Origin of the sequence: Paraburkholderia sp. D15, from assembly GCF_029910215.1 — a bacterium.
Lineage (GTDB): Bacteria > Pseudomonadota > Gammaproteobacteria > Burkholderiales > Burkholderiaceae > Paraburkholderia.
In genome coordinates, this window is the sequence record NZ_CP110395.1 from 3,216,301 (window position 1) to 3,330,524 (window position 114,224).

Below are 114,224 nucleotides of genomic sequence, written 5' to 3' on the forward strand. Positions count from 1 at the left end.
CAGATCGTTGGCCCACGAACGTGCAAAGGAACGCACCGCCGCCTTCGTCGCGGTGTACAGGCTGAGGTTTTCCATGCCCTTGTTGTTGACGATCGACGACGTCAGCACGACCGACGCGCCATCCTTCAGAAGCGGCAGCAGCGTCTGCACGGTGAAGAACACGCCCTTCACGTTGATGTCGAAAATGTTCAGGTAGTCGGCTTCGCTGGTCGCGCCCAGCGCGTTGTTGCCGGCGATGCCGGCGTTGGCGAACAGCGCATCGATCTGGTCGCCGTTGCGCTCGATCGCCGCCTTGAGCCGGTCCAGATCCGGCAGTTGAGCGACGTCCGACGTGACCGCGACCGCACGCTCGCCCAGCGACGTCACCGCCGTGTCGAGACTTCTTGCAGAGCGGCCGGTCACGTACACGCGTTTGGCGCCCTCGGCCAGCAAGGCCCTGGCGATGGCCAATCCGATACCCGTGGAACCACCGGTGACGACGGCAACCTGATTTTCAAAACGACTGGACATGGTTTTTCCTGTTTCGGTTAAGTGCGATTGAGTGAATGGACTGACTGGAATAGAAAAACGCCTCGCTTCGACGGCAGCGCGAGCCGCCGTCATGCGAAGGCACGGCTTTAGCGCGTCGCGTTCGCTTCGATCAGACTGAGAATCTGCGCGGCCACCAGATGCCGCGTTTCGATTTCCGCGCGCTTCGAGTAGGCGATGCCATAACCCGAGCGACGGTTATCGAAGCGCGTGAAGCTATGTTTCGCATCGCTGATGATGTGCAGGTTCCAGCGGATCCGGTGCGCGCGCATTTCCTCGGCGAAGGCGTCGAGCGACGACTGCGGAACGAAGGGATCGATCTCGCCGTGCACGACGGTAAACACCGGGTAGTCGCCGGGCTGATCGATCGGGTCGATGGTGCGCGGGTCGCCGTGCACGCAGAACACCGCGTCGACCGCCGCGCCGGAGCGGCCGGTTTCGAACGAAAACGCGCCGCCCGAACAGAATCCCACCACCACCAGCGGACCGCTCGCCTGCCAATGCGCCTGCAGCGCGGCGACCATGCCGCGGAAGATCGACCGGCTGCGCTCCGTGTCTCGATATAGCTGCTGGTTGATGTAAGCGGCTTCGTCGAAACCCGGGTGCGGCCGGTGCTGACCGTAGTGATCGGTGACGATCACTTCGGCGTCGCACGTCTGCGAGTAGAGCCGCCCGATCTCCTGGGCCCAGCCGGAATTCATGCCTTCCCAGTCGGGCATGAGTAAGACCCGGCCGCGCGCGGCATCCCGATGAAAACGGCTGGCGGTGTACACGACGCCATCCGCCGTGTAGGAAAAGTGTTCTGGAGAAGCAGGTAGTGTCATGGTCTGGCTACGTCGTAGTACGGGTTTAGCAGGAAGCGCCGCCGGCTGGAGAACGCGAGCTAGTTGCTCTTCGCGGACAGCGATTGCGCCGCCTGTTCGATGATGCGGGCCGATGCTTCGGGTTGCGAAAGAATGATCGCGTGGCCCGTGGGCAGCTCGAACTTCGTCGCGCCGATTTTCGCGGCGAGCTTGCGTTGCAGATCGACCGGGATGATCTTGTCTTCGGAGGCGACCACGTACCACGACGGTTTGGTCTTCCACGCGGCTTGCGTCGGCGCGTCGTCGAATACGCGTTTCGACGTGGGTTTCTGCGCGACCGACATCACGTTGGTGCGCGCTCGCGACGAGTCGTGCGCCAGGGCGAACGCGAACAGCTCCGGCTTCATCCACAACATGCCGTTCTCGCCGTCGTAGATCGCGGCAGAGCCCGGCATGGCCGGATACGACTTGAGCAGGTCGCGCAGCGATTGGCCCACATCGGGCGTGATGGCCGCGAAATACACCATGCCGCGCACCTTCGGATCGACGCCGACTTCGCTGACCGGTTCGCCGCCCCAGGAATAGCCGGCCAGCAGCGTCGGGCCGTTCATGTGCGACAGCACTTCACGGGTGGCGTGGACATCGTCGGCCAGCGAGGTCAGCGGCAGTTGAACCGCGGCCACGTTGTAGCCGTCGGCCGCGAGGATCGTGATGACTTCGTTCCAGATGCTCGCGTCGACGAACGCGCCGTGCACCAGCACGACATTGCGGACCGCCTGATCCGGCTTGACCGGTTCCGCCGCGGCATGGGTCGATGCCAGCGCGACGGGCAAACCGAGCGCGACCGACAACACGGCCGCGCGGCCCAGCTTCAACGCGCGGGAGACACGCGCGGACGGCTTGCGATGGAATGGGGATGTGTTCGACATGTTGGATTCGTGGTTAGGCGGAGTGAATGGAAGGGCCAGCGGCCCTTCCCGGTGTGCGATCAGGCGGCCTGGTTGACTTCGATGGCGCGCGGCTTCTGCAGCCACACGCGCACCAGGATCAGCGCGAGCCCGGCGCCGAGGAACAGCAGCGCGGCGGTGAACATGCCCGGCAGACCGTAGAGGTTGATGAACTTGCCGCCTACCGCCGCGCCCACCGCGATGCCGAGATTGGCGAACGAGGCGAACAGCGAGGTCGCGAATTCGGGCGCTTCGGGCGCTTCCGAGGTCAGCCAGATCTGCGTGATGACGAGGCTGCTGGTGTGCACGGCGCCCCAGAAGATCATGATCACGACCATCGGCGTGACGTGTTGCTGGAACGACATGACGAGCAGCAGCGCGCCGACGATCAGGATCGGATGGACGATCACCGTCGCGATCATGTTGCGGCCGATGAATTTGCCGGCGAGCATGTTGCCCGCCACGCCGCCGAGACCGAACAGCACCAGCAGCGCGCTGATCGTGCTGTTCGACATGCCGCCGACGGTCTTCAGGTATTCCGCCGCGTAGCTGTACGCCGCGAACATGCCGGCGAAGATCAGGCCGGTGGACGCGATGTTCAGCCAGAGCGTGGGCTTCTTCAGGATGTTCATCTGCTGGCCCGAGCTGCCGCTGTTGCTGGCTGGCATCTGCGGCAACAGCAGCAGCACGCCGAAGAACGACAGCGCGTTGACGGCGGCCGTGAAGTAGAACGCGGCTTCGTACGAAAACGTGCTGGCGATGTAGGTCGTGATGGGTACGCCGAGCACGATGCCGATCGTCGTGCCGAGGAACACCAGCGAGGACGCCTTGGCCGCCTCTTCCTTGCGGTACAGCGAGATCGCCGAAACGAACGCGAGCGAGAAATAGACCGGATGCAACAGCGCCGGAATCATGCGCACGCCGAGCAGCACGTTGAAGTTGGTGACGAAGGCCGAGCCGAGGCTGCTCAGCGTGAACACGGCGAGCGCGATCAGCAGCATCGTCTTGCGGTTGAAGCCGGACAGCAGCAGCACGAGGAACGGGCCGAACACCGACACGACGAGCGCGAAAATGCCGGTCAGCATGCCGGCCTGCGGCGCGGTCACGTTAAAGCGGTGGATGATTTCGGGCATGATGCCGACCACGCCGAATTCGATGGTGCATAGGCCGAACAGGCCTAGCGCAATAAAAAAGATGGGATGTATTAATCTCACGCCAGACTCCTCTTCTTGTGATTCGCTTGGGAATAAAACTCCGCCTGGTGCATTTATAAATCTCACGGCGATCATTAATTCGATCGCCTCATGATTCAAATGTCCGGCAGAGCGGTTACAGAGTGGAAGCGAATGTATCACCGAAGAATCGGCTTAAAATAAGCCTCTTCGTCCGATAACAAAGGAATCTTTTTCCGAGGTCGGGAGAGATTGCGGACGAGGGATGCCACGCCCTTTATGGGCTTGGCTTTGAGGTGCCGAAGAGGAGTGAAATTATGCCGTTAGCATTGCACGCGACGGCTTGGGAAGACAGTTTTATTTCTGTCTATGCAGCTTGCAGAATATGCTTTGCGAACCGCGTGCAATAGGATGCACGCGATATTACCGCATTGACAGCAAAGCGAAATAACTGCGAGAGGACGAATACTGAAAATAGAAAACCGCGTCCAGATCTGGAAGGGCCGCATGGCGAAAAAGGCGGTTAATTAAAAAGCCGCGCCCATAACGTGCGCAGACGGCGCGCACGGTCTTCGAAAATGTAGGAAGCCGCTAAGGCCAGGACGGCTGAAATCACGCCCGTCATGATGTGCTCGATGTAGGGAATGCGATAACGACTCGCGTGGGAATAGGCGTCACCGACCGAGGTCAGAAAGCCGACGATCAGCGCATTGCCGTATCGATTCCCGTAGAGCTTTGCGACAGGCGTGAACGTCAGAAGCACGGCCAGAAGTCCGGTGAGCAGACCCGTCCGGAATGCAATCGCCCAGTGCCCGAGGCTCATGATATTGGCCCAGCTTCCCGGCATGCAGGTCATGCATGCCGTGGTCGGCTGCCAGAAGCGCTGGATAAACAGCCGGAGACGGCGCTTCCACTCAGCGGGCATCACGTGGTTCCGGTCAAGTCGTTGAACGACGAGCGCTGTTTGGTACGGCAGGAGGGACTCGAACCCCCCACCCTCGGCTTAGAAGGCCGATGCTCTATCCAGCTGAGCTACTGCCGTAACGAAGTGAGGCGACGCGACATCGAACAACAACCCGCATCGCCTGCAATGACCGCTCGCGCCTGCATCGCACCGCGAGCTGATGATCTGCTGAAATTCTAACTGACGCGCCCGGCGACCGGAGATCCCGAGCCTCGCGGTCGGACCGAAAATCGGCAACAGAAACAAACAGGCCCGGCAGCACACGCAGCCGGGCCCGGATTATAACCGATCGATCCCCACTCGCCAGCGCCCGCCTTCACGCGGCGGCGAACGCGGCAATGAACGCGGCAATGAACGCGGCAAGCGCGTCAGGCGCCGTCACACCGGTTGCTGATGCAGCACGAACCAGCCGAGGAACAACGCGCCGGCGATCACGCAATACACGCCGAACGAAGCCAGACGTCCGCGGCCTTCGAAATAGCGCATCAGGAACCGCACGCTCAGATACGCGGCGATCGCGGTCAGCACGCCACCCAGGGCGGCGTCGGCGAGTTGGCCCGGTGCGTGGAACAGCTTCGGCAATTCGAGCACGCCCGCCGCGAAGATGATCGGCGTGCCGAGCAGAAAAGAGAACTCGGCCGCCTTCTCGGCGGTCAGGCCGGCCGCGTTGCCGGCGATCATCGTCAGGCCGCTGCGCGAGAAGCCCGGGATCAGCGCGCCGATCTGCGCGAGGCCGACAAAGAATGCCTGACGGAACGTGAGCTTCTCCGGCGCCCGATGCGCGCGCGAGCGCTGCAGACGATCGCCGAACCACAGCAGCACGCCATTGACGATCAGCGCGATCGCGACGATGCGCAGGTCATGAAAAAGCCGCTCCAGCGGTTTTTCCAGCAGCAGACCGACGATGCCCGCCGGAATCGTGCCGATGATCAGCGCCCACATCATGTGCGAGTCGTCGTTGCTGCGTCCGCCGAACGACGCGAAGAAGCCGCGCACCAGCGCGCACCAGCGCTTGCGGAAGTACCACAGCAGCGCGAACGCGGTACCGAGGTGCAGCGCGACGAGGAACGGCAGCAATTGCGGCGCGTGCTTGTCGATATGCATGCCGAACAAAGCGGGCACGAGCAACGTATGGCCGAGGCTACTCACCGGAAACAGTTCGGTGACGCCTTGCAGCACGCTCAGGAAAATCAGAAACGACAGGTTCACGCGGCAGTCCTTGTAAGGAAAAAGTCAGGGACAGCGCGCCGTTCAAGGAATAGCCGGCGCGTCGGAAGCGCACCGATTATGCCTGGCTGCAATGTCAGAGCCAAGCGTTTGCACCGCATTCGAGGAAAGTTTGATGCACCGCGTCACAACTCGACACCGTTGTTACGACGTGGCAAGGAATACCGGCAGTCGCGCGGCAGTTCAGATGCGCCGAGATACTGCGGCGCTACGTGCGGCACTGCGGGGAATAGACCGACCGAAAGACCAGCGGGAATCGCAGAATCGCGATGTTTCGCCTAGCGTTCGAGCTTGTAGAAGAAGTAGACCGTGCTTGCCGCGAACATGCCGAACAGCGCTACACCCATTGCCATTGCGAGATCCATCACGCCTCCTGAGGCCGATTCGTCCGGATGGAAAATCACCGAACAGTCCGACGAATTATCAGCAAGGATGCCGCGCGCGCGAACCCGCAATTTCCCGAGAAGGGTTTCCCCGTAGCGCAAAGCAGCGCAGAATCATTCCTCTTGTGCCCTTTTTCTTGTCCTTTTCTTGTCCTTTTCTTGCCCTTTTAACCGTCTCTCTACCACTCCTCAGCGACCATGCCCCTCTCTCCGCAACAGGACATTCTCGAGATCGCCCAGGACACCTCCGTGCTCCGCTTCGCGCCGCAAGCCGGCGGCCGCCTGATGTCGTGGATCGTCGACGGCGAATCGGTGATTCACTGGCCGGAACATGCCGACTGGAGCCAGCCCGCGCGCATCCGCGGCGGCAATCCGCTGCTGTTCCCGTTTCTTGGGCGGCATCGGGTGGACGGCAAGATCGGTTTCTGGCGCGACGCGCAAGGCACCGTCCGCGAATTGCCGATGCATGGCTTCGCACGCGACCTGCCGTTCGAGGCGCATGCCGACGTGCACGGCGCCGGCCTGCGCCTGGTGTTGACCGACAGCGCCGCGACGCGCACCGGCTATCCGTTCGGCTTCCGTTTCGAAGCAGCCTATAGCCTCGCCGACGCGCACACGCTCGACGTCACGTTCACCACCACCAACACCGGCGACACGCGGCTGCCCTACTACGCCGGTCACCACTTCTACTTCACGTTGCCGCACACGCAACGCGGCGAGACCGTGCTGACGCTGCCGCCCACGCAACGCTGTTTTCAGCAGAGCGACGGCTCGATCAGCACGCCCGAGCCGGGCGACGCCCGCTACACGCTCGACGAGGCGCGCATCCTCGATCGCTTCCATTGTCTGACCGGCACGCCCGATCAACCCGTGCAGCTCACCGCGCCGGGGTTGAACCGGCTAATCACCATCGATCTGCAGCGCCCGGGTTCCGTGCCCTGGTACGCGGTGACGACGTGGACCGAAGCGCCGGAGTCGGACTTCTACTGCATCGAGCCGTGGCTCGGTCTGCCGGATGCGATCCACAACGGCCAGGGTCTGCGCTGGCTCGAACCGGGTCAAACCGAAGTGGCATCGCTGCGGATCGGCGTGAGCAAACTGCGCTGAACGCAAGGGCTGAACGGAGATAATCGGCCGCTCCACGACCACCCCGCCATCCGTTTTTGGGATGGTGCATCGCAAAACCGTTAGAATCGGACGCTTTGATTCCACCTGCCGCGTGATCGGGATCGGCGCGCGGCAGCGCTTTGCGAGGTCCAATGCAGCAAACAACAAGAATGATGAAACGATTCGCCTGCGCGTCGTTACTGGCGCTCGTCGCCGCTTGCGGATCGGCGCCGGTCGCGCCGGGCTATTACCGCGTCGAACGGGGCGATACGCTGTCGAAGATCGCGCGCAGCAACCGGCAGTCGGTGCAGAGCATCGTGCGCTGGAACAATCTGAATAACCCGGACAGCATCGAAGTCGGCCAGGTGTTGCGCGTCGTGCCGCCCGGCAGCGCCGCGTCGACGAGCGGCGCGGTGCGTAGCGGCGGCGGTAGCGCCAGCGCGTCCGCGAGCCCACGCACGTCGCCGCCGGCGACGGACAGCGCGCCATCGGCCGCACCGGCTTCGACGATCTCGCTGGTGTGGCCGGCCGACGGCACGGTGATCCGGCGTTTCGACGGCAACAATTCGAAGGGCATCGACATTTCCGCGGCGGCGGGCACGCCGGTCATCGCGGCGGCGCCCGGCACGGTCGTGTATGCCGGCAACGGCCTGCGCGGCTACGGCAACCTGCTGATCCTCAAGCACAATTCCGAATACCTGACCGCTTACGCGCACAACCGCGTTCTGCTGGTGAAGGAAGGCCAGTCGGTCACGCGCGGCGAGAAAATCGCCGAAATGGGCGACACCGACACGGACCGCGTGATGCTGCACTTCGAGCTGCGCTATCAGGGCCGCTCGATCGATCCCGCGCGGGCGCTGCCGCCCCGCTAAGCCAGATTGCCAGATCATCCCAATCCTTCCGGATCAGGGCGGTCTGGCACGATATCTGCAACCGGGGACAGGGAACCCGGCGCGTGAAAAACCGCCCAATCCGACACACGACGTGGCGTCGAGCCGCGTCATCCTCTGTTATCTGTAAGGAATCTGCCATGAAGAGCGCATTGGCGTCCGTCGCGACGGCCGCGGCGATCGGTCTCGGCCTGGTGAGCCTCGGCAGCCTCGGCGGCTGCTCCAGCACCACTACCATGACGTATCTGCCGAGCGGCGACACCGGCTTCGCGATCAACTGCAGCGGCAGCGACGCGAGTTCGAGCTGGGCCGAATGCTACAAGCGCGCGGGCGAAGTCTGCGGCAACTACGGCTACGACGTCGTCTCGAAGGATGTCGACAACGGCGCGACATCGGGCGGCACGATCGGCGGCATTTTTGGCGCGAACGTGAAAAACCGGTCGATGGTGGTCCGCTGCAAACAGTAAGCCGCGCTGCACAGCCAATCCGCGATATCAATGCAATATCCAGGCGCCGCGTCGACGCAAAAAAAACCCGAAAAAAAGCCCGGCACGGAGCCGGGCTAACGGGGGTTCGGCGCATATCGGCAAAGGACCGGTTCACCATGCGCCAGAACGAAATCTATCAATCCGCCTTTATCAGTGCAATCGATTAATTGCGTAGCCAATGTGACAGGCCGCACGGATTCCGCATTCCGTGAATCGTAATTGTCGGAAATTGGCGGGATTAATTTGCGTCGATTGGCGGCGAATTGCGCGCTGATTATCGAACAGACAAATAGACGAAGCGTGGCCAGACGTGGGCGCGCGCGCAGCAGATGCGTGCCGGCCAGGTAGCTGACGCAACGCCCATGGCCGATCGTTCCTGGCGCTTTCCGCCAAACCGCGCCTTACATGACGGCATGAGGCTTTAGTGCGCCAGCGCACTAAACGGCGCATTAAGCGGCATGCACGTCACAAATACGTGAATTTCAACGCACGCAACAAATTCGCGAATGGCGAAAATATTAAATCACGTTAAATCCCCCGACGAATCAAATATCTCTATATTCGCAGATATTAAACGGGCGACTGTCGAATGATATGCAGAGAAACGTAATCGTTCAAGCTGGCCGAATGGCTAATCCGGTCAGCCTGAAAACGCGCCTACGCCTACAAAACGCGCAAGCCGAGTTCCGTAATCAGCACCGCCGCCTGCTGATGGGAGATCGTCGCACCTTTGAAGAGCGCCGCGTCGACCAGCCGCACGCCGCTCAGATCCGCATCGCGCAGATCGGCGCCGTCGAAACGCGCACCCTTCAGATTCGCGTCCTTCAGGCTGCCGCCCTCGAAGATCGCCTCGCGGAAATCGACGCCGGCCAGATCAGCGTCGGAGAAATCAAGTTGTTGCAGGGTCGCCTTGCGAAACGACAGGCCACGTAGATGCGCACCGACCAGCAAGGTTTCGACGAAGCTCAAGCCGAGCGCCGCGCACGCCTCGAAATTCGCGCCGGTCAGCTTGCAACCGCGAAACGCCGCCGATGCGAGCTTCGCGCGCCGCCAACTGGTGTTGTTTAGATCGCTGGACTGAAATGCGGCATCGACCAGATCGGCCGAGCCGAAATCCGCCTGGCGGCCCCGGCAACGGACCCAGCGGGTATGCGAAAGCGCCGCGCCGAAAAACGAAGTCTCGACGATCGTGCAGCGATGAAACTCCGCCCCGCGCAGATCGAGCCGCGACAGATCCGCGCCCTCGAAATCGCAGTCGATGAAGTACAGCGCGGGTGCGTGGGCGCCGTCGGCGCGGGCCGCGTCGTTTGCGGCAATCAAGCGCTCCAGGTCCGGGCGCGCGAGCGTCGCGTCGCTGATCGCATGCGGCGGCGCGCCGGTGGCCGACGCCGTTGAGTCCTGTGACATGAAGGTTCAGAATCGTTTTCGACAAACCCGACAGCGTACCGGAACGCGTGCCGCCCTGGCGGCTCGCGCCGATGGTTTATAGTAACGGCCCCGTCAAATCGCGCTAAAAATGACTTCCCAAGACACGCCCCACGGCACCTCCGGCACGCCCGACGGCAGTGCCCACAGCCCGCTCTACGCCAAGCTGCTCGGCGAAACCGCCAAGATCGGCTGGTCCGAACTCGAACGCTTTTTCGCGCGCGGCATGCTGCTGCGGGTCGCTCGCGATCTGGATCTGGTGAGCGTCGCCGAGGCCATCGCCAGCGACGACGCCACTCAGGTCACGCAATGGCTCGCGGCGGGACTCGTCGAGCGCGTGCAGTCGGAGACCGCCGCCGATTTCGCCGCACGCGACCCGGACCTGTGGGCCGTGGTCGTGTCGCCGTGGGTGTGCGTGCAGGAACGCAGCAGTTGAGCGACGCCATCCACGCGCCGGCGCCCGCCGTTCCGGTGCGCTGGCATCGCCGCGTTCTGACGCTGGCGTTTCCGATCGTCCTCGCCAATCTGACCCAGCCGATTCTCGGCGCAGTCGATACCGCCGTCGCCGGCCATCTCGACGATGCGTCGTATCTCGGCGGCGTCGCCCTCGGCGGACTGTTCTTCAGCTTCGTGTTCTGGGGCTTCGGTTTTCTGCGCATGGGCACCACGGGCCTTGTCGCGCAGGCGCACGGCGCCGACGATCGCGCCGCGTTACGCGACAACGTCGTGCGTGCGCTGTTGCTGGCGGCCGCGATCGGCGCGGTGGTGCTGACGCTGCAAGCGCCGTTGATCGACTACGCGCTGCGCGCGCTCGGCGGCAGCGACGCAGTGCAACAGCACGCGCGAATCTATTGCCACGCGCGCATCTGGGCCGCGCCGCTCGCGCTCGCCAATTACGTGGTGCTCGGCTGGCTGCTCGGGACGCAGCAGGTGCGGCTCGCGTTGCTGTCGCAGGTGTTTATCAATAGCGTGAACATCGGCGCCGTGCTGCTGTACGTGTATGGATTCGGCTGGGGCGTGGCCGGCATCGGCGCGGCGACCGCCACGGCGGACGCGCTCGGCTTCGTGCTCGGCGCCGCGCTGCTGTGGCACGGCAGGCCGCGCGGCGTGCCGGCACTGCACCGCGCGACGCTGTCGGACCCCGCCGCACTCAAACGTCTGATCGTCCTGAATCGCGATATTTTCGTGCGCACGCTGTGCCTGCTCACGTCGTTCGGCTGGTTTGCGCATCTCGGCGCCGGCCAGGGCGACGCGACGCTCGCCGCGAATGCGCTCCTGCTCAACTTCCAGACCTTCATGGCGTATGGCCTCGATGGTTTCGCGCACGCGGCCGAAGCGCTCGTCGGCGCCGCGATCGGCGCGCGCGACCGCCATGCGCTCGCGCAGGCGATCAAGGTCACGGCATTGTGGTCGGCGCTGGGCGCGCTGGGGTTTTCGCTGGTGTACTGGGGCGCGGGCGGCTGGATCGTCGAACGGCTGACCGATCAGGCGACGGTGCGTGCGGCCGCCGAGGCTTATCTGCCCTGGGCCATGTTGCTGCCGATGGTGTCGGTGTGGGGTTTCCTGCTTGACGGCGTGTTCATCGGCGCGACCCGCACGCGGGAATTGATGGTGTCGATGATGACGTCGTTCGCGGTGTTCGTCGCGGCGTCGTGGATGCTGTTGGGGCTCTACGGCAATCACGGCCTATGGGCGGCGATGCTGGTGTTCATGGCGGCGCGCGGAGTGACGCTCGCCCGTTATCTGCCGACGATGATGCGCAGTGCTGCCGGCGCTTGAGGCGTTTGGCGTTTGGCGTTTGGCGTTTGGCGTTTGGCGTTTGGCGTTTGGCGTTTGGCGTTTGGCGTTTGGCGTTTGGCGTTTGGCGTTTGGCATTGGGCATTGGGCGTTGGGCGTTGGGCGTTGGGCGTTGGGCGTTGGGCGTTGGGCGTTGGGCGTTGGGCGTTGGGCGTTGGGCGTTTGATATTACGTTCGCGATGTAGCGGTCGATGTAATCGACCCGCCTTCCGCTGTTGTCATTCACGGCGCTCGCCACCGCATCCGGTTACGGCTTGAAACAAGCGCACACATTTCCCGCGCGACGCTCGACCTAGAATCACTGCAGCCCGCGCTCTCCGCGCGAACAGTCTGCGCGGGTCAGAAGCGCCGGCGTGCCCGCGCCGGCGCTTCGCCTTCAATACTTCCCTTGCCTCTTTCCACGTATCACACGCGACCATCGAGCCGCGCGCGACAGTCGAGCGCGAAACCGCGCACGCCTCATTGCCTGAATCAATTGTCCGCGGCGGCTTACGGCAACGGCGCGGGAATCATCGTCGGCGGGCGGGTGTCGGTCGGCACGCCGTGATAGTCCGCCGGATCTTGCGGCGGCGGACCGCCGTGGTGGGCGGACGGGTCGTTCGCGCAGCCGGCGAGGCTAGCGGCCAGCAGCAAGGCAATCATCGGAACGCGGATCATGGGGCGTAGTCTCTCGAATCGATCGGAATGAAACGGTATGAAAATAACGGCAGGCCGACATGGATGAAGCGGCTCGCCGGAGCGCCGAGAGTCTACCCGCAAAGCGCGTTCCGCGACGTCGCGCAATGCAGTCCGCGCCTGCCATTTCGCGAAGCGGTGACCTACTATGAAGTCACAGCCGCACGTCATAGGAGACTGCCATGGACGCTGAATCGATCGCGGGTCTGGTCGGACTCGCAATAGGTCTGCTCGTGCTGCTCGCGCTGTCGATTTTCGAATCGAGAACCTACCGGCGCGATCACGACGGCGAAGGCATGCTGCACCACTGGACGCATGAGCATATGCATAGGCCGGACTGGATGCGGCGCCGGCATTGAGGCGATTGTTTGCGATCTTCCTTTGATCTTCCTTGTGATCTTTTAGGCACATGGCTTGCTGAGTTCTCCGCTGCAAAGGCGCGCGATACAGCGCGTCGATTGTTCCGGCGCATCCGCGCCGAACCAACCGGACGTTGCGGCTCTGTCATATCGGGAGCCGGACAGGGAGAACTCGAATGACCATCGGAACCATCCTGCTTATCGTGCTCATCCTGCTGCTGATCGGCGCGTTGCCGAGTTGGCCGTATAGCAGCGGCTGGGGTTATCGACCGACGGGGCTTGTCGGTATCGTGCTGATCGTCGTGATCGTGTTGCTGTTGATGGGACGGATATAACGGCGCGGTAGCCCCTCGGCTTCCCCTTCGTTTGCCTCATCTGCTTCGCCCGTTTGCGCGCTCTGCTTCGCCCGACGCAATCCGGGATTGACTCTGGCACCCAATGCCACGTAGAATCTCGGATTCGTCGGAGCGTAGCGCAGCCTGGTAGCGCATCTGATTTGGGATCAGAGGGTCGTAGGTTCGAATCCTATCGCTCCGACCACGAAAGCAGCACAAGAAGGACTTACGAGCTCACGCCGTAAGTCCTTTTTCTTTTTCGGGCGTCGATAGCATCGATAGCGCATCCGTTACCGGAGCGAGATCGCCTGGGGTCGCCTCACGCGTTCCGTCTGCTCGAAGCCGAGACAGTGGAAAAATCGAAGACCCGATTTGTACGCCTACGCCGATGAGCTAACGACGCCGTCGCTATCGTTAGCTCATGGGCGTGCGTTTCTAAACGCGCGCGGGCCTATGAAGTGATGCCTGCAAGTCACCCTACCTCGCACAAAAACCCATACCCTCCATTCGCCCCACCGCCTTGCACCGCCCCACCTCCGCATGCGACAGTGCCTGAACCTCGGCGCATGACAGCGTCGCCACCAGAACCAAGGAGACACCCATGGACCTGATCCTCTGGCGCCACGCCGAAGCCGAGGATGTCGCCGCAAGCGACCTCGCGCGTGCGCTCACCACGCGCGGCCGCAAGCAGGCGCAAAACGTCGCCAAATGGCTGCGCACCCGGCTTCCGGACGACGCCGTCGTGCTCGCGAGCCCCGCCACCCGCACGATCCAGACCGCCGAAACCTTGAGCGACCAGTATCGCGTCGTACGCGAACTCGCCCCCAACGCCAGCGCCGAACACATCCTCGAAGCCGCCGGCTGGCCGAACGGCATCGCGCAGACGGTGGTGATCGTCGGTCATCAACCGACGCTCGGCCACGTCGCTGCCCGTCTGCTCGGCAACAGCCACGCGAGTTGGCCGGTGAAGAAAGCCGGCGTCTGGTGGATCGCGAGCCGGGAGCGCGACGGTGACGCGCAAGCGGTCCTGAAGGCCGCGATTACGCCCGACCTGGTCTGACCGGAACACACCGGTTCCGATCGGCGCGAAAAGCGTCGACGCGCAGATCGTCGACGCGTTGAAGTACCCAGCACGTCAACGCCAGCGCCTGTTTTCTGCGCTGCCTACACGTCGCCGCAATGCGCCTCGCATCGACCCAACGCTTCCCCCTTCGCGCCCATTCGCACGAAAACAACAACCCCGCCAGCAGCCCGCACGACATTACAAGCCCCACGCGCCCGGCTTACGGGCCGTCATCCAATCGTCACGGCGTTGCCACGCAAGCGTCACCACGCGTTACTACATTGGCGAAAAAAGCACTCTCCCTTTTTTCGACCAGGACGCCCCAATGCGAGAACTGCCGACGCCCTCCCTGCCGCTGGCTTCGAGTTTCGAAACGCGCCGTCTGCCGCGCGCCGAAGAAACAGTCACTGCCCAGCATCGGCTGCAGGTTACGTGGGCCCGCAGCGACGAGGAACTGCGCGAGGCGCAGCGTCTGCGCTACCGCGTGTTCGCCGATGAAATGGGCGCACGCCTGACCGGCCCCGCGGGTCTCGACGTCGATTCGTTCGACGCCTACTGCGATCATCTGCTGGTGCGCGATCTCGACACGCTGAAGGTGGTCGGCACGTATCGCGCGCTGCCGCCGCACCAGGCCGCGCGCATCGGCCGTCTGTATGCGGAAAGCGAGTTCGACGTGTCGCGTCTGACGCACTTGCGCGCGAAGATGGTCGAGGTGGGCCGCTCGTGCGTGCACCCCGACTATCGCAGCGGCGCGGTGATCATGTCGCTGTGGGCCGGCCTCGCCGCCTACATGAAGCACAACGGCTACGAGACCATGCTCGGCTGCGCGAGCGTCGCGATGGTCGACGGCGGCCATTACGCGGCCAACCTGTATTGCGCGCTGCGCGACGGCGCGCTGACCGCGCCGGAATATCGCGCGTTCCCGCACACGCCGCTGCCGGTCGACGAACTGCAAACCGGCGTCGATGTCGCCCCGCCGCCGCTCGTCAAAGGCTATCTGCGTCTCGGCGCGAAAATCTGCGGCGCACCGGCATGGGATCCCGACTTCAACTGCGCGGATTTTCTGACGCTATTCCGTCTATCCGAAATCAACGCACGCTACGCGCGCCACTTCCTCGGCGATTCGCTGCCGCGTTGAGCGTCGTGCTGGCTGTCGCGTCGCGCGTGCGAGCAGCGCGCGCCGCGCATGGCATCGCACGCGCGTGCGTGCGTGCTTGTTGCGATGCGATGCGCGCAACGAATACAGCGCACGTAAAAAAAGCCCGGTCCTTACGTACCGGGCTTTTTTCCACTCACACTCATGCGCACCAACACGAACATCGACCGCACAGGAACCCGCGGCACACGCGCGCCGCCATTCATCACTCGTCGGTATAAACCACGCGATACGGAATCCCGACCTTCTCCCACTCGGCCGCTTCCTGAATCAGGCTGTAGTCGGTCAACGGATTGTTCGCCACCCACTCGTTGGGCAGACGCACCTCATACCCGCCATTGACCTGCGCAACCGAAATACCCGGCAAACCGACATCCGCGCGCCGGCGGCACAGCAACGCCGCGAGCCGCAGACAGAACAGCAGCGGCCACTCGACATCGCGCGTTTGCGACAGCTTGCCCAGCTTGCCCGCATGACCGAGCACCAGCGCGGCGAGTCGCGCCTGATCCGTACGAGAAAAACCCGGCATGTCCGCATTGCTGGCGATATAGGCCGAATGCTTGTGATAAGCGCTGTGCGAAATCGACAAGCCGATCTCATGCAGCGCCGCCGCCCAATTGACGAACATGCGATTTTCCGCGCGACGCTCTTCGTCGGGCTCGGCGAACTGTTCGTAGAAACTGCCCGCCAGATCGCCGATGCGCAACGCCTGCGCACGATCCACCGCATAGCGGCGCATGAAACCTTCCACCGTCACCGTACGCATGTCTTCGTGCTGCGAGCGGCCCAGCAGGTCGTACAGCACGCCGAGGCGCAACGCGCCGTCCGTCGTATCGACGTAATCGACGCCGAGTTCGTCGAACACCGCGATCATGATCGACAATCCGCCCGCCAGCACCGGAATGCGATCGCCCTTCAACGCGACCAGCTTCAGGCGATTGACGTTCTCCGCCTTGATCAGCGCGCGCTTGAGCCGCTCGAGACCGCCGCGCGAAATGCCATGCGTGATGCCCGGATCGTTGAAGCCGTTCGCCTCGACCAGTTCCGCCAGCGCGCGCGCGGTGCCCGACGAGCCGATCGCCTGCTCCCAGCCGGTCTTCTTGTACTCGGCGGAAATGATCTGGATTTCGCGGCCCGCGGCGAGTTCGGCCTGGCGCATCGTGTATTCGTCGACGTTGCCCGCCGGGAAGAATGCGCGGCTATGGCTCACGCAGCCGATATACAGGCTCTCCATCTTGATCGGCGTGTAATGCGAACCGATGATGAATTCCGTCGAGCCGCCGCCGATATCGACCACGAGGCGCTTGCCCGCGCTGGCCGGCACGGAGTGTGCCGCACCGGCGTAAATCAGACGCGCTTCCTCGCGCCCGGCGATCACTTCGATCGGGAAACCGAGCGCGGCCTGTGCCTCGCCGAGAAATTCCCCGGCGTTCTTGGCGATGCGCAACGTATTGGTGGCGACCGCGCGAACGTGATCGGGATGAAAGTCCCGCAGGCGCTCGCCGAAACGCTTGAGCGCGTCCCAGCCGCGCACCTGCGACGCGCGATCGAGCATCTTGTCGCGCGACAGGCCGGCGGCGAGCCGTACCGGTTCGCGCAACGCATCGACCTGGTAGATCTGGCTGCCCGCGTCGGTTTCCTCGACCCGGCCCACGATCAGACGAAAGCTGTTCGAGCCGAGGTCGACGGCAGCGAGGAGTTGGGGCGTATTGACCATCGAGTAAGCGGACTCCATGCGCGCGAGCGCGGCTGCGGCGGACGCCGACGACGGCGTATGTCCACCCGGTGCCTTGGGCGCCTTATGACCGGCCGCGCTGTTCAAAGACGCCATTCTAAGCGTACCGGACCTCACGATGTCACCTCGCGGCAATGGGGGTGCCGCATGGTCCCACATACTCTGCGTCAATTTGACGACAGCCGGAGAATCCAGCGTAGAATTTATAACATCGCGAATGTCATAACAACGTCATCATACTGTGAGAATTTCCGAGCGACTTTCCGCCTCTCTTCCTGACATTCCATTCTCGCTGCCGATGTCCATCCGCTATCCCCTTCTGAATCGCGAACTGGGCATTCTGGGTTTCAACGAGCGCGTGTTGGCGCAAGCCGCCGACCCCGCCGTTCCCCTGCTCGAACGCCTGCGTTTCATCTGCATCACCAGCAGCAATCTCGACGAGTTCTTCGAAGTCCGCATGGCCGGGCTGCAGGAACAGATGCGCGACAATCCCGGCGCGCTGTCGCCCGACGGCATGTCGCTGCAACACGTGTATGACCTCGTCGTCGAGCGCGCGCAGAAGCTGGTGCATCGTCAATACACGATGCTGCACGACACCGTATTGACCGCGCTCGAACAGGAAGGCATCTACTTCCACGGCACCGAAGCGTGGAGCGAAGCGCAGACCGAATGGGCGCGCAACTACTTCTTCGACGAACTGCTGCCGGTGCTCACGCCGATCGGTCTCGATCCCGCGCATCCGTTTCCGCGTGTGCTCAACAAGAGCCTGAACTTCGTCGTCGAACTCGAGGGCAAGGACGCGTTCGGCCGTCAGGCGATGATGGGCATCGTGCAGGCGCCGCGCGCGCTGCCGCGCCTCGTGCGCATGCCGCAGGACCTGTCCGGCTATCCGCATGGCTTCGTGCTGCTGAGCTCGCTGTTGCAACGCTTTGTCGGCGAGCTGTTTCCGAACCTCGTGGTGCGCAGTTGCAATCAGTTTCGCATCACCCGCAACAGCGAACTGTTCGTCGACGAAGACGAAATCACCAATCTGCGCGTCGCGCTGCAGGGCGAATTGCCGGCACGCCATCTGGGTAATGCGGTGCGACTCGAAGTGTCGGCGGAAACGCCCGCGCATGTGGTGCGCCGCCTGCTCGACGAAAGCAGCCTGTCCGATAAAGACTGTTACTACGCGAACGGCCCCGTCAACCTGGTCCGGCTGATGCAACTGCCGGAGATGGTGGACCGGCCCGACCTGAAATTCGTCCCGCACATCCCCGCGATTCCGTCGCAGATCGCCAACAGCGCGAGCATGTTCGACGTGATCGATCAGGGCGACGTGCTGCTGCATCATCCGTACGAGAGCTTCCAGCCGGTGCTCGAACTGCTGCTGCAGGCCGCCAAGGACCCGAACGTGGTGGCGATCAAGCAGACCATCTATCGGACCGGCACCGACTCGCCGTTGATGGACGCACTGATGCAAGCCGCGCGCAACGGCAAGGAAGTCACCGTGGTGGTGGAACTGCTGGCGCGTTTCGACGAAGAGACCAACATCAACTGGGCGTCGCAGCTCGAAGCGGTGGGCGCGCACGTGGTGTACGGCGTGGTGGGTCACAAGTGCCACGCGAAGATGATGCTGATCGTGCGGCGCGTGTCCGCGGGCGGCAAGACCACGCTCAAGCGTTACGTGCATCTGGGCACCGGCAACTATCATCCGCGCACCGCACGTCTGTACACCGACTTCGCCTTGATGACCGCCGATCAGAAGATCTGCGAGGACGTGCATCACGTATTCCAGCAACTGACGGGCATCGGCGGCGAATTGAAGCTGCATGAGTTGTGGCAATCGCCGTTCACGCTGCATCCCAAACTGGTCGAGGCGATCCGCGCGGAAGCCGAGCATGCGCGCGCCGGCAAGAAAGCGCGCATCGTCGCGAAGATGAACGCACTGCTCGAACCGACCGTGATCGCGGAATTGTATGAAGCGTCCCAGGCGGGCGTGAAGATCGATCTGATCGTGCGTGGCGTGTGTTCGTTGCAGCCGGGCGTGCCGGGTTTGTCGGAGAACATCACGGTGCGTTCGATCGTTGGGCGCTTTCTCGAACATCACCGTATCTTCTACTTCTACGACGACGGCAAGGAGCAGGTGTATCTGTCGAGCGCCGACTGGATGGACCGCAACTTCTTCCGGCGTGTCGAGGTCGCGTTCCCGGTCAACAATCGTCGCCTGAAGCGGCGCGTGATCGCGGAAGGGCTGTCGGCATTTCTCGGCGACAACCAGTCCGCGTGGCTGATGCAAAGCGACGGGCACTATCGTCGCCGTCGGCCCGGCAAGTCCTCGCGCAACGCGCAGATGAGCCTGCTCGGCAAGTTCTGTCCATGACGTGACATGACGTGACGGCGAAGGCGGGCTTGCTACGGCAAGCCCCCCATCGCCTTTCTTCCGGGTACAAAAAAACCGCCTCATCGAAGGCGGTTTTTTATTTCAGTCTCTACCCGGCAACGCAGCGCGCGCGCCGCGACCTACGCCAATCGACCAACCTCAAGCCGGCGCCGGCTGACGACGCGCGGTGCGAAACACCGGGAAGCGCACCGTGAACGTGCTGCCGCGCCCTTCTTCGCTCTTCACGTCGAGTTGCGCATCGTGCCGTTGCAGCACGTGCTTGACGATCGCGAGGCCGAGGCCCGTGCCGCCCGTGTCGCGCGAACGGCTGCGGTCGACGCGATAGAAGCGCTCCGTGAGCCGCGGAATATCGGCCGCGGGAATGCCCAGACCGCTATCCACCACGCAGAACACCGCGCAGCCCGCCACGGCCTGCCAGCTCACCTTGATCGCGCCGCCGTCCGGCGTATAGCGGATCGCGTTCGTCACGAGGTTGCCGAGCGCGCTGAGAATTTCCGTTTCGACGCCCGTGACCGTCAGGCCCTCGTCGATATCGAACGTGAACTTGTGATGGTCGCTCGACAGACTCTGCGCATCGTCCCGTACATGGCGGATCACCGCGCGCATGTCGATCATCTGATCGCTTGGCGGTTTGTTGTCGCCTTCGAGTTTGGCGAGCACCAGCAGGTCGTTGACGATATGCCGCATGCGCGACGCCTGCTGCTCCATCAGTTCGAGATAGCGCGCGCGTTCGCCTTCGCTCAGCGGCAACTCGCGCATCGTCTCCAGAAAACCCGACAGCACGGTCAGCGGCGTCTTCAGTTCATGCGAGACGTTCGCGACGAAATCGCGCCGCATCGCATCGGTGCGCTCCAGCTCCGTGATGTCCTGCGACAGCACCAGCTTGCGGTTTTCGCCGTACGGAAACACCTGCACGCTCAGCACGTTCTGACGCTTCTCGCCCATGCCGCGCATGATCAGCATCTGCTCGTAACGCTGCGAATTCAGATAGCGGACGAAGTCGGGCTGACGCACCAGATGCGTGATGTGCTGACGCAGATCGCGCTTCGCGTCGAGACCGAAATGGATTTCGGAGATCGCGTTGCACCACTCGATCTGATCGTGATCGTCGAGCATCGCGACACCGTTCGGCGACGCCTGAATGGCCTGAATGAAACGCGAGTGCTGCTGCTCGACCTGGCGGACCTGGGCGTGCCAGCGCTTCGCGAGCTTATGCAGCCGATAGTAGATTTCGCCCCAGATGCCGGGGGCGCTTGGCACCTCGCCGTAGACCGGCGCATCGAGCAGGCGCCACAGACGCTGTTTGTGGAAAGTGCTGAAGCCGCTCTGCGCGAGCAGCATGACGATCGCGAGGATGAGCGCTGCCTTGACGTTCACGAGCGCGCCGACCACCGCGCACAGAACAGCCAGCAGCACGACCGACACGATGGAGCGCGCCCAGATGATGTTCATGGTCTAGCGAAGATCGAGGAGAAAACGTAGGCGCCACACTACCAGAATACCCACCGCGTACCACCCGCGGCGACCGGTCACGCGCTCTTCGCGAGCCGGTAGCCGCTGCCGCGGACCGTTTCGATCATAGCATCGCAACCTGCCGGCTTCAGTGCCGCGCGCAGGCGCTTGATATGCACGTCCACCGTGCGTTCCTCGACGAACACGTGATCGCCCCACACCTGGTCGAGCAGTTGCGTACGGCTGTGCACGCGCTCCGGATGCGTCATGAAGAAGTGCAGCAGACGGAATTCCGTCGGGCCGAGATCGAGCTTGATCTCGCTGCCTTCGGCATGCGCGGCGACGCGGTGCGTGGCCGGATCGAGCTTCAGACCGTTGATCGCGACGAGATCTTCCGTGAGCTGCGGCGCACGGCGGCGCAACACCGCCTTGATGCGCGCCATCAGTTCCTTCGGCGAAAACGGCTTGGTGACGTAGTCGTCCGCGCCGATTTCGAGGCCGAGCACCTTGTCCTGTTCATCGCCACGCGCGGTCAGCATGATGATCGGAATGTGCTTGGTGCGTTCGTTGTTGCGCAGATCGCGCGCGAACGCAATGCCGGACTTGCCCGGCAACATCCAGTCGAGCAGGACGAGGTCGGGCAACACGTCGCTGATCAGGTTCTGCGCCTGTTCCGCGTTGTACGCGCGAATCGGGCAGTGTCCGGCGTGTTGAAGATTGACCGAAATCAGTTCGGAAATTGCGGGCTCATCTTCAATGACGAGAATGCTGCTGGGCATCGGCACCTCTGTTCCTTATGGCTGGATTAGCTGAGTGCTTCGCGTTCGAGCGCGTCGCGCGACTTGTGCCGCACGTCGGTGCCCTTCACGATGTAAATGATGAATTCGGCGATGTTCTTCGCGTGGTCGCCGATCCGTTCGATCGCCTTCGCGATGAACAGGAAGTCGAGGCCGACGGAAATGGAACGCGGATCTTCGGTCATGTACGAAATCAGCTTGCGCACGAACGCGCGGAATTCCTCGTCGATCGCCTTGTCGTCGCGCACGATCTGCGCGGCGGCCACCGTGTCCAGACGCGCGAACGCGTCCAGCGCGCGGCGCAGGATCGACACCGCCATTTCGCCCGACAGCTTGATCTCGGCGATATTGATGGTGCGCGACGCGCCGTCTTCCATCAGACGCTTGGTGCGCTTGGCGATCTTTTCCGCCTCGTCGCCCGCGCGCTCGAGGTTCGTGATGGTCTTCGAAATCGCGATCAGCAGACGCAGGTCACGCGCGGCCGGCTGACGGCGCGCGATGATGTTGCTGCACTCTTCGTCGATGTCGACTTCCATCTTGTTCAGGCGGTCTTCCGCGGCGATCACCTGCTCGGCGATGTCGAGGTTGAATTCGTTGAGCGCCTGCATCGCGTTGACGATCTGCGATTCGACGAGGCCGCCCATTTCGAGCACCTTCGAGGAAACCAGATTCAGATCGGCATCGAACTGGCTGGACAGGTGTTTGTCGGACATGTCGTACTCCGTTGTTGTTCGGCGGCTTAGCCGAAGCGGCCAGTGATGTAATCCTCGGTTTCCTTGCGGACCGGCTTGATGAAGATCTTTTCGGTGTCGCCGAATTCGATCAACTCGCCGAGATACATGTACGCAGTGTAGTCCGAACAGCGAGCCGCCTGTTGCATGTTGTGCGTGACGATCACGACCGTGTAGTCGCTCTTCAATTCGGCGATCAGCTCCTCGATACGGCCGGTCGAAATCGGGTCGAGCGCCGAGCACGGTTCGTCGAGCAACAGCACTTCCGGACGGATCGCGATGCCGCGCGCGATGCACAGACGCTGCTGCTGACCGCCGGACAAACCGTAGCCGCTCTGACCGAGCTTGTCCTTCACTTCGTTCCACAATGCCGCTTTCGTCAGCGCCCATTCGACGCGATCGTCCATCTCCGAGCGCGGCAGCGTTTCGAACATCTTCACACCGAACGCGATGTTGTCGTAGATCGACATCGGGAACGGCGTCGGCTTCTGGAACACCATGCCGATGCGCGCGCGCAGCAACGAGATGTCGCGCTTCGAGGTCAGCAGGTTTTCACCGTCCATCAGGATCTCGCCTTCGGCGCGTTGTTCCGGATAGAGCGCGTACATCTTGTTCAGCGTGCGCAACAAGGTCGACTTGCCGCAACCCGACGGGCCGATGAACGCCGTCACCTTGCCTTCGGGAATCGCCAGGTTGATGTTCTTCAGCGCGTGATACTTGCCGTAGAAGAAGTTCAGGTCGTTGATCTCGATCTTCGGGCGGTTCGACGCCTGATTCTGGCCGCTCTGGGCGGGATCGAAACCGGCGGGCGCAGTCGGACGCACGGTCGGATTGAGTTGAGTTTCTGCCATATTCATCGGATTACACTCCGCCCTTACTTATTCGAGAAGATCGTGCGCGCGAGGATGTTCAGTCCCAGTACCGCGAGCGTGATCAGGAAGACGCCGGCCCACGCGAGCGATTGCCACTGCGCGAACGGACTCATCGCAAACTTGTAGATCGTGACCGGCAAGTTCGCGACCGGCTGGCCCATGTCCATCGAGAAGAACTGATTCGACAGCGCCGTGAACAGCAGCGGCGCGGTTTCGCCGGCAATCCGCGCGACGCCGAGCAGCACGCCGGTGACGATCCCGGCGATCGAGGCCTTCAGCGTGATCGACAGCACCATCTTCCACTTCGGCGTGCCGAGTGCGAAGGCGGCTTCACGCAGTGCGTTCGGCACCAGCTTCAGCATGTTTTCGGTGGTGCGGATCACGATCGGAATCTGCAGCAGCGCGAGCGCGAATACCCCGGCCCAGCCGCTGAAGTGGCCCATCTTCGCGACCACCAGTGCGTACACGAACAGACCGACCACGATCGACGGCGCCGACAGCAGAATGTCGTTGATGAAGCGCGTGAGGCTCGCGAGCCAACCCTTCTGGCCGTATTCGGCGAGATAGACGCCGGCCAGAATGCCGATCGGCGTGCCGACGAAGGTGGCGAGCCCAACCAGCATCAAGCTGCCGACGATCGCGTTGGCGAGACCACCGCCGTCGGTGTTCGGCGGCGGCGTCGATTGCGTGAACAGTTCGACGGACAAACCGCCGACGCCCAGGCGCAACGTCGTGTACAGAATCCACACGAGCCACAGCAGACCGAACGCCATCGCCGCGAGCGACATGGTCAGCGCGACGGCATTCTTCGTGCGGCGGCGTCCCTGCAGACGCACGCGCATCGCTTCGAGCGCGGCGGCGTCGTGGGAACCCGGCATATTCAAGGTAGGCTGGCTCATCGCGCGCCCTCCCCTTTTTCGAGGCGCAGCAGCATGATTTTCGAAATCGCCAGCACGATGAAAGTAATCACGAAGAGAATCAGGCCAAGTTCCATCAGCGCCGACGTATGCAGGCCCGGATCCGCTTCGGCGAATTCGTTGGCGAGTGCCGACGTGATGCTGTTGCCCGGCGAAAACAGCGAGACGTTATCGAGCAGATTGGTGTTGCCGATCACGAAGGTGACCGCCATGGTCTCGCCAAGCGCGCGGCCGAGGCCGAGCATCACGCCGCCGATCACGCCGCTCTTGGTGAAGGGCAGCACGATCTTCCACATCACTTCCCACGTCGTGCAGCCGATGCCGTACGCCGATTCCTTCAGCAGCACCGGCGTGACTTCGAACACGTCGCGCATCACCGAGGCGATGTACGGAATGATCATGATCGCGAGAATCACGCCCGCGCACAGAATGCCGATGCCGATCGGCGCGCCCTGAAACAGCGCGCCCACGAACGGAATGCCGCCGAGCACGGCGCCGAGCGGCTTTTCGAACCACTGCGCGAAGATCGGCGCGAACACCAGCAGACCCCACATGCCGTACACGATCGACGGAATCGCGGCGAGCAGTTCGATCGCGATGCCGAGCGGACGGCGCAGCCATGCCGGGGCAAGTTCGGTGAGAAAGAGCGCGATGCCGAAGCTGACGGGCACCGCGATGACGAGTGCGATGATGGATGTGGCGATCGTGCCGTAGATCGGGACGAGTGCGCCGAATTGCTTGCTGGGTGGATCCCAGTCGGCGGTCCACAGGAAGCTGAGACCGAACTGCTTGATCGACGGCAGGGACGCGACGATCAGCGAAACGATGATGCCGCCGAGCAGCAACAGCGTGATGATGGCGGCGAGGCGCGCGAGGCCGCCGAAGATCACGTCGCCGGCGCGGCTGGGCGCTTTCTGCTGCGAAGCGCTACCGGGCGGGGTCGAGCGCGCGGAGCCGGACGCTAATTGGATATCGGACATGAGAGCCTGATGGACCTGTTTCCAGTTGCCGTCGACATGTGTCGCGCGGCGGTGATGCCGTTATGCGGGGGTGAAACCTTGGGCTAATGCCCGGGGTAATGCCATTGGCCGTCCCCAACCGGGGGACGGCCAATGTGTCGCGACAGTCGGTGCGAGTCGCTTCGTGCTGCTATCGCTTACTCGGCGATGGCCTTGCCCGAAGCATCCTTCACCTTCGACTTCCATTGCGAGCGGATTTCAGCCGTCACCGAATCCGGCAGCGAGATGTAGTCCAGATCGTTTGCAGCCTGCGTGCCGTTCTTGAACGCCCAGTCGAAGAACTTCAGCGTTTCCGTGCCTTGCGCCGGCTTTTCCTGCGCCGTGTGCAGCAGCACGAAGGTCGCGCCGACGATCGGCCATGCGTCCTTGCCCGGCTCGTTCGTCAGGATCTGGTAGAACGACTTCGACCAGTCCGCGCCCGCTGCCGCTGCCTTGAACGTTTCCGTCTTCGGCTCGACCACGGCGCCCGTCGAGTTCTTCATCGCGACGTACGTCATGTGGTTCTGCTTCGCGTACGCCCATTCCACGTAGCCGATTGCGCCCGGCAGACGTTGCACGAATGCGGCGACGCCGTCGTTGCCCTTGCCGCCCGTACCCGTCGGCCAGTTGACCGTTGCGCCTTCACCGACCTTCGACTTCCAGTCTGCGTTGACCTTCGACAGGTAGTTCGTCCAGATGAAGCTGGTGCCCGAACCGTCGGCGCGGCGAACCACGGCAACGTCGGTATCCGGCAGCTTGACCTTCGGGTTCAGCGCGGCGATAGCCGGGTCATTCCACTTCTTGATCTTGCCCAGGTAGATGTCGCCGAGCACTTCGCCCGACAGCGTCAGATCGCCAGCCTTCACGCCCGGCACGTTGACCACCGGCACCACGCCGCCGACCACCGTCGGGAACTGGAACAGACCTGCCTTCGCGAGTTCGTCGTCCTTCAGCGGCGCGTCCGAGCCGGCGAAATCGACCGTCTTCGCTTCGATCTGCTTGATACCGCCCGACGAGCCGATGCCCTGGTAGTTAACCTTGCCGCCGCCGGACTTCTGATACGCGTCGGCCCACTTCGTGTAGATCGGTGCTGCGAAGGTGCTGCCCGCGCCGGTGATGTCTGCGGCTTGCGCTGCGATCGCGAAAAGCGCGCCAGCGACGCCAGCGAACACGGTTTGCATCAATTTCATGAGACTCTCCAAGGTGTGAGCGGTGTGAGCGAGGAAGACGAACACCGCGAAGCTTAGGGTCTCTTTGTGACAGTAACGTGACTTATCGTGAAACAGATGTGACAGTGGGATTACGCTAGTGAAAGGCACTGCGGCGGAAATTTCGCCGATTTGACGGAGTTATCGGGGTTCTTGAGGAGAATAGGCGAAAAAGATGGGGCGCGAACGTTTGCTTCGTGGTTTGGCTTGCGTTTGGGTGGCGGGTGCCGGGGGTTGTTTGGCGATTGTGAGGTGGCCACGCCGAATTGCGTGCGGCGCCTGTTAGCGGTCTGTAAATGGGAAGCGGCGGGACGATCTTTGGGATCGTCCCGCCGCTTTTTTGCTGTTTCGTTTAATGGTGTCGGCCAGGCAGGTGCTAAATGGGTACTTTAGCGCTGGTCGTGTTGTCGACCCGACCAGCCCGCACCGTGGATGCGGCCAGCGGGCCCGTTGCCTGTTATCTGTTCAGACGTCTGTTCAGGCCGTCGCCTGCTTTACCGCACCGGCGATCGCCTCCGCATGGCGAACCGCGTCGTCCGCATGCTGTGCTTCCACCATCACCCGCAACACCGGCTCCGTACCCGACGCGCGAATCAGCACGCGGCCGCGGCCCTCCAGTGCATCCTCGGCATGCGCGATCGCACGACGGATCGCGTCGCTGCCCTTCCAGTCCGCATCGGGCTTCATGCGCACGTTGATCAGCTTTTGCGGGAACAGCGTGACGCCGTCGAGCAAGTCCGCGAGCGTGCTGTTGCTGCGCTTCATCGCCGCCAGCACCAGCAGCGCGGAGACGATGCCATCGCCGGTCGAATGACGGTCCAGCGACAGAATGTGGCCCGAGCCTTCCGCGCCGAGCTGCCAGCCGTGTTCGCGCAGTTGTTCGAGCACGTACCGGTCGCCCACCGCCGCGCGGACGAACTTCACGCCCGCCTTCTGCAACGCGACTTCGACCGCCATGTTGGTCATCAACGTGCCGACCGCCCCTTCCACCTTGCCGTCGGTTGCCACGCGGTCCTTGACCAGCACGTAGAGCAACTCGTCGCCGTTATACAGGCGGCCCGCCGCGTCGACGATCTGCAGACGGTCGGCGTCGCCGTCGAGCGCGATGCCGAGGTCCGCGTGGTTCGCGCGCACCGCGCGCACCAGCGCGTCCGGCGCAGTCGCGCCGACGCCGTCGTTGATGTTGAAACCGTTCGGCGCGACGCCGATCGGAATCACGTCTGCACCGAGTTCGTGGAACACGTGCGGCGCGATGTCGTACGCGGCGCCGTGCGCGCAGTCGATCACCAGCTTCAGCCCGCGCAGATCGAACGCAGCCGGGAACGTGCTCTTGCAGAACTCGATGTAGCGGCCAGCCGCATCGTCGAGCCGCCGCGCCTTGCCGAGCTGCTCGGAAGCCGCGCAGGACAACGGCAGATCCAGATGCTCTTCGATCTGCAACTCCACTTCGTCGGGCAGCTTGTTGCCGTCGGCGGAGAAGAATTTGATGCCGTTGTCGTAATACGGATTGTGCGAGGCGCTGATCACGACGCCCGCCGCGAGCCGCAGCGCACGCGTGAGATACGCGATGCCGGGCGTCGGCATCGGACCGGCCAGCATCACATCGACGCCCGCCGCCGAGAAGCCCGCTTCGAGCGCGGCTTCGAGCATATAACCCGACACCCGCGTGTCCTTGCCGATCAGCACGGTCGGCCGGGTGCCGGTTTTGGCCCAACGGTCGGCGCCCGCGAGCACCTTGCCGGCGGCGTAACCGAGCCGCAACACGAACTCCGGCGTAATCGGGCCCTCACCGACCTTGCCGCGAATGCCATCCGTTCCAAAGTAACGACGTGCCATGTTTTATCTTCCTCCTTGGCTTTTTCGGGTTCAACGATGCGTGCGGCTCATCGCCGCATCGCGCATCGCTGCCCACACTTTCAATGCATCCACTGTTTGCGCGACGTCATGCACACGTACGATCGCGGCGCCGCGTTCGGCGGCGCAGACCGCCGCCGCGAGACTGCCCGCGACACGCTCCGGCGCCGGCCGCCCCACCACCGCGCCGACCATCGACTTGCGCGACATACCCGCGAGTATCGGAAACGGCCGTTCCGCTCGCGGCGCGCTGTCCGGCAGATGCGCGAGCAACGCGTAGTTATGCTCGATCACCGCCTTACCGAAGCCGAACCCCGGATCCACGCTGATACGAGCCCGTGCGACGCCCGCTTGCGTCAACGCCGTCACGCGCTCTTCGAGAAACTCGCGGACTTCGCTCACTACATCATCATAGACAGGCTCGCGGACCTGCATGGTCTGAGGTTCGCCGAGCATATGCATCACACATAGACCGCAATGGCTGTCGCGTATCGCGTCGATCGCGCCGGGCATCCGGAAGCCCCAGATGTCGTTGATCAGATCGGCGCCGGCGCTCAACGCATGACGCATCACCTCCGGCTTGTAGGTATCGATCGACAACGGCACATTTGCACCGCGCAATTGCTCGATGAGCGGAATCACACGCTCCAGTTCTTCGTCGAGCGGCACGGGCGGCGCACCAGGCCGCGTCGATTCGCCGCCGATGTCGATGATGTCCGCGCCGTCAAGCAACATCCGCTCGGCCTGGCGCAGCGCGTCGCCGCGCATCGCGTATTGACCGCCATCGGAAAACGAATCGGGCGTGACGTTCAGGATGCCCATGACCAGCGGGCGCTCGAAGGTCAAGGTGAAGCGACCGCATTGCAGCGGCTCGGGCAACGGAGTGTGAGAAAGATCGACAGTCGGCACGTCGTGATGCAATAAATAAACGGGATAAATGCAAAACGGGCCGGTGTGATGACACACCGGCCCGCACTTTCTAGCAATGATTCATCAAGCCGGCGCGGTCGCGCTACCCGGCTTCACCTCGGTGCCGGGGCTGCCACCCGACGAGGCGTCGCTTGCCGACGGCGGCGAGCTCTTCGGCGAGCGCGGCGGACGGCCAGCCATGATGTCGTTGATCTGATCGGCGTCGATCGTTTCCCACTCCATCAGCGCCGCGGTCATCGCTTCGACCTTGTCGCGGTTCTCATCCAGCAGGCGCTTGGCCAGCGTGTACTGCTCATCCAGCACGCGACGGATTTCCGCATCGACCTTCTGCTGCGTCGCTTCCGAAATGGTCCGCGTGAAGCCGCGGCCGAACGGCGTAGCGTCGTTTTCGTCGTCGACGTAGACCATCGGTCCGAGCGCGTCCGTCATGCCGAAGCGAGCCACCATGGCGCGCGCGGTTTGCGTGGCCTTGTTGAAGTCGTCCGACGCGCCGGTGCTGATCAGGTTCAGGAACAGCTCTTCCGCGACGCGGCCACCGAACAGGATCGCGAGACGATCCAGCAGGTAGTCCTTCGAATACGTTTCGTTGTCATGCTCCGGCAACTGCCACGTGACACCCAGTGCGCGACCGCGCGGAATGATCGTAACCTTGTGCACCGGATCGGCCTTCGGCAACAGCTTGGCGATCACCGCGTGGCCCGACTCGTGGTAAGCGGTGGCGCGCTTCGATTCCTCGCGGATCACGGCCGACTTGCGCTCCGGACCCATGAAGATCTTGTCCTTCGCGTCTTCGAAATCCGTCATTTCGACGATGCGCTTGCCGCGGCGCGCCGCGAACAAGGCCGCCTCGTTCACGAGGTTCGCGAGATCGGCGCCGGAGAAGCCCGGCGTGCCGCGCGCGATGACCGCTGCGTCGACGTCGTTCGAAATCGGCACCTTGCGCAGATGCACCTTCATGATGTGTTCGCGACCGCGAATGTCCGGCAGACCCACATACACCTGACGGTCGAAACGACCCGGACGCAGCAGCGCCTTGTCGAGCACGTCCGAACGGTTGGTCGCGGCAATCACGATCACACCGGAATTAGCCTCGAAACCGTCCATCTCGACCAGCATCTGATTCAGCGTCTGTTCGCGCTCGTCGTTGCCGCCGCCCATGCCGGCGCCGCGATGACGACCGACCGCGTCGATTTCGTCGATGAACACGATACACGGCGCATGCTTCTTGGCCTGTTCGAACATGTCGCGCACACGAGCCGCGCCGACACCGACGAACATTTCGACGAAGTCCGAACCCGAGATGCTGAAGAACGGCACCTTCGCTTCACCGGCGATGGCACGTGCGAGCAGCGTCTTACCGGTTCCCGGCGGGCCGACCAGCAACACGCCGCGCGGAATACGGCCGCCCAGCTTCTGGAATTTCTGCGGATCGCGCAGGAAGTCGACCAGTTCGGAGACTTCCTCCTTCGCTTCGTCGCAGCCGGCGACGTCGGTGAAATTGATAGCGTTGTTGTTTTCGTCGATCAGACGCGCACGGGATTTGCCGAACGAGAACGCCCCGCCTTTCCCGCCGCCCTGCATCTGTCGCATCATGTAGAACCAGAATCCGATGATCAGGATGGTCGGTCCGAGGTAATACAGCGCCGAAACCAGCGCATTGGGTTCGTCATCCGCCTTGCCGCTCACCTGAACGCCATACTTCATCAGATCGCCGACCATCCAGATGTCGCCGGGCGACACGATCTGGTATTTCTGGCCGTCTGCTGGAGTGACCGTGAGGTTCCGCCCCTGGACAATGACGTTCTTGACTTTGCCGTTCTTCGCGTCGTCCATGAACTGCGAATAGGAAACGCCTTCCTGGACACGGGGCTTGTCGAACTGCTTGAACACCGTAAACAGCACCAGTGCGATAACCAGCCACACTGCTGCTTTCGAAAACATATTGTTGTTCAAAGCACCACTCCTTCACTTAGACGGGCGCCTACATTTGCCTTGCGGCACCACGAAAGCATTCTAATCCAGTCCGCAGACCCCTGCCATAAGGTTTCACTACCACAGAAATAGCGTAGCGGGCATTCATCGCGCCAATTTCCGGCGCCATGCAGCCATTATCGGCAAAGGCGGAACCGTTCTGCAGCGTCCCTATGCGGGTCGCTTGAGATGCTTACCCAAAATAAACGTTTCTGACGACTTGTCCCGCGACGCTTTCGGCTTGCGGGCCGCCACCACCTTGAACTGGCGCTTGAACTTTTCGACAATCTGGCTATAACCGCTGCCGTGAAAGCATTTGACTAAAAGGGCGCCATCTGGCTTCAGATGATTCTGCGAAAACTCCAGCGCGAGATCGCACAGATGCTCGATTCGCGCCGCATCAGCCAGCGCAACTCCGGACAGGTTGGGTGCCATATCCGAAATTACAAGATCGACCTGACGCTCTCCGACCAATTCTTCCAGTTGCAGCAGCACCGAGTCTTCCCGAAAGTCGCCCTGAATGAAGTGGACGTCGGCGACCGGCTCCATGGGCAGCACGTCCAGCGCGATGATGGTGCCGTCGATGCCGCCTTCGCGCTCCGCGTCGCGCCGTGCACCCTTGGCGAGCTTGTTGCGCGCGTACTGACTCCAGCTACCCGGCGTGGAGCCCAGATCGACGATCACCTGCCCCGGCCGGATCAGCTTGTCCTGCTCGTCGATTTCCTTGAGCTTGTACGCGGCGCGGGCGCGATAGCCCTCCCGCTGCGCCATTTTTACGTAGGGATCGTTGATGTGGTCGTGCAGCCACGCGGTGTTGAACTTGTTTTTTGCCATTAAACGTTGAACTCTTGCTGCGTCATGTCGCGCTTTAGCGGATAATACGCGGTTAATTCGCGCGGACGCCGCCCAAACTGGCGGTCATCCGCGATTCTGATGTCCTGACGCGCGCCCTGCCGAACTGCCCTCATCGAGTCGATCGAACGACCGGATCGGGAACGCAGGTGCCGCCATTTTAGTCGAGTCTCACACTTTCCATGCCCGCCCTCAAAGTCTCTTCCGACCAACGCGCCGAGTTGCGCTCCCAGGCACATGCGCTCAAACCGGTCGTGCTCGTCGGCGCCGAAGGTTTGACCGACGCCGTGCTCGCCGAAATCAAGGTTCACCTCGGCGCGCATCAACTGATCAAGATCCGCGTGTTCGGTGACGAGCGCGAAGACCGCATCGCTATCTACGAAGAAATCTGCGACAAGCTGAATGCCGCGCCGATCCAGCATATCGGCAAGCTGCTGGTGATCTGGAAACCGGAAGCGGACACGAAGCCTGCTGCGGCGAAAGGCAAGCGCGGCGCGTTGCCGAGCGCTCGCGAAGCTGCTGTCGAAGCCAATCCGGCCAAGGGCCGCGCACCGCGCGTCGTCAAGGTCGTCAAGCCCAGCGAAATCCCAATGCGCAAGCCGAAGGCCAAGGCAGTGCTCGTGCGCGGTAACGAGCGCGTGACGCAAGGCGGCAACATCAAGCGCGCGAAGAAGCGTCAAACCAGCGCGAAGCGCGCACATCAGTCGTCGAAATAAGCAGGTGGTGAGAGGTGCGGGCAACGTCCGCACCTTGGGGCCGTGCAGGCATGCGGCCTGTCATTGCATCGCTCGACAACGAGCAGATCACGGCGGCCAACCCAACCGGTCAGCCAGCAACCTTCCCGTCCGCGTCGCGAACGTTTTGCCCGGCGGCGGCGAAACCGATACCCGCCGGCAGCTTCCACACCAGCGCGACGCCCAGCAGGCTCTCGATCAGATAGAACAGACTCGACACGCCGTGCAGAATGCCGAAGCGCGTCGCATACGCCGAGTGCCCCACATCCGTACCCGCTTGCAATGCCGCAACGCGTATCGCATTCATAAAAGGCTGCAGCGCGAAATAACCGACCAGCACGCACACCAGCATGCCGACGATCAACCAGCGCAAGCGCCGGTACGCATCGCCGCCGCGCCGGACCAGCACGTTCGCCAGCCCCAGCAGCAAAATACCGCACACGGCACCCAGCACGCCTTCAATGCGGAACAGTTGCGCCGCCACCGCACCCGCCGTCATCCGGTCGAGCGAGGTGAACAACACCGGCGCGACGGCGTAGCCGATAGTCAGCAGACTGCCGACCCACACCACCGTCAGCAGGCGGAACAAACGATGCGGCATCAAGGACACCGGCGCCATGTTCAAACGTAGCTCACCGCGATGATTTCATATTCGCGCACGCCGCCGGGCGCCTGAACAGACGCCACGTCGCCTTCCGACTTGCCGATCAATGCGCGCGCGATCGGCGAGCTGATCGAGATCAGGCCGTGATCGATATCCGCTTCGTCGTCGCCGACGATCTGATACTTGACCGACGCGCCCGAATCCAGATCTTCCAGTTCGACGGTCGCGCCGAACACCACGCGGCCATCCGCTTCGACCGCGGCCGGGTCGATCACCTGCGCGCCGGCCAGCTTCGATTCGATCTCGGCGATGCGGCCTTCGATAAAGCCCTGCTTTTCCTTCGCCGCGTCGTATTCCGCGTTTTCCGATAGATCGCCCTGGGCGCGCGCTTCCGCGATCGAGTTGATCACCGAGGGACGTTCAACCGATTTCAGGCGCTGCAATTCATCGCGCAACATTTCCGCGCCGCGCTTCGTCAATGGAATAGTGCTCATAAACAACTCTCGAGAAAACGTCAGGCCGTTCCAGTATGGCGCGCGCCGCGTGCATCCGACGCTCAGGACGGCAGGTTCGGGAATGCGCGCTGGGACAAAAAAACGGCCGTAAAAAAAATCACCGCGGTTAAGTGCATTCCGCGGGAGCCGCGACCCGGGCAAAACCCGGGCCACTGCACCTGCGGAACGCCGCTTAACCGCGGCACTTACATCTTGGACAGGTAGTCGAAGCCTTAGTTTAGGCGAGCGTGCAGCCCTTGTAAATCATAGACTTCCAGGTTCTTCAAATAGCGCAGACCTTCCACCGCGGCACGTGCACCGGACATCGTCGTGTAGTACGTGACCTTGTTCGCCTGCGCGCTCATGCGGATCGAACGCGAGTCGGCGATCGCGGCGCGGGTTTCGTCGACGGTCGTGAAGACCAGCGCGATTTCGCCGTTCTTGATCATGTCGACGATGTGCGGACGGCCGTCCTTCACCTTGTTGACGACCTTCACCGGCACGCCGGCCGCTTCGATCGCGGCAGCCGTGCCCTTGGTCGCGACGATCGGATAACCGAGTTCGTGCAGCATGCGGGCGACTTCGACGGCCTTCGGCTTGTCGGCGTCCATCACGGTCAACAGCACCGTGCCGGATTCCGGCAGACGCGAACCAGCCGCGAGCTGCGACTTGAACAGCGCTTCGCCGAAGGTCTGGCCCACGCCCATCACTTCACCGGTCGAACGCATTTCCGGTCCGAGCACCGGATCGACCGCCGGGAACTTGACGAACGGGAACACGGCTTCCTTCACGCTGAAGTACGGCGGGTTGATTTCCTTCGTCACGCCTTGCGCGGCGAGCGTCTGGCCGACCATCGCGCGCGCCGCGATTTTCGCGAGCGGCAGGCTGGTCGCCTTCGACACGTACGGCACCGTGCGCGATGCACGCGGATTCACTTCCAGCACGTAGATGACATCTTCCTTCGAGCCGTTCGCCTGCGCCACCTGCTGGATCGCGAACTGCACGTTCATCAGGCCGACCACGTTCAGCGCCTTGGCCATTGCGCCGGTTTGACGCTTGATTTCGGCAACCGTCGCCGGCGACAGCGAGTACGGCGGCAGCGAGCAGGCCGAGTCGCCCGAATGCACGCCCGCCTGTTCGATGTGTTCCATCACGCCGCCGATGAATACGGCCTCGCCGTCCGAAATGCAGTCCACGTCGCATTCGATCGCGTCGTTGAGGAAGCGGTCGAGCAGCACCGGCGAGTCGTTCGACACCTTCACGGCCTCGCGCATGTAGCGTTCGAGGTCGCGCGGCTCGTGAACGATTTCCATCGCGCGGCCGCCGAGCACGTACGAAGGACGCACCACCAGCGGATAGCCGATTTCGTCGGCGAGCTTGAGCGCTTCGTCTTCGGCGCGCGCGGTACGGTTCGGCGGTTGACGCAGACCGAGGTCCTGCAACAGCTTCTGGAAGCGCTCGCGGTCTTCGGCCGCGTCGATCATGTCCGGCGACGTGCCGATGATCGGCACACCGTTCGCTTCGAGATCGAGCGCGAGCTTCAGCGGCGTCTGGCCGCCGTATTGCACGATCACGCCGACCGGCTTTTCCTTGTCGACGATTTCGAGCACGTCTTCGAGCGTCAGCGATTCGAAGTACAGACGGTCGGACGTGTCGTAGTCGGTCGAGACGGTCTCGGGGTTGCAGTTGACCATGATCGTTTCGTAGCCGTCTTCGCGCATGGCGAGCGCGGCATGCACGCAGCAGTAGTCGAACTCGATGCCCTGGCCGATCCGGTTCGGGCCGCCGCCCAGCACCATGATCTTCTTGTTGTTCGTCGGGTTCGCTTCGCACTCTTCCTCGTAGGTCGAGTACATGTACGCGGTTTTCGTCGCGAACTCGGCCGCGCAGGTGTCGACGCGCTTGTACACCGGACGCACGTTCAGCTCGATACGGCGCGTGCGCACCTCGGCCGGCTTCGCGCCGAGCAGCTTCGCGAGACGACGGTCGGAGAACCCGCTCTGCTTCAGATACTTCAGCTCTTCCTTCGACAGGCTCGCGAGCGTGCGGCCGGCCAGCGCCTTTTCCTTCAGGATGATCTGTTCGATCTGCGCGAGGAACCACGGATCGATCGAGGTTTCCTCGAAAATTTCCTCGGCCGTCATGCCGACACGGAACGCGTCGCCGACGTACCAGATGCGGTCCGGACCGGCTTCGCCGATCTCGCGGATGATCTCGTCGCGGTTATCGGTCTTTTCGTCCAGACCGTCGACGCCGACTTCCAGACCGCGCAACGCCTTCTGGAACGATTCCTGGAACGTGCGGCCGATCGCCATCACTTCGCCGACCGACTTCATCTGCGTGGTCAGGCGCGAATCGGCTTCGCGGAATTTCTCGAACGCGAAACGCGGAATCTTGGTGACGACGTAGTCGATGGTCGGCTCGAACGACGCCGGGGTCTGGCCGCCGGTGATTTCGTTCTTCAGTTCGTCGAGCGAGTAGCCGACTGCGAGCTTCGCCGCGATCTTCGCGATCGGGAAACCGGTCGCCTTCGACGCCAATGCCGACGAACGCGACACGCGCGGATTCATTTCGATCACGATCATCCGGCCGTCTTTCGGATTGATCGAGAACTGCACGTTCGAACCGCCGGTGTCCACGCCGATCTCGCGCAGCACCGCGAGCGATGCGTTACGCAGGATCTGGTATTCCTTGTCGGTGAGCGTCTGCGCCGGCGCGACCGTGATCGAGTCGCCGGTGTGAATGCCCATCGGGTCCAGGTTTTCGATCGAGCAGACGATGATGCAGTTGTCCTTCCTGTCGCGGACCACTTCCATCTCGTACTCTTTCCAGCCGAGCAGCGATTCCTCGATCAGCAGTTCGCGCGTGGGCGACAGGTCGAGACCGCGCTTGCAGATCTCTTCGAACTCGTCGCGGTTGTACGCGATACCGCCGCCCGAACCGCCCAGCGTGAACGACGGACGGATCACGACCGGATAACCGCCGCTGCCCGTTTGCGCCGCGATGTCGGCCTGCACGGCCAGCGCTTCTTCCATGGAATGCGCGGTGCCCGACTTGGCCGAACCGAGACCGATTTTGGTCATCGCGTCCTTGAACTTCTGGCGGTCTTCCGCCTTGTCGATCGCTTCCGGCGACGCGCCGATCAACTCGACATCGTACTTCTTCAGCACGCCGTGCGCGTGGAGGTCCAGCGCGCAGTTCAGCGCGGTCTGGCCGCCCATGGTCGGCAGGATCGCGTCCGGACGCTCCTTGGCGATGATGCGCTCCACCACTTCCCAGGTGATCGGCTCGATGTAGGTCACGTCGGCCGTATTCGGGTCGGTCATGATCGTCGCCGGATTGCTGTTGACGAGGATGACCTTGTAGCCTTCCTCACGCAGCGCCTTGCATGCCTGCGCGCCCGAGTAGTCGAACTCGCACGCCTGGCCGATGATGATCGGACCCGCGCCGATGATGAGGATGCTCTTGATGTCTGTCCGCTTGGGCATAACGCTCTCGCTAATGTATTCCTGAATTCTTTCCGTCGACGCGCGCCGCGTTGGCGTTGCGCGCGTTTCTACTCTGTCCGGGGCGGGCCGCCTGCTCGATGCGGCGGCGGCGCCAGAAGCGGCGCGGCCTGGGCCGCGCGCTGCCGGACCATGCGGCGCGTCAGGCCGCCGATGCCTTGCCGCCCTTCTTCGTGTCCATCAACGCGGTGAAGCGATCGAACAGATAGGCGATGTCGTGCGGACCCGGCGACGCTTCCGGGTGACCCTGGAAGCAGAACGCCGGCTTGTCGGTCAGCGCGAAGCCTTGCAGCGTGCCGTCGAACAGCGACACGTGGGTCGCGCGGGCGTTGGCCGGCAGCGTGTTCGCGTCGACCGCGAAGCCATGGTTCTGCGACGTGATGACCACGCGACCGTCTTCCAGATCCTTCACCGGATGGTTCGCGCCGTGGTGGCCGGTCTTCATCTTGATGGTCTTCGCGCCGACCGCGAGGCCCATGATCTGATGGCCGAGGCAGATGCCGAAGGTCGGAATGCCGCTCGCGATCAGTTCCTGCGTCGCGCGGATCGCGTAGTCGCACGGCTCCGGGTCGCCGGGGCCGTTCGACAGGAAGATGCCGTCCGGGTTGAGCGCGAGCGCGTCGGCGGCGCTGGCTTGCGCCGGCAGCACGGTGACGTGACAGCCACGCTCGGCGAGCATGCGCAGAATGTTGTACTTGACACCGTAGTCGAACGCGACGACGCGGTACTTAGGCGCGTTCTGCGTGCCGTAGCCGCTGCCCAGGCGCCACTCGGTCTGCGACCATTCGTAGCGCTCCTTCGTCGACACGACCTTGGCGAGATCCATGCCCGCGAGGCCCGGGAACGAGCGCGCGAGTTCGATGGCTTTCGCTTCGTCGTCCGAGCCGGCGAGGATCGCGCCGTTCTGCGCGCCCTTGTCGCGCAGCACGCGCGTCAGCTTGCGGGTGTCGAGACCGGCGATGGCGACCACGCCTTCGTCCTGGAGATATTGCGGGAGCGTGCGCTCCATGCGGAAGTTCGATGCGAGAACCGGCAGATCGCGAATGATCAGCCCGGCGGCATGGACTTTCGTGGCTTCGACGTCTTCGGCGTTCACACCGACGTTACCGATATGCGGATACGTGAGGGTCACGATCTGGCGCGCGTAGCTCGGGTCAGTCAGGATTTCCTGATAGCCGGTGATAGCGGTGTTGAACACGACTTCGCCGATGGTATGCCCGGGGGCGCCGATCGAGTAACCACGAAAGACCGTGCCGTCGGCGAGCGCGAGCAGAGCGGAAGAAAATGACGGCAACACGGGGGACTCCTTGGGGGAACACCCTGTTGCCGACCTGTCTATCCGACTGCGAGCCGCAGCGGAACGCACCCAGCGGATGCACGCGCAGACTCGCTCGCGTAACTGCCGTGGACGTTGCAAGGGGCGCGATGGGTCCATTGTGTGGACGGATCTGCAGGGTGCGGGGCCCTTCTTGCTACGCCGGAGGCGCGCGGCGGATGAACGGTATGGGAGAGGTAGGCGCTAGGGTGCGGGTTGATAAGCTCAAACCTTGGAATTATAGCCGGAAACTACCCTCGCGTCCAAATCCGAGATAGCGCAGCCCCTCGTTCCGGCACCCCCAAGCCCCACGCAAAGCCTTACTGGGACGGGTTTTGCGCCCATTGACAAAATTTATGCCGGGCGAATCGAGATAACAGCGCCACCCGGCGGCGACATGGCTGACCAGGCTGCACGCAGGCCCGTTGCGCGCAGGCGTCGCGACGCTTACGCGTCCTGCGCTTCGTGGGCGCCGATCGTTTTGGCGATCTTTCTGTCGGGCAGCACGAACCAGATCGCGCTCGCAATCTGCATCGCGATGAGAATGCCCCACGCGGTCAAATGCGCGGACGCCGGATAATGGCCGCCACTGGCCGGCCAATGCGACAACACCGCCCCGACGCCGATCTGAAAACCGAAAATCAGCAGAAAGATGATCAGGTTCAACGTGGTGTTGACCCGGCCGGTCATCTGCGGCGGAAAGTGCCGCGCCATCACCGCGTAGATCAGGATGCCGGTGCCGCCGAACGCGCCGTACGCCGCCCACAGCAGACCCGCGGGCAACGGCGCCTTGAACACGATCAGCAACTGCGTGATCACGAACAGCGTCATGCCGATCCCGCAGAACGCGTACAGCGACACGCCGCGCCGCTCGAGACTGCGCGCCGCCGCGCCGAAGCCGACGCAGCCGGCCATCATCGCGAATCCGAGGATCGATACCAGCGCCGCCGCGTCGCGCGGCTCGAGGCCCTGCACGTCGCGCAGCCAGGCGCCGACCCACAGCGACTGCATCGCGTAGAACACGCCCTGCGTGACCACCGAGAACGACGCGATCTTCCAGAACGCGCCGCTGCTCAGGATATGCAGCGTGCCCTTGAACTGCGTCGCGATGCTCGCCTGACGATGGGTTTCCTTCGTGTCCGGCGCGAGCGTCCACAGCGCCAGCGCGACGACCACCGTCATCAACCCCAATCCGATACAAACCGTGCGCCAGGTGGCGAAACCCAGCACCCACGTGAGCGGCGTGCCGACCATCACGCCACCGAGTCCGCCGACCGCCATCACGAGGCCGTTCATCAACGGCAGGCGTGCGGTCGCGAAGTGCTGCGCGAGCGCTTTAAACGCGCCGCCGAGGCACACCGAGACGCCCATGCCGATCAGCAGACGCCCGACCATCATCATGCCGACGCTCTGCGCCGCACCAAATACCCAGATGCCGAGCGCGGCGAACAGCAAGGTGCCGGCCGTGACACGGCGCGCGCCGAAGTGATCGAGCAGCACGCCGGCGGGAATCTGCGCGCCCGCGAAGCCGAGGAAATACAGACTGGTCAGCAAACCCAGGTCAGTCGCCGACAAACCGAGGTCGTGCGTGATGAACGGCGCGAAACCGAGATTGACGCCGCGGAATACATAGGAAACGAAATAGCCCGCGGAAAACAGGACGAAAACGCGCAATTGGGTCGACGACATGAGCTTTGAATGGATTGGCGTGGCGAAACGCGTTGAAGCGAAACGGGGCGAAATGAAGCACGAAAGATAAAGCAAATCGGCGCGCCTTGCCGCCAGACACGCGCGCCAATGAAAAACGCCGTCACCACGAGGTGACGGCGCTGGAAATAACACGGTGCGTGATCGGAGCGCAATTCATGCGCTGCCCCCGCAACGCATGTGGTCACTACCGTGGAAGCCGCTGTTGGTCTACTTACCCTTCTTCGCGTTGGCCGCGGTCTTCGGGCGGCTATCCGCCGCGGCCTTCGACGCCTTGCTGGACGTGGAAGCCGATACCTTCGTCACCTTGCCCTTGCTGGCGGCGGACGCAGTCGGCTTGCTGACCTTCCCTACCGGCTCGGACACTTTCACCACCGCCGAGCGGCCACGACCTCTTTTCTTATCGTAGCGCGATTCACCCTTGGTGTCTGCGACGCGGGTGCCGATCTTCTCGACGCCGCCGCCCTGGACGTTGGTCGCGATGGCTTCGGGCCCCGGCTCGCTCGGCATCGCCTTGCCGACCGGCACGTGCAGCACGATCACCTGGCCGCGCGACACGCTATCACGATGGGTGCGGTTCCACGCCTTCACCTGGCCGACCGATACGCCGTAGCGCAACGCGATGGCCGCCATCGACTGGTTACGGCGCACGCGGATCAGCATCTTGCGGGTATCGGGGACGTCCGGCTCCATGGCCAGTACCGCGCTTTCGGCGACGTCGGCGCTGATGTCCTCGTCGTCGTCCGAACCGCGCGGCACGACGATCGTCGAGCCCGGCTTCAGACGCATGCCGGCCGGAATCTTGTTCACCTCCATCAGCGTGTCGGCATCCACGCCGATCTTCTGCGCGATCGCCGCGGGCGCCGCGCGCTCGGTGACGGTGTACGTGGTCCACGACGACAGCGAGCCGCTATACGCCTTCAGGTTGCGCTCGAAGGCGCTGGCGTTGTCGAACGGCAGCAGGATCTGCGGCTGCGTGGCGCCGAGGATCACCGGCTTCCTGAACGACGGATTCAGCGAGCGGAACTCGTCCGTGGAGAGATTGGCGAGCTTCGCGGCCATGTCCACGTCGATGTCGTGCGAGGTGGTCACCGTCACGAAATACGGATGGTTCGGAATCGACGGCAGCGTGAGCCCGTACATCTGTGGGTTCATCACGATGTTCTTGACCGCCTGCAGCTTCGGCACGTAGTTGCGCGTCTCGTTCGGCATGCGCAGGCTGAGGTAGTCGGTCGGCAGACCGGCCGCCTCGTTGCGGGCGATCGCGCGCTGCACGTTGCCCTCGCCCCAGTTGTACGCGGCCAGCGCCAGTTGCCAGTCGCCGAACATGTCGTGCAGGTTCGACAGATAGTCGAGCGCGGCGCTGGTCGAGGCCAGCACGTCGCGGCGCTCGTCCTGCCACATGTTCTGCTTGAGGTTGTAGGTGCGGCCGGTGCCCGGCATGAACTGCCACATGCCGGCCGCCTTCGCGACCGACAACGCCTGCGGGCTATACGCGGATTCGATGAACGGCAGCAGCGCGAGCTCGGTCGGCATATGGCGCGCCTCGAGCTCTTCGACGATGTGATACAGGTACTTCTGCGAACGCTCGGTCATGCGCTGCACGTAGTCGGGCCGCTGCGCGTACCAGTTGACCTGCATGTCGACGAGGTCCGTCTGCAGATCGGGCATCTGGAAACCACGGCGAATACGGCCCCACAGATCGGCGTCCTGGCTCGTCAACTGCGTGACCGAGCCTTGATCGACGTTGATCGTCTCTTTGGCGGTGGCTGTCTTGCGAAGGGCGTCTGAGACTGCTTGCTGACTGGCGGGATTGGTGGCGGTGTTGGCGCTGCTCGTTGCTGGTCCCTGGCTCGCGCAGGCGGCGAGCGTGAGGACCAATAACGCACTGAAGATAAATCGCATGAACGTCTCGGCTTCCACAAGGGCTGGAATTTGCAGCCGATAGTACGAAACGGCAACGTTTACGTCAATCTAAAAATACCGAAAAAATCAAGCAAATCTTGGGCTTGGCGAATTTTTCCGATTCATCGCGTGAGGAATACCCTGATGCGCGCGCGGTCAACGGAAGCGGTTTTTCCATTCGCGCAGCAGCGTAAACGCCGTCAGACGATCGGGCACCGTTTCGTGCAATTCGTCGCGCAGCGTCGTCTGGACCGCCGGTTCGCTGGCGCGCAAAAACGGATTCACCGCGCGTTCGTGAGCGATGGTGGTCGGCAGCGTGGGCACGTGACGCGCCCGCAGGTCGGTCGCCTTGTCGCGCCACGCCTGCAACTCGACATTGCCCGGCTCGCAGGCGAGCGCGAAGCGGATGTTCGACAGCGTGTACTCGTGCGCGCAATGGACTTCGGTCGCGCCGGGCAACGCGGCGAGCGCGTCGAGCGACTTCAGCATCTGCGCCGGCGTGCCTTCGAACAGCCGGCCGCAACCGCAGGCGAACAGCGTGTCGCCGCAGAACACGTGCGGCGTGCCGGCCGGATCGGCCGCCTGGAAATAGGCGATGTGGCCGCTCGTGTGGCCAGGCACGTCGAGCACGGTGAAATCGAGCGCGGGCGCCGCGATCGTCACGCGATCGCCATTTTCGAGACGCTGCGTGAGATGCTGGATCGCCTCACCAGCCGGGCCGTACACGGGTACGGCCTGGTCGCTCAGCAGATCGGCGACCCCGCCGACATGGTCTTGATGATGGTGGGTGAGTAAAATAGCGCTCAGCCGCCAACCCCGTTTCGCCAGATACGCGCGCACGGGGGCGGCCTCGCCCGGATCGACGACTACCGCGTGCTGTCCGTCGGCAACGACCCAGATGTAATTGTCCTCAAACGCCGGGACCGGTACGTACTCGAGCGCATTCATAGGCGACGCATTCTTAGATATGACTGACCGAGCGATTATAGACTGGCCCGCCTGGACCGATTCACCGCCCGGCCGCTACGTGCTCGAGTGGGAACAGACCCAGCTCGACCGTGTGGTGTCGGACGTGTTCGGCTATCACGCGCTGCAACTCGGCCTGCCGCAGCTCGACGCGTTGCGCGAGAACCGCATGCCCTGCCGTGGGCTCGTGCTCGATGCGGCGAGCGGTGCAAGCGCGCCGTATTCGTATCCGCGCGCGCCGCGGCTGGATGGTGGCGGCCATGGGCATGGCAACCCGGCAGACAATGGCGCGCTCGACGGCGCCGCGGGTGTCGTGGGCCATGCCGGCTTCGGCGGCCAGCGTCAAGGCGCCGGCAACGGCGCCGCGTCCATCCATCCGGCCGCACCCAACGGGCTCATCGGCCTGCCCGCGCCGGCCGGCCGCAGCGCGCTCTGGTGCGACCTGCTTGATCTGCCGTTCGAGGCGCAAAGCGTCGACCTGATCGTGATGCCGCACACGCTCGAATTCACCAGCGACCCGCATCGTCTGCTGCGTGAAGCGGAACGCGTGCTGATGCCCGAGGGGCAGTTGATCATCCTCGGCTTCAACTCGCTGTCGCTGTGGGGCGCGCGGCAATCGGTCGGCAAGATGACCGGCCGGCCGTTCGTGCCGGCCGCCGTCGATCTGATCGCCTTCACGCGCCTGAAAGACTGGATCAAGCTGTTGGGCTTCGACCTTGAACGCGGACGCTTCGGCTGCTATCGTCCGCCGCTCGGCAGCGATCAATGGCTGTCGCGCTACGGTTTCATGGAAGCCGCCGGCGACCGCTGGTGGCCGATCTTCGGCGCCACCTACATGATCAAGGCGATCAAGCGCGTGCGCGGCATGCGCCTCGTCGGTCCGCTGAAAGTGAAGAAACCCGTCCTCGCCGCGGGCCTCGCGCCCGCCGCCACTCCGAATACACGCAACCACACGCAATGACCTCCTCCGATCTCATCGACATTTATACCGACGGCGCCTGCAAGGGCAATCCCGGCCCAGGCGGCTGGGGCGCGCTGCTGCGCTTCGGCACGCAGGAAAAAGAACTGTTCGGCGGCGAAGCCAACACCACCAACAACCGCATGGAACTGATGGGCGTGATCGGCGCGCTCGAAGCGCTGAAGCGTCCGTGCAAGGCGGTCGTGCATACCGACTCGCAGTACGTGCAGAAAGGCATCAGCGAATGGATTCACGGCTGGAAGAAGAAAGGCTGGATCACCGCCGCCAAACAGCCGGTGAAGAATGCGGATCTGTGGAAACGGCTCGACGCGCTCGTCGCGCAACACGAGATCGAATGGCGCTGGGTGCGCGGGCATAACGGGCATCCGGAAAACGAGCGCGCCGATCAGTTGGCCAATCGCGGCGTCGCGTCGCTGACGCAGGGCTAGCGGCGACGGCAACGACGAGATTTTTTTCGCTCGCTTGCGCGCTTTTCGCTTCAATTTTTGCTGCATTTTTTTAAAGCAGGCTAATCCGACATGCGTCAACTCATCCTCGATACCGAAACCACCGGCCTGAATGCACGCACCGGCGACCGGATCCTCGAACTCGGCTGCGTCGAAATGGTGAACCGCCGGTTGACGGGCAACAACCTGCACTTCTACATCAACCCGGAACGCGACAGCGACCCCGGCGCGCTGGCCGTGCACGGGCTGACCACCGAGTTCCTCAGCGACAAGCCGAAGTTCGCCGAGATCGCCGACCAGTTTCGCGACTTCATCCAGGACGCCGAGCTGATCATTCACAACGCGCCGTTCGACATCGGCTTTCTCGATGCCGAATTCGCGCTACTCGGTCTGCCGCCGGTGAGCACCTACTGCGGCGAAATCATCGACACGCTCGCGCGCGCCAAGCAGATGTTCCCCGGCAAACGTAATTCGCTCGATGCGCTGTGCGACCGCTTCGGCATCAGCAACGCGCACCGCACGCTGCACGGCGCGCTGCTCGACTCGGAGCTGCTCGCCGAGGTCTATCTGGCGATGACGCGCGGCCAGGAGAGCCTCGTCATCGACATGCTCGGCGATTCGCATGCGGGTGGCGACGCGCACGCGCCGCGCATCGCGCTCGACTCGCTGGATCTGATCGTGATCGCCGCCGCCGACGACGAAGTCGCCGCGCACAACGCCGTGCTCGATGGCCTCGACAAGGCGGTCAAAGGCACGAGCGTCTGGCGTCTCGAACCCGCGCCGGCCGCGGATGAGCAGAACGCTTAAAAAGTACTGGACGAGTCGAAAAATCCCTGACATAATTCGGCTCTCTTCGGGTGGTTAGCTCAGCGGTAGAGCACTGCCTTCACACGGCAGGGGTCACTGGTTCGATCCCAGTACTACCCACCAGAATTTTGGTGTGTCGATCACCGAAGACTAAAGGGCTCACGCAGCAATGCGTGAGCCCTTTTTCAGTTGGTGTCGTTGAACTGTGCGCACGTTGTTTGTGGCTGTCGTTGCCTGGCATCCTTGTCGCGTCGCTTGCGATCCGCTTGCGATCTTTTGCATGCCGCGGTGGCGCAATCGCATCACCCGATCCGGCGGTCAACACCGAATCTTCGTACGATTGCGACGACCCTACACTGCTGATATAGTTGGCTTTCGGGCTCTCGCCCGCTCCACTTTCTCCACCTCATCAACCTCAGGGAGGCGTCATATGTTCGCAATGCATTTCGCTCTCCCTGGTATGGTCTCGCGATCGTTCATGCGACCGTAACGGTCGCCTCGACATCGCTCACGCGGTCTGGTCTTCGAGGCCACATCGCGTACTTTCCAGACAGTCCGTAGTCCCGTCGCCGGTTCGTTCCGGCTTGCATCGACTGTCTCGTCCTTTCGCTTCTGACTGGAACCTCGGTGCGCTTTCGCGCCATCGGGTCGTGGCAATGACAAAAAAGAAACTCGACTTTCGCGGACAAGCCTTCAAGGATGTCCTCGGCTTCACCTTCCTGCACTGGGGGCAGCAGCCCTGGCGCGTCTGCGTGATCACGCTGCTGGTGCTGCTCGCGGCGATTGCGGACGTGCTCACGCCGCTGTTCGCCGGGCGCCTCGTCGATGCGATCGCCTTGGGCTCGGCCGGCGACGCCGTCGCGTGGCACGCGGCCGTCACGGCGTTCTGCGTGCTCGCCGGACTCGGACTCGGCGCGACGCTGCTCCGCCAGGGCGTGTACTTCAACATCATCCGGCTCACGCTGAAGATGATGAGCGAAATCACGGCCAGCGCATTTCATCGCGTGCAGCGTTTTTCGACCGACTGGCACGCGAACAGCTTCGCCGGTTCGACCGTGCGCAAGATCACGCGCGGCATGTGGGCACTCGACATTCTCAACGACACGCTGCTGATCGCGCTGCTGCCGTCCGTGGTGATGCTGATGGGCGCCACCTTCCTGCTCGGCTGGCGCTGGCCGATGATGGGCGCGGTGGTCGGCGTGGGCTCGGTGCTGTACATCGTCGTGACGATGGTGATGTCGCTCGGCTTCGTGGCGCCGGCCGCGCGCCTCGCCAATGCGTGGGACACGCGCATGGGCGGCGCGCTCGCCGACGCGGTCAGCTGCAACGGCGTGGTGAAAGCGTTCGGCGCCGAGGAGCGCGAGGAAGCGCTGCTCGCGCGCGTGATCGGCAAGTGGCGTCATCGCACGCGCCGCACGTGGATGCGCGGCACGATTCACGGCGGCGTCCAGGGCGGCATGCTGGTGGCGATCCAGGCGGCGATTCTCGGTGCCGCCCTGCTGTTGTGGGCGCGCGGCGAGGCGGGCGTCGGCGACATCACGTTCGCGCTGACCATGTTCTTCATGTTGCAGGGGTATCTGCGCGACATCGGCATGCATATCCGCAACCTGCAGCGCTCGGTCAACGACATGGAAGAACTGGTGTCGCTGCAAAGCCAGCCCTTCGGTATCGAGGACCGCCCCGGCGCGGGTCCGATCGCGATCGGCAAAGGCGAGATCCGCTTCGAGCACGTGAGCTTCCACTACGGCTCGAGCGCCCGGCCGCTGTACGACAACTTCTCCGTGCGCATCGCGCCGGGCGAACGCGTCGGGCTGGTCGGACATTCGGGCTCGGGGAAGACGACCTTCATCAAGCTGATCCAGCGCCTCTACGACATTTCGGGCGGCCGGATCACGATCGACGGTCAGGACATCGCCGGGGTGAAGCAGGCGTCGCTGCGCGCCCAGATCGCGATCGTGCAGCAGGAGCCAGTGCTCTTCCACCGCTCGCTCGCCGAGAACATCGCGTATGCACGGCCGGGTGCGAGCCGCGCCGACATCGAGCGGGCCGCGCGGCTCGCCAGCGCGCACGATTTCATCGCGACGTTGCCGGACGGTTACGACACGCTGGTGGGCGAACGCGGCGTCAAGCTGTCGGGCGGCGAGCGTCAGCGGGTGGCGATTGCCCGTGCGTTTCTCGCGGACGCGCCGATCCTGATTCTCGACGAAGCGACCTCGAGTCTCGACAGCGAGAGCGAAGTGCTGATCCAGCGCGCGATGGAGCGGTTGATGGTGGGCCGCACGACCCTCGTGGTCGCGCATCGACTGTCGACCGTGCGGGCGCTGGACCGGCTGCTGGTGCTCGATAAAGGCAAGGTCATCGAGGAAGGCAGCCATGAGAAGCTGATCTCGCTCGAGAACGGGTTGTACCGGCGGTTGTTCGAACGTCAGGCGCTGGAGTTGATCAAGGGCCTCGGCGAATCGGAGATCATGCCGGGCAGCGCCAGGATGAGCCGGGCCGACGATGCGAGTCTGCTGGTCGGAAAGTAAATCGATGACGACCTGATGGTGCGTCATGGGGAACCGGCGGGTATCGGTATCGGTATCAGCATCGGCCGCATCCGCCGGCCCGCGCGATACCCACGCCGCCCATCACATCACACCACGCCGGCCGGCAAGCCGATCCCGCGCGCCATGCCGGTCGCGGCAAACACCATCAACACCAGCAGCACCGTCTGAATCACGCTGTAGCGCGCATACGAACGCGCCTTGCTCAGATCCGGCACAAGGCCTTTTCTGACCGCCGCGCGCCAACGTATCAACGCGAGCATGGACGGCACTTCAAGAATCAGGATCAACACGAGCAACGTCATCTTGACGTGAAAAAGCGGTTCGTGAAGATAGTAGTCGGCGCCCTTTTCATATCCGCCGAACGCGCGCATCAAGCCAGTCACGACCAGCACCAGCGCGGCCAGACCCCAGCGGGTGTCAGCGCGAAACACGGAACGCAACGCGGCCGGGACAGCGGCGCGGCGTAACGCCCAGGTGCGTCGCAGAATCGACGCAAAAGCGAGACCGAAAGCAAGCAGATGGAGAGCGGCAAGTAACCAGCGAACCAGCATGGCGACTCCTGGAAAGGACGCAATACGATCGTTGTACGTCTGACTCGCCCTTCGCTCGACGCCTGGCACCTGATTCGTGAAACCCGGTGCTTGAGACACGGTGCTTAAGAGCCGGTCCTTGAAACCCGGCGCTCGGGGCGGCATGACTGCATTATCGGCGACTGCTCACACTTTACGATGCACGTGCCGGCCATGGGGTGTGACCGACTGCACAAAGCTTACGGGATCAAACCTGTTGCAGGGAAGTATCGAGCGCGCGGGCGGCGACGCGATCGCCCTCGGTCGTCAGCGCGGCGCGGAATACGGTCTGGCGGTTGTGACCCGCCGCGGCCGGCGAATCCCACAGCAGCTCGATCTTCTGACGCCGGCCGAAGAGGCTCCGCGTCATGACCATCCCGGGTGCGACCGACGGATTGAGCGCCGACGCCGCGCCACCGTCGCCGGCCGCGCCGAACGCGACCGCGGGCGTCGATTGCGCCGACGGCATGCCCTGTCCAAGCGCCCAGCGCACGGACAACTCGCGTGCATCGTACTGACCGACCTTGCGACGCTCGGCCCACACGACCACCGTGCGCGTGACCGGATCGAGCGCAATCGCATAGCGGCCGATCGCGAAGCGCCGCGCCGCGACATTGGTACGCCACAACGCACGCGGCCGGCAGATCCACACCACCGCCGCGTACAGCGCCGGCGCCGCGAGCAGCCAGCCGTTGGTGGCGGCCACGGTCTGCGCGGCGCGACGCCATCCGGCGCTGGCCGCAAACGCGCCGACCGACCAGACCGCGAACAGCAAACCGAGGAAAGCAAACAGACGCACGGCCTGCCGCAGCCATTGCGGCAGCGGATGCAACGGCCGCTCGGCCACGGCGCGCGCGCCGGGCAGGAAAATCAGCAGGAACAGGAAGACCAGATTGATACAGGCCCAAGGCGACGACACCATCGCCGACAGCGACGCCATGAGATCCATCTGCGACATGGAAAACAGCCAGCGGGCGAGCAGCACGAGACCAATGGCGCGCAACGCGAAAATCACGCCGGCGCCGGGCGCCGTGTTCGCACGCGTGTCTTTCGTTCTCGCCAAGGGATCCTCCTGTCGTCGGCTGCGCCGCAGCCAGATTTGCGGCACGGCCATTATAGGGATATTGCGCAGCGCGGCTCATTCTTACAGACCGAAACCTTCACTTTCCGCCGGCCCGTCGCAAAAAACGCGGCGCGCATGCAACAACGCCCCGCGGGCGAGATGCACGCGAGGCGTTGGGGATGATTGCGACTGCGAATACGACTGCAGCTATGCCGCGGTCTTAGCTGGCGTTGACTTCGCGCAGCACGGTGCGGTGTTTCTGACGCAGCAGTTCTTCGTACGTGGCGACGTAGTTCTGCGCCATCACCTTCGACGAGAAACGCGATTCGAATGCTTTGCGCACGTTGGCGCGCGGCAGCGTGTGCAGACGCTTGACCGCCGCGACCGCGCTGATTTCGTCTTCGACGACGAAGCCCGACACGCCGTTCTCGATCACTTCCGGCACCGAACCGCGATTGAATGCGATCACCGGCGTGCCGCAGGCCATGGCTTCGATCATCACCAGACCGAAGGGCTCCGGCCAGTCGATCGGGAACACCAGTCCATGCGCATTGCCGAGGAACTCACGCTTTTCGCTCTCGCCGATTTCGCCGATGTACTCGACGTGCGGGAGCGCCATCAGCGGCTTGATGACTTCTTCGTAATAGGCACGGTCGGCCTTGTCGATCTTGGCGGCGACCTTGAGCTTCATGCCTGCCTGGCCGGCGATGCGGATCGCGCGGTCGAGACCCTTCTCCGGCGACACGCGGCCGAGGAAGGCGAGGTAGCCCGGTTCGACATCGGGGATCGGCGTGAGGACGTTTTCCGGCAGACCGTGATACACGGTTTGCAGCCAGTTCGCCTGCTGCAGCGGAATGCGCTGGTTGTCCGAAATCGACACGACCGGCACGTCGCTAAATGTATTGAAGATGGGTTGCAGTTCCGGCAGGTCCAGGCGGCCGTGCAGCGTGGTCAGGAACGGCACCGGCTGACGCGCGAACAGCGAGAACGGGTAGTAGTCGATGTGGAAATGCAGCACGTCGAATTCGTCCGCGCGGCGGCGCACTTCTTCCAGCAGCAGCATGTGCGGGGCCATCACGTCGCGGATCGTCGGGTCGAGGCGCAGCGCCTGCGGCCAGAAGGCTTCGAGTTTCGCCGAGGTGATCGAATCGCCGCTCGCAAAGAGCGTGACGTCGTGGCCCTGCTCGACCAGCGCTTCAGTCAGGTAGGACACCACGCGTTCCGTCCCGCCGTACAGCTTGGGAGGAACCGCCTCGTGCAACGGAGCGATTTGAGCGATTCGCATAATGAAATTCCTCTAAAAAATCAGGCAAAAATACAGCGTTTGATAAAAGCGACTCGCTTGCTCGCCAGGGCAGTCTGGCCGGTCTTGCCGGCGCGGGCCTGATTCTTTCGAGAAATCCCGCGATGGATCGCTTGGGTAGTGAGCCCAGATCAGTGGGTCACCGTCTGCGCATGTGCCGGTAAACGCATGCGCCTCTGCTACGTTGACAAACTGTCAGATATTTCCACGGGCCAACGAAGCATGCATTATCGATGCCGGGCATCTCGCTGCACCACAACATTTCAAAGTCTTTACGTTGTTACACACGCGAAACACTTTGCAAACCCTTGTTTTCTAAGACAGTTCTACAGTGACGACTGGCTTGCGGAACGAGCCGGTCATGCGTCGCCGAACGCAGGTGCGTCAACCTTGCCGGTAAGCATTGAAGAAATGCCGCACCGCAGTTGAATGCAATTTGTAATTATATCTCGAAATTTTCCGTAACCTGCGTGAACCACCGGCCCGTCAACGGGTCGAGCAGCAGTAGGTAGCGGACGTCTATCGCGAATTGAGTCGCGCCAAGGCCCGGATACACAGGGCGCAATCGCTTTTGCATGTTTACAATGCGAAGCATCGGCTTCGCGGCGAAACCTTTTCCACGTGGCCCACGCCTTGCATGCACACCCCGAACCACATCGACCTCACGATCAATTGGAACACTTAACCATTGCCCAGCGGAACGCCCAGAACGCAAAGCTCGCGAGCTATGCGCACAGGCCGCTTGCGTTTCTCTTCCGCTTCATCCGCCGTCATCCGCTCGCGCACGCGGTCGTTCTGTGCAGCGTGTTCGCGGCTGTGGGCTGTGCGCTCGCTTCGCAGTACGCGATCAAGCATCTGATCGACGTGCTCGGCGAAGGCCGGCACCACCCGGGTCCGCTGTGGGGCGCGTTCGCCATCCTCGTTGGCCTGATCGCGGCGGACAACCTGCTGTGGCGGGTCGGCGGCTGGGTCGCCGCGCACACCTTCGTCGCCGTGACCGGCGACCTGCGGCGCGACCTCTTCCAGTATCTGAGCGGCCACTCGCCAAGCTATTACTCGGAGAAGCAGCCCGGCATGCTGGCGAGCCGCATCACCGCGACCTCGAACGCCGTCTACACGGCCGAGAACACCACCGCGTGGAACGTGCTGCCGCCTTGCATCGCGGTGCTCGGCGCGATCGTCATGATCATCGCGGTGAATCCGTTGATGGCCGCCGGCCTGATGCTGTGCTCGGCGATTCTGTCGGTGGTGCTGTACAAGCTGGCCGGGCGCGGTTCGGCCCGGCATCACCAGTTCGCGACCAAGGCGGCCTCGGTCGACGGCGAGCTCGTCGACGTGATCAGCAACATGGGGCTGGTGCGCGCGTTCGGCATGACGTTTCGCGAGCAGCAGCGCTTCGGCGCGACGGTCAAGGCCGAGATGGACGCCCGTCAGCAAAGCCTGCTCTACCTCGAAAAGCTGCGTCTGCTGCATGCGGTGATCACCGCGCTGCTGTCGGCGGGTCTGCTCGGCTGGGCACTGTGGCTGTGGGACCAGGGTAAGGCGACCTCCGGCGACATCGTGCTGGTCAGCTCGCTCGGCTTCACGATTCTGCACGGCACGCGCGACCTCGCGGTCGCGCTGGTCGACGTCACCCAGCACGTCGCGCGGCTCGCGGAAGCGGTGCGCACGCTGCTCGAACCGCACGGCATGCCGGATCGCGACGGTGCGTCGGAACTCGTGCCGCAAGGCGGCCGGGTCGCGTTCGAAGGCGTGACCTTCGCGTATCCGCGCCGCCGGCCGATTCTCGACCACTTCGATCTGCAGATTCAACCGGGGCAGCGCGTCGGTCTGATCGGCAAATCGGGCGCGGGCAAATCCACCGTGCTCGCGCTGCTGCAGCGGTTCTACGAAACGCAGGGCGGCGCGATCAAGATCGACGGACAGGACATCGCCGCGATCACGCAGGACAGCCTGCGTCATGCGATCGCGCTGGTGCCGCAGGATATTTCGCTGTTCCACCGCACGGTGTACGAGAACATCGCGTACGGCCGTCCCGATGCGAGCCGCGAGGAAGTGATGGCCGCCGCGCGCGAGGCGCGTTGCTCGGACTTCATCGAAGCGATGCCGGAAGGCTACGACACGATCGTCGGCGATCGCGGCGTGAAGCTGTCCGGCGGGCAACGGCAGCGGATCGCGATCGCGCGCGCGATTCTGAAGAATGCGCCGATCCTGCTGCTCGACGAAGCCACCTCGGCGCTCGACAGCGCGTCGGAGGAAGCGATCCAGAAGGCGCTCGACCGTCTGATGGTCGGCCGTACCGTGATCGCGATCGCGCACCGGTTGTCGACGCTGAACAACTTCGACCGCATCATCGTGATGAGCGCCGGCAAGGTGATCGACGACGGCAGCCCGGAAGAACTGCGTCAGCGTCCGGGGCTGTATCGCGATCTGCTTGCGAAGCAGTACGGCAAGCACGCGACGCTGCACATCGGCGGCAAGAAGGTCGACGAACAGCACGTGGCCTGACGACGCGCGAAACAAGTCGCAAGTCGTTGCCGCTAGCGCGGTGTCGCTAGAAAACAGAAAGCCGCTCGATGAGCGGCTTTCTGTTTTTCGGAGGTATCCGACGAGTCTCCAGCGGCAACCCAACACCTTCGCGAGATGCCGCGCCGCGAGCAGACGCCCTACTCCGCCAATGTTTCGCGCGCCGCCTTCTTCCTGGTCGCCACGCTCTTTCCCGGTGCAGCCGCGCGCTTCTTCGGCGCACGCGCAACGCCCTGCAGATCGCGCATGAAGTTGTCGCGCCACACGGACACATTGTTCTCGCGCAACTGAACCATCATGTCGCGATAACGCGCCTGGCGCTCCGCGAGCGGCATCTCCAGCGCCCTCGCGAGCGCCTCGGCCATGCCGTCGATATCCACCGGATTCACGATCAGCGCGCCGCCCAATTCCTGCGCGGCGCCCGCGAAACGCGACAGCACCAGCACGCCCGGATTGTCCGGATCCTGCGCCGACACATACTCCTTCGCGACGAGGTTCATGCCGTCGCGCAGCGGCGTCACGAAGCCCACATGCGCGGTGCGATACAGCGCGGCCAGCACCGAGCGCTCGTACTGCTTGTGGATATAGAGAATCGGCGTCCAGTCGAGCTCGGCGAAGCGTCCGTTGATCCGCCCCGACTCGCCTTCGAGTTGCAGACGGAGTTCCTGATACGTGTGGATGTCGGCACGCGTCGGCGGTGCGATCTGCAGGAACGACACCTTGTTGCGCTGGGCGGCCGCATGTTCGAGCAGGCGCTCGAACGCGCGGAAGCGTTCGACCAGCCCTTTCGAATAATCGAGGCGGTCCACGCTCATGATCAGCTTGCGCGAATGCAGCGTCGCCTTCATCGTGCGGACCGGCTTGCCGCGCTCGCCCGCTTTCGCGAGGTCGGCGAGTTCGTCCGGATACACGCCGATCGGATACGCGGACGCGCGCAGCGTGCGGCCGAACGCATGGATCGTCAGCGGACCGCTGCCTTCGGTGTCGACCGTGCCGTTCGCCTCGTTGACGATGTAGTCGCACAGCGCGCGCAGATCGGGCGCGGTCTGGAAGCCGAGCAGATCGAACGAACACAGCGCCTCGACCAGCTCGCGATGCGGCGGAATCGTCAGCATCACCTGCGACGCCGGAAACGGGATATGCAGGAAGAAGCCGATGCGGTTCTTCACGCCGGCCGCGCGCAACGCCTGCGCGAACGGGATCAGATGATAGTCGTGCACCCAGATCACGTCGTCGTCGCGCAGCAGCGGCACGAGTTGCTGCGCGAGCCACGCGTTGACGCGCCAATAGCCTTCGAAGTCGTGGCGGTCGTAGTGCAGCAGATCAGAGCGGTAGTGGAACGCCGGCCACAGCGTCGCGTTCGAGAAGCCGCGGTAGTACTGGTCGTAGTCGCGCCGCATCAGCGCGATGGTCGCGAACGTCACCGGCCCGCGCTCTTCGACCTTGATCTGCGGCTGGCCCGAGCTGAGCACATCGCCGCTCCAGCCGAACCACATGCCGCCGGTTTCCTTCAGCGCGTCGTACACGCCGATCGCCAGACCGCCCGCCGCCGGGCCGCCCTCCGAGATCGGCGCAACCCGGTTCGATACGATGATCAGTCGGCCCATGAAGCGCGCTTCCCAAAGCAGGGTGAAGTGGACGATACGCGATGCCGCACGGCCGTCATGCCGTGCGCGCGGCCGCGACGATCGCGGTGAGCCAGTCGAGCAGCGCGCCGACCGAGTCGATGCGCGTGTGCGCCGTGGTGTCGCCCGCGCCGACCTTGATCGACAGCCCGCCCCGTTCGTTGACGACGGCGAAGCCCTTCTCGTCGGTCAGATCGTCGCCGGCAAACACCGGACGGCGGCCGACGAACGGCGGTTCGTCGAGAAACGCGCGCAGTGCGCGGCCCTTGTCGACGTCCTTCGGTTTGATCTCGTAGACCATCTTGCCCGGCTGCAACACATAGGCGCCGGCATAGTCGGCCACCAGCCGTTCGGTCGCCTCGCGGGCGGCCGCCTCGCGATCCGGCGCGTTGCGGTAATGCAGCGCGAGCGCCGCGCCCTTGATTTCGAGCAGCATGCCGGGATGCGCGTTGACCACCTGCGCGAGCACCTGCTCCATGCGCAGCAGCCGCTCGTCGTGAAAGCCGATGCGCTGCGTGTCGCCGTTCGCGTCGCGCCGCTCGGCGCCGTGCAAACCGGCGATCGGCAGATCAGGCATGCCGAGAAAACCGTCGATGCTGTCGATGCCGCGCCCCGACACGATCGCGACCGCGCCGTTGGTCAGGTTGCGCAATTCGGCCAGCAGCGCGAGCACGCGCGGTTCGACCCGCACGCCATCCGGCGTGGGCGCGAGTTCGACGAGCGTGCCGTCGAAGTCGAAGAAAAATGCCGTCTCGCTCGGAGACAGAACAGCCGGAAGTGCTTGCATCGGTTTAATTTGCCTTTCAGCCTTTTGCGGCCGGAAAAGTGTGCGCATCTTACCGCGCATCCGTCAATTTTTCGAGAAAGTAAGCCAGGACACAAGCCTGGCCGGGCGTTGTGCGGGTTAAGCCGGAGCGTGGCGTTCAAAAGCCGAACGATCCGGCTTCAGACGGCTTTCAGCCGCCTGCGTCAAATTGACTCGCAATCCGCGCGCCCGCGGGCGGCGCGCGGCGTCGCCGGAGAATTTGCGCTACAGTCGCTGCGACGCGGATCGCCGCCGCCGTGGCCCGCATGAGCTCGATGGCCCTGGCCTTGCTGGCCGCATGGGCCACATTGGACGTTCATCGGGCCGCCGAGCGGACGGTTCGACGCGCCGCACGCCGCTTCTCAATCGAGTCATTGAACCCTGCTTTGTTCCCGACCCTCACCTCGCGCCTTCATTGCCGGCTGTCCCGATGCCTCACGCTGGGCGTCACGCTCGCCGCGCTCTCCGTGCTGACGGCCTGCACGCATCGCACCGAGCCGTGGCAGTTGACCGACGTCACCGGACACCTGCCGGATCTCGACTTCAAGCTCACCGGCGACGACGGCCGCCCCGTCACCGGCGACGCCTTCAAGGGCCGCACCTCGCTCGTCTACTTCGGCTACACGCATTGCCCGGACGTCTGCCCGGAAACGATGGGCCGTCTGATGCAGGTGCTCGCCAAACTCGGCCCCGACGCGCAGAAAGTGCGCATTCTGTTCATCACCGTCGATCCCGCGCGCGATACGCCGACAGCGCTGCGCGACTACGTCGGCGCCTTCGATGCACAGCACGCCGAAGGTCTGACCGGCACCGACTGGCAGATCGAGTCGCTCGCCAAGCGCTATCGGGTCGCGTACCAGATGGAGAAGCGCGATCCGAACGGCAACTACGAAGTGACCCACAGCTCCGCCGTCTACGTGTTCGACCCGCAGGGCCACGCACGCCTGCTCGCCACCGATCACGACACGCCCGATGCGATCGCGCAGGACCTGCGCCGCATCGTCGACGAGCGCTCCTGATTTCCAGGCTTCCCGACTTTTCTCCGGAATCACTCATGCCGATCATCAAGCTCAACACCGTGGCCTCGCGCAGTGGCGCGCTCGCCCTGACCTTCTGCGCGTCGCTCGGCTTCGCGCTGGCCACCAGCGTCGCCGCGCAAGCGGCCGGCGCCAACGCCAACGCCACGTCCAACGCGGTCAGCGTCAAGAATGCCTGGGTCCGCTGGCTGCCCAACAACCTGCCCGCCGCCGGCTACGCGACGCTGGTCAATGCGGGCGACAAACCGGTGGACCTCGTCGACATTGCCAGCGCCGACTACGGCGAGGCGATGCTGCATCAAACCGTGTCGAACGGTTCGTCGCAAAAGATGGTGATGGTCGACAAGCTGACGGTGCCCGCGCACGGCCAGGTCGCGATCGCGCCCGGCGGCTATCACGTGATGCTCGAAGACGCGAAACATAAGATCGCGCCGGGCGACACCGTGCACCTGAAGCTGAAGTTTTCCGACGGCGAAACGCTGGACACGCCGTTCGCCGTCAAGTCGCCCGCCCAGACGCAATAAACGTCCAGATAAATATCCGATAAGCACGCCGTGATGAACCTGCTCTACTGGCTCGATCCCTGGGAGTTTTCGCCGACCGTCGTGATCGCGCTGCTGATCCCGGCGATCCTGTTCGTGCGCGGCGCGCACAAGGCCAAGGTGTCGCTGCGGCGGCGCCTGTCGTTCTGGTTCGGACTGGTGGCGCTGTACGTCGCGTTGCACACGCGGCTCGATTACTTCTTCGAGCACGAATTCTTCATGCATCGCGCGCAGCATCTGGTGCTGCATCATCTCGGACCGTTCTTCATCGCGCTGTCCTATCCGGGCGCCGCATTGCGCGCGGGCATTCCGTTCGGCTGGCGCCAGCGTTTCGTGCGACCCGCGCTGGCGACGCCTCTAGTGCGCCGGGTGCTCGACGTGGTGATGCATCCGGTGGTCGCGGTGACGCTGTTCGTCGGATTGATCTACTTCTGGCTGATGTCGCCGATCCATTTCGTCGCGATGCTCGACTGGCGGCTGTATCGCGTGATGAACTGGAGCATGGTGATCGACGGGCTGCTGTTCTGGTGGCTCGTGCTCGATCCGCGTCCGGCACCGCCGGCGCGTCTGTCGCCGGGCAAGCGCATTCTCGTGGTGATCGCCGCGATTCCGCCGCAGATCCTGCTCGGCGCCTTCATCTTCTTCACGCCGCGCGAGTTGTATCCGATCTATTCGATTTGCGGGCGCGCGTTCACATGGCTAAGCCCGGTGCGCGATCAGCAGATCGGCGGGCTACTGCTGTGGATTCCGGGATCGATGATGAGCGTGATCGGCGCGCTGATCGCGTTGCGTCACTGGATGCGTTTGTCGGCGCGCGGGAGATTGCGTAGCGAGCGTCGCGGGAAGGCGGTGCAAGGGGTCGCGCGGGCCAAGGCGGGCGGCACGACCTAGTCGAGACGGCGGCCGTCCTGGCCGCCTTGCTTCACACCGAACGCATCCACACGTGTGGAATGTCGTCTTCGATGTGAATATCCGATACCGGCGTAAAACCGAACGCGCCGTAAAAGCCTTGTAGATGCGCCTGTGCATGCAGACGGATCGGCGTGCCGGGCCACTGCGCGCGGATGTGCTCGAGCGTGCGCGCGAGCATCGCGTTACCCAGGCCGATGCCGCGAAACGGCGCGGTAGTCAGCACGCGGCCGATGCGGATATCCGTGTCTTCACTGTCGGGCAGCAGTACGCGCAGATAGCCCGCAAGCGGCGGACGCCCAGTGTTGTTCGCGTCATCACCCGGGCCGTAGGCCAGCAGATGCCACGCGTCCAGATCGAGCCCGTCGATGTCGCCGTACAGGCAATTCTGCTCGATGACGAACACCGCGCTACGCGCCGCCAGCATCGCATAGACTTCGATGGGATCAAGACGCTCGAATGGCTTCCAGCGCCAGTCGAGTTGGGCCAGCCGCTCGGCGGCGCCCGGCTGCGAGGATTGTTTCGATTCGGTCATGACAACGCTTCGAGAAATAGCCGGCCGACGATGGCACGGCAATCCCCGATTATGCCGCGCCCGGCAGTCCCACGCGAATCGTCCGACGCCTCACGCATTCAACGACGTTCAGTTGCGCTGATGCGCGGCGCGCGCCTTCGATGCCTGCTTGTGGCTGTACATTGCCGCATCGGCGGCGGCCAGCAATTCGGCAATCGAAGGATGCCGTGCCGGCTCGTACTGAATCTGCCCAACGCTGTAGCGAATCTGATAGCCGCGCTTGTCGTCGGCATTGCGCGCATCGAGCAGATGCGTCAGACGCTGCGTGACTTCGTGCGTTTCGGCGCTGGTCGAGTTGGTGAGCAGCGCGACGAATTCGTCGCCGCCCAGCCGGCCGATCACGTCGCTTTCGCGCAGCGCCGTGCGCAACACGTCGGCGAAGGCGGTCAGCGCGCGGTCGCCCTCGGCGTGACCGTGCGTGTCGTTGATCTGCTTGAAGTCGTTCAGATCGAAGAACAGCAGCGAGGCCGGTTTGTCCAGCCGCTTGCAGACGTTCAACGCATGCTGCGCGAGCGCTTCGAAACCGCGCCGGTTGGAGAGCAGCGTGAGGTCGTCGAGCGTGGCGAGCTGCACCGCCGCCAGTTCCTGTTCCGCCATGCGCGCAAGGTCGCGCAGCAGCGCCTGTTCCTCGTCGTCGAGACCGCGCGGCTTGACGTCGATCAGACAGAGCGTGCCGAGCTTGCTGCCGTTGGGCACCGTCAACGGACAGCCGGCATAGAAGCGGATGTTCGGACTGTCCTTGACCAGCGGATTATCGTGGAAGCGCGCATCGGCAAGCGCGTCGGGCACCAGCAGGATGTCGTCGCCGAGGATCGCGTGGCCGCAAAAGGAAATGTCGCGCGACGTTTCGCTCGCCGTCAGCCCCACGCAGGACTTGAACCACTGACGGTCCGCGTCCACCAGACTCACCAGCGCGATCGGCACGCCGAACAGCCGCTTCGCGAGCCGCGTCAGCCGGTCGAAACGCTCTTCGGGCGAAGTGTCGAGGATATGCAGCGCGCGTAAGGTGTCGAGACGCGCGCTTTCGTTGCTGGGTATCGGCGGAACATGCATGTCGTATGTCCTTTGGCCATCACGGTGGCCTCGATGATAGGCACGTAGTTTATAGCGGCATAGCGGCAATCTTTGCAATGGGATTGAGCCTGGGGCGGGGAGTTCCGCTTGCGGTTGCGGTTGCGGTTGCGGTTGCGGTTGCGGTTGCGGTTGCGGTTGCGGTTGCGGTTGCGGTTGCGGTTGCGGTTGCGGTTGCGGTTGCGGTTGCCTCGCGCGTTTTTATGCCGCGTCGTCCGGCACCGGCTCGAACGGGTGCGCGAGGCAGTCGAGCAGGTTGTTCGGGCCGCACAGGTGCAGCGCCCCGACCACCACCAGGGTTCGCTCGGGCCGCGCGAGCAAACTTGTCAGACGCGCCGCCCATGCGCGGTTGCGGGCGTCGAGGATCGCCTCGCGGATGCCGGGCAGATTGAACATCGGCGACTCGAGCGCGATGCGGTGGATGGCCGGCAAGTCGCCTTCGAGCCATGCCGCATGCATTCGTTCGAGCGTGCGCTGTGGCTCCGCGAGATCGGTCATCAGCAAGGCCAGGGCGGCGCCGATCGCGTCGAGCGGGATCGTGTCGAGCGAAGCCGCCACTTCCTCCGCGGTTTCCAGATACTGGTACGGCTTGCCCTGCGTGAGCGCCGAGCGCAACAGACGCGGCTCGACGCCTTCGACGACCTGCTGGAACAGCGTCGGCGCGACGATCATCGCGGCCCATGGACGCAGGCCGGCGAGCGGTGCGAGTGAACCGCCGGCGGGCCAGACGGCATTCAGGTGCTGCCAGGCGTCGGGCGGCAGGAATGGGCGCAGTCGGTCTGCGCTGCCCTGCTCGTTCGCGCTCAGCAATGGCAGGATGGTCGGCGGGTCGGACTCGAAGACGAGCGTGTCCGCCCAGTCGTAGGCCTCGGCGATCCACGGCGGCGTGCGGCGGCTCGTCGTGGGAAACAGATGCATCGAGCCGAGCAGGCGGAGGTGGGTGCCGGTGAGGTGGAGGTACATGCGGGTTGGAGTGATGACAGACGAAGACACCGGGCGGTCAGCGATCAGCGATCAACGACACGCGTGCCGCTCAATCGGCGGTACGCAACGATATGCTGGTAGCGCCGACGCCTCGCCAGGCAGTCCGGACGGTGGCCAGCACGAACACGAGAAAGACGATCTGCGAAACGAACAGGTCCATCCGGATCGGATGATGTTGCGCGAACCATGCATTGTGCGCCACATCCGTCACGATGACGGCGACGCAGAGAATCAGGCCGGTTGCGGGTGCGATGAGGAGGAGTAGCGCGGTCAGCGGGTCGATGAAGAGCAGCGAGGTCCAGTAGACGCGCGTGAGCGGCGCGGCGCCGCCGTAGTCCCATGTGAGGCCGTGGGTGAGTGCGACTTGCAGATGAGTCCAGGTGGCGCCGCACAGGCAGAGCGCGTAGATCACGCGGAGGGAGAGGGAGCGGCGGTGGATGGCTTGCATGGCATCACATCATAGTAAAAGAAGGCTTCGAAGTGCAGCCCCCGCACTACGCCCCCCTCGCCGCCACTCGACATCGAACGCCGCTGGTCAGGGATTGACCGCGACCGGGGGCGGTTTGCCTGAGTCGAATGCCTGCTGGAATGTTGGCCATAACCCCTCTCCCCACTCCTGCATCTTTGCCAGGTAAGCCATTTTGTCCGGAAAACGCGGCGCGTTCGGCGCGTGCCAATCCGATTCACGCGCGGACAGCGCCGTGCTCGCGGTGATCCCTTCAATCTCGGGATCAAACAGATACGACACCTCGAGCACACCCCATGTTTCGGCGCGCGTGAATCGTATGTCCACGAAGTCCTGAGGATAGTCGACGCCTTTCGCGGCCAGGTCGCCGCCCGCGGCCCGGTCCAATCCGGAAATCTTCGTCGCGCGATCGGCCCACTGCTGTAAAGGCGGCGTGAAGTAATTGCTGATCAGCCAGCATGCCTGATGTCCGTAAGGTGTGACCGAGTCAAGGACGAGGTGATTCAGGTTGGGATTGCCGGTTGTGCACCCGGTCGCCGCAGGAAAGCCCGCCCCGGGTTGTTCGCTACTATGCAGAGCGAACAGACGGATCGCGCCGACAAGCCGCTTATGTTCGATCCGTCCGAGAAAATAAGCGACGCCGGACGCACCGCGCATCCGGATACTGCTATTGGACAGCACCGCCCATTGCCCCGGCGGGAGCGGCACGTTGAATCCATCCGCGGCGATCGACTGGCGATACGTACGCCCGACGAAAGCGCGATCCAGACCGGAAGGATCGCTGCCGCCGGCTGCGTTCGGCGTCGCCATCGAAATCTGCGCAGTCACGGGCGGCTTGACCGCCGGACCCGGCGCGGCGGCTAGCGTCGCTACGCCGCTCTTGCGCCCGCTCGCCGCCTGTTTTGGCGCGGCATTGACGGGTGCCTGATCCGGGGTTGCGGCAATCCTCTTTCCGACCGGTGCCGGGTTGGATGCCGGCATTGCCTGCGCCACGACCGCTTTTTGCTGCGACGTGTAGCTGACGGCCTCCGGCATGGGTGGCAATGGCTGAACGGCAGGCACGCGCCACTTCGGCGGGAAGCACACGACGGCGGCCGACAGCAGAACGGCCGCCGACACCGATAGCCGCCACAATGGCGCGCGCGTCCACAGGTTCTGACCATCCGTCTCGGGGAGATTCGCGCTCATCGTTCCGGCCTCGCGACTACGCCGCCCTCCGACGACACGAGCGTGACCTTGCTATGACCCTGCTGCCGCGCATCGATCAGCGTGTCAGCCAGCGATTCTTCGACCGCGCGCACGAGATCGCGTGACGAGGCGCCGGAGCCCATACGCTGCTGGCGCCGCATCATGTCGAGCAGAATGTCCGGGTCAATGCCTTCGTCGGCGACGTCGAGACCGTAGCTCTTGATCATCGCCTCGATTTCCAGCGCGGCGACGCGCGCGATATCGAGCCCGGAAAGCGACTTGAAGACGAAAATCCGATCGAGCCGGTTCAGGACCTCGGGCGCAAAGCCCGCTTCGCGAAGCGCATTCGTGGACGACCGCCGAAGTTCATCCGCATCGTTGGCGAACGTCACGCTCAACGTCTGCAAATCGTCCGTTGCGGCATTCGTGGTGAGTATGAAAATGGCGCGCGTGGTTGAAATTTGCCGACCATCGGATGCTTCGGTGACGAACCCGTCATTCCAGGCGGTCAGGAAGTTCTTGTGAATCTCCGGGTGCGCTTTCTCGATTTCGTCCAGCAGAACGACGGCATCGGGCGTATCGCGCAGTGCGGCCGTGAGCTTGCCGTAGCTGTTGGAGCCGACATAACCCTTGGAGGCGCCGAACAGTTGCGTCGCGGCGTGTGCACCGCTCGAAAACTGCGTCATGTCGAAATGCAGGAGACGACGCCCCAGCTCTGCCGCGAGGCATTTGGCCAGATAGGTTTTGCCGGTACCCGGAGGACCTGCCAGAATGAAAACGCCAACCGGTTTGTTGCGCTGTCTGAGCGCCAGCCTGCGCCGGATTTGCGACGCCATGTCGTCACAGACTGCGTCCTGTCCGATGACCTTGGCTTTCAGCGCATCGGCGAGTTTCTCTGCGTCGATGACCTGCGGCTCCGGCTCCTGAGCCAGCTTCTGTTCAAGCGCGCGCCGATTCGTGAGTCTGTCAAGTGCGTCCATTAACCACCCTTCTTTCTTGTCGCCTGATTGTTTACTTCGCTGCCGATCATGGAAAAAACCCGCGAAGGTGATAAGCCACAACACGACCGCCCCCACGAACACACCCCACGCGTAATCGTGGAGAAAAGCCGCGACGACCCCGGTGAGACGGCCGAGATAGGCGTGATCGGGACTGTGCTGCAACAGAAACTGAGCCGCCGCCACGCAAGCCATGACGACAAAAGCCAAAGGCGCAAAACGGGCCGCGATAGAGTTCAACCAACGCATCATTTCGTCCTGACATTCAGCGTCAGCACCTGGCCGACGCTCATTATCGGAAGCACAGCCTGAGCCGCCCCCGAAGCGAGGCCGACGGTAATGCCCCCGCCGTCGCCATCTCTCACGCCCACGATGTGGATTTGTCCATTCGCCGGAACCGGCACCGCGAACGTGGTGCCTCGATTGGTCAACGTCACCGTTCTCGAATAGCCTGCACTTTCGATACGAACGACATCGCCGTCTTCGACGTCCGTGTCCCACAGACGCACCCATGCCAAAGTCAGTTGCGCGGCGTTAGCAGCCGCAGCCGGCGCCGGCATCGGTGCCGGCGATGCGGCGTGGCCGGACTGGACCGCGTGGGCCGCGACGTTGGGCAATGTCGCGGCCTTGTCGTTTTCCGCAGACGCGGCAGTTGCGCTTGCGTGCGTGTCTCCGACCGACGCGTTGCCTGAAGTGACGCCGGTTTCCGCCGCGAGCCTGGCTCGCTCAGGCGGCGCAAGATGCATGGCGTCGAGCGCGGCTGCCATGTCCTTACTATCGACGGTCGATACCTGCAATTCGTGAAGCGAATTGAACGCCGCGATGCGCGCATTTCGATCAGACGCGCTGACCGAGTCGCCTGAGTAGGCGGCAAATAAAGGATTTCCGGAGGTATAGAACGCACCCGCCGTAATCAGGCCTGCGAACGCTACTGTTGCGAGTACAGACCTGGCGAGAGTTGAGGTGCGTTTGCTCTGTTTTTCCGCCTGCGGCCCGCTTTGAACGTCTGGTTTTTCCAAGCCCATTTGCGAACGTGACCCCGTGAATATTTTTTACTCAGGTCCGGCGATTTTCTCTAATGCTAACCGGCCGGCTCGGCCAGAGAATAACTTGAATTGTGAAGCGTGGGAACTTGAATCGGAATCTGCAGTGGGACTTGGCGAATGGGAAGCCGGACACATCATTGAGCGCGTAATTATCGGTAATAAAAAGCGATCCAATTGTTGAATCAAAGTCACATAGTCAGATTAATTTTTCATTACGTTTTACCAATTACGAAATCAATTCAAAGGAAAATTGAAAGCATTATTTCGCAGCACTGCACAGCAGCCTGCGCAACTGTTCCGGCGCTGGATAACTCAGGGCCGGCCCGGTAATAAGATAGGTCGACTGGTTCGATGAACTCATGACATTCTGGGCTCCGCTGACAGTGACCGTTGCTTGTCCGTCACCAAAGTGGAAAGACCATCGCATATGGCCATTGGGAGCCGGATCGATAAGAATCCCGAACGAATCGTTTTCGCCAGCGACGGTTTGGTCAACCCGCTCGGCGCGTGGCAATATCCCGCACGTCAAGGTGCGTCCCTGCAATCCCGCATTGGTCGCTGTTTCTGCTGCCAGAAGATAGCATCCGCTGCCGATGGAATTCGGACCTTCACCCTTTTTGTCCAGTCGCAGACTGTTTTGGTGGGTAGATCGACTACGTCAGTAATGGAAACGTTAGCGGCTGACTACGCGTCAGAGCAAGATAGCAGCCGTTGAATATTCACCGCTACCTGGAGTTCACATTTTTTGGTCGCCACAGTGAATTGAACTGCACGTTATCGACCTGTGTAAGTTCGCCGACCACGTGTGACGAACGAGAAGTAAATAGCGCCAGCCTCCTCGTTGCCGACTGCGCTCGCATGTCAATCGATATGGCGATCGGCACGATGCGTCAGCGCTCCGGAGGTGACGCCGCAGCGGGCAGTGACGATCGATTGGACGAGTGACGCTCTCGATCCAGCAAAAGAAAAAGCCCCGACAAGTCGGGGCTTTTTCTTTACATCGAACTTCTGGAGGCGCGAGCCGGAGTCGAACCGGCCTAAACGGCTTTGCAGGCCGCTGCATAACCGCTTTGCTATCGCGCCGCAAGCGGACTGGAATCTAGCTGCAGATTCGCAGATTTGTCGGATGGGCACTGGCCAAACCAGCGTGGCGAAAACCGCCAACCCATCAAACAAAAAGGGAAGCCTGGCTTCCCCTGATGTATGGAGCGGGAGACGAGGCTCGAACTCGCGACCTCAACCTTGGCAAGGTTGCGCTCTACCAACTGAGCTACTCCCGCATTGAACTGCTTCACAACGCGCTGCACTTTTACTTCGCCAAACAACGCATTGCTTCAAAAATTTTGGAGCGGGAGACGAGGCTCGAACTCGCGACCTCAACCTTGGCAAGGTTGCGCTCTACCAACTGAGCTACTCCCGCTTTGTGCTGCTAATGCCGTACTACTTATGCCCTACTGACTGCAACACCTTCTTACTGCCGCCGACGCTTCGTACTGCGTGCATCGGAGAAACGAGATTATGGAGAAACGACTGAAACGTGTCAACCCCCTTTGCGAATCTCTTTTAACGAAAAGATTTCTCTCATCAACCGGCAACGCGCAGCATGTCGCATCGCTTGCGGGAGGAGCGCAAGGACGCTCGCGAAAAACCCAAAAGAATCAGGCTACTCCGCCCCGCTCGCGAATCTGCGGCCACGCGAGCTTCATGTAGTAGAGCATCGACCAGATCGTCAGGAACGCGGCCAGATAGATGAGCCACAGGCCCCACACGCGCGTGTCGACGCTCACGCCGCCGCCGAACGGCAGCGGGCCGTAGAACAGCAGCATCGGGATCGCCACCATCTGGCACACGGTCTTGAACTTGCCGAGCGAATTCACCGCGACGCTCTTCGACGCGCCGATCTGCGCCATCCATTCGCGCAGCGCCGAAATCGCGATCTCGCGGCCGACGATCACCAGCGCAATCGCCGAATCGATCCGCGTGAGTTGCACGAGCACGAGCAGCGCCGCCGTCACCATCAGCTTGTCGGCAACCGGATCGAGAAACGCGCCGAATGCGGAAGTCTGATTCCATTTGCGCGCGAGAAAGCCGTCGAACCAGTCGGTCAGCGCCGCCAGAATGAAGATCGTCGCGGCCGCCAGGTTGCGGTGCGCGGGGCTCATCATCATGTCCGGCAAATAAAACACGCCGACGACGAGCGGAATCAGCACGATCCGCAGCCAGGTCAAGAAAATCGGGAAATTAAACGGCATGGGCAGGCGCAGCGTCTCTGGCAAGGGAGATGCAATTGTGCCGTGTCACAAGGCCTGCCACAAGCAAAGCGGCGCGCGGGCCTTGGCACGCGCGCCGCTGGACGCATACAGGCGACCGGTGAGCGAACCGGCGCGGCTGCCGCAATCAGTGCAATTGCCGGTAGATCTGTTCGGCGAGCGCCTGCGAAATCCCCTCGACGCTCGCCAGATCCTCGACGCTCGCCGCGACCACGCCACGCAAGCCGCCGAAGCGCGCCAGCAACCGCTGACGCCGCTTCGCGCCCACGCCTTCGAGCTCTTCGAGCCGCGATGTCTGACGCGTCTTGCCGCGTTTCGCGCGCATGCCGGTGATCGCGAAACGGTGCGCTTCGTCGCGAATCTGCGCGACCAGCATCAGCGCGGCGCTTTCCTTGCCGAGTTCGAGCGGCGTGCGATCGTCGGCGAAAATCAGCGTTTCGAGGCCGACCTTGCGGCCCTCGCCCTTCGCGACGCCGACCAGCATGCCGATGTCGAGCCCCAGTTCCGTGAAGACCTGACGCGCGATTTCGACCTGCCCCTTGCCGCCGTCGATCAGAACGATGGTCGGCAGGATCGCCCCAGGCGCGGCGGCCGGTTCGGCGGATTCGGCGGCAATGGCTGGGACATCGGCTGCATCGTCCGGCAGGTCGATCGTGCCGTCGACGGTGTCGTCAACCACGTTATCCACGGCGCCCACGTCGGCCGCGTCGGCAGCGGCGACCGGCTCGCCGCTGCCAGGCGACTCGTCGGGTGCCTCGATCGCCGGCTCGCCGCCGGCCGCATCGTCCGCACCCGCACGCCCGGCCGCCAGCGCGACCATCTTCTCGTAGCGCCGCGTGAGCACCTGGCGCATCGCCGCGTAATCGTCACCCGGCGTAATGCCGGTGATGTTGTAGCGCCGGTACTCCGACGACTGCATCTTGTGATGGTGATACACCACGCACGACGCCTGCGTCGCCTCGCCCATCGTATGACTGATGTCGAAACATTCGATCCGCAGATGCGCGAGGTCGTCGCACTCCATGCCGAGCGTATCGGCGAGCGCGCGCGTGCGCGCCTGTTGCGAGCCCTGTTCGGACAGCAGACGCGCCAGCGCGAGCCGCGCGTTCTGCTCGGCCATCGCAAGCCAGGCGCGACGTTGCCCTTGTGGCTGGCGCAACACCGAGACCTTGTGACCCGCCTGTTCGATCAGCACATCGACCAGCTCGCGATTGGCTGGTGCATGACTGACCACGAGCACGGGCGGCACGCGATTGCCGAGGTAGTGCTGGGCGATGAACGCTTCGAGCACTTCGGCTTCGATGCCGCCATCCGCGCGACGTTTGCGGCCTTTCGTGGGACGCGCGGCGGAGGCGCTTGCGGTGTGCGCAGCGTCGGCCGCGGCTTGCGTCGTGGTTTCCGTCGCGGCCAGGTCGTCGTCCTGCCCGTCGCTGCCACCCTGCTCGGCGTCGGCGTCGAGATCGGCTTCGTCATCCGCATCGCTCGCAACTTCGGGCGCATGCAAGGCATCCGGAGCATCAGGAGCGTCCACATCATCGGCAACCACGGCCGCCAGCAAGGCCACGTCGCCCGCGCCCTCCTCGTCGAGCCCGCCCTCATCCGCCGTCAATGCGCTTTCCACATGCGCCGGGAAATACGCCTTATCGCCCAGATGCCGTCCGCCGCGCACCATCGCGAGATTCACGCAGACCCGTCCGCCGAGCGCGACGACGGCGAGAATATCCACGTCGCTATCGCTGCCGACTTCGATCGCCTGCTGATGCAGCACCGTCGACAGCGAACTCATCTGGTTGCGCACCGCCGCGGCCTGCTCGAACTTGAGCTCGCTCGCGAACGCATGCATCTTCTCCTCGAGCTCCTTCATCACTTCGCCTTGACGGCCGAGCAGAAAACGCGACGCATTGGAGACGTCGCGCGCGTAGTCCTCCTCGCTGATCGCCGCGACGCAAGGCGCCGTGCAACGGCCGATCTGATGCAGCAGACACGGCCGCGTGCGATTGTTGAACACGGAGTCTTCGCAGGTGCGCAACTGGAACACGCGCTGCAGGATCTGGATGCTCTCGCGCACCGCCCACGCGCTCGGAAACGGCCCGAAGTACTGATTCTTGCGATCCACCGAGCCCCGGTAATACGCCATGCGCGGAAACTTGTGCCCGGTCAGCTTCAGATAGGGATACGACTTGTCGTCGCGAAACAGGATGTTGTAGCGCGGCGCGAGCGCCTTGATCAGATTGTTTTCGAGCAGCAGCGCCTCGGCCTCGGAGCGCGTGACGGTCGTCTCGATCCGCGCGATGCGCGTCACCATCATCGCGATGCGCGGCGACAGCAGCGTCTTCGTGAAATAGCTCGACACGCGCTTCTTCAGATCGCGCGCCTTGCCCACGTAGAGCACTGCGCCATGCGTGTCGTAATAGCGATAGACGCCGGGCAGATGCGGCAGTTGGGCGAGCACTTTTTTCGGCTCGAAGGCGTCGGTTGCTTCGGGTTCGGTCATGCAGGATCGATTGGATGGGACAGTCTCGCGAGGCCTCGTCTCAAGCCGCGACTGCGTGCGCGCCGGCAGGTAGCCGCGGCGCGCGGTCGTGGACGAGTGCTTTAGAATCGCCAGTTTAGAACATTCCACGCGGGCGCATTCGCGACTCGATCCACCATGTCCAACGCCGCGTCTTCTCCCCCGGCCGCACCTGCGGTCGCCGCATCCGGCGAGGCCGCATCAGGCGCCGCTACTTCGATTGCCTGCGACATCTTCTGCGCGGTGATCGATAACTTCGGCGATATCGGCGTGTGCTGGCGCCTCGCACGGCAACTCGCGAGCGAGCATGGCTGGCAGGTGCGCCTGTTCGTCGACGATCTGCACGCGTTCCGGAAGCTATGTCCTTCGCTGGAAGTGGACCGCGGCCGCCAGACGATCGACGGCATCGTCATCGAGCATTGGCACGCGCCGGCCCACGCGGGCGATACGCTCGACATCGCCGACGTCGTGATCGAAGCGTTCGCCTGCGAACTGCCACCGGTGTATGTCGCCGCAATGGCACGGCGCGAGCGCACCCCCGTCTGGTTCAACCTCGACTATCTGAGCGCCGAGGATTGGGTCGCGGATTTCCATCTGCGGCCATCGCCGCATCCACGCTATCCGCTGAACAAGACCTTCTTCTTTCCGGGGCTCGGACCGGGCACGGGCGGCGTGCTGAAGGAGCGGCATCTCGATGCCGCGCGCGCCGCCTTCGAAACATCATCGGAAGCACGGGCCGCGTGGTGGATGCAGACGGTCGGCCGCGCGCCGCCGCCCGCGACGACCACCGTCGTCTCGCTGTTCGCGTACGAGAATCCCGCCGTCGCCAGCCTGCTCGAACAGTGGCGCGACGGCGGCACGCCGGTCGTGCTACTGGTCCCGGAGGGCCGCGTATCGGCCGACGTCGCGCGCTTTTTCGGCCTGAGCGAATTCCCTGCCGGCACGCACGCCGAGCGCGGCAACCTGAGCGCGCACGCACTCGCCTTCACCAGCCAGCCCGGCTACGACGCGCTGCTGTGGGCCAGCGACCTCAATTTCGTCCGCGGCGAAGATTCGTTCGTGCGTGCGCAATGGGCGGCCAAACCGTTCGTCTGGCACATCTACCCGCAAGCCGACGATGCCCATCTGCCCAAACTCGACGCCGCCCTCGCCCATTACGCCGGCAGGCTGCCGGCGGCGGCCCGCGCGGCGCTGGCGCGCTTCTGGCACGCATGGAACGGCGCGGGCCAGCCGGACTGGGCGGAATTCCAGCGCCACTATCCGGCCCTCAAACGCCGCGCCGAGGACTGGGCGCTCGAACTGACGGAAGTCGGCGACCTCGCCGGAAATCTGGCCTTGTTCGCAAAAAGTCAGTTAAAATAAGCGGTTATCCAACGGCCGACGACGCAAGCGCGGCCCGATCGCGGCGGCGGAGTGGCATTAAACGGCACTCGGCAAGGCTTGGCAACATCAGCCCTCGGATCGGCGCCACTCGTGTACACGCCCGAATCGGGTAAAGCAGTGACGGGCAATGCCCGCAGGCAGGTAACGGAACAAATCGGAACAAATCAGGCGTGCGCCAGCCGGGCGCGATCCGGACTCGGGCAGCACGCAGGCCGGACGCAAGGCCTCGGCATCGAAGCCGTTTGCGCCGTATGCCGTTGAGCACAAGTTGAAGCTACTCATTTCGTACAGGACAGTTTTATGAAGACCGCACAGGAACTCCGCACCGGCAACGTCGTGATGATCGGCGCAGACGCAATGGTCGTGCAAAAGGCCGAATACAACAAATCGGGCCGCAACTCCGCCGTCGTCAAGATGAAGTTCAAGAACCTGCTGACCGGCGCAGGCATGGAAACCGTGTACAAGGCAGACGACAAGTTCGACGTCGTCGTGCTGGAACGCAAGGAAGTGACCTACTCGTACTTCGCCGACCCGATGTACGTGTTCATGGACGCCGACTACAACCAGTTCGAAGTCGAAGCCGAAATGATGGGCGACGCGCTCCATTACCTCGAAGACGGCATGGCTTGCGAAGTCGTGTTCTACAACGAGAAGGCGATCTCGGTCGAACTGCCGACCACGCTGGTCCGCGAAATCATCTACACGGAACCGGCAGTCAAGGGCGACACGTCGTCGGGCAAGGTGTTGAAGAACGCCAAGCTGACCACGGGTTTCGAACTGCAAGTGCCGCTGTTCTGCAACATTGGCGACAAGATCGAAATCGACACGCGTACCCACGAGTACCGCAGCCGCGCGTAAGCGCCGGCCTGCCTCCGCCCGTTCTTTCCGGCGCGGCCTTCGGCCCGCGCCGAAAAAAATGGCAAATAAAAGCGCCCAATTTGGGCGCTTTTTCTTTTTTGCGCCGCCGTGTATGGTTGAGGAAAACTTTACCGGCGGACTGTTCAAAATTGCCTGATCGCTATCCGAAACTACCCATCCCGCATCTAACAAACCATTGATAAGCTTAAGTAAATGCCATTGGCACGGTCCCTGCTTCATACGCTAGCAGGCCAATATGGCTTTATTTTCCTCAACTCCGGAGATGCGACATGAATAACGACATCGCTGAAGGCAAGTGGAAGCAGATGCTGGGCAAGGCCAAGACCGCATGGGGCGAACTGACGGACGACGAGCTCACCAAGGCCGAGGGCCGTGCCGATAAACTCGCGGGCCTGATCCAGGAACGCTACGGAAAAACGCGCGAACAGGCTGAACTCGAAGTCAGGCGTTTCTTCGATAGCAACCGGGATTTCTGACAGCCCGAATGAAGGAAGTACAGGTTGCCTGCTCGCACGCTCTTTTGGGTACGCGGCAGGCATCCCGTTCAAAGCAAAGGACCAGAACTACATGAGTCGAAGCGCCGCGTTATCCGGCCGTCACACGAGCGCCGTGCCCGCCACGGCAATCACGTCCGGCAGCGACGCAGCCCTCGACCGTCAGTACCGGCCAGCCATCGCGCCCGTGCAGCACGCCCGCATTCCGGCGTCGCGCACAGGTATTTCATCCATCTAGAACTGCGCTCGCCATGCCACACGCCCTGATTGTTGAAGACGATCCCAATAGCCTGTCAGGCCTGTCCGCAATCCTCGCGGCCGACGGTTTTTCCGTCGACACCGCCACCACGATCGCCGAGGCGCGGGCCGCGCTGACACGCTTCATCCCCGATGTCGTACTGGTCGACCTGAACCTGCCGGACGGCAGCGGCCTCGACGTGCTGCAGCACCTGCCCGCGCATCCGCCCGGCGGCGCCCTGCCCGTCATCGTGATGACCGGCAACGCGACGGTCGAAAGTGCGATCGAAGGCCTGCGCCACGGCATCTGGGACTATCTGCTCAAGCCGGTCAACATTCCGCGCCTGCGCAGTCTGCTTGCGCGTATTCCGCGTCCATACGAGCTGACCGAGGAAGTGCAGACGCTGCGCGCGTCGCTGCGCCAGCTCGGCCGCTTCGGCGCGATGCTCGGCCGCAGCGGCGCGATCCAGCACGTGTACGACACCATCGAACATCTCGCGCCAACCGAGGCCGCCGTGCTGATTTCGGGCGAAGCCGGCACCGGCAAGCAGGTCGCCGCGCGCACCATGCACGACATGAGCCGCCGCCGCAAAGGGCCGTTCATCACGTTCGACTGCCGCAGCGCGGCCAGCGCCGCCGCGCATCGCTCGCTGGACAGCGTGCTGTTCGGCCACGAGCGTGGCGCGTTCAACGGCGCCGAACAGCGCGAGCCGGGCCTGTTCGAGCAGGCCAGCGGCGGCACGCTGTTCATCGACGAAATCTCCGAGTTGCCGCGCCCCCAGCAGGAAGCACTGCTGCGCGCGCTCGATTCGCAGACCTTCATGCGAGTGGGCGGCACGAATCAGGTGGTGACGGATTTCCGCCTGATCGCGTCGACGCGCAAGGCGCCCCGCGCGGCCGTCGCCGACGGCAGTCTGCACGAAGACCTCGCGCTGCGTCTCGAAGCCGCGGCGGTGACGTTGCCGCCGCTGCGCGAACGCGGCGAAGATCCGGCGCTGATCGCCCAGGCGATCGTCGACGAGCTGAATCACGAAGCCGCCGCGCGCGGCACGGCGGAAGCGGCCAAGCAGATCGGGCCGAACTTCATCCGCGAATGTCTCGCGTACGAATGGCCGGGTAACGTGCGTGAATTGCAGGAGCGTGCGCGGCGTGCGTATCACGCGTCCGGCGACGTGCTGGAATCGCTGCGTGCCGACGAAGCCGGTTCAGCCAACGGCCGCGATCTGAATGGCAGCCGCGTGCAGGTGACCGTCGGCACACCGCTCGCGGATGTCGAGGAAATGCTGATCCGCGCGACGCTGGATGCGGTCGGCGGCACGCGGCATCGCGCGGCGTCGCTGCTCGGCATCAGTCCGAAGACGCTGTACAACAAGTTGCAGCGGATGCGGTTGAATTAAGAGCAGGAGCAGGAGCAGGAGCAGGAGCAAGCCGCCGGCTTGCTTGCGGCAGGAAGCTCCGGCTCATGAAAAACGGCGCCTTCAAAAATGAAGGCGCCGTTTTTTTTGTCTCAGGTTTCCATTGGATCAGCGCAAGCGGGCGCCTGTTTTCAAACGCGAACGCGACAGCCACTTCGCTCGCCGAAAACTCAAGCTGCTCCGGCAAACGCACTACGCAATAGCGCCTGCGCCTGCAAATACTGCGGCTGCGCAACCAGCCTGCTCCACTTCAGCGCCTTGCCGCGCGGCCGCATGCGTTTGAGACGGCGCTGCGATTCCTTCGACGGCGTGAAGCGCAGCGCGTCCAGCACCTTCTCCGCTTCGTGCGGCTGATTGCAGATCAGCACCATGTCGCAGCCGGCCTGCAGCGCCGCGCTCGCGCCTTCGGTCAGCGTGCCGCCCTGGCGCGCGGCTTCCATCGACAGATCGTCGCTGAAAATCGCGCCTTCGAAACGCAGCCGGCCGCGCAGAATTTCCTGCAGCCACACGCGCGAAAAACCCGCCGGCTTCGCGTCGATCCGCGGATACACCACGTGGGCCGGCAGCACCGCGCCCAAGGACAGACCGAGCCAGTCGTACGGCGCGATGTCGTCGCGGAGAATCTCGTCGAGCGAACGTTCGTCGATCGGCATCGCCACGTGCGAATCCGCCTGCGCGAAGCCGTGCCCCGGGAAATGCTTGCCGCAGTTGCTCATGCCCGCGAGCGCGAGACCGTGGTTCAGACTCTTCGCGAGCAGCGTCACCACGCGCGGATCGCGGTGAAACGCGCGGTCGCCGATCACCTGCGAGTGCCCGTAATCCAGATCGAGCACCGGCGTGAAACTCATGTCGATCCCACACGCGCGCAACTCTGCCGCGAGGATGTATCCGACCGCCGTCGTCACCTTCGTCGCATGCAGCACGTCGGCATCCCACAGCGCGCCGAGCTTGCCCATCGACGGCAGCACGGTGAAGCCGTCGGTGCGAAAGCGTTGCACACGGCCGCCTTCGTGATCGACGGCGATCAGCAGATCCGGGCGGATCTCGCGGATCGCATCGGTCAGCGCGGTGAGTTGCGCGCGGCTCTCGTAGTGGCGCGCGAACAGAATGACGCCACCGGTCATCGGATGGGCAAGGCGGCGTTTGTCGTCGTCGTTCAGCGTTTTGCCGACCACGTCGAACATGACCGGTCCTGGAGTGGTTTTCATCGAATTTCGCTAGAAAAAAGCTCGGGACAAAGAAAGACGCGGCCAGCAGGGGCCGCGTTCAATATTATTTATTCACCGGCGACGGCCGGCGGCTGCGCGCCCGGCGACGCGACTTCGGCGATCACGAACGACACCGCGTAATCGCGTTCGTCGCTGATCGTCACGCGCGCGGTGATGCCGCGCGCGTCGAGCCATTCGGCCAGTTCGCCGGACGCCACCACCATCGGCTCGCCGCTCGGCTTGTTGAGCGTTTGCAGCGCCCGCCAGGTCATCGGCCAGCGCATGCCGAGCCCGATCGCCTTCGAGAACGCTTCCTTCGCCGAGAAACGCGTGGCGAGAAACGCGAGACCGCGTGCCGCAGAACGCGCGTGGCGCGCGTGATACACGCGCAGCTCGTCGGGTCCGAGCACCTTCTCGGCGAAGCGGCCGTTGGTGCGCGTCATGACGGCGGCCACGCGGCTGACCTGAACGATATCCGTGCCAATGCCGTAGATCATTGTCATGCCCGATGTCGCCGCGTCAGGTGGCATCACGCACGCGCGCCGAGACGCGCGGCGACCATGATCGCCTTCATCTCGCGCACGGCGTTCTCCCAGCCCGCGAAGATCGCATGCGCGACGATCGCGTGACCGATGTTCAATTCGTCGATGCCTTCGATCGCGGCAATCTGCTGCACGTTCGTGTAATGCAAACCGTGGCCAGCGTTGACCTTGATGCCGAGCGTCACGCCGAACTCGACCGCGCGCACCACGCGCTCGAATTCGCGCTGCTGTTCCGCGGGGTCGTGCGCTTCGGCGTAACGGCCGGTGTGCAGCTCGATCACCGGCGCGCCGGCTTCGTGCGCGGCGCGAATCTGCGTTTCGTCCGGATCGATGAAGAGCGACACGCGAGAGTTCGCGGCGGCGAGCTGCTGGCACGCCGCGCGCACTGCCTCGAACTGGCCGGCGACGTCGAGACCGCCTTCGGTCGTCAGTTCCTGGCGCTTCTCGGGCACGAGACAGACATCGTGCGGTTGTACTTCGCACGCGATGTCGAGCATTTCCTGCGTGACCGCGCACTCGAGATTCATGCGCGTCTTCAGCAGCGGACGCAGCTTGCGCACGTCGGCGTCGACGATATGCCGGCGGTCTTCGCGCAGATGCAGCGTGATCACGTCGGCGCCGGCCTCTTCAGCCATCAACGCGGCGCGGATCGGATCGGGATAGGAGGTGCCGCGCGCGTTGCGCAGCGTGGCGACGTGATCGATATTCACGCCCAGGTCGATGACATTCGGCGACGTAAGAAAGAAGCTCATAAGTTCTGCAGGTCGATCAGGATCTGGCGCGTCGCGAGCGGCGTGCCGCCAAGGTAAGTGTTGAGCAGAAAGCGCATCAGCGTTTTGCTTTGCGCCACGGTTTGCGCACGATGGTAATCGTCCTGCTCCATATCGAGCAAGGTCTGCCCCGACACCACCGGCCACTGCGCGGGCAGATCGCCGGACGCTTCGCGTACGCCGCGTTCGGGGTCGAACACGTAGCGGCCCTCGGCCACCACCGCCTTGCGCGCGACGGTGCAGTTCAGCGCCATCGCGTAACCGGTTTCGCGCAGCAGCACGCGCTCGAACGAACGCAGCACCTGCACGGCGGGCTCGTCGTGCGCAAGGCGCGTCATCGTGACGACGTAGTGATGGAACAGTTGCGGATGGGGATCTTCGCGCGCGCAGAATTTGACCAGCAGTTCGTTGACGTAGAAGCCGCACAACAGCGCGTCGCCGCGCAACGGCAGCATCCCGCCGACCCACTCGGCGCCGGTCAACGTCCGCACTTCGGATTTACCGGACCACGACAGCGCCAGCGGCTGGAAGGTCTGCAACACGCCGCGCAACGCCGAATGCGGCCGCTTCGCGCCCTTCGCGATCAACGCGAGACGGCCGTGATCGCGCGACAGCACGTCGATGATCAAACTGGTTTCGCTGTACGGATAGCTATGCAGGACGAACGCCGGTTGCTCGGCGATCCGGTAGTCGGATGCGGCACTGCGCGGCGCGCGGCGTGGCGCGGTGCGCGGCGTGGTGGGCTGATGCGGCTCGTTGTCCGCGCCTTGAGCGCTTTTACTGGAGGATTTTCGGGTGCTACGCGCGGGCCTGGCGGCCTCGCGTGCGGGCGCGGCCGGCGCCGAATCGTCCGGGTCGGCCGCGGAATTCAGCGTCATCCACGCGTCATTCGTACCCATATGCGCGAAGTCCGGCTTCGTTGTCCGCCCAACCGCTCTTCACCTTGATGAAGGTTTCCAGATAGACCGGGCCATCGAACAACTTTTCCATGTCGAGCCGCGCGTCGGTGCTGATCTGCTTCAGCTTCGCGCCCTTCTGGCCGATGATCATCGCCTTGTGCATGTCGCGGTCGACCATGATGGTCGCGAAAATGCGCCGCAGACGGCCTTCGGTTTCGAACTTGTCGATCAGCACGGTGCTCGTGTACGGCAGTTCGTCGCCGGTCCAGCGGAACACTTTCTCGCGCAGGATTTCGGCGGCGAGGAAGCGCTCGCTGCGATCGGTCAGGTCGTCTTCGCCGTAGATCGGCGCGCCGACCGGCAGGAACGGCTTGACCGTCGCCATCAAATGTTTGACGTCGTCGGCATTCTTCGCCGACAGCGGCACCATCTCGCTGAATTTGTGCAGCGTGCTGACCTGCTGCATGAACGGAAAGAGCGTGGCTTTATCCGACACGCGGTCGAGCTTGTTCGCGATCAGCAGCGTGGGCACCGACGGCGGAATCAGATCGAGCACCTTCTGATCGTCCGGGCCGAAACGGCCGGCTTCGATCACGAACAGGATCGCATCCACGGCGGTCAGCGTGGACGTGACCGCGCGATTGAGCGAGCGGTTCAGCGCCGTGCTGTGCTTGGTCTGAAAGCCGGGCGTATCGACGAAGATGTACTGCGCGTCTTCCAGCGTGTGAATGCCGGTGATGCGATGACGCGTGGTCTGCGCCTTGCGCGACGTGATGCTGACTTTCTGGCCGACCAGCGCGTTCATCAGCGTGGATTTGCCGACGTTAGGACGGCCGACGATCGCGACCATGCCGCAACGAAAATCAGAGGGAGTGGGAGCGTTCATATTCGGGTTGCGGCAGGTTCGGTTCGGCGCGCGGAAAACGCAATGCGCCGACGGCAATCAATGGCCCGCATCGGCGACGCGGGTCTGGACCGCGCCGGCAATGCCGGATTCGTGTTCGGCGGCGGCCGGCGCACCCGGAGCGGCCACGGCGGGGCTCGGCGGAACGGTTTCGCGGCTGCGCGGTTTGTCGGCATTGCGGGACGCTGCGGTGTCGGCCGGTTTGGTTTCGGCCGGTTTGGTGTCGGCGGGCGATGCGGCCGTGGGTTTTGCGTCGGCGGACTTTACGTCGGCGGCGGACTTCGGTTCCGTGGGTTTCAAATCCGTTGCGCGGTTGTCGGTTGGCCTGACGTCGGGCTGCCTGGCGTCCGCCTGCCGGGTGGTACTGCGCTCGGCCTTGTCGTTGCCCTGCCCGCTGTATTCGACGTGCGCGGCGCGAATCACCGCCAGCGGCGCAGTTGCAACGGCTGGCGCGGACCGCTCCGTCGCAGCATCAGACGTAGCGTAAGCGTTTGCCGTGATGGTCACCGCATTGCCGGTAGCGCGCGCCTCTCCCCGGCCAGCGCCACGCTCACCTTTCCGGTCCGGACTACGCAGATCCAACGCCGCCTGCACGCCAGTCACGCCCGGCACGATCTCCGGCTCGGCGTGCTTCGCCGCGCGCGCGCCCTTCGAGCGCTTGCTCCTCGCGACGACAGCCGGTGCGGCGGCCATCACTTCATCGAGCGCCTTCTTGGCGGCGGCCTGCTCGGCCGCGCGGCGGCTCGCGCCGGAACCGGACACCTTGACATCCAGCTTCGGCACTGTGCATTCGACTTCGAACTGTTGATTGTGCGCCGCACCATGCGTCGCGACGACCGTGTAGGTCGGCAGCGCGATCTTGCGCCCTTGCAGATATTCCTGAAGCAGCGTCTTGGCGTCCTTGCCGAGCGTCCGCGGGTCGATGTGATCGAGAATCGGCACGTACAGACGCTTGATGACCGTCTGCGCGGCATCGAACCCGCCGTCGAGGAACACCGCGCCCAGCACGGCTTCGAGCGTATCGGCGAGGATCGACGGGCGGCGGAAGCCACCGCTGCGCAGCTCGCCCTCGCCCAGCCGCAGCCCTTCCGAAATATTCAGGGCCTGAGCGATTTCGTAAAGTGACTGCTGTTTGACCAGATTGGCGCGGACGCGAGACAGATCGCCCTCGTCCAGCTTGCCGAAACGTTGGAACAAAAGCGCAGCCACCGCGCAATTCAGGACGGAGTCGCCGAGAAACTCGAGCCGTTCGTTATGCGTGGAACTATGACTACGGTGCGTTAAAGCCTGACGCAACAATTCCGCATTGCGAAATTCGTAGCGCAAACGGCTTTCCAACGGAGATAGGGGCATGGGCAGAGTATAACGCGGGCGCCAGGCCCGGCGAAAACGCGGGACGGTCAGCGGAAAAAGCGTGGTGAAGCGACGTTACCGCGTGTTCTTAAAGTAGCGTGATAACACGCCGCGACTGACTTGACCGAAGTGTGGGTCACGCGCGCGGCGTGTGTCGTGCAATCGCTGCACGCAAGCTCAATGGAACGAGCCGATGCGTTTCAGATTGCTGAAGTTCATCCAGATGAAGAACGCGCGGCCGACGATATTCTTGTCCGGTGCGAAACCCCAATAACGGCTGTCCGCGCTGTTGTCGCGGTTGTCGCCCATCATGAAGTAATTGCCCGGCGGCACCTTGCAGATCACGCCGCGCGCGTTGTACGTGCAGTTATCGCGATACGGATAATCTTCCGCGCCGACGATGAACGGCGGCACCGCGGGATTGTTCAGAATCGCGTTCTTGCGGCCGCCGATATCTTCCTCGAACTGCTTCGCGTAGCCGAGACGTTCTTCGTCGAGGTAATCCGGCAGCGGCGTTTCCGGCACCGGCTTGCCGTTGATCGTGAGTTGCTTGTCCTGATACGCGACGGTGTCGCCCGGCAGACCGATCACGCGCTTGATGTAGTCGACCGATTCGTCTTTCGGGTAGCGGAACACCACCACGTCGCCGCGTTCGAGCGGACGGCCTTCCGTGATCTTGGTGTTGGTGATCGGCAGACGGATGCCGTAGTCGAATTTATTGACGAGGATGAAGTCGCCCACCAGCAGCGTCGGCACCATCGAACCCGACGGAATCTTGAACGGCTCGACGACGAACGAACGCACGACGAACACGACCAGAATCACCGGAAAGAAGCTCGCCGAATACTCGAGCCACCACGGTTGACGCAGCTTGTCGTCACGCAGACGCGCGCGCGTCTGCGCGGCGTTTTCATCGGCGAAACGCTCGCCGATGCGCGCTTGCTGGCTATCGAACTCGGCCACCGCCGCGTCCGCCGCGCGACGGCGCTGCGGCAGGAAAACCAGTTTGTCCGCGACCCATGCGACGCCCGTCAAAATGACGAGCACAAAAAGAATCAGCGCAAAATTCATAGGGTTCCGTTGTTCGTCTTATTTGTCTTCGACACGCAGAATCGCGAGGAAAGCTTCTTGCGGAATCTCGACCGAGCCCACCTGCTTCATTCGCTTCTTGCCTGCCTTTTGCTTTTCCAGCAGTTTCTTCTTACGGGAAATATCGCCGCCGTAGCATTTTGCCAGCACGTTCTTACGCAACGCTTTAATGTTTTCGCGCGCAATAATGTTCGCGCCGATGGTCGCCTGAATCGCGACATCGTACATTTGCCGCGGAATCAGTTCGCGCATTTTCGCCGCCACTTCGCGGCCGCGATACTGGCTTTGCGAACGGTGCACGATCACCGACAGCGCGTCGACCTTGTCGCCGTTGATCAGCATGTCGACCTTCACGACGTCGGCCGCGCGATATTCCTTGAACTCGTAATCCATCGACGCATAGCCGCGCGAAATCGACTTCAGACGATCGAAGAAATCGAGCACGACTTCGCCCATCGGAATTTCATAGGTCAGTTGCACCTGACGGCCGTGGTACTGCATGTTGATCTGCGTGCCGCGCTTCTGCGTGCACAGCGTGATCACCGAGCCGACATAGTCTTGCGGCATGTACAGATTCACCGTGACGATCGGCTCGCGCACTTCCTCGATCTTCGACGGCTCCGGCATCTTCGCCGGGTTCTCGACCATGATGGTCGTGCCGTCGCGTTGCAGGACCTCGTACACGACGGTCGGCGCCGTGGTGATCAGGTCCATGTCGAATTCGCGTTCCAGACGCTCCTGCACGATCTCCATATGCAGCAGGCCGAGGAAGCCGCAACGGAAACCGAAGCCGAGTGCCTGCGATACTTCCGGCTCGTACATCAGCGAGGCGTCGTTGAGCTTCAGCTTTTCGAGCGAATCGCGCAGCGCGTCGTACTGGTTCGCTTCGACCGGGTAAAGACCGGCGAACACCTGCGGCTTCACTTCCTTGAAGCCCGGCAGCGGTTCCGGCGCCGGACGGTTCACCAGCGTGACGGTGTCGCCCACCTTCGCCGCGGCCAATTCCTTGATGCCGGCGATGATGAAGCCCACCTGCCCGGCCGACAACGTCTCCAGATTCTTCGACTTCGGCGTGAACACGCCGATATGCTCGACCGGATATTGCGCGCCGGTGGCCATCAGACGGATCTTGTCCTTGGGACGCAGCGTACCGTTGACGATACGCACCAGCATCACGACGCCGACGTAGTTGTCGAACCACGAGTCGATGATCAGCGCCTGCAGCGGCGCCTCAGGATCGCCCTTCGGCGGCGGCACTTTCGCGATCAGCGCTTCGAGCACCTCCTCGACGCCGAGGCCGGTCTTCGCGCTGCAATGCGTGGCGTCGGTCGCGTCGATGCCGATCACGTCCTCGATTTCGGCGATTGCGTTCTCGGGGTTCGCGGCCGGCAGATCGATCTTGTTGAGCACCGGAATCACGTCGACGCCGAGTTCGATCGCCGTATAGCAGTTGGCGACGGTCTGTGCTTCCACGCCCTGGCTCGCATCGACGACCAGCAGCGCGCCTTCGCAGGCGGACAGCGAGCGGCTGACTTCGTACGAGAAGTCGACGTGGCCCGGCGTGTCGATCATGTTCAGGTTGTACACCTGGCCGTCACGGGCCTTGTACGTGAGCGCAGCGGTTTGTGCCTTGATGGTGATGCCGCGTTCGCGCTCGAGATCCATCGAGTCGAGTACTTGAGATTCCATCTCGCGGTCGGACAGACCGCCGCAAATCTGGATGATGCGATCGGCGAGCGTCGACTTGCCATGGTCGATGTGCGCAATGATCGAAAAGTTACGAATATGATCCATTCAGTGCCGATCAAGCAAAAAAGGCGCGCTCGGACAATAGCGGAGCACGCCTTGTAAGTAGGTGAAAAACCTATCTATTTTAGCCGAAAAGGCCACCGCCCGGCACATCTTGCAAGGCTCGGGCGGAAAAGACAGGTCTGGAACAGCCGTGTACAGGACCGGCGTGGGAACCGGAAAGCCAGCCCCGGTTCGTCGTGAAAACGTCAAACCCGCTGCGAACAGGGGCTTTCAGGTGCGTTACCTGAAAGTTTTCAGGTTCAATTCAGCGCGTTGTCGCCGCGCGTGTTTTTCTTCTGTCGCTCAACGCCGCGCGGACCCGGGCGACGTCGAGATGGTAATGGCACAACTCGACGCCATCGCAGAGCAGAACCGGCACCCGCTCGTTGTAGCGCGCTTCGAGCTCCGGATCGCTATCGACGTCGACGATCTCGACCTGCGCGCCGAACTCGTCCAGCAAGGGTTCGAGCGCCGCGCGCATGTCGTCGCAAAGGTGGCACCACGCGCGCCCGTAGAGCGTGAGCGGCGCCATCTTCGTCATTTCTGGCTGCTGCGCGGACGGATCGGCACGAACTGCGTGTTCTCGCCGCGACGCACCAGCAACGCGACCATCTTGCCCGGATCGAGGTGCGAGGTCAGATCGTCGAACTGCTTCGCGCTCGTGATGTCCGTATCGCCCACGCGCAGGACGATGTCGCCCTTCTGCAGGCCGACGCGGGCCGCCGGACCATCCGCGGCGTCGATCTGCACGCCGTTGCGCAGCTTCAGCGACTTCAGCTGGTCCGCCGGGATATCGCTGACGGCCAGACCCAGCACGTTGGTCGCGCGCTGCTTCGGCGGCTGCGGCTTCTTCTGATCGGCCTTGGCGGTCTTGTCCGGTTGCATCTCGGCGATGGTGACCGGCAGATCGCGCGTCTGACCCTTGCGCCACACGGTGATCGTTGCCTTGGTACCCGGCTTCGTATCGCCGACCATGCGCGGCAAGTCCGTCGCCGTATCGACCGAATGGCCATTGAACTTCAGGATGATGTCGCCCGGCTGCACGCCCGCCTTGTCCGCCGGACCGCCCGGCTCGACGCTGCTGACCAGCGCGCCCTGCGCCTTCGGCAAGCCGAGCGAATCGGCGACATCCTTCGTCACTTCGCCGATCGCCACCGCGATACGGCCGCGCACGACCTTGCCCGAGGTCTTGAGCTGATCGGCCACGCGCATCGCCTCGTCGATCGGAATCGCGAACGAAATGCCCATGAAGCCGCCGGTACGGCTATAGATCTGCGAGTTGATGCCGATCACTTCGCCCTGCATGTTGATCAGCGGACCGCCCGAGTTGCCCGGATTGACGGCCACATCGGTCTGGATGAACGGCAGGTAGTCGCCGGTATCGCGGCCCTTGGCGCTAACGATGCCGGCCGTCACCGTGTTCTCGAGCCCGAACGGCGAGCCGATCGCGACCACCCATTCGCCGACACGCACCTTGTTCGAATCGCCGATCGTGATGGTCGGCAGATTGGCGGCGCTGATCTTCACGACCGCGACGTCCGTGCGATCGTCCACGCCGATCAGCTTGGCCTTGAATTCGCGCTTGTCGGTGAGCGTGACGTAGATGGTGTCCGCGTCGTCGACGACGTGCGCGTTGGTCATCACGTAGCCGTCCGCCGACAGGATGAAACCGGAGCCCACGCCACTGTTCTGTTCAGGATCGCTGTTATCCGGCGCGTCCTGGCTGCCGCCGCTGCCGCTACCGCCGTTATCGCCGCCGCGAGGTGAACCCGGCGAACCCGGCGATTGCGGAGACTGCGGCAACGGAATGCCGAAGAAGCGGCGGAAGAACTCCGACATGTCGCCGTCGTCCATACCCGGCGGCAAGCCGCCGCGGGCGCCGCTGTTGCTCGACACGCGCGTGGTCGTGCGAATGTTGACGACGGCCGGGCCGACCTTGTCGACGAGATCAGTGAAGTCGGGCAGATTGGCCGCCGCGGGAGCCGCCGATGCCGTATGCGGCATGAGCGGCACACACGCCGCCACCACCGCGGCCGCGAGAAATTTGCGCACCGAGAAAGTCGTCATATCGTAGCAAGCCGAGGGATTCAGGATTCGGAGGATTACTTCGGAGCTTTGTATTCTATGGCAGACGCAAATTGCTGCAATGTGCTCTGGGGCACTTCTCCCAGCAGAGTAATCCAGAAGTCGCCGCGCCGCTTGACGAGTACGTGCGTGGCGCCGCTACTGCCCGCGCCTTCCTTGCGGGTGTTGTTCTCGACCGGTTCGACGAACACCGAAATGGCCGCGAGACCGTCGGAGAACACCGCCTGATCGACCGGAATGGTCGGCTGGCCGGCGTCGCGCGCGGCCATCGGGCGACGCAGTTCGCGAATCTTGCGGAAGCCCGGCACGGTCGGCGTGATCTGCCAGCCTTGCGCGGCCATGTCGACCGGCTCGACCGGCGGACGCACCACCGTCCAGCCCGTCAAATTACGAATCCCGTTGACGATACCGGCCTTGTCGACCGGCACGCCGATGCGGATCTGCGAAAACGACAGCTGTTCCAGCACCTGGCCGTTCGGATCGAGTGTTTGCGCGCGCAGCAGCAGGCCTGTCTTCTTGTCGGCCCACAGCTTGTACGCGAAGCGATAAGCGTCTTTCGGATCGAGCTCGATCACCTGACTGTCGACGCCCGCGACGCGGTCGTCGCCGAGCAGCTTCGGCTCGTACACGCCCAGCACCTGCTCGCCGCTGACGGCCAGCAAGGCCGGGAAGGAGTCTTTGTTCTGGCGCTTTTCGACCACGCACAGATGCCGTTCCGGCACGAACGTGTACAACTCGTCGTTATGACGCAGCATCTTGCGCGGCTTGCCGTCGAGGCTTTCGAGCTGTTCGAACTCGCCGTCGCCGCGGGTCGCGTAATGCGCGATCCGCGAGGTCTGCACGAAATTGCCGCGTTGATAGACGAACGCGCCCTCGTAGTTTTGCTGCTGGGCGGCCTGATGGATGCGATCGAGCAGTTCCGCGGCCGTGCGACGGGCGACGAGCGGATCGTCGGTTTGTGCAAAGACCCGCGGCGTGGCGGACAACAATACGGCTGCGCAAAACAGGAATGCCGGCAGCCGCCCCCAGATAGTCGTTTTATTCAACCGCGGAGTCTGCATCAAACTATTGGCCCTGCGTGGAAACTGCGGCTGCGCGGATCAGCGGCATCGAACCCGGCATGACCGGTTGCTGCGCGAATTGCTGATGCGCTTCGAGATACTGGTCGAGACTCGCGTCGCGAATGATGTTGGCGTCCTGCGCGACCGGCTGGACCGTGGCGGCCGGCACCGAAGCCATCGCCACGCGTTGCAGCGAATCGCCGTGCGACTGGACCGCGGCGAGCTGCGCGCCCGGACCACCCGGCACGCCCTGCAATTGCGGCACGACGATCCACGTCAGCGTGGCCGCCGCCGCGGCCACCGCGAACGCCGGCACCACACGGCGGCGCAGCGACAGCAAACGACGCGCAACCGGCATGGCAGCAGGCGCGAGCACATGCGGCTCGCTTTCCAGACGCGCGGCGAAGCCGCTCAGGAACGCGCTGCTCGCTGCCGGGCTGACCGCCAGATCGTCGGAACGCAACGCGTCACCGATCAGGTGATAACTCGACCACGTCGCGCGATCCTCGCTGTTCAGCTCGGAAAGGAATGTGTTCAGATTCTGATGCTCTTCGCCGAACAGCTCACCGTCGACAAAAGCGGACAGACGCTCGCTACGCGAGCTGGCTTGCGATTGCACCGAGACCGACCCCATGATGCTCCCCATCTTACAAATACCCCGTAGTGACACCACTAATCCAGATATTGCACCCGCGCCCCATTCGGCCGGCCAGTGTTTACCAGCGCTTGCCTTCGGGTGTGTCAAGCAACGGACGCAATTTTGCCGCAATGGCTTCGCGAGCGCGGAAAATTCGTGATCTGACGGTGCCGATCGGGCAGCCCATCATCTCAGCGATTTCCTCATAGCTCAAACCTTCAATTTCACGAAGAGTAATGGCGGTGCGCAACTCTTCCGGTAAAACCGCCATCGCAGCATTGACCGTCTCAGCGATCTGCTTGCTCATCAACATCGACTCGGGCGTGTTGATATCCCTTAGTTGGTCCGCATCCGAGAAAGTTTCAGCTTCTTCAGCATCCGCTTCGGTCGAGGTCGGCGCGCGCCGCCCTTGGGTCGCAAGGTAGTTCTTCGCGGTGTTGACCGCAATCCGGTACAACCACGTATAAAAGGCCGATTCGCCGCGAAACTGCGGCAACGCCCGGTACGCCTTGATAAAGGCGTCCTGGGCGACGTCTTCCACTTCGGCGGGGTCCCGCACGAGGCGCGAGATCAGCCGAAGAATCTTGCGGTGGTATTTGGAGACCAGAAGCTCGAACGCGGCCTTGTCGCCCTTCTGGACGCGCTCGACCAGCACCTGATCAATTTCTTTTTCGCTCACCTGATAAATCCGTTAACTATTGGGCGCATGGCGGGGCACCATTGTAGCGTCCCCATCAACGATGAGACGTTACTCCGGTAACAGCGGTTACAGTCGTTACAGTCACGCGCCCACGGCACGGCGGCCCAGCACCGACAGTTTCCGGAATACCTCGCGAGGCAGCGCGTCGGCGGCGAGCAGCAACGTATGCTTGCGGCCTCGCTCCGGCGTGAGCGTCAGTGCCAGCAAACGGTCGCTCCAGTGAGCGCTGGCGGTGATGCGGCCCTCGGCGGATAGAGCGCCGGTTCGGTCCCAGACGGCGAGTCCGTCCACCCCGATTTTCAGTGCCTGAGGTTGCGCACGCACATAGCTTGCCGCACGAAGCGCGAGCAGCGCGGCGACCGCGAACGTCAACGGGATCGCCTTGACGACGCCGAGGTGCGACGCGGCGCAGGTGTAGACCGCCCACGTCGCCACCATGACGAACGCACCCAGGCCAGCGCACATGGCAACGGAGCGCCGCAACGAAATCCGTTGCGGCGCTCCGTCAACCGTTTCCGGTTCTGGGGAACCCGCCGGACTAGCCGGCGGTGTCGACTGGCGCGTCACCCAGCGATCGGACGATCAGGCGCGCTTGAACACCAGCGTGCCGTTCGTGCCGCCGAACCCGAACGAGTTCTTCAGCGCGACGTCGATCTTCATCTCCCGCGCGGTATTGGCGCAGTAATCGAGATCGCAGGCCGGATCCTGATTGAAGATGTTGATCGTCGGCGGCGACACCTGATGATGCACGGCCAGCACGGTGAACACCGATTCCAGACCGCCGGCGCCACCGAGCAGGTGACCCGTCATCGACTTGGTCGAGTTGACGACCATGTCCTTGGCGTGATCGCCGAACGCGCGCTTGATGCCGGTGGTTTCCGCGAGGTCGCCAAGCGGCGTGGAGGTGCCGTGAGCGTTCAGGTAATTGACCTGGTCGGCGTTGATGCCCGCGTTCTTCAGTGCGGCCACCATGCAGCGGCGTGCGCCGTCGCCGTCTTCGAGCGGCGCGGTCATGTGATAAGCGTCGCCGCTCATGCCGTAGCCGCCGACTTCGGCGTAGATCTTCGCACCGCGTGCCTTCGCGTGTTCGTACTCTTCGAGCACCATCACGCCGGCGCCCTCGCCCAGCACGAAACCGTCGCGGTCCTTGTCCCACGGACGGCTCGCCGTCGCCGGATCGTCATTGCGCTGCGACAGCGCGCGCGCCGCCGCGAAACCGCCGATACCGAGCGGCGACACGGTCGATTCCGCGCCGCCCGCGATCATCACATCGGCGTCGCCGTATTCGATCAGGCGCGAAGCCTCGCCGATACAGTGCAGACCCGTGGTGCACGCGGTCACGATCGCCAGATTCGGACCCTTGATGCCGAACTTGATCGACAGATGGCCGGAGATCATGTTGATGATCGACGCCGGCACGAAGAACGGCGAAATGCGGCGCGGGCCGCGATTGAGCAGTTCGGTCTGCGTCACTTCGATCATCGGCAAACCGCCGATGCCCGAACCGACGACCACGCCGATACGCTCGGAATTCTCGTCGGTGACTTCGAGACCGCTGTCCCGCATCGCCTGGATGCCGGCGGCCACGCCGTAATGGATGAACGTATCCATGTGGCGCGCTTCCTTACCGGGGATGTAGTCCTCGATATTGAAGCCCTTCACTTCTCCGGCGAAACGGGTCGAAAAGTTCGACGCGTCGAACTTCGTGATATTGGCAATACCCGACTTGCCGGCGACCAGATTGGCCCAGCCGTCGGCAACATTATTGCCAACAGGCGAAATCAGCCCCAGGCCTGTAACGACAACGCGACGGCGGCTCACAGTAACCCCTTTTTCATAGATGACAAAAGCAAAAGCCACAGCGGCCACAGGAAACTGCCCCTGTATGCCCTGTGGCTGTTAAGCGCCCCATTCCCAGTGCTGCGCACCCGGTCCCCGCGATAGGGGTAAGAAAACTTCGGGCGCCCCGGCGTTTTCTTGAGAATCGGCCATTGCACGGAAAGTTGCGCTGTCGACATCGCTGGCTCCTGCATTGCAAACGGCGCGGCGAAAAAGCGCCAGCCCTGCTGGCGTCGATAACCGACACGGCAGGGCGTCATACGCCGCCAACGCAGAAACGCAGGCGCGAATGACCTTAGGCCTTGACGTTCGCGCGAGCGTAGTCGATCGCTTGCTGAACGGTGGTGATCTTCTCGGCTTCTTCATCCGGAATTTCCATGCCGAATTCGTCTTCGAGGGCCATCACGAGTTCAACGGTGTCGAGCGAGTCGGCGCCGAGGTCGTTCACGAACGAAGCTTCGTTCTTGATCTCAGCTTCTGCAACGCCCAGTTGTTCTGCGACGATCTTCTTGACGCGCTGTTCGATATTGTCCATTACCCCTCCAAGGGAAAAGAAGTTCAAAAATACAGGTGCGCGCATTTTATCAGGTTTGACCCGGCAAAAAAGCGGCGCATCGGGTTGCTGTCAAGGCATGCGCCTTACGCTTTTGCAAACGCATCAAGGCGCGGATAGTAACCGAATTTGGTTACGACATGTACATTCCGCCGTTCACATGCAGGGTCGTGCCGGTGATATAGCCTGCTTGCGGCGACGCCAGGAACACGACGGCATGCGCGATATCTTCCGGGCTGCCGAGACGGCCGAGCGGAATCTGCGTCTTCAGCGCGGTTTGCTGCTCTTCCGGCAGGGACTTGGTCATGTCGGTGTCGATAAAACCCGGCGCGACGCAATTCACCGTGATGCCGCGGCTGCCGATTTCGCGCGCGAGCGCACGCGTCATGCCGGCGACGCCCGCTTTCGCGGCCGCGTAGTTCGCCTGGCCCGCATTGCCGGACGAACCGACCACCGACGTGATGTTGATGATGCGACCACCTTTGGCCTTCATCATCGGGCGCAGTACCGCGCGCGACAGACGGAACACCGAACGCAGATTGGTGTCGATCACCGCGTCCCAGTCGTCATCCTTCATGCGCATGGCCAGTTGATCCTGCGTGATGCCGGCATTGTTCACCAGCACGTGCAGCGCGCCGAATTCCTTGACCGTGCCGTCGATCAATGCATCGGCCGCGGCCGCGTCGTTCACGTCGAGTACCGCGCCGCGACCGCTCACGCCGGCTGCGCTGAATGCTTCGCTGATGGCGGCCGCGCCGCTTTCGCTGGTCGCCGTGCCGATCACCGTCGCGCCCTGGCGCGCCAGTTCCATCGCGATCGCGCGGCCGATACCGCGCGATGCGCCCGTCACGATTGCGATCTGCTTGTCGAGAGTCTTTTCCATCTGTCAGTCCGAATGCCCTTCGGAGGGCTGATTGATTGCCTGATTGCCTGATTGCCGAAACGGCGTTGCGCTTGCCGGGCACGTCGCGGCCGTTCCCGGGCCTGACGCCCTCCGGCCACGCCGTACAGGGCGCGCGGCGGCGTTTAGCCTGCCGTCACGAGCTTAAGCGTTTCTTCGAGCGACGCCGGATCGAACACCGAAGCGCCGACCAGATTCCCGTCGATGCGCTTGGTCAGACCCGCGAGCACCTTGCCCGGACCGCACTCGATCACGTGCGTGACGCCCTGCGCGGCAATCGCCTGCACGCTCTCGACCCAACGCACCGCGCCGGCCGCCTGACGCACCAGCGCATCCTTGATCTGCGCAGGCTCGTTGACCACGGCGACGTCGACGTTGTTGACGACGGGAATGGACGGCACCTGCACGTTGACGCTCGCCAGATACTCGCGCAGCTGGTCCGACGCCGGCTTGAGCAGCGACGAATGGAACGGTGCCGATACCGGCAGCGGCAGCGCGCGCTTCGCGCCCTTCGCCTTCGCCACTTCGCAGGCCTTCTCGACCGCGGCCTTGTGGCCCGCGATCACGACTTGCGCCGGCGCATTGAAATTCACCGCTTCGACGATACCCGCCGCCGACGCTTCCGCGCACACCGCGCGCACCGTGTCGTCGTCGAGGCCGAGAATCGCGGCCATGCCGCCTTCGCCGACCGGCACCGCCGTCTGCATCGCCTGCGCGCGGAAACGCACGAGCGGCACGGCATCGCGGAACGCGATCGCGCCCGCCGCGACCAGCGCCGTGTATTCGCCGAGGCTATGACCCGCGACGATCGACGGCAGCGGGCCGCCTGCCTGCTGCCACGCACGATAGATCGCGTAGGCGGCGGTCAGCATGACCGGCTGGGTGTTGGTGGTGAGATTCAGATCGTCGGCGGGGCCTTCGGCGATCAGCTTGCCGAGGTCCTGATTGAGTGCATCGGAGGCTTCCTGAACCGTCTCGCGCACGATCGCGTGATCGGCGAACGCGTTGAGCATGCCCACGGTCTGCGAGCCCTGGCCAGGAAAAACGAACGCAAATTTCATAACGTCCCCAAAATCGAATGAGTCGGATGTGGGTGGCGCGGCGCGCGGGCGTCGAGCGAAAATCGCACCGATGCGCACGCCAGCAGGCACGGGTGCCACGAGCGGCACCCGTCGCACGTCGCCGCGATCAGTAGCGGATGACCGACGCGCCCCACGTGAAGCCGCCGCCGACGCCTTCGATCAGCACGTTCTGGCCGCGCTTGATGCGGCCGTCGCGCACCGCGACGTCGAATGCGAGCGGAATGGACGCAGCCGACGTATTGCCGTGCTCGCCCACCGTGACGACCATGCGCTCCTGCGGCAAGCCGAGCTTGCGGCAGGTGCTTTGCATGATGCGGATATTGGCTTGATGCGGAATCAGCCAGTCGATCTGATCGGCCGACAGATTGGCCTTGGCAAGCGCCTCGACCGCGACCTTTTCGAGCACGTTGACGGCAAGCTTGAAGACCGCCTGACCGTCCATGTGCAGGAACGCGCTACCTTCGATCACGCCGCCGTTCACGTTGCCCGGCGTGCAGAGAATGTTCGAGTGGCTGCCGTCCGCGTGCAACGCGCTAGCCAGCACGCCCGGTTCGTCGGAGGCCTGCAGGATCACCGCGCCGGCGCCGTCGCCGAACAGCACGCAGGTGGTGCGGTCCTTGAAATCGAGAATGCGCGAGAAGGTCTCAGCGCCGATCACCAGCGCCGTGCGGTGCTGGCCGCTGCGAATGAAACTGTCCGCCGTCGCGACCGCGTACGCGAAGCCCGAGCAGACCGCCTGCACGTCGAACGCCGCGCCATTGTTCTTGATGCCGAGCTTATTCTGCAACAGACACGCGGTACTCGGAAACACGAAGTCCGGCGTGGAGGTAGCGACGATGATGAGGTCGATGGACTGCGGATCGACGTCCGCCGCTTCGATCGCGCGCTGCGCGGCGATCAGCGCGAGGTCGCTGGTCGTGACATCGGGTTCGGCGAAGTGACGCGCATGAATGCCCGTGCGGGCGACGATCCATTCGTCACTGGTCTCGACGCCCTGGCGGGCGAGACGTTCGGCCAGATCCTGATTGGTGACGCGACCGGGCGGCAGGTAGCTGCCGGTGCCCAGCACGCGGGAATAAATTGTCGATTGAGCCATTATGCCTTCGAGGATTGCGCAGCGTAGGGCTCGGCAGGCTGGCCCGCGATCGGGCTTGCGTGGCCCGCGCCGCTCGCGTCGCGCTGTGCCTGTTCGAGAGAACCGGCGTTCTCTTCCATGGATCGCGCAAGGCGTTCCAGCACGCCGTTTTTGACGGCATCATACCCGCGTTTGATAGCCCACTCAAACCCGTAGGCGTCTGCCGATCCGTGGCTTTTGATCACGAGTCCGCGCAGACCGAGCAACGCGGCGCCGTTGTATTGGCGATGATCGACGCGCTTCTTGAAGCGCATCAATACCGGCAGCGCCAGCACGGCCATGACCTTGGTGAGCCACGAACGGCCGAACTCTTCCTTGATCATGTCGTTGAGCATCTGCGCGAGACCTTCCGACGTCTTCAGCGCGACGTTGCCGACGAAGCCGTCGCAGACGATCACGTCGACCGTGCCCTTGAAGATGTCGTTGCCTTCCACGTTGCCGTGGAAGTTCAGCGTGCTTGCGCGCAACAGTTCGCCGGCCCGCTTGATGGTGTCGTTGCCCTTGATGACTTCTTCGCCGATGTTGAGCAGGCCGATGGTGGGCCGCTCCTTGCCTTCGATCGCCGAGACGAGCGCGTGCCCCATCTCCGCGAACTGCAGCAGATGCTGCGGTTCGCAGTCGACGTTGGCGCCCAGGTCGAGCATGGTCGTATAGCCGTCGGGATTGGGCAGTGCGAACGCGATGGCCGGGCGTTCGATGCCCGGCAGCGTTTTCAGCACGTAGCGCGACACCGCCATCAATGCGCCGGTATTGCCGGCGGAGACGCAGGCTTGCGCCTCGCCTTCCTTAACACGGTTCAGCGCCACGCGCATGGATGAATCTTTTTTCTTGCGCAGCGCGACTTCAACCGGATCGTCCATGGCGACGATCTCGGTAGCAGGCACGACGGTCAGCGCCGGCAGGTCTTGTGCCTTCAACTTCTTCAGCTGTGCACGAATCGCAGTTTCAATGCCGACGAGCAGCAGTTGCGCGTCGGGATGCGAACGAGCGAAGTTGACGGCAGCGGGAACGGTCACGGACGGGCCGTGGTCGCCTCCCATGCAATCTATCGTGAGCTTTACTGTCATGGAGTGCGACGAGTTTCAGACGCCCTGCATGGGACCGCTGCGGGCGCTGACGCGCCGTTTGCGATCGACACAAAAAAGCGGCAGTTGAATGCCGCCTTTTTGCCGAGCCGGGAAAATGTCAAGCGAGCCGATCGCCACGCGGAACGCCAAAGGGCGCAACGCAGTGAAACGATTAGTCGTTCTTCGTCTTGACGACTTTCTTGCCGCGATAGTAGCCGTTCGGGCTAACGTGGTGACGCAGATGCACTTCGCCCGTGCTCGGTTCCACGGCCAGCGGCGCTGCCGTCAGGAAATCGTGCGAACGGTGCATGCCGCGCTTCGACGGCGACTTCTTGTTTTGTTGAACTGCCATGACTAACTCCTAAAAATTTTCCGAATTCTAACACAGCCCGATCCGGTGTCCGCCACTGGCCGAATGGCCAGTGCGCCCGCATCGCGCTCCCATGCAACTGTTCAATGCTTCTTGTCGTCCGACCCGCGCTTGAGGCTTTCGAGCGCCGCGAACGGATTGGGCCGTTCGGGCTCGGCGCCCTCATCGGCTTCGTCCAGCGCGGCGTCTTCGCCCTCGCCTTCCGTGCCATCCGCACCCGAGAGGAGACTCTCGTGCACTTCAGGACAGACTTCGTGCTTCGGCACGAGCGGCAGGGAAAGCAGCAACTCTTCTTCGATCAAGTCGACGAGATCGAACTGGCGCGAGCCCACGATCACTTCGACTTCATCCTCGTCGAGCGGAAACTCTTCGGCTTCCGCCTCAGTGTTGACGATCCGGTAAGTTGCATCGACGTTGAACGCCTGCAAGTACGGCGTCATGCACCGCTGACATTCGAGCCAGGCGGCGCCGTGAACCGCCAGCCTCAAATACGGCTGCGGACCCTCGGTGCCGTCGTCCTGCAATTCCGGCTGCGTCGCGCCTTCGGCCTGCCAGGTGAACGCGGTATCGCGGTCTGGCGCTTCAGCCGGGACTTCGTTTAACATGCGCGGCAGTTGCGAGACGCGCACGACACCCGCGGCCTGACGCCCACTCCGCGCAAATTCGAACAGATCGAGACTGTGCGGGTCGGACAGACCTGCAGGGTTGCCAGGATGTTGAGTCATGTGCGCTCCTGCGTCGGCAAGAAATTCCGCCGGGGTGAATCGGCTTGCGAAACAGCTTGTGAACCAGAGGCTTCGTACGACCACCTTGTACGCACCCAGACCCACCTAGCGCAAGCATACCGATGAAAAGCCCGAAATCATATCCGTATTGTCTTTTCGAGTCAAACACTTAAGCCCGTACGCGCGACGCTGCCGCGCCACCGCGTACGCCCCGCTTCACCCGCCGTCAATTGCCCATGCCAGACTCCCTCAATCGCCCGCCACGTCTGATTCTGGCGTCGAGTTCGCGCTACCGCCGCGAACTGCTCGAACGCCTGCGCGTGCCGTTCGACGTCATCGTGCCCGCCATCGACGAAACGCCGCACGCCGGCGAAACGCCCGAAGCGACCGCCCTGCGCCTCGCCGAAGCGAAGGCACGCGCCGTCGCAACCAGCCTCGGTGCCGGCGAGGCCGCGCTCGTGATCGGCTCCGACCAGGTCGCCACCTACGACGGCCTGCAAATCGGCAAACCCGGCACGCACGAGAAGGCGCTCGGTCAATTGCAGGCAATGCGCGGCCGGGAAGTCCTGTTTCATAGCGCGTTGTGTCTTTACGACAGCCGCACCGGCTCGGTACAAACGCTCGACGTGATCACCCGCGTGCAATTCCGTGACTTGCCCGACGCGTCGCTGGAAGCCTATCTGCGTGCCGAAACGCCGTATGACGTCGCCGGCAGCGCCAAATCGGAAGGGCTCGGCATCGCGCTGCTCGAAGCGATTCATTCCGACGATCCGACCGCGCTGGTCGGCCTGCCGTTGATCGCGCTGTCGCGCATGTTGCTCGCCGCGGGTTATCCGCTTCTGGGGGTTTGAATGAGCGGCACGCTATATCTGATTCCGAACACGCTGGGCGAAGGCGACGCCGACGCGCTCGACGCCGTCCTGCCCGCGCCCGTGCGGGCCCGCGCCGCGTCGCTGCACTATTACATCGGCGAAAACGCCAAGACTACGCGCGCATTTCTCAAGAAAGTCGGCACCGAGCGGCCGATCCAGGAAATCGAAATTCGCGAACTGAACGTCAACACGCCGGCCGGCGAGATCGACAAGCTGCTCGCCCCATTGCTGGCGGGCACGGACGCGGGGCTCGTCTCCGAAGCCGGCTGCCCGGCGGTGGCGGATCCGGGCGCGTTGCTGGTGCGGCGCGCGCACGAGCGCGGGGTGAAAGTGGTGCCGTTCGTCGGGCCGAGTTCGATCTTGCTGGCCTTGATGGCATCGGGACTCAACGGCCAGAGCTTTGCATTCCACGGCTATCTTCCCGTCGATGCCACCGAGCGCGCCAAGCGTCTGCGCGATCTGGAGCAACAGTCGCGCAAGAGCCGGCAGACGCAGATTTTTATCGAGACTCCGTACCGGAATCGGGCGTTGCTGGACACGTTACTCTCGACCTGCGCGCCGTCCACGCTGGTTTGCGTCGCGGTGGATTTGACGCTGGAGACGGAAACCATCGCCAGTCATAGCGTGGCCGACTGGAAGAAGAAGCCGGCGATCGACCTGCATAAACGGCCGGCGATTTTTCTGATTCTGGCTGTTTGATTGCGAGGTTGGCGACTGCGTTGGCAATGGTGAGCCAATGCCGGCGAGCACAACCACCCAACAAAAACCCCGCGCGATCGTCATTCGATCGCGCGGGGTTTTTGCTTTAACGCGGCGCTAACGCGATCAGTGCAGGTTCAGCTTCGCACCCAACGCCATCGCCCGAACGGCGCCGCCACCCACCGCCGCGCCAAATTTGCGCGCAACGCGATCCGTAATGCTTTCTTTGACCGTGTAATCGACGATATCCGGCGCCTTGAACAGGTCGCGCGCCACGTAGTCGGCGTCGCCGAAACCATCGGCCAGACCGAGTTCGACGCTTTTTTGTCCGGTCCAGAAGAGCCCCGAGAACATATCCGGCGTTTCGTGCAGGCGCTTGCCACGGCCCTGGCGCACCGCATCGATGAACTGCGCGTGAATCTGATCGAGCATGTCTTGGGCATGTTGATCCATCTTCGGCGTTTCCGGCGAGAACGGATCGAAAAAGCCCTTGTTTTCACCCGATGTATGCAACCGACGCTGGATACCGAGCTTGTCCATCAAGCCAGTGAAACCGAAGCTATCCATCAACACGCCGATCGACCCGACGATGCTCGCCTTGTCGACATAAATCTTGTCGGCGGCCGCCGCCGCGTAGTAGCCGCCCGACGCGCACATATCGCCGACCACGACATACAACGGAATAGATGGATACTTCGCCCGCAGCCGGCGGATTTCGTTGTAGATGATGCCCGCCTGCACCGGACTGCCGCCTGGGCTATTGCAGCGCAGGATCACGCCGGCCGTGCCGGCGTCGTCGAAGGCGCTGTCCAGTGCCGTGTTGATATCTTCGGCGTTTGCATTGGTATCCGCCGCGATTTCGCCGTCAAGCGTCACCATCGCCGTGTGCCGCCCGCTGGTGGCAACCTTGTCGCCGGAGAAATCGACCGCGCCCCAGATCGCCAGCACCAGCACGATCAGAAACACGAAACGGAAAAAGATCTTCCAGCGTCGCGCCGCGCGCTGCTCGTTGACTGCCGCGAGCGCAATGCGCTCGAGCGCCGCGCGCTCCCAGCCGGGTTCATCGGCAGGCGAACGGGGACGCCCCGTCAAGGACGGTTCCTTCGGCTCGGGAGTCAAATTGTCAGGCATTCGGAGTGGAAAATTCGAAGAGGAAACTCAGGGAGCGGCCGGACGCAATTCGCCGTCGGGCAACCAGAAAACGGCACGGCCTTCGGGCGTATCCCGTTCGTCGACCTGAACGGGACGCAATCTGCCGCCGCGGCACGGTCCGCCCACGCATTTGCCGGTATCCGGCGCGTAAATCGCGCCGTGCGTAGCGCACATCAAGTATAAACCGGACGATTCGAAGAACTGACCCTCAGACCAGTCAAGCTCCATCGGCACGTGAGCGCAGCGGTTCAGGTAACCGTAGGCGCGGCCGTCGTAGCGAACGAAAAACACCACGACCTCGCCGCCGCCGAGCGTGGCCGCGCGGCGCACGCCCGCGCCGCCGTCGACCAGTTCTCCGGACGCGCAGATGCGCACCGCTTCGCCCGAACTCTCCGCGCCGACGGTGCTCATGCGTTCTCCCGCAGCCAGCCGGACAGCACGCTAACGCTCGATGCGACGAACTTCGGCTCCAATGCCGTCAAGGAGGCCGCCGGATGCGCGCCGTAAGTGACGCCGATACCCGCAACGCCCGCGTTGATCGCCATCTGCAGATCGTGCGTGGTATCGCCGACCATCACCGTGCGCGCCGGATCCTGCCCCAGTTCGCGTGTCAGCTCGTGCAGCATGGCCGGGTGCGGCTTGGAGAACGTCTCGTCGGCGCAGCGCGTGCCGTCGAACAGGCTGGTCAGGCGCGACTGATCGAGCGCGCGGTTCAGTCCGACGCGGCTCTTGCCGGTCGCGACTGCCAGCAGATAGCCCTGATCGCGCAACTCCTGCAGCATCTCGCGGACGCCGGCAAACAGCTCGGTGGTCTGATCCTTCACCAGATAATGAAAGCGGTAACGCTCGGCAAGCCGCGGGTAATCGGCCGGATCGAGCGTGGGTGCGGCGATCTGCAACGCGTCGCGCAGGCCGAGGCCGATCACGTAGCTGGCGGCTTCGTCGGCGGGAACCGGCAGGCCGAGATCGCGGCATGCGGACTGGATGCTGCGCGTGATATGCGCGGTCGAATCCATCAAGGTTCCGTCCCAATCGAAGACGATCAGATCAAATTGCTCTCTAGCCATGCGGTGTCGTCTCCGGGTTCGATCCATCTCTTGATTCGTTGAGCTGCGCGACGAAGCTGCGGCACTCGGCCGGCAGCGGCGCCTCGAACTGCAATGGCGCGCCGGTTGCCGGATGCGTCAGCTTCAGCCGGTAAGCATGCAGGAACATCCGCTTGAGGCCGGGTTTCGCGTTCGCGCGCGCCAACGCCTTGTTCAGCGCGAAATCGCCATATTTGGCGTCGCCGACGATCGGCAGTTCCAGATGCTGCAAATGAACGCGAATCTGATGCGTGCGGCCGGTCTTCAGTTCCGCTTCGAGCAGCGCATATTCCGGCCAGCGGTCGATCAGGTTGAACACCGTATGCGACGCGAGGCCGTCCGCCTGCACCCGTACCCGGCGCTCGCCGTCCGCGGTCAGATATTTGTGCAGCGGCTCCTTGACCGCGCGGCGGCGCCCCCAGTCGCTCGCCCATTCGCCGTGAACGCACGCGTAGTAGCGCTTATCCATGCGGTTCTCGCGGATCTGCTCGTGCAGATTGACGAGCGCCGCGCGCTTCTTGGCGAGCATCAGGATGCCGGACGTCTCGCGATCCAGCCGATGCACCAGTTCGAGGAATTTCGCCTGCGGCCGCGCCTCGCGCATCTGTTCGATCACGCCGAACGCGACGCCGCTGCCGCCGTGAACCGCCACGCCGGCCGGCTTGTCGATCACGAGCATATGCTCGTCTTCGAAAATGATCCTGAAGTCGGGGCCCGGCAGCGGCACGTGCGCGGCCGGCTCGTTCGCCTGAGCGACCCGGATGGGCGGCACGCGGACCAGATCGCCGAGTTCCAGCCGGTACTGCGCGTCGATCCGGCCCTTGTTCACGCGGACCTCGCCGCTACGCAGGATGCGATAAATATGGCTTTTGGGCACGCCTTTACAGACGCGCAACAAAAAGTTGTCGATTCGCTGTCCGGCCGCGCTGTCATCGATTTCAATCAGCGAGACCTGGTCGCTTGCGACCGATTTCTGGGATATTTTGCCTAACTCTTTCATTCTGAATATAATTTGCCCAGCAGTCTGCGGCGGCCGGCGCAGTGACCGGAATTCGGGCGGATTGCGCAGGTGCAAGCGATAAACGTTTATTTTACTTGCGCCGGGGGCTGGTTGCTCACCCTCAATGAGATGCAACAAGTTGCACGCACGAAGCTGGTACCCGGCAGGGACGGCGCCCACAGGCGCGTTCGGTCAAGGCCGGCTTCGACGGTAACGGAATTTTGGTAAAAAAGAATTTAACTTTCAGCTTCGGATCGGGCCGTCTGTCGCCCAGTTGTACGAAGCTGCAGGTTGCGAAAATACGGCGTGCGCCCGAGGCGTCTTGTAGAAAGTACAAGACATGGCGACGTCAAAATGAGGCGAGACACCCCCAGCAGGAAAAGACGCGCCGACTGCGCGAACTTCCCGCTGCGGCATGGCCGCAGCCTCCGACCCTCCGGTCACGCGCCCACCCGGCGCACCGGCGCGAGCGGACGAAGGTTGACGAAGGCCTGCCGGCAGAACCCGCGGCGTGTCGGGTCGTTATTTGAAGCCGTGTTCGCATGTGCCCTGCGGCACCGTGCCCACTTTTTAACGGGGCCGGGCCCTCTCAGGCAATTCTCCCGCCATTTTTCCCGCTCCAGCGTGCCCGTGAAAACACAATAAGGCGCGGCATGCCGCTGCCCGCTTCGCTCTCGCGACTGACAACCGCGCAGCGACGGTCAGGCTAAGCCGCTCTGGAGCCGTTCAATGAAACGAATGTTGTTCAACGCGACGCAGCAGGAAGAACTGCGCGTCGCCATCGTCGATGGGCAAAAACTCATCGATATCGACATCGAAACCGCCGGTCGCGAACAGCGCAAAGGCAATATTTACAAGGGCATCATCACCCGCATCGAGCCGTCGCTCGAAGCGTGTTTCGTCAACTACGGCGAAGACCGTCACGGTTTTCTGCCGTTCAAGGAAGTCGCCCGTCAGTATTTCCGCGACGGCGTCGACATGCGTTCCGCCCGTATCCAGGACGCCCTGAAAGAAGGTCAGGAACTGATCGTTCAGGTCGAAAAGGAAGAACGCGGCAACAAGGGCGCGGCCCTCACCACCTTCATCTCGCTCGCCGGCCGGTACCTCGTGCTGATGCCGAACAATCCGCGCGGCGGCGGCGTGTCGCGCCGGATCGAAGGCGACGACCGTCAGGAACTGCGCGAAACCATGGCGCAGCTGCAATTGCCGGAAGGCATGAGCATCATCGCGCGCACGGCCGGCATCGGCCGCAGCGCCGAAGAACTGCAGTGGGACCTGAACTACCTGATGCAACTGTGGCGCGCGATCGAAGCCGCGTCGCAGAGCGGTTCGAGCGGTCAGCCGATGCTGATTTACCTCGAATCGAGCCTCGTGATCCGGGCGATCCGCGACTATTTCCAGCCGGATATCGGCGAAATCCTGATCGACACCACCGAAATCCATGACCAGGCACGCGCCTTCATGGACATCGTGATGCCGGACAATGTCAGCAAGGTGAAGCGGTATCACGACGACGTGCCGCTGTTCTCGCGCTTCCAGATCGAACACCAGATCGAAACCGCGTACTCGCGCACGGTGCCGCTGCCCTCGGGCGGCGCGATCGTGATCGACCACACCGAAGCACTGGTCGCGATCGACGTGAACTCGGCGCGCGCCACCAAGGGCGCGGACATCGAGGAAACGGCCGCGCGCACCAACCTCGAAGCCGCCGACGAAGTCGCCCGCCAGTTGCGCCTGCGCGATCTGGGCGGCCTGATCGTGATCGACTTCATCGACATGGAATCGGCCAAGAGCCAGCGCGAAGTCGAGCAACGCCTGAAAGACGCGCTCAAGCACGACCGTGCGCGCGTCCAGATGGGCAAGATCTCGCGTTTCGGCCTGATGGAACTGTCGCGTCAACGTCTGCGTCCGGCGCTGTCGGAAGGTAGCCACGTGACCTGCCCGCGCTGCAACGGCACGGGCCACATCCGCGATACCGAATCGTCCGCGCTGCAAGTGCTGCGGATCATTCAGGAAGAAGCGATGAAGGAAAACACCGCGGCAATCCATTGCCAGGTGCCGGTCGAAGTGACCGCCTTCCTGCTGAACGAGAAGCGCGCCGAAATCAACAAGATCGAGTCGCGTTTCAAGGTCAATGTCGTCCTGATCCCGAACAAGCACCTCGATACGCCGCACTACAAGCTCGAACGCCTGCGTCACGACGACGCGCGTCTCGACGATCCGCGCGCTTCGTGGAAGATGGCGGAAGAAGCTGCTCGCGAACTGGAGTCGGAAACCGGCTACAGCAAGCGCGCCGAAGAGGTGAAGCCGAAGCAGGAAGCCGCGGTCAAGGGCATCACGCCTGAGAAGCCGGCGCCGAGCGCGCCGGTTCGCCCGGCCGCCACGCCCGCTCCGGTCGCGGTGACGCCGGCGAGCGGCGGTTTCATCGGCTGGCTGAAGGGTCTGTTCGGTATGCAGCCGGCTGCGCCGGCGCCGGTCGCACCGGCCACGCCGGAAAAGCAGGCGCGTCCGCAACGCGGCGAACGCACGGAGCGCGGTGAGCGCACGGGCGAACGCGGTGGCGATCGCAACCGGAATCGTCGCGGCGGCGCAGGTGGCCGTGATGCGGCAGGTCGCGGCGAAGGCGCGAACGGCGGCCGTCAGGGTCAGCAGCCGTCGCAGCGTCGCGAGGAACGCGAACCGCGTGAAGGCCGCGAAGGCCGTGACGTGCGTGAAGCACGCGAGGGCCGCGAGCCGCGCGAAGCACGCGAACCGCGTGCCGGCCGTGAAGCGCGTGAACCGCGCGAGGCCCGCGAAGGCCGTGAACCGCGCGAGGCTCGCGAGCCGCGTGAGGGTCGCGAAGGTCGCGACAACCGTGGCGAACGCGGTAACGAGCGCCCGGACAACGCGGACGTCGCACAGCGCGGCGAACGTCAGGAACGTGGCGAACGCCGTGAACGTGGCGAGCGCGCGGAGCGCGGCGAACGCCGCAAGCCACAAGCCGAAGCGGCTGACGCACTAACGCAGAACGAATCGCAAACGGCGGAAGAACTGGCGCAAAACCAGGCCTTGCTGGGCGAAAACGGCGCACCGGTCGATCAGGAAGCGGCAGCACGTGACGGCGAAGAGCGTCGTCGTCGCCGTCGTGGTCGTCGTGGCGGCCGTCGCGAGCGTGAAGAGGACGTGAACGGCAATCTGGCAGCCGACGTGGCGGAAGCCGAAGGCGATCAGACCAATGTGACCGACGACGCACCGGTGCGCAGCGCGCCGCAACCCGTCGAGCACACGGCTGAAGCGCACGAAGCGCAGGTCGTGACGCCGGTGGAAGTGGTCGTTGCCGCCGTCGCCACCGAAACGGCGGTCGTCTCCGAACTGCATGCGGCAACCGAAACGCCGGCTCTGGCCGTCGAGAAGGCGGCCAAGGCCGAGGCGATCGTGCCGGTCGAGCAGGCGCCGGCAGCAACGGCGGCGGTCGAGCCGGTGGCGGAAGCGCCGGTTCAGGCCGCAGCGGCCGCCGCTCCGGTCGAAGCCGCGCAAGCCGCTCCGGCTGCGAGCGAGACGGTTTCGCTGGTGGAACCGGTCGCGCATGCCGAAGCTCCGGTTCAGACGCACGATGAAGCGCACGTCGTGGCACCGGCAGCGACGCCGGTCATCGAAACGCCGGCAGCGCCGGCAACTCCGGCACCGGTGGAAGCCGTCGCTCCCGCCGCGGTCGAAGCACCGGTAGCCCAACCAGCGCCGCACGCCGAAATCGTCGAAGCGCAACCCGCCGTGACGGCAAGCGCGGTTGAGGAAACGGCGCCGGCAGCAGTCGAAGCCATCGAGCCCGCGCCCGTCGCCGCCGCTCCGCAAGCCCCGGCACCGCAAGCTGCACCGGCGCCGCGCAACGGCGGCATCTCGGCCGACGCCCTGAAACCGGTGCTGGAACAAGCCGGTCTCGTCTGGGTGAACACCGACGCCGACAAGCTGCGCGCCGCGCAGGAAGCCGCCGCGCAGACCGTCAAGCCGGCCCGTGTGGTACGCGAGCGCAAGCCGTTGCCGCCGCTCGACAGCGCGCCGATGCAACAGGTGGAAACGGGTAAGCATCCGCAGTAAGCTGCCCCGCTGCCTCGAAAAGCCCGCCCTCACCGGCGGGCTTTTTTTTGCGTGGCGCTCGGCGAACCGTGGACGGCGGCCGACGGTATGCCTCTCCCCGTATACCCCGACTGCGCCCCGGGGCCGGCTGCCGTAATAAGCATTTCCGCTAGAATGAATATCTGGCTTTATTTTCAAGCATTAAGCGAAGCATTTCATGTCCCGACGCATCATCCCTGTTGCCGATTTCAGCGCGGCGCCGGTCATTGCCGGCCCCCTGCAGACGCCCACCGGCGTGCTGCATGACACGCTGGCGCGTCCGCTGCGCGACCTGCGCATCTCGGTGACGGACCGGTGCAATTTCCGCTGCGTCTACTGCATGCCGCGCGCGGTGTTCGACAAGGACTACACGTTCCTGCCGCACGGCGCGCTGCTCAGCTTCGAGGAAATCGAACGGCTCGCGCGGCTGTTCGTCGCACATGGCGTCGAGAAGATCCGCCTGACCGGCGGCGAACCGCTGCTGCGTAAGAATCTGGAATTCCTGATCGAGCGGCTTGCGCGGCTCACCACGCCCGACGGCACGCCGCTCGATCTGACGCTGACCACCAACGGTTCGCTGCTCGAACGTAAGGCGCAGAGCCTGAAAGACGCCGGCCTGACGCGCGTGACCGTCAGCCTCGATGCGCTCGACGACGCCCTGTTCCGCCGCATGAACGACGCCGACTTCGCGGTCGCCGACGTGCTCGAAGGCATCGCGGCGGCGCACGCCGTGGGTCTGGCGCCGGTCAAGGTCAACATGGTGGTCAAACGCGGCACCAACGACGGCGAAATCGTGCCGATGGCGCGTCATTTCAAAGGCTCGGGCGCAGTGCTGCGCTTCATCGAATACATGGATGTCGGCACGTCGAACGGCTGGAACATGACCGAGGTGCTGCCGTCGGCCGAAGTCGTCGACCGCATCGCGGAGCACTTTCCGCTGGCACCGCTCGACGCCCACAGCGCCGCCGAAACCGCGCAACGCTGGGGCTACGCGGACGGCAGCGGCGAGATCGGGGTGATTTCGAGCGTCACGCGCGCGTTCTGCGGCGCGTGCACGCGTGCTCGTCTGTCGACCGAAGGCAAGCTGTATCTGTGCCTGTTCGCGTCGACGGGTCATGATTTGCGGGCGCTGCTGCGCGGCGGCGCGAACGACGACGCGATCGCGACCGCCGTCGCCGAAATCTGGCAGGCGCGCGGCGACCGCTATTCGCAACTGCGCGGCAGCGGCACCGCCGAGGCCCTCGCGCGCGAAAGCCGCCGCGTCGAAATGTCGTACATCGGCGGCTAAGCGCGCGCCGCACATCAGCATGACGACCACACGCGAGCACATCACCGGTCTTCTGCTTGCGGGCGGGCGCGGCATGCGCATGGGCGGCATCGACAAAGGTCTGCAGACGCTGCATGGCGAAGCGCTCGCCGCGCATGGACTGCAGCGCCTCGCGCCGCAATGCGGCGCGCTGCTGATCAGCGCCAACCGTCACGCGGACATCTACACGTCGCTGGGCGCGCCGTTCGGCGCCACGGTCGTGGCCGATACCCTGCCCGGCTTCCCCGGCCCGCTGGCCGGTCTGCTCGCCGGCTTACGCGCGGCCGGCACCGCGTACCTGCTCAGCGCCCCCTGCGACACCCCAGGCCTGCCCGCCGACCTCGCCGTCCGTCTCGCGCAGACACTCGACGCGCAGCACGCCGACATCGCCACCGTCACCACGACAGACGCCCACGGCGAAGTCTCGCTTCACCCGGTCTTCGCGCTGCTTCGCACGAGCCTCGCCGACGACCTCGCGGCCTTTCTGGAGGCCGGTGAGCGCAAGGTCCGCGCGTGGTACGCGCGCCACAAGACCGTGGAAGTCGCCTTTACCGATGAGCGCGCGTTTTACAATATCAATTCGTTACAAGAACTCGCCGACCTCGAGCGCGCTTGAGGTTCCGGTTCAAATCCCGCTCCGGCCCCACGGCAGACGCCGCGCGTTGCCACCCCGGCCGCCGGTCGCGACGCCCAGCCCTTCATGACCACGCTTAACGACTTTTCCCGCTGCGTCGCGCAGTACGATCCTCACGCGCTACCCGTTTCGGCCGCTCAGGCGATTGTTCGTCAATGGGCCACGCCGGTCGCGGCGGTCGAGCGCGTGGCGTTGCGTGATGCGCTCGACCGCGTGCTGGCCGCCGACATCGTGTCGCCGATCGACGTGCCGTCGCACGACAATTCGGCCATGGACGGCTACGCGTTCCCGCGCGCGGCGCTGGAACATGGCACCACGAGCGCAAGCGGCACAACCGAAATCGAATTGACGATCGCCGGCAAGGCGCTGGCCGGGCATCCGTTCACCGGGCGCGTCGACACGACGCAATGCGTGCGCGTGATGACCGGCGCGTGCATGCCCGCCGACTGCGACACCGTGGTCCCGCAAGAACTGGTGCAACGTCACGCTGACAGCACCTCGATCCGCTTCTCCGCTCACGCGGTGGCGCCTGGCCAGAACCGGCGTCTCGCGGGCGAAGACCTCGCGCGCGGTCACGTCGCGTTGCGCGCTGGGCGCATCATGCGCGCATCGGACCTCGGCCTGCTGGCCTCGCTCGGCATCGGCGAAGTACATGTGCGGCGGCGTTTGCGCGTCGCATTTTTCTCGACCGGCGACGAGTTGCGCTCGCTCGGCGAACCGCTCGATCCGGGCTCCGTCTACGACAGCAACCGCTACACGCTGTTTGCGATGCTGCGGCGTCTGAATGTCGACGCGCTCGACCTCGGCGTGGTGCGCGACGAACCGGTCGCGCTCGAAGCCGCGTTGCGCACGGCCGCGGCGAGCGCCGACGTCGTGCTGACTTCCGGCGGCGTATCGGTGGGCGAAGCGGACTTCACGAAGCAACTGCTGCAAACTTTCGGCGACGTCGCGTTCTGGAGTCTGGCCATGCGCCCGGGCCGCCCGCTCGCATTCGGCCGCGTCTGGTCCGGCGAGCATCCGGGGCTTGGCCTGCCCGCGCTTTTCTTCGGTTTGCCCGGCAATCCGGTGGCGGTGATGGTCACGTTCTATCAGATCGTGCGCGAAGCGCTGCTGCTGATGTCCGGCGCGACCCCGCAACCCGTGCCGCTGGTTCGCGCGACGAGCCGTCAGCCGATCCGCAAGCGCGCGGGCCGCACCGAGTTTCAGCGCGGCGTGGCCACGCAGAACGAGTCCGGCGAATGGCAGGTCACGCCGACCGGCTCGCAAAGTTCCGGCGTGCTGAGTTCGATGAGCGAGGCGAATTGCTTTATCGTGCTCGGCCACGACGAAGGCGAAATCGACGCGGGGCAACAGGTGGTTATCATGCCGTTCGACGGGCTTATCTAGCGCCCACGCGCATTGCACTACCTCATACGACGTAAGTTGCGTATGAAAGACGATCAGTTGCAGCTTCACCCACTATCACTACGACTCACGGGTTTGACTTACATGAAAAAACAGATTTCGTTCATCGCACCGGGACAGACGGCCAAGGCACTGATCCTCGTGTATCTGACGTTTTCGGTGCCCATCGTGCTGCTCGGCGTCCTGGTCGCGTTCATCCGTTATGGTTCGGTGGAATTGAGCACGGTGTTCAGCGCGTTGCTGCTGAACGCGATTCTCGGTTTCATTCTGCTGTGGATCGCCTGCCACGCGTATAACTGGGTGGCGTCGCGCTTCGGCGGCATCGAAATCCAGTTGAGCGACGCGCCGGAAGAGGCCTGATGTCCGCGACGATCCGCGCTGCCGTACCGGCCGACACCCACGCGATCTTCGCGTTGTCGTACGAACTCGCCGAGTACGAAAGCCTCACGCATCTCTTCACCGCGACAGAGGACGGGCTACGCGACGCGCTGTTCGGCGCGCAGCCGTCGATCGAGGCGCTGGTCGCGGAGAACGATGGGCGGATCGTCGGCTACGCGCTGTTCTTCCACAACTATTCGACCTTCGTCGGCCGGCGCGGCCTGTATCTGGAAGACGTGTATGTGCAACCGGCCGAGCGTGGCAGCGGCCTTGGCGGCGCGCTGTTGCAACGGCTCGCCGCATTGGCGGTGGCACGCCAGTGCGGCCGTTTCGAATGGACCGTGCTGGACTGGAATCAGGCGGCCATCAGCTTCTACGAGAAGATGGGCGCGACCGTGTTGCCGGATTGGCGAGTGGTGCGACTGACGGGCGAGGCGCTGGAGAAACTGGCCGCGGGCGGGTGACGCTTGCAAACGGCTTGCAAGCGCCCACGCGCTTGCCGATTCGCTCAACGCGCCGCCTAAGTGATCTACTGCTCGTCCGGGTCCACCGCCGATAGCGCATCGCCGAGCAAACCGCTCGCCGCGTCTCCCGGCAATGCCTCGACGTCGCGCAGCTTGCGGTTCATCATCCGCGTGCGCGTTTCGGCGGCTTCGATCGAACGCGTGACCGTTTCCAGTTGCGCCTTCGTTTTCGCCAGCACGTCGCCGAATTTGCCGAACTCCGTCTTCACCGCGCCGAGCACCTGCCACACTTCGCTCGAACGCTTCTCGATGGCGAGCGTGCGGAACCCCATCTGCAAACTGTTGAGCAATGCGGTCAGCGTGGTCGGTCCGGCGATCGTCACGCGATAGTCGCGCTGCAACAGATCCGTCAATCCCGGACGGCGCAACACCTCGGCGTACAAGCCCTCGGTCGGCAGGAACAGCAGCGCAAAGTCCGTGGTGTGCGGCGGCGCCACGTATTTCTCCGCGATCGTGCGCGCTTCGGCGCGGATACGTGCTTCCAGTGCCCGCGAGGCCTCCTCGACCGCCACCGGATCGGCGCGCTCCTGGGCGTCGATCAAACGCTCGTAGTCTTCGCGGGGAAATTTCGCGTCGATGGGCAGCCACACCGGCGTGGCCGCGCTGCCCTGCTCCGCGCGCCCTGGCAGCTTGATCGCGAACTCGACGCGTTCATTGCTCTTCGGCACGGTGGCGACGTTCTTCGCGTATTGATCGGCGGTGAGCAGTTGTTCGAGCAAGGCTTCGAGCTGCACTTCGCCCCATGTCCCGCGCGTCTTGACGTTGGTGAGCACCTTCTTCAGATCGCCGACGCCGGCCGCCAGCGTCTGCATCTCGCCCAAGCCACGATGCACCTGTTCGAGCCGGTCCGACACCAGCTTGAACGATTCGCCCAGCCGCTGTTCGAGCGTGGCGTGCAGTTTTTCGTCGACGGTGCGGCGCATTTCCTCCAGCTTGGCGGCGTTGTTCGCCTCGATATCCTTCAGCCGCTGCTCGATGGTCGTGCGCACCTCGGCGAAGCGGCGGTCGTTCGCTTCGGTCAACTGGCCGAGCTGCAGACTCAGCGTGTCGCCGAACTGTTTGAGCGAGCGGCCCTGTTCGTCGCGCGCCTGCTGCGCCTGTTGCTGCAAGCTGTGCCGCACGGCGTCGAGTTGCTGTGCGAAGGCGTCGATCTTGCCGCCTTGCACCGTCGTCATGCTGGAGAACTGCGCGGCGAGCGTCTGCTGAAAATGCGCGAAGCCGCCGCTCTGCTCGGCGCGCGACACCCGCGCCGTCTCGGTGATGTCGTTGCGCAGCTGCCGTTCGAGACGCTCGTAAGCGTGCGCCTGCATGTCGGTCGCGGCGTCGATGCGCTGGTGAAGCTGCTCGAACTGCTCGACGTGCTCGCTCTGGTCAGCACGGCCACCGCCGCGCAGCAGCAGCGCCAGCGCGATGATCAACGCGACCGCCAGCACCGCGACGGCCGCTACCAGAATCATCGTCATGAACGCGCCTTGCCGATCACGTCAGGATTGATCGGATTCGGCGGACGACCGGCGCGCGGCCCTTCGCCGAGCGCGGCGATCAGATTGTCCGCGGCGAGGTTCGCCATCGCGCGGCGCGTCGCCTCGGTCGCGCTGGCGATGTGCGGCGTCAGCACGACGTTGGGCACCGTCAGCAGTTCGGGATTCAGCTTCGGCTCGCCTTCGTACACGTCCAGCCCGGCGGCGGCGATCCGCTTCGCGCGCAAGGCATCGACCAGGGCAGCATCGTCGACGATGCCGCCGCGCGCGATATTGGTCAGCGTCGCGCTCGGCTTCATCAGCGCCAGTTCGGCCGCGCCGATCGTGTGGTGGTTCTCCTTCGTGTACGGCAACACCAGCACGACGTGATCCGCCCGCCGCAGCAGGTCCTGCTTCGACACGTAGCCGGCATTCAGCTCGGCCTCGATCTCCGGCGCGACGCGCGACCGGTTGTGATAGATCACCTGCATGCCGAAGCCCTTCGCGCGACGCGCCAGCGCCTGGCCGATCCGCCCCATGCCGATCACGCCGAGCGTCGAGCCGTACACGTCGCCGCCGAGAAAGCCGTCGTACGCCCACTTCTCCCACTTGCCGGCGCGCAGCCAGTGCTCCGACTCGGCGATGCGGCGCGCGGCCGCCATCATCAGCGCCCAGCCGAAATCGGCGGTGGATTCGTTGAGCACGTCCGGCGTGTTCGTACCGAGCACGTTCGCGGCGTTGAACGCGGCCATGTCGAAATTGTTGTAGCCGACCGCCATGTTCGACACCACGCGCAGACGTGGCGCCGCCGCGAGCACGGCCGCGCCGATCGGGTCGCCGGCGGTCAGCGCGCCGTCCTTGTCCGCGAGACGACGGGTGAGTTCGTCGGCGGGCAGCACGTCGCCCTGATTCCAGTCGACGTCGAAATACTGTTTGAGCCGTTCGATCACATCCGGAAAAATCGGACGGGCGACGAGGATCTTCTGCATTGCCATTCTCCGTATAGCGCGTCGAGTGCGTTGGCCTCGGCGTTGAGGGTCGGTTCGAAAACGAAAGCGTGCGTCAAAAGAACAGCCAGCCGGTCACGAGAAAGAGCGGCAGCAACACCGCGCCCGACCAGGCCATGTACGCGAAAAAACTCGGCATGCGCACGCCGCGCGATTCCGCGATCGCTTTCACCATGAAGTTCGGCGCGTTGCCGATGTACGTGTTCGCGCCCATGAACACGGCGCCGGCCGAAATCGCGGCGAGCGTGGTGGCGCCGCTAGTCATCAAGGTCTGCGCGTCGCCGCCGGCCAGGTTGAAGAACACCAGATAGGTCGGCGCGTTGTCGAGAAACGACGATAGCAGTCCGGTGGCCCAGAAGTACATCGCGTCGTGCGGTTGGCCCGCGGCGTCGTTGACCAGATGGACGATGCCCGCGAACGCGCCCGCCTCGCCCGCGCGCAGGATCGTGATGACCGGCGCGATCGTCACGAAAATGCCGGCGAACAGCTTGGCGACCTCTTCGATCGGCGCCCAGTTGAAATCGTTGCCGGCGCGCGCGGCGCGCGGCGTGAGCCACAGCGACAGCAGCGTCACGCCGATCAGCGCGACATCGCGCACCGCGTTCTGCAAGGCCACGTGCGTGCCGAACACGTCGAACGCCATGCCCGGCTTCCACAAGCCGCTCATCAGCACCAGTCCGATCACCGCCGCGAGCAGCACGAAATTCACCTTGCCGTCGATGCCGAGCGGCGGCGTATCCGGCGTCGGATCGAGAAAGCGCGAGCGTTCCTCCTCGCGCCGATGAAAGAAGTAAGCGTCCAGCGCGTAGAACCCGCCGAGCAGCACGACGCACACGAACAGCATCGGCCACGCGAGATGGGTGGTGGTCCAGAAGAATCCGACGCCTTGCAGGAAACCGAGGAACAGCGGCGGATCGCCCAGCGGCGACAGCGAACCGCCGGCGTTCGCCACCAGAAAGATAAAGAACACGACGACGTGAACCACGTGCTTGCGGTTGTCGTTCGCGCGCAGCAACGGACGGATCAGCAGCATCGCGGCGCCGGTCGTGCCCATGATGCTCGCGAGCAAGGTGCCGAGCGCGAGGATCGCGGTATTCAGGCGCGGCGTGCCGTGCAGATTGCCGCGCACGCAGATGCCGCCCGCCACGGTATAAAGCGCCGTGAGCAGCACGATGAACGGAATGTATTCCTCGAACATCGCATGCACGAGGGAACCGAACGCGACGCCGGGGCCGAAGGTCAGCGCGAACGGCACGAGAAACGCGAGCGCCCACGCCGCCGCGATCTTGCCGAAATGGTGATGCCAGAATGCCGGCGCGACGAGCGGAAACACCGCGATGGACAGCAGCACGCCGGCGAACGGCAGCCCCCATAGCGCTGATAGCGTCGCGCCGTCCAGCGTGGCCGCGGCGGCCGGCTGGGACCAGACGGTCAAGATCGATACGACAATGGCGAACGCCATGCCCGCCTTCACGGCGTGCCCTTTCCTCATGCTGAAGTTCCTGGTGATTGCAGTGGCCGTGACGGCCGTGAAGCGAAGTGCGCCGCTCGAGCGATGCTGGAGCAACTCGGAGCAACGCTCTCGACGCAACGTTGACGCGCTCTTCAAGCGCCGCCCGGCGCCCTTTCAGGCGCCCTGCACGACGATCACATGCACGCGGTACGGACCATGCGCGCCGAGCACGATGGTCTGCTCGATATCGCCGGTGCGCGACGGCCCGGAGACGAAATTGACCGCGCGCGGCAGTTCGCCGCGCTCGCTGCGGATCAAGCCGAACGCCTCTTCATGACCCGCGACGATGCGCGACGCCGGCACGATCGCGATATGCGTTTCCGGCAGCAGACCGGCCGACGCATAGGTTTCCGGTCCCGACAGCAATACCAGCGTGCCGGTCTCGGCGGTGGCGCAAAAGCAGCCGGTGAGGCCGACGACATCGCTATCCCGCGGCTTGCGGAATTCGACGCTCAGACCGGCTTCGGCCCACGCCAGCTCGCGCAACGTCTGCCAGGCGATGGCCTGAAGCGGCAACGCATGTTGCGCGAGGTAGCGATGCGCGGCGGCGGGCACATCGCTCAACGCCTGCACGGTCTCGACCGTGGTCGACATCTTCTGCGCTTCCTCGATGAAGCGCGCGGTCAGATCGGCCGGCATCTCCGGACGCGGACCGGGCGGATGGCGCGCCACGTAGTCCGCGGCGGCCTCGCGTTCGGCCGCCTGCGCCTCCGGCTCGCGCCCTTGCGCCGCGCGGATGCGCGCCAGGATGTTGCGGCGGGCGATCGATGTGTCCATGTGCGAAATCCTCGTGTCGACAGCCGTTACTTCGATGCTTCTTCCTCGGGCTGCGCGATACCGAACACCTGACGCAGATAGGCCAGATAGTTCTTGTCCTCGCACATGTTCTTGCCCGGCGAGTCCGACAGCTTCGCCACTGGCTGACCATTGCAGCGAACCATCTTGATGACGATCTGCAACGGGTTGTAGCCGAGATCGTTGGTCAGGTTGGTGCCCACGCCGAAGGCCAGCTTGCAGCGTCCGCGGAAGCGCTCGTACAGCTGCAGCACCTTGGGAATGTCGAGCGCGTCGGAGAACACGAGGATCTTGGTGCGCGGGTCGCAGCGGTTCGCCTCGTAGTGCTTGAGCAGGCGCTCGCCCCAGTCGAACGGATCGCCGGAATCGTGGCGCGCGCCGTCGAACAGCTTGCAGAAGTACATGTCGAAGTCGCGCAGGAACGCTTCCATGCCGTACACGTCGGACAGCGCGATACCCAGGTCGCCGCGATATTCCTTGGCCCACATTTCGAAGCCGAAGATCTGCGAATCGCGCAGCCGCGGACCGAGCGCCTGACACGCCTGCAGATATTCATGCGCCATCGTGCCGAGCGGCGTGAGGCTGTGCTTCATCGCGTAGAAGACGTTGCTGGTGCCGGCGAACTGTTCGCCGAGGCCGTCCTTCAGCGTCAGGATCACTTCCTCGTGCCATTGCTTCGAGAAACGGCGGCGGGTGCCGTAGTCGGCGATCTTGCAATCGGAGAATTCGGGGCGCGCGCCCAGCAGCTTGATCTTCTCGACGAGGCGGCCGCGCCCTTCGCTGTAGTCGGGCTTCTGCTGCGTGTTGCGGAAGTAGACCTCGTTGACGATCGCCAGCATCGGGATCTCGAAGAGGATCGTATGCAGCCACGGGCCCTTGATCTCGATGTCGATTTCGCCATTGCCCTTCGGCGACGGCTCGATCGAAATGTACTTCTCGTTCAGATGGAACAGCGCGAGAAACTCGATGAAGTCGCCCTTGATGAAGCGCATGCGCCGCAGATAGTCGAGTTCCTCGTCGGTAAAGCGCAGATGACAGAGCTTGCGCACTTCCTCGCGGATCTCGGCGATATACGGCACGAGATCGACATTCGGCGTGCGGCAGCGGAAGCGATATTCCACGTTCGCAGCGGGGAAGTGATGCAACACCACTTGCATCATCGTGAACTTGTACAGATCGGTGTCGAGCAGCGAAGTAATAATCATGATGGTGCGAACTGAACCGCGGCAGAAAATCGGAAGGCCTGACTCAAACCATGCGCATACGGCGTGCCCCGTGCGCGCCGACCTGACGCATGTTACCCGAATGCGCGCCGACTCCGGGCATGGCCGGGCGCGCGTCAAAGCTTTCCCAGGGCGCGGCGGGCGCTTACGCAAGCCCGCCATAAACTAATCACGAAAACGTATAAAAGGCGTAGTCCGATGCCGCATACGCCTTTTGACGTTACGTTACAATAGCGCTTTTGGCGTATTCGCCTTCCCTGATTCTGCATGCAGGAGCTGCCTGAATGACTCACGTTGTGACCGAAAGCTGCATCAAGTGCCGCTATACCGACTGCGTCGATGTGTGCCCAGTGGACTGCTTTCGCGAAGGTCCCAACTTCCTCGCGATCGACCCCGATGAATGCATCGACTGCGCGGTGTGCGTGGCCGAGTGCCCGGTGAA

106 protein-coding genes, 6 tRNA genes and 2 pseudogenes (2 of these 114 only partly in view) are annotated in these 114,224 nt (G+C 63.7%); 35 read left to right on the top strand and 79 right to left on the bottom strand.

Annotated elements, in window-relative coordinates; translation table 11 throughout:
- The 8 genes from LFL96_RS13785 to LFL96_RS13820 all read right to left on the bottom strand — a co-directional run.
- A protein-coding gene (locus tag LFL96_RS13785) for an SDR family oxidoreductase (protein ID WP_280995784.1) crosses the window boundary here: on the bottom strand, positions 1-510 show its 5' portion. Its footprint begins 249 nt before the window's first position; only the first 510 of its 759 coding nucleotides appear in the window; the start codon lies at positions 508-510; its stop codon lies off the left edge, out of view.
- 107 nt (positions 511-617) lie between these two features.
- Entirely contained in the window at positions 618-1,352 is a 735-nt protein-coding gene (locus LFL96_RS13790) for a dienelactone hydrolase family protein (RefSeq protein ID WP_280995785.1), read from the bottom strand.
- A gap of 59 nt (positions 1,353-1,411) precedes the next feature.
- Positions 1,412-2,260 (bottom strand): alpha/beta hydrolase, encoded by an 849-nt coding sequence (locus tag LFL96_RS13795; protein WP_280995786.1) that lies wholly within the window; start codon positions 2,258-2,260, stop codon positions 1,412-1,414.
- Positions 2,261-2,319: 59 nt separating this feature from the next.
- Positions 2,320-3,492, bottom strand: coding sequence for an MFS transporter (locus LFL96_RS13800; RefSeq protein ID WP_280995787.1), 1,173 nt, complete (start codon positions 3,490-3,492; stop codon positions 2,320-2,322).
- Positions 3,493-3,973: 481 nt separating this feature from the next.
- On the bottom strand, positions 3,974-4,375 hold the full coding sequence (locus LFL96_RS13805) for a hypothetical protein (protein WP_280995788.1): 402 nt from the start codon (positions 4,373-4,375) through the stop codon (positions 3,974-3,976).
- A gap of 40 nt (positions 4,376-4,415) precedes the next feature.
- Positions 4,416-4,492, bottom strand: a tRNA-Arg gene (locus tag LFL96_RS13810).
- 300 nt (positions 4,493-4,792) lie between these two features.
- Positions 4,793-5,623, bottom strand: coding sequence for an undecaprenyl-diphosphate phosphatase (locus LFL96_RS13815; RefSeq protein WP_280995789.1), 831 nt, complete (start codon positions 5,621-5,623; stop codon positions 4,793-4,795).
- A 296-nt stretch (positions 5,624-5,919) separates the two neighbouring features.
- A complete protein-coding gene (locus LFL96_RS13820) occupies positions 5,920-6,045 on the bottom strand; it encodes a UDP pyrophosphate phosphatase (RefSeq protein WP_280995790.1) in 126 nt (41 codons plus the stop codon).
- A 177-nt stretch (positions 6,046-6,222) separates the two neighbouring features.
- Here LFL96_RS13820 and LFL96_RS13825 point away from each other — a divergent pair, with 177 nt between their 5' ends.
- The 3 genes from LFL96_RS13825 to LFL96_RS13835 all read left to right on the top strand — a co-directional run bounded on the left by LFL96_RS13825 (position 6,223) and on the right by LFL96_RS13835 (position 8,488).
- Positions 6,223-7,131 (top strand): aldose epimerase, encoded by a 909-nt coding sequence (locus tag LFL96_RS13825; RefSeq protein WP_280995791.1) that lies wholly within the window; start codon positions 6,223-6,225, stop codon positions 7,129-7,131.
- A 152-nt stretch (positions 7,132-7,283) separates the two neighbouring features.
- The gene (locus tag LFL96_RS13830; RefSeq protein WP_280995792.1) at positions 7,284-8,003 is read left to right on the top strand and encodes a peptidoglycan DD-metalloendopeptidase family protein; all 720 of its coding nucleotides are present in this window, start codon (positions 7,284-7,286) and stop codon (positions 8,001-8,003) included.
- 158 nt (positions 8,004-8,161) lie between these two features.
- Positions 8,162-8,488, top strand: a complete 327-nt coding sequence (locus LFL96_RS13835; protein WP_280995793.1) for a hypothetical protein — start codon at positions 8,162-8,164, stop codon at positions 8,486-8,488.
- A 684-nt stretch (positions 8,489-9,172) separates the two neighbouring features.
- On the opposite strand, the gene LFL96_RS13840 is transcribed toward LFL96_RS13835, so the two are convergent.
- On the bottom strand, positions 9,173-9,916 hold the full coding sequence (locus LFL96_RS13840) for a pentapeptide repeat-containing protein (protein ID WP_280995794.1): 744 nt from the start codon (positions 9,914-9,916) through the stop codon (positions 9,173-9,175).
- 109 nt (positions 9,917-10,025) lie between these two features.
- Here LFL96_RS13840 and LFL96_RS13845 point away from each other — a divergent pair, with 109 nt between their 5' ends.
- Both LFL96_RS13845 and LFL96_RS13850 read left to right on the top strand, forming a co-directional pair.
- Positions 10,026-10,370, top strand: coding sequence for a DUF2288 domain-containing protein (locus tag LFL96_RS13845; RefSeq protein ID WP_280995795.1), 345 nt, complete (start codon positions 10,026-10,028; stop codon positions 10,368-10,370).
- A gap of 8 nt (positions 10,371-10,378) precedes the next feature.
- Entirely contained in the window at positions 10,379-11,713 is a 1,335-nt protein-coding gene (locus LFL96_RS13850) for an MATE family efflux transporter (protein ID WP_281000752.1), read from the top strand.
- Here LFL96_RS13850 and LFL96_RS37065 read toward each other — a convergent pair.
- The 3 genes and pseudogenes from LFL96_RS37065 to LFL96_RS13855 all read right to left on the bottom strand — a co-directional run.
- Positions 11,674-11,838: pseudogene (locus LFL96_RS37065) on the bottom strand (hypothetical protein); the annotation flags it as partial. The gene LFL96_RS13850 and the pseudogene LFL96_RS37065 sit on opposite strands and share 40 nt — an antisense overlap.
- Positions 11,778-11,969 (bottom strand): annotated as a pseudogene (locus LFL96_RS37070) (GNAT family acetyltransferase); the annotation flags it as partial. The pseudogenes LFL96_RS37065 and LFL96_RS37070, both read right to left, overlap by 61 nt.
- A 251-nt stretch (positions 11,970-12,220) precedes the next feature.
- A complete protein-coding gene (locus LFL96_RS13855; RefSeq protein WP_280995796.1) occupies positions 12,221-12,388 on the bottom strand; it encodes a hypothetical protein in 168 nt (55 codons plus the stop codon).
- Between the two features lie 200 nt (positions 12,389-12,588).
- Here LFL96_RS13855 and LFL96_RS13860 point away from each other — a divergent pair, with 200 nt between their 5' ends.
- The 5 genes from LFL96_RS13860 to LFL96_RS13880 all read left to right on the top strand — a co-directional run bounded on the left by LFL96_RS13860 (position 12,589) and on the right by LFL96_RS13880 (position 15,301).
- Entirely contained in the window at positions 12,589-12,765 is a 177-nt protein-coding gene (locus tag LFL96_RS13860; RefSeq protein WP_280995797.1) for a hypothetical protein, read from the top strand.
- A 176-nt stretch (positions 12,766-12,941) separates the two neighbouring features.
- Positions 12,942-13,100, top strand: coding sequence for a DUF3309 family protein (locus LFL96_RS13865; RefSeq protein ID WP_280995798.1), 159 nt, complete (start codon positions 12,942-12,944; stop codon positions 13,098-13,100).
- A 128-nt stretch (positions 13,101-13,228) separates the two neighbouring features.
- Positions 13,229-13,305, top strand: a tRNA-Pro gene (locus LFL96_RS13870).
- 396 nt (positions 13,306-13,701) lie between these two features.
- Positions 13,702-14,160, top strand: a complete 459-nt coding sequence (gene sixA, locus LFL96_RS13875; protein WP_280995799.1) for a phosphohistidine phosphatase SixA — start codon at positions 13,702-13,704, stop codon at positions 14,158-14,160.
- 328 nt (positions 14,161-14,488) lie between these two features.
- Positions 14,489-15,301, top strand: coding sequence for a GNAT family N-acyltransferase (locus LFL96_RS13880; protein ID WP_280995800.1), 813 nt, complete (start codon positions 14,489-14,491; stop codon positions 15,299-15,301).
- A 223-nt stretch (positions 15,302-15,524) separates the two neighbouring features.
- Here the strand turns inward: LFL96_RS13880 and LFL96_RS13885 are convergent, their stop codons facing one another.
- On the bottom strand, positions 15,525-17,150 hold the full coding sequence (locus tag LFL96_RS13885) for a Ppx/GppA phosphatase family protein (RefSeq protein ID WP_280995801.1): 1,626 nt from the start codon (positions 17,148-17,150) through the stop codon (positions 15,525-15,527).
- A gap of 202 nt (positions 17,151-17,352) precedes the next feature.
- Between LFL96_RS13885 and ppk1 the strand changes: the two genes are divergently transcribed.
- A complete protein-coding gene (ppk1, locus tag LFL96_RS13890) occupies positions 17,353-19,416 on the top strand; it encodes a polyphosphate kinase 1 (protein ID WP_280995802.1) in 2,064 nt (687 codons plus the stop codon).
- Between the two features lie 159 nt (positions 19,417-19,575).
- Here the strand turns inward: ppk1 and phoR are convergent, their stop codons facing one another.
- From phoR to LFL96_RS13945, 11 genes are all read right to left on the bottom strand, one after another.
- Complete coding sequence (gene phoR / locus LFL96_RS13895) at positions 19,576-20,889, bottom strand: phosphate regulon sensor histidine kinase PhoR (protein WP_280995803.1); 1,314 nt, start codon at positions 20,887-20,889, stop codon at positions 19,576-19,578.
- Positions 20,890-20,966: 77 nt separating this feature from the next.
- On the bottom strand, positions 20,967-21,668 hold the full coding sequence (gene phoB / locus LFL96_RS13900) for a phosphate regulon transcriptional regulator PhoB (RefSeq protein WP_028199153.1): 702 nt from the start codon (positions 21,666-21,668) through the stop codon (positions 20,967-20,969).
- 26 nt (positions 21,669-21,694) lie between these two features.
- Entirely contained in the window at positions 21,695-22,399 is a 705-nt protein-coding gene (phoU, locus tag LFL96_RS13905; RefSeq protein WP_280995804.1) for a phosphate signaling complex protein PhoU, read from the bottom strand.
- 26 nt (positions 22,400-22,425) lie between these two features.
- Entirely contained in the window at positions 22,426-23,274 is an 849-nt protein-coding gene (gene pstB / locus LFL96_RS13910) for a phosphate ABC transporter ATP-binding protein PstB (RefSeq protein WP_105507822.1), read from the bottom strand.
- A 17-nt stretch (positions 23,275-23,291) separates the two neighbouring features.
- Positions 23,292-24,188, bottom strand: coding sequence for a phosphate ABC transporter permease PstA (gene pstA, locus LFL96_RS13915; RefSeq protein WP_280995805.1), 897 nt, complete (start codon positions 24,186-24,188; stop codon positions 23,292-23,294).
- Positions 24,185-25,186 (bottom strand): phosphate ABC transporter permease PstC, encoded by a 1,002-nt coding sequence (pstC, locus tag LFL96_RS13920; protein WP_280995806.1) that lies wholly within the window; start codon positions 25,184-25,186, stop codon positions 24,185-24,187. The genes pstA and pstC overlap by 4 nt, the downstream gene beginning before the upstream one ends.
- A gap of 176 nt (positions 25,187-25,362) precedes the next feature.
- Entirely contained in the window at positions 25,363-26,394 is a 1,032-nt protein-coding gene (gene pstS / locus LFL96_RS13925) for a phosphate ABC transporter substrate-binding protein PstS (protein WP_280995807.1), read from the bottom strand.
- 495 nt (positions 26,395-26,889) lie between these two features.
- Positions 26,890-28,248: a phosphoglucosamine mutase gene (gene glmM / locus LFL96_RS13930; RefSeq protein WP_280995808.1), complete on the bottom strand. Its 1,359-nt coding sequence runs from the start codon at positions 28,246-28,248 to the stop codon at positions 26,890-26,892.
- A gap of 30 nt (positions 28,249-28,278) precedes the next feature.
- Positions 28,279-29,088 (bottom strand): dihydropteroate synthase, encoded by an 810-nt coding sequence (gene folP, locus LFL96_RS13935; protein WP_281000754.1) that lies wholly within the window; start codon positions 29,086-29,088, stop codon positions 28,279-28,281.
- 171 nt (positions 29,089-29,259) lie between these two features.
- Positions 29,260-31,149: an ATP-dependent zinc metalloprotease FtsH gene (ftsH, locus tag LFL96_RS13940; RefSeq protein ID WP_064268398.1), complete on the bottom strand. Its 1,890-nt coding sequence runs from the start codon at positions 31,147-31,149 to the stop codon at positions 29,260-29,262.
- 189 nt (positions 31,150-31,338) lie between these two features.
- A complete protein-coding gene (locus tag LFL96_RS13945) occupies positions 31,339-32,001 on the bottom strand; it encodes an RlmE family RNA methyltransferase (protein WP_280995809.1) in 663 nt (220 codons plus the stop codon).
- Positions 32,002-32,201: 200 nt separating this feature from the next.
- Here LFL96_RS13945 and LFL96_RS13950 point away from each other — a divergent pair, with 200 nt between their 5' ends.
- Positions 32,202-32,735, top strand: a complete 534-nt coding sequence (locus LFL96_RS13950) for a YhbY family RNA-binding protein (RefSeq protein ID WP_280995810.1) — start codon at positions 32,202-32,204, stop codon at positions 32,733-32,735.
- Between the two features lie 109 nt (positions 32,736-32,844).
- Here LFL96_RS13950 and LFL96_RS13955 read toward each other — a convergent pair whose 3' ends face one another.
- From LFL96_RS13955 to gloB, 7 genes are all read right to left on the bottom strand, one after another.
- A complete protein-coding gene (locus LFL96_RS13955; protein ID WP_280995811.1) occupies positions 32,845-33,354 on the bottom strand; it encodes a DUF4149 domain-containing protein in 510 nt (169 codons plus the stop codon).
- Positions 33,355-33,374: 20 nt separating this feature from the next.
- Positions 33,375-33,851: a transcription elongation factor GreA gene (gene greA / locus LFL96_RS13960; RefSeq protein WP_280995812.1), complete on the bottom strand. Its 477-nt coding sequence runs from the start codon at positions 33,849-33,851 to the stop codon at positions 33,375-33,377.
- A gap of 233 nt (positions 33,852-34,084) precedes the next feature.
- Positions 34,085-37,339, bottom strand: a complete 3,255-nt coding sequence (gene carB / locus LFL96_RS13965; RefSeq protein ID WP_280995813.1) for a carbamoyl-phosphate synthase large subunit — start codon at positions 37,337-37,339, stop codon at positions 34,085-34,087.
- A gap of 160 nt (positions 37,340-37,499) precedes the next feature.
- A complete protein-coding gene (gene carA, locus LFL96_RS13970; RefSeq protein ID WP_280995814.1) occupies positions 37,500-38,654 on the bottom strand; it encodes a glutamine-hydrolyzing carbamoyl-phosphate synthase small subunit in 1,155 nt (384 codons plus the stop codon).
- A 465-nt stretch (positions 38,655-39,119) separates the two neighbouring features.
- Positions 39,120-40,361 carry an MFS transporter gene (locus LFL96_RS13975; protein ID WP_280995815.1) on the bottom strand — a complete coding sequence of 414 codons (1,242 nt, stop codon included), beginning with the start codon at positions 40,359-40,361 and terminating at the stop codon, positions 39,120-39,122.
- 228 nt (positions 40,362-40,589) lie between these two features.
- The gene (locus LFL96_RS13980; protein WP_280995816.1) at positions 40,590-42,284 is read right to left on the bottom strand and encodes a transglycosylase SLT domain-containing protein; all 1,695 of its coding nucleotides are present in this window, start codon (positions 42,282-42,284) and stop codon (positions 40,590-40,592) included.
- A gap of 156 nt (positions 42,285-42,440) precedes the next feature.
- Positions 42,441-43,232 carry a hydroxyacylglutathione hydrolase gene (gloB, locus tag LFL96_RS13985; protein WP_280995817.1) on the bottom strand — a complete coding sequence of 264 codons (792 nt, stop codon included), beginning with the start codon at positions 43,230-43,232 and terminating at the stop codon, positions 42,441-42,443.
- Between the two features lie 19 nt (positions 43,233-43,251).
- Here gloB and LFL96_RS13990 point away from each other — a divergent pair, with 19 nt between their 5' ends.
- From LFL96_RS13990 to LFL96_RS14010, 5 genes are all read left to right on the top strand, one after another.
- Complete coding sequence (locus LFL96_RS13990) at positions 43,252-44,211, top strand: class I SAM-dependent methyltransferase (protein WP_280995818.1); 960 nt, start codon at positions 43,252-43,254, stop codon at positions 44,209-44,211.
- Positions 44,208-44,657: a ribonuclease HI gene (rnhA, locus tag LFL96_RS13995; RefSeq protein ID WP_280995819.1), complete on the top strand. Its 450-nt coding sequence runs from the start codon at positions 44,208-44,210 to the stop codon at positions 44,655-44,657. The genes LFL96_RS13990 and rnhA overlap by 4 nt, the downstream gene beginning before the upstream one ends.
- Before the next feature lie 90 nt (positions 44,658-44,747).
- The gene (dnaQ, locus tag LFL96_RS14000) at positions 44,748-45,482 is read left to right on the top strand and encodes a DNA polymerase III subunit epsilon (protein WP_280995820.1); all 735 of its coding nucleotides are present in this window, start codon (positions 44,748-44,750) and stop codon (positions 45,480-45,482) included.
- Between the two features lie 48 nt (positions 45,483-45,530).
- Positions 45,531-45,605 (top strand) — tRNA-Val (locus LFL96_RS14005).
- Between the two features lie 533 nt (positions 45,606-46,138).
- Positions 46,139-48,010 carry an ABC transporter ATP-binding protein gene (locus LFL96_RS14010; RefSeq protein WP_280995821.1) on the top strand — a complete coding sequence of 624 codons (1,872 nt, stop codon included), beginning with the start codon at positions 46,139-46,141 and terminating at the stop codon, positions 48,008-48,010.
- A gap of 107 nt (positions 48,011-48,117) precedes the next feature.
- On the opposite strand, the gene LFL96_RS14015 is transcribed toward LFL96_RS14010, so the two are convergent.
- From LFL96_RS14015 to LFL96_RS14025, 3 genes are all read right to left on the bottom strand, one after another.
- Positions 48,118-48,582, bottom strand: a complete 465-nt coding sequence (locus LFL96_RS14015; protein WP_280995822.1) for a DUF2214 family protein — start codon at positions 48,580-48,582, stop codon at positions 48,118-48,120.
- Positions 48,583-48,808: 226 nt separating this feature from the next.
- The gene (locus tag LFL96_RS14020; RefSeq protein WP_280995823.1) at positions 48,809-49,663 is read right to left on the bottom strand and encodes a hypothetical protein; all 855 of its coding nucleotides are present in this window, start codon (positions 49,661-49,663) and stop codon (positions 48,809-48,811) included.
- 220 nt (positions 49,664-49,883) lie between these two features.
- The gene (locus tag LFL96_RS14025; protein WP_280995824.1) at positions 49,884-50,948 is read right to left on the bottom strand and encodes a glycosyltransferase family 4 protein; all 1,065 of its coding nucleotides are present in this window, start codon (positions 50,946-50,948) and stop codon (positions 49,884-49,886) included.
- Positions 50,949-51,638: 690 nt separating this feature from the next.
- Between LFL96_RS14025 and LFL96_RS14030 the strand changes: the two genes are divergently transcribed.
- Complete coding sequence (locus LFL96_RS14030; protein ID WP_280995825.1) at positions 51,639-53,474, top strand: ABC transporter ATP-binding protein; 1,836 nt, start codon at positions 51,639-51,641, stop codon at positions 53,472-53,474.
- A 158-nt stretch (positions 53,475-53,632) separates the two neighbouring features.
- Here LFL96_RS14030 and otsA read toward each other — a convergent pair whose 3' ends face one another.
- A complete protein-coding gene (otsA, locus tag LFL96_RS14035; protein ID WP_280995826.1) occupies positions 53,633-55,099 on the bottom strand; it encodes an alpha,alpha-trehalose-phosphate synthase (UDP-forming) in 1,467 nt (488 codons plus the stop codon).
- 55 nt (positions 55,100-55,154) lie between these two features.
- Entirely contained in the window at positions 55,155-55,904 is a 750-nt protein-coding gene (gene otsB, locus LFL96_RS14040) for a trehalose-phosphatase (RefSeq protein WP_280995827.1), read from the bottom strand.
- A 392-nt stretch (positions 55,905-56,296) separates the two neighbouring features.
- On the opposite strand from otsB, the gene LFL96_RS14045 reads away from it, so the two are divergent.
- From LFL96_RS14045 to LFL96_RS14055, 3 genes are read left to right on the top strand one after another with little or no spacing between them, the layout of a single operon-like run.
- On the top strand, positions 56,297-56,941 hold the full coding sequence (locus tag LFL96_RS14045; RefSeq protein ID WP_280995828.1) for an SCO family protein: 645 nt from the start codon (positions 56,297-56,299) through the stop codon (positions 56,939-56,941).
- Positions 56,942-56,976: 35 nt separating this feature from the next.
- Positions 56,977-57,483 carry a copper chaperone PCu(A)C gene (locus tag LFL96_RS14050; protein WP_280995829.1) on the top strand — a complete coding sequence of 169 codons (507 nt, stop codon included), beginning with the start codon at positions 56,977-56,979 and terminating at the stop codon, positions 57,481-57,483.
- Between the two features lie 33 nt (positions 57,484-57,516).
- Complete coding sequence (locus LFL96_RS14055; RefSeq protein ID WP_280995830.1) at positions 57,517-58,392, top strand: cytochrome c oxidase assembly protein; 876 nt, start codon at positions 57,517-57,519, stop codon at positions 58,390-58,392.
- A 31-nt stretch (positions 58,393-58,423) separates the two neighbouring features.
- Here LFL96_RS14055 and LFL96_RS14060 read toward each other — a convergent pair whose 3' ends face one another.
- The 12 genes from LFL96_RS14060 to uvrC form a co-directional block, all read right to left on the bottom strand.
- Positions 58,424-58,945 (bottom strand): GNAT family N-acetyltransferase, encoded by a 522-nt coding sequence (locus LFL96_RS14060; protein ID WP_280995831.1) that lies wholly within the window; start codon positions 58,943-58,945, stop codon positions 58,424-58,426.
- Between the two features lie 108 nt (positions 58,946-59,053).
- On the bottom strand, positions 59,054-60,037 hold the full coding sequence (locus tag LFL96_RS14065) for a sensor domain-containing diguanylate cyclase (RefSeq protein WP_280995832.1): 984 nt from the start codon (positions 60,035-60,037) through the stop codon (positions 59,054-59,056).
- 219 nt (positions 60,038-60,256) lie between these two features.
- Positions 60,257-61,018 carry a TraB/GumN family protein gene (locus LFL96_RS14070; protein ID WP_280995833.1) on the bottom strand — a complete coding sequence of 254 codons (762 nt, stop codon included), beginning with the start codon at positions 61,016-61,018 and terminating at the stop codon, positions 60,257-60,259.
- A gap of 70 nt (positions 61,019-61,088) precedes the next feature.
- Positions 61,089-61,487: a hypothetical protein gene (locus LFL96_RS14075; RefSeq protein WP_280995834.1), complete on the bottom strand. Its 399-nt coding sequence runs from the start codon at positions 61,485-61,487 to the stop codon at positions 61,089-61,091.
- Between the two features lie 87 nt (positions 61,488-61,574).
- A complete protein-coding gene (locus LFL96_RS14080; protein ID WP_280995835.1) occupies positions 61,575-62,693 on the bottom strand; it encodes a hypothetical protein in 1,119 nt (372 codons plus the stop codon).
- Positions 62,690-63,931 carry an AAA family ATPase gene (locus tag LFL96_RS14085; protein ID WP_280995836.1) on the bottom strand — a complete coding sequence of 414 codons (1,242 nt, stop codon included), beginning with the start codon at positions 63,929-63,931 and terminating at the stop codon, positions 62,690-62,692. Before LFL96_RS14085 ends, LFL96_RS14080 begins: the two co-directional genes overlap by 4 nt.
- Positions 63,932-63,939: 8 nt before the next feature.
- Positions 63,940-64,710 carry a hypothetical protein gene (locus LFL96_RS14090; protein WP_280995837.1) on the bottom strand — a complete coding sequence of 257 codons (771 nt, stop codon included), beginning with the start codon at positions 64,708-64,710 and terminating at the stop codon, positions 63,940-63,942.
- A 1,036-nt stretch (positions 64,711-65,746) separates the two neighbouring features.
- Positions 65,747-65,820, bottom strand: a tRNA-Cys gene (locus tag LFL96_RS14095).
- A 121-nt stretch (positions 65,821-65,941) separates the two neighbouring features.
- Positions 65,942-66,017: transfer RNA gene (locus LFL96_RS14100), tRNA-Gly, on the bottom strand.
- Positions 66,018-66,081: 64 nt separating this feature from the next.
- Positions 66,082-66,157: transfer RNA gene (locus tag LFL96_RS14105), tRNA-Gly, on the bottom strand.
- A gap of 238 nt (positions 66,158-66,395) precedes the next feature.
- Positions 66,396-66,989: a CDP-diacylglycerol--glycerol-3-phosphate 3-phosphatidyltransferase gene (gene pgsA / locus LFL96_RS14110; protein WP_280995838.1), complete on the bottom strand. Its 594-nt coding sequence runs from the start codon at positions 66,987-66,989 to the stop codon at positions 66,396-66,398.
- 145 nt (positions 66,990-67,134) lie between these two features.
- Positions 67,135-69,501 (bottom strand): excinuclease ABC subunit UvrC, encoded by a 2,367-nt coding sequence (gene uvrC, locus LFL96_RS14115; protein WP_280995839.1) that lies wholly within the window; start codon positions 69,499-69,501, stop codon positions 67,135-67,137.
- A gap of 156 nt (positions 69,502-69,657) precedes the next feature.
- On the opposite strand from uvrC, the gene earP reads away from it, so the two are divergent.
- The 5 genes from earP (at position 69,658) to LFL96_RS14140 (ending at position 73,909) form a co-directional block, all read left to right on the top strand.
- On the top strand, positions 69,658-70,881 hold the full coding sequence (gene earP / locus LFL96_RS14120; RefSeq protein WP_280995840.1) for an elongation factor P maturation arginine rhamnosyltransferase EarP: 1,224 nt from the start codon (positions 69,658-69,660) through the stop codon (positions 70,879-70,881).
- A 321-nt stretch (positions 70,882-71,202) separates the two neighbouring features.
- On the top strand, positions 71,203-71,760 hold the full coding sequence (gene efp / locus LFL96_RS14125; RefSeq protein WP_280995841.1) for an elongation factor P: 558 nt from the start codon (positions 71,203-71,205) through the stop codon (positions 71,758-71,760).
- A gap of 290 nt (positions 71,761-72,050) precedes the next feature.
- Entirely contained in the window at positions 72,051-72,257 is a 207-nt protein-coding gene (locus tag LFL96_RS14130) for a CsbD family protein (RefSeq protein ID WP_280995842.1), read from the top strand.
- Positions 72,258-72,348: 91 nt separating this feature from the next.
- Positions 72,349-72,513, top strand: coding sequence for a hypothetical protein (locus LFL96_RS14135; RefSeq protein ID WP_280995843.1), 165 nt, complete (start codon positions 72,349-72,351; stop codon positions 72,511-72,513).
- Between the two features lie 13 nt (positions 72,514-72,526).
- On the top strand, positions 72,527-73,909 hold the full coding sequence (locus tag LFL96_RS14140) for a sigma-54 dependent transcriptional regulator (RefSeq protein WP_280995844.1): 1,383 nt from the start codon (positions 72,527-72,529) through the stop codon (positions 73,907-73,909).
- A 188-nt stretch (positions 73,910-74,097) separates the two neighbouring features.
- Here the strand turns inward: LFL96_RS14140 and nagZ are convergent, their stop codons facing one another.
- The 22 genes from nagZ to LFL96_RS14250 all read right to left on the bottom strand — a co-directional run bounded on the left by nagZ (position 74,098) and on the right by LFL96_RS14250 (position 94,638).
- Positions 74,098-75,135, bottom strand: a complete 1,038-nt coding sequence (gene nagZ / locus LFL96_RS14145; RefSeq protein WP_280995845.1) for a beta-N-acetylhexosaminidase — start codon at positions 75,133-75,135, stop codon at positions 74,098-74,100.
- Between the two features lie 68 nt (positions 75,136-75,203).
- A complete protein-coding gene (acpS, locus tag LFL96_RS14150; protein WP_280995846.1) occupies positions 75,204-75,638 on the bottom strand; it encodes a holo-ACP synthase in 435 nt (144 codons plus the stop codon).
- Positions 75,639-75,664: 26 nt separating this feature from the next.
- The gene (gene pdxJ / locus LFL96_RS14155) at positions 75,665-76,429 is read right to left on the bottom strand and encodes a pyridoxine 5'-phosphate synthase (RefSeq protein ID WP_280995847.1); all 765 of its coding nucleotides are present in this window, start codon (positions 76,427-76,429) and stop codon (positions 75,665-75,667) included.
- Positions 76,426-77,346: a DNA repair protein RecO gene (gene recO / locus LFL96_RS14160; protein ID WP_280995848.1), complete on the bottom strand. Its 921-nt coding sequence runs from the start codon at positions 77,344-77,346 to the stop codon at positions 76,426-76,428. Before recO ends, pdxJ begins: the two co-directional genes overlap by 4 nt.
- Positions 77,333-78,232, bottom strand: coding sequence for a GTPase Era (era, locus tag LFL96_RS14165; RefSeq protein ID WP_280995849.1), 900 nt, complete (start codon positions 78,230-78,232; stop codon positions 77,333-77,335). Before era ends, recO begins: the two co-directional genes overlap by 14 nt.
- A gap of 57 nt (positions 78,233-78,289) precedes the next feature.
- Positions 78,290-79,603 carry a ribonuclease III gene (gene rnc, locus LFL96_RS14170; protein ID WP_280995850.1) on the bottom strand — a complete coding sequence of 438 codons (1,314 nt, stop codon included), beginning with the start codon at positions 79,601-79,603 and terminating at the stop codon, positions 78,290-78,292.
- A gap of 177 nt (positions 79,604-79,780) precedes the next feature.
- Entirely contained in the window at positions 79,781-80,674 is an 894-nt protein-coding gene (lepB, locus tag LFL96_RS14175; protein ID WP_280995851.1) for a signal peptidase I, read from the bottom strand.
- 18 nt (positions 80,675-80,692) lie between these two features.
- The gene (gene lepA, locus LFL96_RS14180; protein WP_280995852.1) at positions 80,693-82,486 is read right to left on the bottom strand and encodes a translation elongation factor 4; all 1,794 of its coding nucleotides are present in this window, start codon (positions 82,484-82,486) and stop codon (positions 80,693-80,695) included.
- Between the two features lie 262 nt (positions 82,487-82,748).
- Positions 82,749-83,024 carry a glutaredoxin family protein gene (locus tag LFL96_RS14185; RefSeq protein WP_280995853.1) on the bottom strand — a complete coding sequence of 92 codons (276 nt, stop codon included), beginning with the start codon at positions 83,022-83,024 and terminating at the stop codon, positions 82,749-82,751.
- Positions 83,021-84,550 (bottom strand): DegQ family serine endoprotease, encoded by a 1,530-nt coding sequence (locus tag LFL96_RS14190; protein WP_280995854.1) that lies wholly within the window; start codon positions 84,548-84,550, stop codon positions 83,021-83,023. Before LFL96_RS14190 ends, LFL96_RS14185 begins: the two co-directional genes overlap by 4 nt.
- Before the next feature lie 35 nt (positions 84,551-84,585).
- Positions 84,586-85,629, bottom strand: a complete 1,044-nt coding sequence (locus LFL96_RS14195; protein WP_280995855.1) for a MucB/RseB C-terminal domain-containing protein — start codon at positions 85,627-85,629, stop codon at positions 84,586-84,588.
- 4 nt (positions 85,630-85,633) lie between these two features.
- Complete coding sequence (locus LFL96_RS14200; protein WP_280995856.1) at positions 85,634-86,263, bottom strand: sigma-E factor negative regulatory protein; 630 nt, start codon at positions 86,261-86,263, stop codon at positions 85,634-85,636.
- Positions 86,264-86,345: 82 nt separating this feature from the next.
- On the bottom strand, positions 86,346-86,945 hold the full coding sequence (rpoE, locus tag LFL96_RS14205; protein ID WP_006051939.1) for an RNA polymerase sigma factor RpoE: 600 nt from the start codon (positions 86,943-86,945) through the stop codon (positions 86,346-86,348).
- 102 nt (positions 86,946-87,047) lie between these two features.
- Positions 87,048-87,431, bottom strand: coding sequence for a protein YgfX (locus LFL96_RS14210; RefSeq protein WP_280995857.1), 384 nt, complete (start codon positions 87,429-87,431; stop codon positions 87,048-87,050).
- Positions 87,432-87,548: 117 nt separating this feature from the next.
- Positions 87,549-88,787 carry a beta-ketoacyl-ACP synthase II gene (fabF, locus tag LFL96_RS14215; RefSeq protein WP_280995858.1) on the bottom strand — a complete coding sequence of 413 codons (1,239 nt, stop codon included), beginning with the start codon at positions 88,785-88,787 and terminating at the stop codon, positions 87,549-87,551.
- Between the two features lie 313 nt (positions 88,788-89,100).
- Positions 89,101-89,340, bottom strand: coding sequence for an acyl carrier protein (acpP, locus tag LFL96_RS14220; RefSeq protein ID WP_004197638.1), 240 nt, complete (start codon positions 89,338-89,340; stop codon positions 89,101-89,103).
- 151 nt (positions 89,341-89,491) lie between these two features.
- Positions 89,492-90,241, bottom strand: coding sequence for a 3-oxoacyl-ACP reductase FabG (gene fabG, locus LFL96_RS14225; protein ID WP_280995859.1), 750 nt, complete (start codon positions 90,239-90,241; stop codon positions 89,492-89,494).
- Positions 90,242-90,384: 143 nt separating this feature from the next.
- Positions 90,385-91,320 (bottom strand): ACP S-malonyltransferase, encoded by a 936-nt coding sequence (fabD, locus tag LFL96_RS14230; protein WP_280995860.1) that lies wholly within the window; start codon positions 91,318-91,320, stop codon positions 90,385-90,387.
- 127 nt (positions 91,321-91,447) lie between these two features.
- Complete coding sequence (locus LFL96_RS14235; RefSeq protein ID WP_280995861.1) at positions 91,448-92,437, bottom strand: beta-ketoacyl-ACP synthase III; 990 nt, start codon at positions 92,435-92,437, stop codon at positions 91,448-91,450.
- Entirely contained in the window at positions 92,437-93,543 is a 1,107-nt protein-coding gene (gene plsX / locus LFL96_RS14240; protein WP_280995862.1) for a phosphate acyltransferase PlsX, read from the bottom strand. Before plsX ends, LFL96_RS14235 begins: the two co-directional genes overlap by 1 nt.
- Positions 93,544-93,715: 172 nt before the next feature.
- Positions 93,716-93,895, bottom strand: coding sequence for a 50S ribosomal protein L32 (rpmF, locus tag LFL96_RS14245; RefSeq protein WP_006051932.1), 180 nt, complete (start codon positions 93,893-93,895; stop codon positions 93,716-93,718).
- A 101-nt stretch (positions 93,896-93,996) separates the two neighbouring features.
- Positions 93,997-94,638: a DUF177 domain-containing protein gene (locus tag LFL96_RS14250; RefSeq protein ID WP_280995863.1), complete on the bottom strand. Its 642-nt coding sequence runs from the start codon at positions 94,636-94,638 to the stop codon at positions 93,997-93,999.
- A gap of 236 nt (positions 94,639-94,874) precedes the next feature.
- Here LFL96_RS14250 and LFL96_RS14255 point away from each other — a divergent pair, with 236 nt between their 5' ends.
- Both LFL96_RS14255 and LFL96_RS14260 read left to right on the top strand, forming a co-directional pair.
- Entirely contained in the window at positions 94,875-95,489 is a 615-nt protein-coding gene (locus tag LFL96_RS14255) for a Maf-like protein (RefSeq protein WP_280995864.1), read from the top strand.
- A complete protein-coding gene (locus LFL96_RS14260; protein ID WP_280995865.1) occupies positions 95,490-96,209 on the top strand; it encodes an SAM-dependent methyltransferase in 720 nt (239 codons plus the stop codon). It abuts the gene before it with no gap.
- Positions 96,210-96,335: 126 nt separating this feature from the next.
- Here the strand turns inward: LFL96_RS14260 and LFL96_RS14265 are convergent, their stop codons facing one another.
- The 4 genes from LFL96_RS14265 to LFL96_RS14280 are packed head-to-tail and all read right to left on the bottom strand — an operon-like array spanning position 96,336 to position 99,446.
- Positions 96,336-97,340: a S49 family peptidase gene (locus tag LFL96_RS14265; protein WP_280995866.1), complete on the bottom strand. Its 1,005-nt coding sequence runs from the start codon at positions 97,338-97,340 to the stop codon at positions 96,336-96,338.
- Positions 97,341-97,367: 27 nt separating this feature from the next.
- On the bottom strand, positions 97,368-97,772 hold the full coding sequence (locus LFL96_RS14270) for a Rieske 2Fe-2S domain-containing protein (RefSeq protein ID WP_280995867.1): 405 nt from the start codon (positions 97,770-97,772) through the stop codon (positions 97,368-97,370).
- Positions 97,769-98,428: an HAD-IIIA family hydrolase gene (locus tag LFL96_RS14275; RefSeq protein WP_280995868.1), complete on the bottom strand. Its 660-nt coding sequence runs from the start codon at positions 98,426-98,428 to the stop codon at positions 97,769-97,771. The genes LFL96_RS14270 and LFL96_RS14275 overlap by 4 nt, the downstream gene beginning before the upstream one ends.
- Positions 98,421-99,446, bottom strand: a complete 1,026-nt coding sequence (locus LFL96_RS14280; RefSeq protein ID WP_280995869.1) for an RluA family pseudouridine synthase — start codon at positions 99,444-99,446, stop codon at positions 98,421-98,423. Before LFL96_RS14280 ends, LFL96_RS14275 begins: the two co-directional genes overlap by 8 nt.
- A gap of 729 nt (positions 99,447-100,175) precedes the next feature.
- On the opposite strand from LFL96_RS14280, the gene LFL96_RS14285 reads away from it, so the two are divergent.
- The 6 genes from LFL96_RS14285 to LFL96_RS14310 all read left to right on the top strand — a co-directional run bounded on the left by LFL96_RS14285 (position 100,176) and on the right by LFL96_RS14310 (position 107,724).
- Positions 100,176-103,520 carry an Rne/Rng family ribonuclease gene (locus LFL96_RS14285; protein ID WP_280995870.1) on the top strand — a complete coding sequence of 1,115 codons (3,345 nt, stop codon included), beginning with the start codon at positions 100,176-100,178 and terminating at the stop codon, positions 103,518-103,520.
- 196 nt (positions 103,521-103,716) lie between these two features.
- Entirely contained in the window at positions 103,717-104,826 is a 1,110-nt protein-coding gene (moaA, locus tag LFL96_RS14290; RefSeq protein ID WP_280995871.1) for a GTP 3',8-cyclase MoaA, read from the top strand.
- A 19-nt stretch (positions 104,827-104,845) separates the two neighbouring features.
- Positions 104,846-105,460 (top strand): molybdenum cofactor guanylyltransferase MobA, encoded by a 615-nt coding sequence (gene mobA / locus LFL96_RS14295; protein ID WP_280995872.1) that lies wholly within the window; start codon positions 104,846-104,848, stop codon positions 105,458-105,460.
- An 84-nt stretch (positions 105,461-105,544) separates the two neighbouring features.
- On the top strand, positions 105,545-106,864 hold the full coding sequence (glp, locus tag LFL96_RS14300) for a gephyrin-like molybdotransferase Glp (RefSeq protein WP_280995873.1): 1,320 nt from the start codon (positions 105,545-105,547) through the stop codon (positions 106,862-106,864).
- Positions 106,865-106,966: 102 nt separating this feature from the next.
- Positions 106,967-107,242, top strand: a complete 276-nt coding sequence (locus tag LFL96_RS14305) for a hypothetical protein (RefSeq protein WP_280995874.1) — start codon at positions 106,967-106,969, stop codon at positions 107,240-107,242.
- Complete coding sequence (locus LFL96_RS14310) at positions 107,242-107,724, top strand: GNAT family N-acetyltransferase (protein WP_280995875.1); 483 nt, start codon at positions 107,242-107,244, stop codon at positions 107,722-107,724. Before LFL96_RS14305 ends, LFL96_RS14310 begins: the two co-directional genes overlap by 1 nt.
- A 65-nt stretch (positions 107,725-107,789) precedes the next feature.
- Here LFL96_RS14310 and rmuC read toward each other — a convergent pair whose 3' ends face one another.
- The 5 genes from rmuC to pncB form a co-directional block, all read right to left on the bottom strand.
- Positions 107,790-109,247 (bottom strand): DNA recombination protein RmuC, encoded by a 1,458-nt coding sequence (gene rmuC, locus LFL96_RS14315; protein WP_280995876.1) that lies wholly within the window; start codon positions 109,245-109,247, stop codon positions 107,790-107,792.
- A complete protein-coding gene (locus LFL96_RS14320; RefSeq protein WP_280995877.1) occupies positions 109,244-110,233 on the bottom strand; it encodes a D-glycerate dehydrogenase in 990 nt (329 codons plus the stop codon). Before LFL96_RS14320 ends, rmuC begins: the two co-directional genes overlap by 4 nt.
- A gap of 73 nt (positions 110,234-110,306) precedes the next feature.
- Positions 110,307-111,713: a sodium:proton antiporter gene (locus tag LFL96_RS14325; protein ID WP_281000756.1), complete on the bottom strand. Its 1,407-nt coding sequence runs from the start codon at positions 111,711-111,713 to the stop codon at positions 110,307-110,309.
- 165 nt (positions 111,714-111,878) lie between these two features.
- On the bottom strand, positions 111,879-112,541 hold the full coding sequence (locus tag LFL96_RS14330; protein WP_280995878.1) for a lactate utilization protein C: 663 nt from the start codon (positions 112,539-112,541) through the stop codon (positions 111,879-111,881).
- A gap of 26 nt (positions 112,542-112,567) precedes the next feature.
- Entirely contained in the window at positions 112,568-113,764 is a 1,197-nt protein-coding gene (gene pncB, locus LFL96_RS14335; RefSeq protein ID WP_280995879.1) for a nicotinate phosphoribosyltransferase, read from the bottom strand.
- 302 nt (positions 113,765-114,066) lie between these two features.
- On the opposite strand from pncB, the gene fdxA reads away from it, so the two are divergent.
- A protein-coding gene (fdxA, locus tag LFL96_RS14340; protein ID WP_280995880.1) for a ferredoxin FdxA crosses the window boundary here: on the top strand, positions 114,067-114,224 show its 5' portion. 166 nt of this gene lie beyond the right edge of the window; only the first 158 of its 324 coding nucleotides appear in the window; the start codon lies at positions 114,067-114,069; its stop codon lies beyond the right edge, outside the window.

Coding starts and splice junctions, on each gene's coding strand:
- LFL96_RS13790 (WP_280995785.1), bottom strand. CDS start 1,352: ATGACACTACCTGCTTCTCCAGAACACTTTTCCTACACGGCGGATGGC.
- LFL96_RS13795 (WP_280995786.1), bottom strand. CDS start 2,260: ATGTCGAACACATCCCCATTCCATCGCAAGCCGTCCGCGCGTGTCTCC.
- LFL96_RS13805 (WP_280995788.1), bottom strand. CDS start 4,375: ATGCCCGCTGAGTGGAAGCGCCGTCTCCGGCTGTTTATCCAGCGCTTC.
- LFL96_RS13825 (WP_280995791.1), top strand. CDS start 6,223: ATGCCCCTCTCTCCGCAACAGGACATTCTCGAGATCGCCCAGGACACC.
- LFL96_RS13830 (WP_280995792.1), top strand. CDS start 7,284: ATGCAGCAAACAACAAGAATGATGAAACGATTCGCCTGCGCGTCGTTA.
- LFL96_RS13835 (WP_280995793.1), top strand. CDS start 8,162: ATGAAGAGCGCATTGGCGTCCGTCGCGACGGCCGCGGCGATCGGTCTC.
- LFL96_RS13840 (WP_280995794.1), bottom strand. CDS start 9,916: ATGTCACAGGACTCAACGGCGTCGGCCACCGGCGCGCCGCCGCATGCG.
- LFL96_RS13845 (WP_280995795.1), top strand. CDS start 10,026: ATGACTTCCCAAGACACGCCCCACGGCACCTCCGGCACGCCCGACGGC.
- LFL96_RS13855 (WP_280995796.1), bottom strand. CDS start 12,388: ATGATCCGCGTTCCGATGATTGCCTTGCTGCTGGCCGCTAGCCTCGCC.
- LFL96_RS13860 (WP_280995797.1), top strand. CDS start 12,589: ATGGACGCTGAATCGATCGCGGGTCTGGTCGGACTCGCAATAGGTCTG.
- LFL96_RS13865 (WP_280995798.1), top strand. CDS start 12,942: ATGACCATCGGAACCATCCTGCTTATCGTGCTCATCCTGCTGCTGATC.
- sixA (WP_280995799.1), top strand. CDS start 13,702: ATGGACCTGATCCTCTGGCGCCACGCCGAAGCCGAGGATGTCGCCGCA.
- LFL96_RS13880 (WP_280995800.1), top strand. CDS start 14,489: ATGCGAGAACTGCCGACGCCCTCCCTGCCGCTGGCTTCGAGTTTCGAA.
- LFL96_RS13885 (WP_280995801.1), bottom strand. CDS start 17,150: ATGGCGTCTTTGAACAGCGCGGCCGGTCATAAGGCGCCCAAGGCACCG.
- ppk1 (WP_280995802.1), top strand. CDS start 17,353: ATGTCCATCCGCTATCCCCTTCTGAATCGCGAACTGGGCATTCTGGGT.
- phoR (WP_280995803.1), bottom strand. CDS start 20,889: ATGAACATCATCTGGGCGCGCTCCATCGTGTCGGTCGTGCTGCTGGCT.
- phoB (WP_028199153.1), bottom strand. CDS start 21,668: ATGCCCAGCAGCATTCTCGTCATTGAAGATGAGCCCGCAATTTCCGAA.
- phoU (WP_280995804.1), bottom strand. CDS start 22,399: ATGTCCGACAAACACCTGTCCAGCCAGTTCGATGCCGATCTGAATCTG.
- pstB (WP_105507822.1), bottom strand. CDS start 23,274: ATGAATATGGCAGAAACTCAACTCAATCCGACCGTGCGTCCGACTGCG.
- pstA (WP_280995805.1), bottom strand. CDS start 24,188: ATGAGCCAGCCTACCTTGAATATGCCGGGTTCCCACGACGCCGCCGCG.
- pstC (WP_280995806.1), bottom strand. CDS start 25,186: ATGTCCGATATCCAATTAGCGTCCGGCTCCGCGCGCTCGACCCCGCCC.
- pstS (WP_280995807.1), bottom strand. CDS start 26,394: ATGAAATTGATGCAAACCGTGTTCGCTGGCGTCGCTGGCGCGCTTTTC.
- glmM (WP_280995808.1), bottom strand. CDS start 28,248: ATGGCACGTCGTTACTTTGGAACGGATGGCATTCGCGGCAAGGTCGGT.
- folP (WP_281000754.1), bottom strand. CDS start 29,088: ATGGGCATCCTGAACGTCACGCCCGATTCGTTTTCCGATGGCGGTCAA.
- LFL96_RS13945 (WP_280995809.1), bottom strand. CDS start 32,001: ATGGCAAAAAACAAGTTCAACACCGCGTGGCTGCACGACCACATCAAC.
- LFL96_RS13950 (WP_280995810.1), top strand. CDS start 32,202: ATGCCCGCCCTCAAAGTCTCTTCCGACCAACGCGCCGAGTTGCGCTCC.
- LFL96_RS13955 (WP_280995811.1), bottom strand. CDS start 33,354: ATGCCGCATCGTTTGTTCCGCCTGCTGACGGTGGTGTGGGTCGGCAGT.
- greA (WP_280995812.1), bottom strand. CDS start 33,851: ATGAGCACTATTCCATTGACGAAGCGCGGCGCGGAAATGTTGCGCGAT.
- carB (WP_280995813.1), bottom strand. CDS start 37,339: ATGCCCAAGCGGACAGACATCAAGAGCATCCTCATCATCGGCGCGGGT.
- LFL96_RS13975 (WP_280995815.1), bottom strand. CDS start 40,361: ATGTCGTCGACCCAATTGCGCGTTTTCGTCCTGTTTTCCGCGGGCTAT.
- LFL96_RS13980 (WP_280995816.1), bottom strand. CDS start 42,284: ATGCGATTTATCTTCAGTGCGTTATTGGTCCTCACGCTCGCCGCCTGC.
- gloB (WP_280995817.1), bottom strand. CDS start 43,232: ATGAATGCGCTCGAGTACGTACCGGTCCCGGCGTTTGAGGACAATTAC.
- LFL96_RS13990 (WP_280995818.1), top strand. CDS start 43,252: ATGACTGACCGAGCGATTATAGACTGGCCCGCCTGGACCGATTCACCG.
- rnhA (WP_280995819.1), top strand. CDS start 44,208: ATGACCTCCTCCGATCTCATCGACATTTATACCGACGGCGCCTGCAAG.
- dnaQ (WP_280995820.1), top strand. CDS start 44,748: ATGCGTCAACTCATCCTCGATACCGAAACCACCGGCCTGAATGCACGC.
- LFL96_RS14010 (WP_280995821.1), top strand. CDS start 46,139: ATGACAAAAAAGAAACTCGACTTTCGCGGACAAGCCTTCAAGGATGTC.
- LFL96_RS14015 (WP_280995822.1), bottom strand. CDS start 48,582: ATGCTGGTTCGCTGGTTACTTGCCGCTCTCCATCTGCTTGCTTTCGGT.
- LFL96_RS14025 (WP_280995824.1), bottom strand. CDS start 50,948: ATGCGAATCGCTCAAATCGCTCCGTTGCACGAGGCGGTTCCTCCCAAG.
- otsA (WP_280995826.1), bottom strand. CDS start 55,099: ATGGGCCGACTGATCATCGTATCGAACCGGGTTGCGCCGATCTCGGAG.
- otsB (WP_280995827.1), bottom strand. CDS start 55,904: ATGCAAGCACTTCCGGCTGTTCTGTCTCCGAGCGAGACGGCATTTTTC.
- LFL96_RS14050 (WP_280995829.1), top strand. CDS start 56,977: ATGCCGATCATCAAGCTCAACACCGTGGCCTCGCGCAGTGGCGCGCTC.
- LFL96_RS14055 (WP_280995830.1), top strand. CDS start 57,517: ATGAACCTGCTCTACTGGCTCGATCCCTGGGAGTTTTCGCCGACCGTC.
- LFL96_RS14060 (WP_280995831.1), bottom strand. CDS start 58,945: ATGACCGAATCGAAACAATCCTCGCAGCCGGGCGCCGCCGAGCGGCTG.
- LFL96_RS14065 (WP_280995832.1), bottom strand. CDS start 60,037: ATGCATGTTCCGCCGATACCCAGCAACGAAAGCGCGCGTCTCGACACC.
- LFL96_RS14070 (WP_280995833.1), bottom strand. CDS start 61,018: ATGTACCTCCACCTCACCGGCACCCACCTCCGCCTGCTCGGCTCGATG.
- LFL96_RS14075 (WP_280995834.1), bottom strand. CDS start 61,487: ATGCAAGCCATCCACCGCCGCTCCCTCTCCCTCCGCGTGATCTACGCG.
- LFL96_RS14080 (WP_280995835.1), bottom strand. CDS start 62,693: ATGAGCGCGAATCTCCCCGAGACGGATGGTCAGAACCTGTGGACGCGC.
- pgsA (WP_280995838.1), bottom strand. CDS start 66,989: ATGCCGTTTAATTTCCCGATTTTCTTGACCTGGCTGCGGATCGTGCTG.
- uvrC (WP_280995839.1), bottom strand. CDS start 69,501: ATGACCGAACCCGAAGCAACCGACGCCTTCGAGCCGAAAAAAGTGCTC.
- earP (WP_280995840.1), top strand. CDS start 69,658: ATGTCCAACGCCGCGTCTTCTCCCCCGGCCGCACCTGCGGTCGCCGCA.
- efp (WP_280995841.1), top strand. CDS start 71,203: ATGAAGACCGCACAGGAACTCCGCACCGGCAACGTCGTGATGATCGGC.
- LFL96_RS14130 (WP_280995842.1), top strand. CDS start 72,051: ATGAATAACGACATCGCTGAAGGCAAGTGGAAGCAGATGCTGGGCAAG.
- LFL96_RS14135 (WP_280995843.1), top strand. CDS start 72,349: ATGAGTCGAAGCGCCGCGTTATCCGGCCGTCACACGAGCGCCGTGCCC.
- LFL96_RS14140 (WP_280995844.1), top strand. CDS start 72,527: ATGCCACACGCCCTGATTGTTGAAGACGATCCCAATAGCCTGTCAGGC.
- nagZ (WP_280995845.1), bottom strand. CDS start 75,135: ATGAAAACCACTCCAGGACCGGTCATGTTCGACGTGGTCGGCAAAACG.
- acpS (WP_280995846.1), bottom strand. CDS start 75,638: ATGACAATGATCTACGGCATTGGCACGGATATCGTTCAGGTCAGCCGC.
- pdxJ (WP_280995847.1), bottom strand. CDS start 76,429: ATGAGCTTCTTTCTTACGTCGCCGAATGTCATCGACCTGGGCGTGAAT.
- recO (WP_280995848.1), bottom strand. CDS start 77,346: ATGGGTACGAATGACGCGTGGATGACGCTGAATTCCGCGGCCGACCCG.
- era (WP_280995849.1), bottom strand. CDS start 78,232: ATGAACGCTCCCACTCCCTCTGATTTTCGTTGCGGCATGGTCGCGATC.
- rnc (WP_280995850.1), bottom strand. CDS start 79,603: ATGCCCCTATCTCCGTTGGAAAGCCGTTTGCGCTACGAATTTCGCAAT.
- lepB (WP_280995851.1), bottom strand. CDS start 80,674: ATGAATTTTGCGCTGATTCTTTTTGTGCTCGTCATTTTGACGGGCGTC.
- lepA (WP_280995852.1), bottom strand. CDS start 82,486: ATGGATCATATTCGTAACTTTTCGATCATTGCGCACATCGACCATGGC.
- LFL96_RS14185 (WP_280995853.1), bottom strand. CDS start 83,024: ATGACGAAGATGGCGCCGCTCACGCTCTACGGGCGCGCGTGGTGCCAC.
- LFL96_RS14190 (WP_280995854.1), bottom strand. CDS start 84,550: ATGACGACTTTCTCGGTGCGCAAATTTCTCGCGGCCGCGGTGGTGGCG.
- LFL96_RS14195 (WP_280995855.1), bottom strand. CDS start 85,629: ATGCAGACTCCGCGGTTGAATAAAACGACTATCTGGGGGCGGCTGCCG.
- LFL96_RS14200 (WP_280995856.1), bottom strand. CDS start 86,263: ATGGGGTCGGTCTCGGTGCAATCGCAAGCCAGCTCGCGTAGCGAGCGT.
- LFL96_RS14210 (WP_280995857.1), bottom strand. CDS start 87,431: ATGTGCGCTGGCCTGGGTGCGTTCGTCATGGTGGCGACGTGGGCGGTC.
- acpP (WP_004197638.1), bottom strand. CDS start 89,340: ATGGACAATATCGAACAGCGCGTCAAGAAGATCGTCGCAGAACAACTG.
- fabG (WP_280995859.1), bottom strand. CDS start 90,241: ATGGAAAAGACTCTCGACAAGCAGATCGCAATCGTGACGGGCGCATCG.
- fabD (WP_280995860.1), bottom strand. CDS start 91,320: ATGAAATTTGCGTTCGTTTTTCCTGGCCAGGGCTCGCAGACCGTGGGC.
- LFL96_RS14235 (WP_280995861.1), bottom strand. CDS start 92,437: ATGGCTCAATCGACAATTTATTCCCGCGTGCTGGGCACCGGCAGCTAC.
- plsX (WP_280995862.1), bottom strand. CDS start 93,543: ATGACAGTAAAGCTCACGATAGATTGCATGGGAGGCGACCACGGCCCG.
- rpmF (WP_006051932.1), bottom strand. CDS start 93,895: ATGGCAGTTCAACAAAACAAGAAGTCGCCGTCGAAGCGCGGCATGCAC.
- LFL96_RS14250 (WP_280995863.1), bottom strand. CDS start 94,638: ATGACTCAACATCCTGGCAACCCTGCAGGTCTGTCCGACCCGCACAGT.
- LFL96_RS14255 (WP_280995864.1), top strand. CDS start 94,875: ATGCCAGACTCCCTCAATCGCCCGCCACGTCTGATTCTGGCGTCGAGT.
- LFL96_RS14260 (WP_280995865.1), top strand. CDS start 95,490: ATGAGCGGCACGCTATATCTGATTCCGAACACGCTGGGCGAAGGCGAC.
- LFL96_RS14265 (WP_280995866.1), bottom strand. CDS start 97,340: ATGCCTGACAATTTGACTCCCGAGCCGAAGGAACCGTCCTTGACGGGG.
- LFL96_RS14270 (WP_280995867.1), bottom strand. CDS start 97,772: ATGAGCACCGTCGGCGCGGAGAGTTCGGGCGAAGCGGTGCGCATCTGC.
- LFL96_RS14275 (WP_280995868.1), bottom strand. CDS start 98,428: ATGGCTAGAGAGCAATTTGATCTGATCGTCTTCGATTGGGACGGAACC.
- LFL96_RS14280 (WP_280995869.1), bottom strand. CDS start 99,446: ATGAAAGAGTTAGGCAAAATATCCCAGAAATCGGTCGCAAGCGACCAG.
- LFL96_RS14285 (WP_280995870.1), top strand. CDS start 100,176: ATGAAACGAATGTTGTTCAACGCGACGCAGCAGGAAGAACTGCGCGTC.
- moaA (WP_280995871.1), top strand. CDS start 103,717: ATGTCCCGACGCATCATCCCTGTTGCCGATTTCAGCGCGGCGCCGGTC.
- mobA (WP_280995872.1), top strand. CDS start 104,846: ATGACGACCACACGCGAGCACATCACCGGTCTTCTGCTTGCGGGCGGG.
- glp (WP_280995873.1), top strand. CDS start 105,545: ATGACCACGCTTAACGACTTTTCCCGCTGCGTCGCGCAGTACGATCCT.
- LFL96_RS14305 (WP_280995874.1), top strand. CDS start 106,967: ATGAAAAAACAGATTTCGTTCATCGCACCGGGACAGACGGCCAAGGCA.
- LFL96_RS14310 (WP_280995875.1), top strand. CDS start 107,242: ATGTCCGCGACGATCCGCGCTGCCGTACCGGCCGACACCCACGCGATC.
- rmuC (WP_280995876.1), bottom strand. CDS start 109,247: ATGACGATGATTCTGGTAGCGGCCGTCGCGGTGCTGGCGGTCGCGTTG.
- LFL96_RS14320 (WP_280995877.1), bottom strand. CDS start 110,233: ATGCAGAAGATCCTCGTCGCCCGTCCGATTTTTCCGGATGTGATCGAA.
- LFL96_RS14325 (WP_281000756.1), bottom strand. CDS start 111,713: ATGGCGTTCGCCATTGTCGTATCGATCTTGACCGTCTGGTCCCAGCCG.
- LFL96_RS14330 (WP_280995878.1), bottom strand. CDS start 112,541: ATGGACACATCGATCGCCCGCCGCAACATCCTGGCGCGCATCCGCGCG.
- pncB (WP_280995879.1), bottom strand. CDS start 113,764: ATGATTATTACTTCGCTGCTCGACACCGATCTGTACAAGTTCACGATG.